The organism is Patescibacteria group bacterium (assembly GCA_028710985.1).
Lineage (GTDB): Bacteria > Patescibacteriota > Patescibacteriia > JAHJFT01 > JAHJFT01 > JAQTTB01.
In genome coordinates this window covers 433220-548562 of sequence record JAQTTB010000001.1, presented here as the reverse complement: position 1 = coordinate 548562, position 115343 = coordinate 433220, and the positions used below count along the sequence as shown (strand labels likewise).

The 115343-nt window shown below is 50.9% G+C and carries 103 protein-coding genes, 8 tRNA genes and 1 pseudogene (2 of these 112 running past the window's edge); 30 read left to right on the top strand and 82 right to left on the bottom strand.

Going from position 1 to position 115343, the window contains the following annotated elements; translation table 11 throughout:
* The 5 genes from PHW53_02635 to PHW53_02615 form a co-directional block, all read right to left on the bottom strand.
* Positions 1-959, bottom strand: partial view of a DUF3048 domain-containing protein gene (locus PHW53_02635; protein MDD4995333.1) — the 5' portion only. It extends 142 nt beyond the left edge of the window; 959 of the gene's 1101 nt are visible here — the first part of the coding sequence; it begins with the start codon at positions 957-959; its stop codon lies off the left edge, out of view.
* A complete protein-coding gene (locus PHW53_02630) occupies positions 956-1684 on the bottom strand; it encodes a 50S ribosomal protein L25 (GenBank protein ID MDD4995332.1) in 729 nt (242 codons plus the stop codon). The genes PHW53_02635 and PHW53_02630 overlap by 4 nt, the downstream gene beginning before the upstream one ends.
* 61 nt (positions 1685-1745) lie before the next feature.
* On the bottom strand, positions 1746-2081 hold the full coding sequence (locus PHW53_02625) for a hypothetical protein (GenBank protein MDD4995331.1): 336 nt from the start codon (positions 2079-2081) through the stop codon (positions 1746-1748).
* Positions 2082-2119: 38 nt separating this feature from the next.
* Positions 2120-3211 carry a rod shape-determining protein RodA gene (rodA, locus tag PHW53_02620; protein ID MDD4995330.1) on the bottom strand — a complete coding sequence of 364 codons (1092 nt, stop codon included), beginning with the start codon at positions 3209-3211 and terminating at the stop codon, positions 2120-2122.
* Entirely contained in the window at positions 3212-4084 is an 873-nt protein-coding gene (locus PHW53_02615; protein MDD4995329.1) for a hypothetical protein, read from the bottom strand.
* A gap of 116 nt (positions 4085-4200) precedes the next feature.
* Between PHW53_02615 and gyrB the strand changes: the two genes are divergently transcribed.
* The 13 genes from gyrB (at position 4201) to gatB (ending at position 14393) form a co-directional block, all read left to right on the top strand.
* Positions 4201-6261, top strand: a complete 2061-nt coding sequence (gene gyrB, locus PHW53_02610) for a DNA topoisomerase (ATP-hydrolyzing) subunit B (protein MDD4995328.1) — start codon at positions 4201-4203, stop codon at positions 6259-6261.
* Positions 6262-6382: 121 nt separating this feature from the next.
* Positions 6383-6577: a preprotein translocase subunit SecE gene (secE, locus tag PHW53_02605; GenBank protein MDD4995327.1), complete on the top strand. Its 195-nt coding sequence runs from the start codon at positions 6383-6385 to the stop codon at positions 6575-6577.
* Between the two features lie 40 nt (positions 6578-6617).
* Positions 6618-7163 (top strand): transcription termination/antitermination protein NusG, encoded by a 546-nt coding sequence (nusG, locus tag PHW53_02600; GenBank protein ID MDD4995326.1) that lies wholly within the window; start codon positions 6618-6620, stop codon positions 7161-7163.
* 154 nt (positions 7164-7317) lie between these two features.
* Entirely contained in the window at positions 7318-7743 is a 426-nt protein-coding gene (gene rplK / locus PHW53_02595; GenBank protein ID MDD4995325.1) for a 50S ribosomal protein L11, read from the top strand.
* A gap of 80 nt (positions 7744-7823) precedes the next feature.
* Complete coding sequence (gene rplA, locus PHW53_02590; protein ID MDD4995324.1) at positions 7824-8504, top strand: 50S ribosomal protein L1; 681 nt, start codon at positions 7824-7826, stop codon at positions 8502-8504.
* 12 nt (positions 8505-8516) lie between these two features.
* A complete protein-coding gene (locus PHW53_02585) occupies positions 8517-9065 on the top strand; it encodes a cytidine/deoxycytidylate deaminase family protein (GenBank protein ID MDD4995323.1) in 549 nt (182 codons plus the stop codon).
* A gap of 2 nt (positions 9066-9067) precedes the next feature.
* A complete protein-coding gene (locus tag PHW53_02580) occupies positions 9068-9652 on the top strand; it encodes an AAA family ATPase (protein ID MDD4995322.1) in 585 nt (194 codons plus the stop codon).
* On the top strand, positions 9642-10088 hold the full coding sequence (gene dut / locus PHW53_02575; GenBank protein MDD4995321.1) for a dUTP diphosphatase: 447 nt from the start codon (positions 9642-9644) through the stop codon (positions 10086-10088). Before PHW53_02580 ends, dut begins: the two co-directional genes overlap by 11 nt.
* A 27-nt stretch (positions 10089-10115) precedes the next feature.
* Complete coding sequence (gene thyA / locus PHW53_02570; GenBank protein ID MDD4995320.1) at positions 10116-10988, top strand: thymidylate synthase; 873 nt, start codon at positions 10116-10118, stop codon at positions 10986-10988.
* Between the two features lie 4 nt (positions 10989-10992).
* Positions 10993-11502, top strand: coding sequence for a dihydrofolate reductase family protein (locus tag PHW53_02565; protein ID MDD4995319.1), 510 nt, complete (start codon positions 10993-10995; stop codon positions 11500-11502).
* A gap of 5 nt (positions 11503-11507) precedes the next feature.
* Positions 11508-12095, top strand: coding sequence for a hypothetical protein (locus tag PHW53_02560; GenBank protein MDD4995318.1), 588 nt, complete (start codon positions 11508-11510; stop codon positions 12093-12095).
* Between the two features lie 19 nt (positions 12096-12114).
* Complete coding sequence (locus PHW53_02555) at positions 12115-12846, top strand: hypothetical protein (GenBank protein ID MDD4995317.1); 732 nt, start codon at positions 12115-12117, stop codon at positions 12844-12846.
* Between the two features lie 38 nt (positions 12847-12884).
* Complete coding sequence (gene gatB, locus PHW53_02550) at positions 12885-14393, top strand: Asp-tRNA(Asn)/Glu-tRNA(Gln) amidotransferase subunit GatB (GenBank protein MDD4995316.1); 1509 nt, start codon at positions 12885-12887, stop codon at positions 14391-14393.
* A 60-nt stretch (positions 14394-14453) separates the two neighbouring features.
* Here gatB and miaA read toward each other — a convergent pair whose 3' ends face one another.
* Both miaA and miaB read right to left on the bottom strand, forming a co-directional pair.
* Positions 14454-15386, bottom strand: a complete 933-nt coding sequence (gene miaA, locus PHW53_02545) for a tRNA (adenosine(37)-N6)-dimethylallyltransferase MiaA (protein MDD4995315.1) — start codon at positions 15384-15386, stop codon at positions 14454-14456.
* Entirely contained in the window at positions 15370-16707 is a 1338-nt protein-coding gene (miaB, locus tag PHW53_02540) for a tRNA (N6-isopentenyl adenosine(37)-C2)-methylthiotransferase MiaB (GenBank protein MDD4995314.1), read from the bottom strand. Before miaB ends, miaA begins: the two co-directional genes overlap by 17 nt.
* Before the next feature lie 98 nt (positions 16708-16805).
* Between miaB and PHW53_02535 the strand changes: the two genes are divergently transcribed.
* The gene (locus PHW53_02535; protein MDD4995313.1) at positions 16806-18095 is read left to right on the top strand and encodes a hypothetical protein; all 1290 of its coding nucleotides are present in this window, start codon (positions 16806-16808) and stop codon (positions 18093-18095) included.
* Between the two features lie 73 nt (positions 18096-18168).
* Here PHW53_02535 and PHW53_02530 read toward each other — a convergent pair whose 3' ends face one another.
* The 12 genes from PHW53_02530 to PHW53_02475 all read right to left on the bottom strand — a co-directional run bounded on the left by PHW53_02530 (position 18169) and on the right by PHW53_02475 (position 35803).
* Positions 18169-18576, bottom strand: a complete 408-nt coding sequence (locus PHW53_02530; protein ID MDD4995312.1) for a hypothetical protein — start codon at positions 18574-18576, stop codon at positions 18169-18171.
* Between the two features lie 155 nt (positions 18577-18731).
* Positions 18732-20525, bottom strand: a complete 1794-nt coding sequence (gene thrS, locus PHW53_02525) for a threonine--tRNA ligase (GenBank protein ID MDD4995311.1) — start codon at positions 20523-20525, stop codon at positions 18732-18734.
* A gap of 5 nt (positions 20526-20530) precedes the next feature.
* Positions 20531-21724, bottom strand: coding sequence for a hypothetical protein (locus PHW53_02520; protein ID MDD4995310.1), 1194 nt, complete (start codon positions 21722-21724; stop codon positions 20531-20533).
* A 56-nt stretch (positions 21725-21780) separates the two neighbouring features.
* Positions 21781-25248, bottom strand: a complete 3468-nt coding sequence (locus PHW53_02515; protein ID MDD4995309.1) for a DNA polymerase III subunit alpha — start codon at positions 25246-25248, stop codon at positions 21781-21783.
* Between the two features lie 25 nt (positions 25249-25273).
* On the bottom strand, positions 25274-25576 hold the full coding sequence (locus tag PHW53_02510) for a hypothetical protein (protein MDD4995308.1): 303 nt from the start codon (positions 25574-25576) through the stop codon (positions 25274-25276).
* 34 nt (positions 25577-25610) lie between these two features.
* Complete coding sequence (pheT, locus tag PHW53_02505) at positions 25611-28046, bottom strand: phenylalanine--tRNA ligase subunit beta (GenBank protein MDD4995307.1); 2436 nt, start codon at positions 28044-28046, stop codon at positions 25611-25613.
* Between the two features lie 111 nt (positions 28047-28157).
* Positions 28158-29180, bottom strand: a complete 1023-nt coding sequence (gene pheS / locus PHW53_02500) for a phenylalanine--tRNA ligase subunit alpha (protein ID MDD4995306.1) — start codon at positions 29178-29180, stop codon at positions 28158-28160.
* 4 nt (positions 29181-29184) lie between these two features.
* A complete protein-coding gene (rseP, locus tag PHW53_02495; protein ID MDD4995305.1) occupies positions 29185-30354 on the bottom strand; it encodes an RIP metalloprotease RseP in 1170 nt (389 codons plus the stop codon).
* Between the two features lie 110 nt (positions 30355-30464).
* Complete coding sequence (locus tag PHW53_02490; GenBank protein ID MDD4995304.1) at positions 30465-31475, bottom strand: hypothetical protein; 1011 nt, start codon at positions 31473-31475, stop codon at positions 30465-30467.
* A gap of 196 nt (positions 31476-31671) precedes the next feature.
* Positions 31672-32454: a glutamate racemase gene (murI, locus tag PHW53_02485; protein MDD4995303.1), complete on the bottom strand. Its 783-nt coding sequence runs from the start codon at positions 32452-32454 to the stop codon at positions 31672-31674.
* A gap of 76 nt (positions 32455-32530) precedes the next feature.
* Positions 32531-34390, bottom strand: a complete 1860-nt coding sequence (locus PHW53_02480) for a hypothetical protein (GenBank protein ID MDD4995302.1) — start codon at positions 34388-34390, stop codon at positions 32531-32533.
* Between the two features lie 60 nt (positions 34391-34450).
* On the bottom strand, positions 34451-35803 hold the full coding sequence (locus PHW53_02475) for a phosphomannomutase/phosphoglucomutase (GenBank protein ID MDD4995301.1): 1353 nt from the start codon (positions 35801-35803) through the stop codon (positions 34451-34453).
* Between the two features lie 119 nt (positions 35804-35922).
* On the opposite strand from PHW53_02475, the gene PHW53_02470 reads away from it, so the two are divergent.
* The 5 genes from PHW53_02470 (at position 35923) to PHW53_02450 (ending at position 42893) form a co-directional block, all read left to right on the top strand.
* Positions 35923-36474, top strand: a complete 552-nt coding sequence (locus PHW53_02470) for a LemA family protein (GenBank protein ID MDD4995300.1) — start codon at positions 35923-35925, stop codon at positions 36472-36474.
* A gap of 63 nt (positions 36475-36537) precedes the next feature.
* Entirely contained in the window at positions 36538-39105 is a 2568-nt protein-coding gene (locus tag PHW53_02465) for an ATP-dependent Clp protease ATP-binding subunit (GenBank protein MDD4995299.1), read from the top strand.
* 9 nt (positions 39106-39114) lie between these two features.
* Positions 39115-40170: a hypothetical protein gene (locus PHW53_02460; GenBank protein MDD4995298.1), complete on the top strand. Its 1056-nt coding sequence runs from the start codon at positions 39115-39117 to the stop codon at positions 40168-40170.
* A 35-nt stretch (positions 40171-40205) separates the two neighbouring features.
* On the top strand, positions 40206-41423 hold the full coding sequence (locus tag PHW53_02455) for a hypothetical protein (protein MDD4995297.1): 1218 nt from the start codon (positions 40206-40208) through the stop codon (positions 41421-41423).
* Between the two features lie 9 nt (positions 41424-41432).
* Positions 41433-42893, top strand: a complete 1461-nt coding sequence (locus tag PHW53_02450; GenBank protein ID MDD4995296.1) for a pilin — start codon at positions 41433-41435, stop codon at positions 42891-42893.
* A gap of 46 nt (positions 42894-42939) precedes the next feature.
* Here the strand turns inward: PHW53_02450 and recG are convergent, their stop codons facing one another.
* From recG to PHW53_02345, 21 genes are all read right to left on the bottom strand, one after another.
* Positions 42940-44991, bottom strand: coding sequence for an ATP-dependent DNA helicase RecG (gene recG / locus PHW53_02445; protein ID MDD4995295.1), 2052 nt, complete (start codon positions 44989-44991; stop codon positions 42940-42942).
* 19 nt (positions 44992-45010) lie between these two features.
* A tRNA-Arg gene (locus tag PHW53_02440) sits at positions 45011-45088 on the bottom strand.
* Between the two features lies 1 nt (position 45089).
* A complete protein-coding gene (locus PHW53_02435; protein ID MDD4995294.1) occupies positions 45090-45563 on the bottom strand; it encodes a hypothetical protein in 474 nt (157 codons plus the stop codon).
* Positions 45564-45589: 26 nt separating this feature from the next.
* Positions 45590-45685: transfer RNA gene (locus PHW53_02430), tRNA-Ser, on the bottom strand.
* 15 nt (positions 45686-45700) lie between these two features.
* Positions 45701-45790 (bottom strand) — tRNA-Ser (locus PHW53_02425).
* A gap of 65 nt (positions 45791-45855) precedes the next feature.
* The gene (locus tag PHW53_02420) at positions 45856-46515 is read right to left on the bottom strand and encodes a ComF family protein (GenBank protein MDD4995293.1); all 660 of its coding nucleotides are present in this window, start codon (positions 46513-46515) and stop codon (positions 45856-45858) included.
* Complete coding sequence (locus PHW53_02415; protein MDD4995292.1) at positions 46506-47120, bottom strand: hypothetical protein; 615 nt, start codon at positions 47118-47120, stop codon at positions 46506-46508. The genes PHW53_02420 and PHW53_02415 overlap by 10 nt, the downstream gene beginning before the upstream one ends.
* Complete coding sequence (locus PHW53_02410; protein ID MDD4995291.1) at positions 47121-49073, bottom strand: ATP-binding protein; 1953 nt, start codon at positions 49071-49073, stop codon at positions 47121-47123.
* A 4-nt stretch (positions 49074-49077) separates the two neighbouring features.
* A complete protein-coding gene (locus tag PHW53_02405) occupies positions 49078-49749 on the bottom strand; it encodes a hypothetical protein (protein MDD4995290.1) in 672 nt (223 codons plus the stop codon).
* Entirely contained in the window at positions 49739-50179 is a 441-nt protein-coding gene (locus PHW53_02400; protein MDD4995289.1) for a PrgI family protein, read from the bottom strand. Before PHW53_02400 ends, PHW53_02405 begins: the two co-directional genes overlap by 11 nt.
* Positions 50179-51990, bottom strand: coding sequence for a hypothetical protein (locus PHW53_02395; protein MDD4995288.1), 1812 nt, complete (start codon positions 51988-51990; stop codon positions 50179-50181). The genes PHW53_02400 and PHW53_02395 overlap by 1 nt, the downstream gene beginning before the upstream one ends.
* A gap of 11 nt (positions 51991-52001) precedes the next feature.
* A complete protein-coding gene (locus PHW53_02390; GenBank protein MDD4995287.1) occupies positions 52002-54398 on the bottom strand; it encodes a hypothetical protein in 2397 nt (798 codons plus the stop codon).
* Between the two features lie 127 nt (positions 54399-54525).
* Positions 54526-55374: a 16S rRNA (adenine(1518)-N(6)/adenine(1519)-N(6))-dimethyltransferase RsmA gene (rsmA, locus tag PHW53_02385; protein MDD4995286.1), complete on the bottom strand. Its 849-nt coding sequence runs from the start codon at positions 55372-55374 to the stop codon at positions 54526-54528.
* Positions 55375-55389: 15 nt separating this feature from the next.
* A complete protein-coding gene (locus PHW53_02380) occupies positions 55390-56391 on the bottom strand; it encodes a GDP-mannose 4,6-dehydratase (protein MDD4995285.1) in 1002 nt (333 codons plus the stop codon).
* A gap of 111 nt (positions 56392-56502) precedes the next feature.
* Positions 56503-57634 (bottom strand): peptide chain release factor 2 gene (gene prfB, locus PHW53_02375; protein ID MDD4995284.1). Its coding sequence is split into 2 segments (ribosomal slippage): positions 56503-57579 and positions 57581-57634, totalling 1131 coding nucleotides; the frame shifts between segments, so codons are not numbered across the junction.
* 3 nt (positions 57635-57637) lie between these two features.
* On the bottom strand, positions 57638-57970 hold the full coding sequence (locus PHW53_02370; protein MDD4995283.1) for a DUF4870 domain-containing protein: 333 nt from the start codon (positions 57968-57970) through the stop codon (positions 57638-57640).
* Positions 57971-58167: 197 nt separating this feature from the next.
* Positions 58168-59799 carry a chaperonin GroEL gene (gene groL, locus PHW53_02365; protein MDD4995282.1) on the bottom strand — a complete coding sequence of 544 codons (1632 nt, stop codon included), beginning with the start codon at positions 59797-59799 and terminating at the stop codon, positions 58168-58170.
* 12 nt (positions 59800-59811) lie between these two features.
* A complete protein-coding gene (locus tag PHW53_02360) occupies positions 59812-60090 on the bottom strand; it encodes a co-chaperone GroES (GenBank protein MDD4995281.1) in 279 nt (92 codons plus the stop codon).
* Positions 60091-60255: 165 nt separating this feature from the next.
* Positions 60256-60591, bottom strand: coding sequence for a hypothetical protein (locus PHW53_02355; protein MDD4995280.1), 336 nt, complete (start codon positions 60589-60591; stop codon positions 60256-60258).
* Positions 60592-60695: 104 nt separating this feature from the next.
* The gene (locus tag PHW53_02350; GenBank protein ID MDD4995279.1) at positions 60696-62738 is read right to left on the bottom strand and encodes a peptidoglycan DD-metalloendopeptidase family protein; all 2043 of its coding nucleotides are present in this window, start codon (positions 62736-62738) and stop codon (positions 60696-60698) included.
* Positions 62739-62811: 73 nt separating this feature from the next.
* Positions 62812-63477 (bottom strand): hypothetical protein, encoded by a 666-nt coding sequence (locus PHW53_02345; GenBank protein ID MDD4995278.1) that lies wholly within the window; start codon positions 63475-63477, stop codon positions 62812-62814.
* Positions 63478-63918: 441 nt separating this feature from the next.
* Between PHW53_02345 and PHW53_02340 the strand changes: the two genes are divergently transcribed.
* Both PHW53_02340 and PHW53_02335 read left to right on the top strand, forming a co-directional pair.
* A complete protein-coding gene (locus PHW53_02340; protein ID MDD4995277.1) occupies positions 63919-64278 on the top strand; it encodes a transposase in 360 nt (119 codons plus the stop codon).
* 145 nt (positions 64279-64423) lie between these two features.
* Positions 64424-65005: a PEGA domain-containing protein gene (locus tag PHW53_02335; protein MDD4995276.1), complete on the top strand. Its 582-nt coding sequence runs from the start codon at positions 64424-64426 to the stop codon at positions 65003-65005.
* A 112-nt stretch (positions 65006-65117) separates the two neighbouring features.
* Here PHW53_02335 and PHW53_02330 read toward each other — a convergent pair whose 3' ends face one another.
* From PHW53_02330 to PHW53_02175, 32 genes and pseudogenes are all read right to left on the bottom strand, one after another.
* Positions 65118-73952 carry a hypothetical protein gene (locus PHW53_02330; protein ID MDD4995275.1) on the bottom strand — a complete coding sequence of 2945 codons (8835 nt, stop codon included), beginning with the start codon at positions 73950-73952 and terminating at the stop codon, positions 65118-65120.
* Positions 73953-73956: 4 nt separating this feature from the next.
* Positions 73957-74460 (bottom strand): hypothetical protein, encoded by a 504-nt coding sequence (locus PHW53_02325; protein ID MDD4995274.1) that lies wholly within the window; start codon positions 74458-74460, stop codon positions 73957-73959.
* A 117-nt stretch (positions 74461-74577) separates the two neighbouring features.
* Complete coding sequence (locus PHW53_02320) at positions 74578-75903, bottom strand: O-antigen ligase family protein (GenBank protein MDD4995273.1); 1326 nt, start codon at positions 75901-75903, stop codon at positions 74578-74580.
* A 306-nt stretch (positions 75904-76209) separates the two neighbouring features.
* On the bottom strand, positions 76210-77121 hold the full coding sequence (locus tag PHW53_02315; GenBank protein ID MDD4995272.1) for a hypothetical protein: 912 nt from the start codon (positions 77119-77121) through the stop codon (positions 76210-76212).
* A gap of 38 nt (positions 77122-77159) precedes the next feature.
* Positions 77160-77900 carry a hypothetical protein gene (locus PHW53_02310; protein ID MDD4995271.1) on the bottom strand — a complete coding sequence of 247 codons (741 nt, stop codon included), beginning with the start codon at positions 77898-77900 and terminating at the stop codon, positions 77160-77162.
* Positions 77901-77982: 82 nt separating this feature from the next.
* A complete protein-coding gene (locus PHW53_02305) occupies positions 77983-79341 on the bottom strand; it encodes a radical SAM protein (GenBank protein ID MDD4995270.1) in 1359 nt (452 codons plus the stop codon).
* A gap of 73 nt (positions 79342-79414) precedes the next feature.
* Complete coding sequence (locus PHW53_02300; protein ID MDD4995269.1) at positions 79415-79552, bottom strand: hypothetical protein; 138 nt, start codon at positions 79550-79552, stop codon at positions 79415-79417.
* A 311-nt stretch (positions 79553-79863) separates the two neighbouring features.
* Positions 79864-80460 (bottom strand): hypothetical protein, encoded by a 597-nt coding sequence (locus tag PHW53_02295; protein ID MDD4995268.1) that lies wholly within the window; start codon positions 80458-80460, stop codon positions 79864-79866.
* Between the two features lie 10 nt (positions 80461-80470).
* A complete protein-coding gene (locus PHW53_02290) occupies positions 80471-80809 on the bottom strand; it encodes a PRC-barrel domain-containing protein (protein ID MDD4995267.1) in 339 nt (112 codons plus the stop codon).
* Positions 80806-81567 carry a YidC/Oxa1 family membrane protein insertase gene (locus PHW53_02285; protein MDD4995266.1) on the bottom strand — a complete coding sequence of 254 codons (762 nt, stop codon included), beginning with the start codon at positions 81565-81567 and terminating at the stop codon, positions 80806-80808. Before PHW53_02285 ends, PHW53_02290 begins: the two co-directional genes overlap by 4 nt.
* A 12-nt stretch (positions 81568-81579) precedes the next feature.
* Positions 81580-82941: a transcription termination factor NusA gene (gene nusA / locus PHW53_02280; protein MDD4995265.1), complete on the bottom strand. Its 1362-nt coding sequence runs from the start codon at positions 82939-82941 to the stop codon at positions 81580-81582.
* Positions 82942-83155: 214 nt separating this feature from the next.
* Entirely contained in the window at positions 83156-83521 is a 366-nt protein-coding gene (locus tag PHW53_02275; protein MDD4995264.1) for a YraN family protein, read from the bottom strand.
* Between the two features lie 114 nt (positions 83522-83635).
* Entirely contained in the window at positions 83636-84052 is a 417-nt protein-coding gene (locus PHW53_02270) for a hypothetical protein (GenBank protein ID MDD4995263.1), read from the bottom strand.
* A gap of 105 nt (positions 84053-84157) precedes the next feature.
* Complete coding sequence (locus PHW53_02265) at positions 84158-84709, bottom strand: methyltransferase domain-containing protein (GenBank protein ID MDD4995262.1); 552 nt, start codon at positions 84707-84709, stop codon at positions 84158-84160.
* A gap of 13 nt (positions 84710-84722) precedes the next feature.
* Positions 84723-84965 (bottom strand): hypothetical protein, encoded by a 243-nt coding sequence (locus tag PHW53_02260; protein MDD4995261.1) that lies wholly within the window; start codon positions 84963-84965, stop codon positions 84723-84725.
* 92 nt (positions 84966-85057) lie between these two features.
* Entirely contained in the window at positions 85058-86527 is a 1470-nt protein-coding gene (locus PHW53_02255; protein MDD4995260.1) for a hypothetical protein, read from the bottom strand.
* 176 nt (positions 86528-86703) lie between these two features.
* Positions 86704-86907, bottom strand: a complete 204-nt coding sequence (locus PHW53_02250) for a hypothetical protein (protein MDD4995259.1) — start codon at positions 86905-86907, stop codon at positions 86704-86706.
* A 103-nt stretch (positions 86908-87010) separates the two neighbouring features.
* Positions 87011-87775 (bottom strand): sigma factor-like helix-turn-helix DNA-binding protein, encoded by a 765-nt coding sequence (locus PHW53_02245; protein MDD4995258.1) that lies wholly within the window; start codon positions 87773-87775, stop codon positions 87011-87013.
* A gap of 153 nt (positions 87776-87928) precedes the next feature.
* Positions 87929-88228, bottom strand: coding sequence for a hypothetical protein (locus PHW53_02240; protein MDD4995257.1), 300 nt, complete (start codon positions 88226-88228; stop codon positions 87929-87931).
* A gap of 134 nt (positions 88229-88362) precedes the next feature.
* Positions 88363-88842, bottom strand: coding sequence for a hypothetical protein (locus PHW53_02235; protein MDD4995256.1), 480 nt, complete (start codon positions 88840-88842; stop codon positions 88363-88365).
* Between the two features lie 8 nt (positions 88843-88850).
* Positions 88851-88927, bottom strand: a tRNA-Val gene (locus tag PHW53_02230).
* Between the two features lies 1 nt (position 88928).
* Positions 88929-89120, bottom strand: coding sequence for a ferredoxin (locus PHW53_02225; protein ID MDD4995255.1), 192 nt, complete (start codon positions 89118-89120; stop codon positions 88929-88931).
* Positions 89121-89232: 112 nt separating this feature from the next.
* Positions 89233-89354: transfer RNA gene (locus PHW53_02220), tRNA-OTHER, on the bottom strand.
* Positions 89332-89556: pseudogene (locus tag PHW53_02215) on the bottom strand (GIY-YIG nuclease family protein). Before PHW53_02215 ends, PHW53_02220 begins: the two are co-directional and overlap by 23 nt.
* 7 nt (positions 89557-89563) lie before the next feature.
* Positions 89564-89649 (bottom strand) — tRNA-Leu (locus PHW53_02210).
* A 31-nt stretch (positions 89650-89680) separates the two neighbouring features.
* Complete coding sequence (locus PHW53_02205; protein ID MDD4995254.1) at positions 89681-90415, bottom strand: diacylglycerol kinase family protein; 735 nt, start codon at positions 90413-90415, stop codon at positions 89681-89683.
* A gap of 3 nt (positions 90416-90418) precedes the next feature.
* Positions 90419-90850, bottom strand: coding sequence for a polymer-forming cytoskeletal protein (locus tag PHW53_02200; protein ID MDD4995253.1), 432 nt, complete (start codon positions 90848-90850; stop codon positions 90419-90421).
* A gap of 91 nt (positions 90851-90941) precedes the next feature.
* The gene (gene argS / locus PHW53_02195) at positions 90942-92618 is read right to left on the bottom strand and encodes an arginine--tRNA ligase (GenBank protein ID MDD4995252.1); all 1677 of its coding nucleotides are present in this window, start codon (positions 92616-92618) and stop codon (positions 90942-90944) included.
* Entirely contained in the window at positions 92606-92893 is a 288-nt protein-coding gene (locus tag PHW53_02190) for a GIY-YIG nuclease family protein (protein ID MDD4995251.1), read from the bottom strand. The genes argS and PHW53_02190 overlap by 13 nt, the downstream gene beginning before the upstream one ends.
* Before the next feature lie 180 nt (positions 92894-93073).
* A complete protein-coding gene (locus tag PHW53_02185) occupies positions 93074-93697 on the bottom strand; it encodes a hypothetical protein (protein ID MDD4995250.1) in 624 nt (207 codons plus the stop codon).
* 4 nt (positions 93698-93701) lie between these two features.
* On the bottom strand, positions 93702-94916 hold the full coding sequence (tyrS, locus tag PHW53_02180; protein MDD4995249.1) for a tyrosine--tRNA ligase: 1215 nt from the start codon (positions 94914-94916) through the stop codon (positions 93702-93704).
* A 3-nt stretch (positions 94917-94919) separates the two neighbouring features.
* Positions 94920-97643, bottom strand: coding sequence for a valine--tRNA ligase (locus tag PHW53_02175; protein MDD4995248.1), 2724 nt, complete (start codon positions 97641-97643; stop codon positions 94920-94922).
* A 118-nt stretch (positions 97644-97761) separates the two neighbouring features.
* On the opposite strand from PHW53_02175, the gene PHW53_02170 reads away from it, so the two are divergent.
* Positions 97762-98904 (top strand): hypothetical protein, encoded by a 1143-nt coding sequence (locus tag PHW53_02170; GenBank protein ID MDD4995247.1) that lies wholly within the window; start codon positions 97762-97764, stop codon positions 98902-98904.
* Positions 98905-99031: 127 nt separating this feature from the next.
* Here the strand turns inward: PHW53_02170 and PHW53_02165 are convergent, their stop codons facing one another.
* The 5 genes from PHW53_02165 to PHW53_02145 all read right to left on the bottom strand — a co-directional run bounded on the left by PHW53_02165 (position 99032) and on the right by PHW53_02145 (position 102334).
* A complete protein-coding gene (locus PHW53_02165; GenBank protein MDD4995246.1) occupies positions 99032-99451 on the bottom strand; it encodes a hypothetical protein in 420 nt (139 codons plus the stop codon).
* A gap of 126 nt (positions 99452-99577) precedes the next feature.
* Positions 99578-100543 (bottom strand): ParB/RepB/Spo0J family partition protein, encoded by a 966-nt coding sequence (locus PHW53_02160; protein ID MDD4995245.1) that lies wholly within the window; start codon positions 100541-100543, stop codon positions 99578-99580.
* Between the two features lie 176 nt (positions 100544-100719).
* Positions 100720-100796: transfer RNA gene (locus tag PHW53_02155), tRNA-Val, on the bottom strand.
* A 45-nt stretch (positions 100797-100841) separates the two neighbouring features.
* Positions 100842-102245, bottom strand: a complete 1404-nt coding sequence (locus PHW53_02150; protein ID MDD4995244.1) for a L,D-transpeptidase — start codon at positions 102243-102245, stop codon at positions 100842-100844.
* 13 nt (positions 102246-102258) lie between these two features.
* Positions 102259-102334: transfer RNA gene (locus tag PHW53_02145), tRNA-Ile, on the bottom strand.
* 187 nt (positions 102335-102521) lie between these two features.
* Between PHW53_02145 and PHW53_02140 the strand changes: the two genes are divergently transcribed.
* From PHW53_02140 to rplS, 5 genes are all read left to right on the top strand, one after another.
* Positions 102522-103013, top strand: coding sequence for a hypothetical protein (locus PHW53_02140; protein MDD4995243.1), 492 nt, complete (start codon positions 102522-102524; stop codon positions 103011-103013).
* Positions 103014-103103: 90 nt separating this feature from the next.
* The gene (locus PHW53_02135) at positions 103104-104609 is read left to right on the top strand and encodes an HD domain-containing protein (protein ID MDD4995242.1); all 1506 of its coding nucleotides are present in this window, start codon (positions 103104-103106) and stop codon (positions 104607-104609) included.
* 4 nt (positions 104610-104613) lie between these two features.
* Positions 104614-105528 carry an RluA family pseudouridine synthase gene (locus tag PHW53_02130; protein MDD4995241.1) on the top strand — a complete coding sequence of 305 codons (915 nt, stop codon included), beginning with the start codon at positions 104614-104616 and terminating at the stop codon, positions 105526-105528.
* Positions 105525-106088 carry an AAA family ATPase gene (locus PHW53_02125; GenBank protein MDD4995240.1) on the top strand — a complete coding sequence of 188 codons (564 nt, stop codon included), beginning with the start codon at positions 105525-105527 and terminating at the stop codon, positions 106086-106088. Before PHW53_02130 ends, PHW53_02125 begins: the two co-directional genes overlap by 4 nt.
* Positions 106089-106246: 158 nt before the next feature.
* The gene (gene rplS / locus PHW53_02120; protein ID MDD4995239.1) at positions 106247-106612 is read left to right on the top strand and encodes a 50S ribosomal protein L19; all 366 of its coding nucleotides are present in this window, start codon (positions 106247-106249) and stop codon (positions 106610-106612) included.
* Between the two features lie 71 nt (positions 106613-106683).
* Here rplS and PHW53_02115 read toward each other — a convergent pair whose 3' ends face one another.
* The 5 genes from PHW53_02115 to PHW53_02095 form a co-directional block, all read right to left on the bottom strand.
* Positions 106684-107274: a hypothetical protein gene (locus PHW53_02115; GenBank protein MDD4995238.1), complete on the bottom strand. Its 591-nt coding sequence runs from the start codon at positions 107272-107274 to the stop codon at positions 106684-106686.
* A gap of 2 nt (positions 107275-107276) precedes the next feature.
* A complete protein-coding gene (locus tag PHW53_02110) occupies positions 107277-108551 on the bottom strand; it encodes a hypothetical protein (protein ID MDD4995237.1) in 1275 nt (424 codons plus the stop codon).
* Positions 108552-108636: 85 nt separating this feature from the next.
* Positions 108637-111486 (bottom strand): excinuclease ABC subunit UvrA, encoded by a 2850-nt coding sequence (uvrA, locus tag PHW53_02105; protein MDD4995236.1) that lies wholly within the window; start codon positions 111484-111486, stop codon positions 108637-108639.
* Positions 111487-111674: 188 nt separating this feature from the next.
* Positions 111675-113453, bottom strand: a complete 1779-nt coding sequence (locus PHW53_02100) for a pilin (protein MDD4995235.1) — start codon at positions 113451-113453, stop codon at positions 111675-111677.
* A 3-nt stretch (positions 113454-113456) separates the two neighbouring features.
* Positions 113457-114239: a thioredoxin domain-containing protein gene (locus PHW53_02095; protein ID MDD4995234.1), complete on the bottom strand. Its 783-nt coding sequence runs from the start codon at positions 114237-114239 to the stop codon at positions 113457-113459.
* Between the two features lie 44 nt (positions 114240-114283).
* On the opposite strand from PHW53_02095, the gene PHW53_02090 reads away from it, so the two are divergent.
* The 3 genes in view from PHW53_02090 to PHW53_02080 are tightly spaced (at most 51 nt apart) and all read left to right on the top strand, a layout consistent with a single transcriptional unit that may run on beyond the window.
* A complete protein-coding gene (locus tag PHW53_02090) occupies positions 114284-114409 on the top strand; it encodes a hypothetical protein (protein MDD4995233.1) in 126 nt (41 codons plus the stop codon).
* Between the two features lie 51 nt (positions 114410-114460).
* Complete coding sequence (secG, locus tag PHW53_02085; protein MDD4995232.1) at positions 114461-114691, top strand: preprotein translocase subunit SecG; 231 nt, start codon at positions 114461-114463, stop codon at positions 114689-114691.
* Positions 114692-114701: 10 nt separating this feature from the next.
* Positions 114702-115343: the start of an ABC transporter substrate-binding protein gene (locus PHW53_02080; GenBank protein MDD4995231.1), read on the top strand. 1248 nt of this gene lie beyond the right edge of the window; the window shows 642 of its 1890 coding nt (coding positions 1-642); its start codon is at positions 114702-114704; its stop codon lies beyond the right edge, outside the window.

Here is a 115343-nt window from a genome sequence, read left to right as displayed (position 1 = left end):
GCGCCGCCGTCGCGGAAAACCCAGGCCTTGCCCTTGCCGAGGGTGCGGAGATTCAGACGGCCCTCGTAATCAATCACCGTGGCTTCGGTGACGACAATGGCGATATTTTTGGCTTTAATGGCGTCGCCGTTTTTTTCTATATGCTGAACTTCGCCGTGGAATCTCACATATTCATTGGTACCGGACGCGTAGACCCAGCGCGTGAGATATGCGGGCGTGGAAAAATTAATTGTAATTTCATTCGCTGACGGCGCAGCGGACGGCTGATCGTCTTTAAAGCGCCATGATTCGTAAGCCGCGACCGCGTCCATCTCTTTGGCCTCAACCGCCTGGCGGAGCAAATCGGAATTTGAATAAACATTATGCGGCGCCGTGCGTTCGTTATCGCGCCAGAAAAAACGGCCGTTGTAAAATTCGTTCAGGTCAAAAATCGGATATGACGGAATCTTCTGCAAAGCAAGCGGACTGCCGCCGCAATGCGCGTACAGCGCACCGAACTCGGCCGCCCAGTCAAGATAATAATCGCGCGCCGAACGGACCGGGCCGACTTCATCGCTTGAAAAATCCTGGTCAAAAATCGCCAAGAACCGCGTGATGCCCGCCTCGGCCGGGGCTTCGAATACCAGGCTCGCGCGCGAGATGCCGGACGGCGGCCGCGATTCAATGTGGTTTTCAATCATCGCGGCAATGGGTACAAGATTCGTGCGGCCGGCCGCAGCCATCACGCCGTCAATTGTTCTCGGCGCGGTATCCGCAGCCACTGCCGAGGACGGCTCATCGGAAACCGCGGGCGTGGCATAGCGCGAAGCGACCGTGAGATATGTCCCGACTGACGCGGCGCAAATTAAAACAACGCCGAGAGCAAGCGCGGCGAGAAGTAACTTTCTTCGTCGTTCCGCACCCGAATCTTCGGCGTGTTTAAAAATTTTGTTTGCTAACTCACGGATCGCGATTTTCATTTGTTTTTCTCTTTTTTTGGCTCTTCTTTTTCGGGTTTCGCACCAGCCGCAGGAGCGGCTTCTTCGGCGCCTTCTTCACCCTCTTCCGGGGCCTTGCCCTTGGCGGCAACTTCAACCTGATCAACGCCGGCGGCCGGCGCTTTTTCAAGTTCAGCAATCTCGGCTTCGGTCATCGGCGGCTTAACCACCGCGATGCTGCGCTCCGGCTCATCCAAAACATGGATTGACGGCGGTATTGCAAGATCCTTTACCCGAATTACGTCCTCAAAATTTTTGAGATTTGAAATATCGACAACGATCTCATTGGAAAGCTCGCTCGGCATACATTCAACCTGCAGGGTGTAATAATTTTTAACCAGCGTGCCGCCGAGTTCTTTGACGGCCGCCGACTCGCCGATGAATTTGATGACCATGTCGGCAATAATTTTTTCATCCATGCGCACCTGGCGAAAATCAACATGAATCGGCATATCATGCACCGGTTCTCTCTGAATATCCTGTATCAAAACCTTGACCGGCTTATCATCGCCGATTTTAAGATCAATGAGTTTTGCTTCGCCGGCCGCTTTATATATTTTTTCCAGCACGTTTTTTTCTAAAACAATATTTTGGTTCGCAATGCCGTGTCCGTAGACAACGCCCGGAACCAAACTCTGGCGGACCAGGGCCCTGGCCTTGTCGGCACCGTCGGCGCGCTTATTAACGTTTAAAGTGAGTTCAGTCATATTCTCTAAAAATATTTAAAATGTGCCTATATTTAACCAGAATCCGCTCCGGCTGTCAAGATTAGGAAATCTTAGCCAAAAATTGCGGAGAATCAACCTCTTCGTGGGCGCGAATCACATGGTCCAGGGTGAGCTCGTCGGAATTGCGGAATTTAAGTACATCATCGTAGCTCAAGTCCGTAATCAGGCCGTACGAGGCAACCCCGACTCCGGAGGCCATAAAAAGCGCAATGACGGATCCAAGGCACGCGGCGCAATGAAGATGAACGAGCTGATTCTCGGTCGTTTCGCGCAAAACGCGCGCCTCAAGCTTTTGCGTCGAGCTCCCGCAGAGCGGACAATTGCCCATTATCTTCAGATTCTCCGGCAGGGAAAATTGGCTGTTGAAATTAAACATAGGTATATGATAGCAGAATGCGCACGATTGCGACAGGGTTAGCGCGGCGCCTCATGCACCGCGATGCTTTCGGCAATGCCGATCATCAAGAGAAAAGTAAGAAGCGAACTGGCGCCGTAGCTCAAGAAGGGCAGAGTGATGCCGGTGACCGGGAACCAGCCGAGATTCATGGCGATGTTCACTCCGATCTGCGTCGCGAGCAGAATAATGATGCCGAGCGCCAAAAAAAGGCTGAAATCATCGCCCGACCTAGCACAGATTTTAAAGAGACGCCAGAGTACGATGGAAAAAAGACCGATCATGAGAGCGACCCCGACGAGTCCAAGCTCTTCGGCAACGACCGCGAAAATAAAATCAGTCTGGCTTTCAGGCAGGAATTTCAGCTGGGACTGCGAGCCGAAGCCCAGGCCGCGACCAAAAAATCCGCCGGCGCCAATTGCAATTACGGCCTGAGTTACGTTATATCCCTGACCGAGTGGATCGCGCTCCGGGTCCAAAAAAGTAAGCACGCGGTCGCGCTGAAAATCCTGGAGTCCAAAAAACCATCCAAAGATACTGACCATGATAATTGCGACAAGTATCAGGGCGATAAATCTTTTCCGGGTATTGCCGAAAAAAAGCAGGCCGAACCACAGTGAAAAAAGCACCATGGCGGAACCAAGGTCCGGCTGGCCCATGACAAGCAGAATATACGCGCCGCCAAGCGCCGAAACCGCAACGAGCTGTTTAAAACCAAAATGTATGCCGCTCCGCTCGCTCAAATAACTCGCCATGAGCACGAGGAGACAAATCTTGGCGAGCTCAACGGGCTGAAAATTGAGCGGGCCGATTGAGAACCAGCCGGTCGTGCCGCGGATGGTTTGTCCAAAAAGCAATACGCCGGCAAGCAGCGCGAGGCCGCCGATATAAATTAACCGACGGTAATTCCGAAGCAACCGATAATTGGACGCGGCGATGAAAAAAATAACAATTACTCCGACTGCGAGCACGGCCAGTTGTTTTTTGAAATTAAAAAAATCCGGTTCCTGCTGAGAGAGCGCCACCGAATAAATAGCCGCGAGGCCGATACAGCACAATAAAAAAACCGCAGCAAACAAAATCCAGTCGAAATTTTTTAGTTTTACAAACATTTAGAGCGGCAGGTAATTGCCCTCGTCAAAAATATTGACTTCGGGCGCAATCTCCATTTTACTTACCTGCGCCAAACTGTCAAACCAGCTTACTTCAACCGCGCGGGTTTCCCCGGAGCGAAAATCACTCAATGCGACAAAATTTACTCCGGACGGCGTAGCGCCACGGTAAGCGATGACGTAAAACCCCACGCTCCGGTATCCGTATGCCGAGAGATTCTGCACCGTAAATTTTGTTTTCATGACCGTACCTTTTCCGAGCGAAAGTGCGGATTCCTGCGCAATATCCGTAATTTTGAAATTGAAGCGTTCATTTTTCCATTCCCCATAATCCGGAACCTCGTGCGCATCTAGTCGATGCCGAGCGACGTCTTCCAAAACAAGCTTGGCGCTCTCGGGTCGGGCCGTGCCGGAAAAAGCCAATTCAGCCAGCCATTTTTCTTCGGTCGGCAGGATAAAGCCGTGGCGCCGGGTGGTTTCGCCGCCCGCGAAGGTGAATTTATAGTTGAATTCGGCCCAAAATATCGGGCTTTCATTGCTAATTTTAGCCAAAAAATCAAATTTTTCGCCGCTCGGGAAAACCCGGGCCGTACCCGCATCGATCGGCCGCGGCGCGTTGACGCGAATCCATTCCTGCGAATAAGCCGGCCCTGAAGTTAGGTCATTCATCATGGCCTTATATCTTGAATATGATATTACAAAAAGATCCAGCACTCCCCAGAGAGCGTACAGCCAAAAAATTGCGGCCATGCCGATTAGGATGCCCAGCCCGACGCGGCGCAGCTTGACCTTGTGCGTGACATACCAATAGCTCAAGGCGAGTAATTTCGTGCGCTTCTGCTCTTCTTCGGTAAAACTATTTGTGTTTGCCATAATGCGTCAATTATATCAGAATTTTCGCCTTGTTCCAAGCGGATATTTTACCTTGCTAATTGCTATAAAAAATGATAAAATATTGGCATAAATTAAGTTAAAATTTGTCCACAGCTATGCCAAAAAAGACGATTAAGAAACCCGCCCCGGTTAAGGCGGCAAAAAAATCAAAAGACGAATACGGCGCAAAACAGATTACAGTGCTTGAAGGCCTGGAGCCGGTCAGAAAACGGCCAGGCATGTATATCGGGACAACCGGACCGGATGGTCTGCATCATTTGATTTGGGAAGTTGTTGACAACTCCATTGACGAAGCAATGGCCGGCCACTGCGACCAAATCACCGTAACGCTTTTACCCGACAATAAGATCGCGGTTGAAGACAACGGCCGCGGCATTCCGGTTGATATTCACAAGCAATTTAAAGTTTCGGCTCTGGAGCTCGTACTCACCAAGCTTCACGCCGGCGGTAAATTCGGCGACAGCGGTTACAAGGTTTCCGGCGGCCTGCACGGCGTCGGCGTTTCGGTTGTGAACGCCCTCTCCACCTGGATGCGCGCCGAAGTAAAGCGCGACGGCAAGCTCTGGATGCAGGAATACAAACGCGGCAAGCCACAGAGCAAAGTCAAATCAATCGGCAAAGCGGCCGGAACGGGCACAACGATTATTTTTCAGCCGGATCCGGAAATATTCAAAACCATCGAATTCAGCTGGGATACCATCCTGGACCATCTGCGCCAACAGGCATATCTCAACAAAGCGGTAAAACTGACGGTGCGCGATGAGCGAAGCAAGTCCACGCGCCAAAAATATTCATTTTATTTCGAGGGCGGGCTCGCCTCTTTCGTCAAACACCTGAATTCCAACAAAACTCCGAAACATGAAAATGTTTTTTATGTTTCCAAAGAGGCCGAGGGTGTGGAAATAGAAATCGGCCTGCAATATACCGAAGAATTCAAAGAGACTTTGTTTGCCTTCTGCAACTATATTTATAATCCCGAGGGCGGAACTCACGTCATCGGCTTCCGCACCGCGCTCACCCGCGTGTTGAATAATTACGCCCGCAAAAAGGGATATCTCAAAGAAAAAGATGAAAACCTTTCCGGCGAGGATGTGCGCGAAGGTCTGACCGCGGCAATCTCGGTCAAGGTCAGAGACCCGCAGTTTGAGGGACAGACCAAGGCAAAACTTGGCAATCCCGAAGTGCGCACGGCGGTGGAAAGCGTGTTCAACGACACTCTGGCAATCTATCTTGAAGAACATCCAAAGGACGCAGAAGGAATCTTAGAGAAATGCGTACTCGCCTCCCGCGCGCGCCAGGCAGCCAAAGCGGCCCGCGACACGGTGATCCGAAAAGGCGCGCTTGAAGGGTTGAGCCTGCCGGGCAAACTCGCCGACTGCTCCAGCCGCGATCCGTCGCAGTCCGAACTCTATATTGTTGAGGGCGACTCGGCCGGCGGTTCGGCGAAGCAGGGCCGCAGCCGTGAATTCCAGGCGATTCTCCCGCTGCGCGGAAAAATTCTGAATGTGGAACGCGCCCGGCTGGACAAAATGCTCGCGAATAACGAAGTGAAGTCATTGATTATCGCGCTCGGCACCAATATCGGCGAACAATTTGAAATTGAAAAGCTGCGCTATGACCGCATCATTATCATGACCGATGCCGATGTTGACGGCGCGCATATCCGCACGCTGCTCTTAACTCTTTTCTACCGGTATTTCCCGGAAATCATCGGCAAGGGGCATCTTTACGTCGCCCAGCCGCCGCTTTACAGCATTAAAGTCGGAAAGGCGCTTCACTACGCGTATTCGGATGAAGAAAAAGAAAAAATTCTGAAAGAATTCGCCACTCTCAAGCCGCCAACCAAGGCGGAAAAGAAAAAAGGCGCCAAGCCGAAAAAACTTGAAGTCGTTGAAGGCGAAGAGGGTGATGCCGAAGGAGAAGAAAAAGACGAGTACCGCGCCGTCATCCAGCGGTACAAGGGTTTGGGCGAGATGAATCCCGAACAGCTCTGGACCACGACCATGGATCCGGCAAACCGCATCCTGAAGCTCATAACCATCGAGGACGCGCAAAAAGCCGACCACGTGTTTGACGTTCTTATGGGCACGGAGGTCGAGTCAAGAAAGCGGTTTATCCAGACCCATGCGAAAACCGTGAAAAACCTCGATATTTAATCGCAAAATCAAACGTAGTGACAAGTCGCGACTTGTCACTACGTTTAAACCTTGCCAAATTTGTATATATATTGTATGATTGTGAGCGTAAGCCCGAACAGGGCTTTTTAAAGATAAAAATATGTCTTGGAAAGAAAATAAAATCGTGGAGTACATCATCTCCTCAAAAGCCGAGCTAAAAAAAGTCGCCTGGCCGACCCGTGCCGAAATTACGCACTATTCAATGCTCGTGATCGGCATCAGCCTGGCAATTGCCGTGTTTTTAGGAGCATGCGATTATGTTTTGACCCTCGGGTTGGAACAGGTCGTCCGCTAAATAAAAAATCGCTCTTTTAACTTAGGAGGAATATTATCATATGCCAAAGCAAGTATTGCAGCGGGGACGCCGCTGGTATGCGATCCACACATATTCGGGATATGAAGAAAATGTGATGGATAATCTTAAAAAGAGAATCGAGTCGTACGACATGGAAGACAAGGTCTTCGGCGTACTGATTCCGAAAGAGAAAAAAATTAAAATCAAGAACGGCAAGCGCCGCATCGTGGAAGAGAAAATCTTTCCGGGCTATGTTCTCGTCGAGATGATCGTGACGGACGATTCCTGGTACATGGTGCGCAACACCCCGAATGTCACCGGATTTATCGGCACGGGCACGGTTCCGACTCCCCTTTCCGAGGACGAAGTTAAATCGCTACAGAAAAGAATGGGCGTTGAGGAGCCGCAGTATAAGATTGATGTTTCCGCCGGATCGCCGGTCAAGATTGTCGACGGGCCGTTCAAGGGATTCGAAGGAAAAGTCAGCGAACTGGACGAAGCGCGCGGCAAGATCAAAGTGCTGGTCAATATGTTCGGACGCGAGACTCCGGTGGAACTGGACTTTTTGCAGATTAAAAAAATATAACGGTGAATCGGTGAATCAGTTGACCGGTTAATCGGGACAAATATCCTGATCCACTGATTCACTGATTCACCGACCAACCCGCACTTATTGCCCCAACCGCTCAATGCGCAAAGGGCAAGCTTCTAGTAAGTGCCATCCAATTAATAATCTTAATATGGCAAAAAAAGTAAAAACGCAGATAAAGCTGCAGCTCAAGGGCGGCCAGGCAAACCCGGCGCCGCCGGTCGGCCCGGCCTTGGGCCAGCACGGCTTGAATATCCAGGATTTCTGCAGCAAATTCAATGCCGCGACCAAGGACAAAATGGGCGAAGTTGTGCCCGTGATTATTACCGTCTACCAGGACGCGACTTTCAGTTTTGTCACCAAGACCCCGCCGGCTTCGGAACTTATTAAAAAGGCGGCCGGAATCGAAAAGGGTTCGGGCAAGCCGCTCCAGGAGAAAGTCGGGAAAATCACGCACGCCCAAGTGAAGGAAATCGCCGAGAAAAAAATGCCGGATCTCAATGCCCACGATATTGACGCGGCAATGAAGATTATCGAAGGCACCGCGCGCCAGATGGGCGTAACGGTCCAGGAATAAATTTTAATCACTAATTCTTATTGTGGGACCCCGATCGAACGCAAGTGAGCATCGGGGGCTTGCACCACGGAGAAAACAATATGCCAAGATCGAAAAGATACGAGGAGGCCAAGAAATTAATTGACCGCAAGAAGGTCTATCCGCGAGCGGAGGCGATTGAACTTGCGAAAAAAACTTCAACCGTAAAATTCGACGCTGCTGTTGAGGCCCACTTCCAGCTGGGCATCGACCCGGCCAAGGGCGAACAGCAGATTCGCTCCACCATTATTTTTCCGCATTCAATCGGCAAGGAGCGCCGCGTCGCCGCGTTCGTTGCCGCGGACCGCGAAGCCGAAGCCAAAGCGGCCGGCGCCGACATTATCGGCGGCGATGATATGATTGAAAAAATCAAAAAAAGCGAAAAGATCGATTTTGACGTCGCGGTCGCCACTCCGGACATGATGCCGAAACTCGCGAAAATCGCAAAGATTCTCGGCCCCAAGGGCCTGATGCCGAACCCCAAAACCGATACCGTCGGCCCGAATGTTAAAAAGATGATTGAAGAAATTAAGAGGGGCAAAATCACATTCAAAAACGATGCCACCGCAAACGTGCATCAGACCATCGGCAAGGTGTCGCTCGATTCGGCCAAGCTTCTTGAAAACCTGAACGCTCTCATTGAAGCGGTATTGCGCGTCAAACCGCCCTCTTCAAAGGGAGAATACGTAAAAAGCGCAACCATCGCGACTTCAATGGGCCCGGGCATTAAATTTGAAATTTAAACTTTCCGGAATATGGAGGAGCAAAAAAACGACGAAAAATATTTTCGGCCCAAATGGGACGACTATTTTATGGCAATTGCCCGGATTATCGCGACCCGGAGCACCTGCGACCGGCTGCGCGCCGGCGCCGTTCTTGTGAAGAATAACCGCATTATCTCAACCGGCTATAACGGCGCGCCTCCCGGCTTGCCGCACTGCGACGGCCCGGACGGCCATCTCATAGAAGAAGGCCACTGCATCCGCACAATCCACGGCGAACACAATGCCCTGCTTCAGGCCGCCCTTGTTCCCGGCGCGAGCACCGAGGGGACGACGCTCTATACGACCTACAGCCCCTGCATGCATTGCTGCAAATATATTGTCGCCTGCCACGTCAGCCGCGTTGTTCTGGGGAAAATTTACCGCGCCGAACAGGCGATCCAATATCTTAAAGACGCCGGTCTTCAGGTTGATATATATGAAGAGAAAAAAGAGGTGAATAATTTTTTGGCAAGCCTTTACCAGAAAGAGATAGAAACCATGGATCCCAAAGAGGGCGGCGTTCAATTGCGCACGGAATGAATATGACAAAAAAAATAATCGCACTTGTCGGCATGTGCGGCGCGGGCAAAACCGCGGTTGCCGATGAATTTAAAAAACAAAACTGGGCGTATGTCCGGCTCGGACAGATTACACTGGACGAAGTGAAGCGCCGCGGCCTGGAGCCGAGCGAGCAAAACGAACGCCCGATCCGCGAAGAACTCCGCGCCAAGCACGGCATGGCCGCATTCGCGGTTTTGAACTTTCCGAAGATTGATGAAGCTCTTCGGGAGGCCAATGTCATCGTGGACGGCCTGTACTCGTGGTCCGAATACAAAGAGTTTAAAAATAAATACGGCGAAGCGCTCAAGGTAATCGCCATTTACGCTTCTCCGGAGACAAGATACGCGCGGCTTGAAAACCGCGCCGCTCATCACGGCGAGGATCCGAAAATGATTTTCCGGTCATTCTCCCGCGACGACGCTGAGTCGCGCGACTACGCGGAAATTGAGAATCTGGATAAGGGCGGGCCGATCGCCATGGCCGACTGGACAATCATAAATGAGAGCACTATGGAAGAACTCATCGCGGCCGCGCGAAAAATTATTTCCCAAATCAATGAAAGTTAAAATAAAAAGAATTGATAAAGAGCTACCGCTACCCCAGTATCAAACCGCTGGCGCGGTAGCTTTTGATTTATGCGCGCGAGTTGATACGGAAATCGCGCCGGGTGAAATCGTGCCGGTGCCGGCGAACCTGATAATCCGGGTTCCCGAAGGTTATGCATTTTTGATAATCGCCCGTTCCAGCCTTCCCGGCAAAAAGGGCCTGATGCTCCCGAATTCGGTCGGCGTGTTCGACCAGGACTATTGGGGACCCGAAGACGAGGTCAAAGTTCTGCTCTATAATTTTAAAAACCAAACCGCCAAAATTGAACGCGGCGAAAGACTCGCCCAGGGCCTGCTTGTAAAAATCGAGAAGGCCGAGCTCGAGGAAACCGACGAAATGAACAACGCAAACCGCGGCGGTTTCGGGTCGACCGGCGGGTATAAAACCAGCTTGTAGGAATTAGCTTGTAGCTTGTAGAAAAATATGAAAGCCTACATTGATATCGTAAAAAAAATCCTTGATCAGGGTGAACGAAAAGCCAATCGCACCGGCGTGGATACCATTGCCATTGCCGGCGCCATGTTTGAACATGATATGAGCAAGGGCTTTCCCCTGCTCACTACCAAAAAAATGCCCTTCAAGTGCATTGCGAGCGAATTGGAATTTTTCATCAAGGGGCTGACCGACAAACAATGGCTGCAGGAGCGCAATAACCATATCTGGGACGAATGGGCATCGCCCGCCAAGGTGCCATACGGTCATGGCGCGGAAACCAAGGCGCGGATGGCGGCCGAACGCGACCTCGGGCCGATTTACGGCTTTCAGTGGCGGCATTTTAACGCCGACTATGCCGGTTTTGACAAAGACCATGCCGGCCAGGGAGTGGATCAGCTCAAGCAGGTCGTAGAGACGCTTAAAAAAAATCCCAATGACCGGCGCATGATCGTCTCCGCGTGGAATCCGTCAAAAATCGCCGAGATGGCTCTGCCGCCGTGCCATTATTCTTTTCAGGTGACGGTCATCAATAATAAACTGAATCTTCTTTGGAATCAGCGGTCCGTGGACACCATGCTCGGCCTGCCCTTTAATATCACGAGCTATGCCCTGCTCCTGCACCTTCTCGCCAAAGAGGCCGGACTTGCCGAGGGAAAACTGGTGGGATTTTTGGCGGACACGCACATCTACGTAAACCACCTGGATGGGGCAAAAGAACAAATCAGCCGCGATCCGAATCAGTATCCCTTGCCGCGGATTGCAACGGATAATTTCACGTCAATCTTTGACTGGAAATACGACGATACAAAACTCGCGGACTATCAGAGCTTTCCGGCGATTAAATTTGAAATTGCGGTCTGAATTTATGAAAACAATACTCCTCATGGCGATTACGCTTGACGGCAAGATCGCCAAGCACGCGGCCCATGCCGCGACCTGGACGAGCAAAGCGGACAAAAAGATTTTTGTTGAAGAAACGAAAAAAGCCGGCGTCATCATCATGGGGCAGACGACTTATGATACCATCGGACGGCCGCTCCCCGGCCGGCTGAACGTGGTAATGAATCCCGAACCCGACGCCACGAAAAATATTCCAGACTCGCTTGAATTTACCAATCGGGAACCGCGTGAGCTGCTCACCGATCTCGAGAAGCGCGGATTTTCAAACGCCATTATCGGCGGCGGTGCGACCATTAACGGGCTTTTTTTGAAAAGCGGGCTGATTGACGAGATCTGGCTCACGATTGAACCGAAAATCTTCGGCGAGGGACTGCCGCTTTTTCGCGGCGCGGACGTTGATATAAACTTGAAGCTTTTGGAAATTAAAAAACTGGATGATAACGCAATCCAATTGAGATATTCCGTAATCAAATAATTAATATGACCGGCAAATTCATAGTTTTCTACGGCATCAATAATCTTGGAAAGACTCTGCAGGCCAAGAAGCTGGTGGAGCGGCTCAACGCCGAGGGCCGACCGGCCGAGTATTTAAAGTACGCGATTTACGACCTTGAACCCTCAGGCGGAATTTTGAATAACTATCTGCGGAACGGAAATCCGCACGAGCTGACGTCGCGGGAGTTCCAGATTATCCAAGTGCTGAACCGCACGCAATACGAACCGGTTCTGCGCCAGAAACTCAAAGATGGTATAATTATCGTGGCTGAAGACTATATCGGCACCGGTATCGCCTGGGGCGCCGGCGCGGGGGTTGATAAGGCTTTTTTACAAAGGCTGAACTCCCATCTCCTGCGCGAAGACCTGGGAATTCTCTTTAACGGAGAACGATTTATACAGGGTGTTGAAAAAGAGCATCGGCATGAATCCGACGATGAATTCACGGAGCGGGTCCGGCAGATTCATATTGAGCTCGGCGAAGAGTACGGCTGGAAAAAAATCAACGCCAACGGTTCAATTGACGAAATACATGAACAAGTTTGGCGCCTTATCAATAATTTAATAAATTAATAATTTAATAACAAAATCTATGAACTTTATTGGCGCGGGCGAACTTATAAAAAAAAGCTGGTCCATATATTTTGCGAATTTTAAGACGCTCATTCTAATCGCAGTCTGGTCCCTAATCCCGGCAGTGGCGATGATTCTCGTGGTACTTATCCCCCAGGAGCTCTGGATCTTGAGCATGCTTCTCGCAATCGTGGCAGGAATTGGCACGATGATTGTCGGCCTCTGGGTTTTTGCAACCATGACCGCGATAATCGCGAAAATTTACGACGGCGAGCAGTATGACGTAAAGGCAATAAGCCAGAATGCTTGGACAAAAATCATTCCCCTGCTTTGGGTTTCAATCCTCACCGGATTCGCGGTTTTCGGCGGAACACTACTCTTCCTTATTCCTGGTATTATTTTTGCAGTTTGGTTCACCTTCAGTTCGGTGATAAATGTTCTGGAAGGAACACGCGGCACCGCGGCTCTAAAACAGAGTAAACAGCTCGTCACCGGCAAGTGGTGGGCCGTGCTCTGGAGACTCGTGGCGTGCTACTTTGTGTACGGGATTATATTCTACATCGTGACGGCGATCCTGTTTCTGCTCGTCGGTCTGGCGACCGGCCAATGGGAGGCATTTGCTTCGGGACAGTATCTACCGTGGCTCAGTAATCTCATATCGCAAATAGTTAATGTGGCGGCAATGCCGCTCGCCGGCGCGATTTCCGTTATTCTATACATCGAACTAAAGAAATTCAAAAGCATGCCCTGAGCCTGCCGAATGGACCAGAATCAACTGAATTAAGATTTATGCAATATCAGCCAGTCATCGGGCTGGAAATACACGTTCAGCTCAAGACTAAAACCAAGATGTTCTGTCCGTGCGCCAATGTGCCGGACGGCACTCCGGCTAATACGGCGGTCTGTTCGGTTTGCACCGGCCAGCCGGGCGCTTTGCCGGTGGTGAATTCCACGGCCATTGAATTCGGCATTCGCGCCGCGGCGGCCCTGGGCTGCACGATCCAGGAACGTTCAAAATTCGACCGCAAGAATTATTTCTATCCGGATCTGCCGAAAGGCTACCAGATATCGCAATACGACATGCCGATCGCCAAGGACGGCTATCTTGAAATCGAAATTCCGAAGGGACCGCGCAACTATGCCCGCATAAATATCATCCGGGTGCATCTTGAAGAAGACGCGGCTAAATCTTTTCACGATGAAAAAGACGCCACGCTGGTTGATTACAACCGCGGCGGCACCCCGCTCATTGAAATCGTGACCGCGCCGGACATCGCGACTCCGTTTGAAGCCAAAATTTTTTTGCAAGAGCTGCGCACAATTATGCGCTATCTCGGAGTTTCCAACGCCGACATGGAGCGCGGCGAGCTGCGCTGCGACGCCAATGTAAGCTTGCGGCCGGCCGATACGCAGACTCTGTTTCCGAAAACCGAAATCAAAAACCTGAATTCATTCAAGGCCGTTGAACGCGCACTGGAATATGAAATCATGCGCCAGGAAAAACTCTGGGGACAGGGGAAGCCGCCGAGCCAGCAGTCAACCCGCGGCTGGGACGAAGATGCGGGCGAAACCGTGGAACAACGCGTCAAGGAAGCCGAGCAAGATTACCGCTATTTTCCCGAACCGGATATTCCCCCGCTTGATTTGGGCGACATGATTACCCGCGCAAAATCCGCCCTGCCGGAGCTTCCGGCCGCCAAGAGAAAAAGATTCATGGATGAATACGGATTTTCGGGCGAGAACGCGCGGTTTCTTACGAGCGACCTCGACTGGGCCGAATACGCGGAAAACACCGTGAGCGAACTCAAGGAATGGCTGGCGTCGGTTCCGGACCTGGACGGCACGTCCGAAGAAATTTACGAAAAGAACAAGAATAAACTCGCGAAACTTGTCGGCGGATGGCTCTGCTCCAAGCTCGCGGGCGCCATGGCGGATAAAAATATTGACATCAAGAATCTGAAAATCACGCCGGAAAATTTCGCCGAATTCGTGAGCCTAATTTACGCGAATAAGGTCGGCAGCGCCGCCGGGCAAAAAATTCTTGCAGCCATGCTTGAAACCGGCCAGGATCCGAGCCAGATTATGGAGGACCGCGAACTCGGGCAGATGAGCGACGTAGCGGAAATTGAACAAATCGTCCGCCAGGTAGTTGAAGATAATCCGGACAAGGCCGAGGCCTACCGCGCCGGAAAAACCGCGCTCATCCAATTTTTTGTCGGCCAGGTGATGATAAAATCCGAAGGAACCGCGGATCCGAATATCACGAAGGTTCTGCTTGAAAAATTTTTACAAAAATAATGTAGAGGTCACATATATGCGACCTCTACAAAAAAATATCGCCCGTACCGGGCGATATTTTTATTTTTGTAAAAATTCCTGGACTAATTTTTTGGCCTGATTATAATTATCCAGCCAGTTCACGCGCGAATCGCGCTTGAACCAGGTCTCCTGACGCTTTGAATATCGACGGGTATCTTTTTTCAGAAATCCGATCGCATCCCTGAGCTCGCATTCGCCCCGCAAGTAGCATCCCATCTGCCGGTAGCCGATACCCGAAAGCCCGGGGTCCCCCCATTTAAAATTGCGGGAGAGCAAGTTTTGAATTTCCTGAACCAGGCCTTCTCTAACCATCCGGTCAACTCTCCGGTCAATTCTTTCGTAAAGCAGCGGCCGCGGAACGCGCACGCCGATTTGCAATGCATCAAAAATCGGATTACCCATGGCCCGCTGTTCGGAAAAGGGCTTGCCCGTCAAAATGCAGACTTCAAGCGCGCGGATGATGCGGCGTTTGTTCTGTGGATCAACCACCTTAAGGGCGCCGGGATCCATGCGACCGAGAAGGCTCCAAAGCTCTTCATTGCTTTTGGTCTCAAGGCTTTTGCGCAGATTCTGGTTCGCTTTAACCTTGGGAATCTTCATGTTGTCAATTACCGCTTTAATGTAGAGACCGGTACCGCCAACCAAAATCGGGAGTTTGCCGCGCGACTGGATTTCGCGGATGCGGCGGATGGCGCGGCGCTGGAATTCGGCGACGCTAAAGTCGCGGTTCGGTTCAAGAAAATCAATCAGATAATGCGGCACGCCCTGAACCTCATAAAAGCGCCGCCCGCCGACCCGGCGCCAGCGGCCCGGCTCCTTGGCCGTGCCGACGTCCATCCAACGGTAAATCTGCCGCGAGTCAGCATTAACAATCTCGCCGTTGAATTTTTTGGCTAATTCAAGGCTCCAGGTCGTCTTGCCGCCGGCCGTCGGGCCAACCACGGCAACGAGTTTATTACTCTTTTTTATCATTAATGAGGGCCAATTTACCTTCCAAAATCCACAGTTTAGGGACTTCAATAATAACAGGCCGGATTTGGCCTGTCAAATCCCCGAGGTGTGAAAAATTCACCAGCTTCATTTCTGCTGAATTGCCGCGGCAAATGCCGGCGGCGCATGAATCCACAAGCACGGAAACCTCGCGGCCGGCGTATGCCTGATTCTTCCGCAGAGTGATTTCGCGCATGGTGTTTTCCAGCTCCTGCCAACGCCACTCTTTTTCCTCGCGCGGGACATCGTCTCCATAGGCTTTAACCGCGGCCGTGCCGGACCGCGGCGAATAAATCGCGTTGTATGATATATCAAACTCAATTTCACGGTAGAGACTCAGAGTCTCCTCAAATTCCTCGGCTGTTTCGCCCGGAAATCCGACAATGATATCCGTACCGATGGCAATCCCCGGCCGCGCGCTGCGGACTTTTTTGATAATTTCTATATACTCTTCGCGCGTATATGGTCGATTCATCCTCGCGAGTACCGAATTGCTCCCCGACTGGACCGGGAGATGGAGATAATTGGCCTGGCGCGGCAGCGCGAGCGCGGCAATCACCTCATCGGTCATGTGGCTCGGATGCGCCGCGGTAAAGTGGATGCGTTCAATCCCGGAAATTTGATTAAGCTCCCAAAGCAGAGCGGCAAAGTTGTCTTTGAACGGATTTTTTGAATTAAAATTTTCCGCATCCGCGGCTATGTAATTATTCACGGTCTGGCCGAGCAGGGTGATTTCCAGACAACCGCCGGCGGCGAGAGCGCGCGCCTCAACCAGAATGTCACTGAGTAGCCGATGGCGCACCGGGCCGCGCGCGAACGGCACGACGCAGTAAGCGCAGTACTTATCACAGCCGGTCTCGATTGTAATGAATGCTTTAAACTTGTTTTGATGCTTTGGCGCGATTTTGAGATAATCGGGATCAACTTCCAGAATGCCGATTTCCGGATTCCGGGCACGGAGCATGGCCGGAAGATGCGGCAAGTCGCTAATTGGGAAATACAAATCAAGACCGGGCATTTTTTTAAAAAATTCCCCTCTTTTGTCACGGCCGGGCATACAACCGGTAACGCCAATGATGAGCCCCGGCTTTTTGATTTTTAATTTATTAAATTTCTTCACCTGCCCATAAACGCGGTCTTCGGCCGACTGGCGCACCGAGCAGGTATTTATCAAAATAAAATCCGCCTCTTCGGGACGAAGAGTTTGAGTCAGGCCGAGACTATCGAGTAACGCGGCAGCGCGCTCGGAATCGGATTTATTCATCTGACAGCCCAGGGCAATGAGATGATAATGTTTAGTCATGGATTTTGATTATAACCCCGGAATAAAGAAAATTCAAGACTTGACTTTTTGCCTAAAATATGCTAAAATTGTAGTAATAATCAATATATATTTTCAATATGCCGGAAACCGGAGCACAATTCGAATCCTATAGTCCGCAGGAATTTAAAGCTGAAAAGAAAGGCCCGCCGCCGATTCCCGAAGCCGCGAAGAGGAGAATGCCTCCCCCGCTGCCCGAAGCGGCGCGCGCCAAAGCCCGAGCGGCCGAAGAAGCGCAGATTGAAGAAATCCGCGAGGACATTGGCATTGCCGAAAACTCGCCGGAGATTGAAAAATCCGCCGAAGCCACGGCTTATTCTTTGAAAGGCGACCATGAAAAAAACGAAGACGCGCTCGCGGCCGGCGATAATTATGTTCTGGTGGCCGACGGCATGGGCGGGCAAATGGGCGGTTATGAAGCCTCGCACACTATCCGCGACACGGTGAAAGATTTTTATAAGCGCCATGACGCGCTACTCCGCGACAGCGCGGCCAAGGGCGACCAAAAAACCATTGAAGAAAGCCTGCGCAATCTCATGTTTACTTCACAGAAAGAAATGGCGACCTTTGCCGCCTTACACGGCGATGACTTAAGGGCCGATAAAAGCCGCGGCGCTGAAGCGATGGGTGCGACCTTCAGCATGATGCACCGCTGGACCCAGCCGGGCGAAAAAGGAATCCTGGGCTTTGGTAAAAAAGAACCCCAGGAAAAAGTGACAGTCGCGCACATGGGCGACAGCCGGGTGATGCGGCTCCGCGGCGGAAAGATGGAGCGCCTGACCCGCGACAGTTCGCCGGCGCAGTTTCTGATTGACGAGGGAATTTTTCCGGATGACCAGTCAACCGACACGCGCTACACCCTGGAAGAACTGGATAATATTATTTCTCAAAAATTTCCTGAACCATCGGCCGGCGCGATTAAAAAAATGGTGCTTGGCGACATCTTAGAGAAAGGTCCAAGAGTGATCAAGCAGGGGTATTTTTCAGAAGAGGGCGGAGCAAAAAAAGCAACCTTTAGCATCAACGAGATCCGCGAAAAAACCACAGGCATCAGTTCCAAGAGCGCGGCCGACATTGAATCCGCGGCCCAAATCTTTACCGTAGACGCGAAAAAAGGCGATGTATTTTTTGAAACAAGCGACGGCATTCATGACAATCTTTTCGATGACGAAATTGAGAAAATTGCCAAAAAATTCGCCGACGATCCGAACCGCATGAGCCAGATGCTGGTGGTTGCATCAAAAATCCGCATGGGCAAAATGAGCCTGGACCAGTATCCGGAACTTAAAAATATTGTGCGGACCGACAAGCTGGCACAGGAACGGGCCAAGCAGGATGATTCCACGGCCGGAGCGATGCTGGTACATTAATTATAAATTGAAAAACGCCCCTCGATAAGCTCGGGGCGTTTTTTGATTAAAAAAAGACGAACCCGGAGTGGGTTCAGTCAAGAAGTTCGCGATGACAGCGGCTGTTGGGTTTGGTGAACATTTCCCCGCACTGGTGGGAGAAGATTATCTCCGGAACCATGGTGGTTGAGTTGGGATCCTCGAGCAGCGCCGTGTAAAGCGGCGCATCTACGGGTTCAAGCTCGAGGTAGTAGGGCAGGCCGTCCCAGACTTCCTTAACGCGGAAATCCTGGACCTGGCTCCGGAACTCAAACGTGATCTCGAGCTTGGAAAGCTCGGAAACCGGCAGACTGTCCAAGCCGCGGTCAATCACCAGAATGAGCTTGCGGTCCGCGACCGGCACGGTCTTGGGCACTATGGTGAGCGAGGCTTCGGCAATGCCGTCTTCTAAATCAGCCGGAGATACGGAATCCACGACCGGAGGCGAGTTGACAGAATCCATGGCGTCCTCCTATTCGGAACAGGCCAATTTACCATAATTTAGCCAAAATGTCAAGAGGCTGTAGGGGCGACCCTTGCGGTCGCCTATTTTAGACGGCATTAAAACAGGGCAGGCACAAGGCCTGCCCCTACAGAATATTTTTACACGCTTATAATTTATGTCCGGTTCTTTATCTCGCCGAGGATTTTTTCTGTAAATTCCGGCTTGGCCATCTTGATCTGGTCCTTTTCTCCCCGAACGCGGACGGTCATTTCTTCTCCGCTCATTTCTTTATCCCCGACCACGAGCATGTAGGGTACTTTTTCTTTTTCCGCCTTGCGGATTTTATTGCCCACGGTTTCATTGGCATCATCAACGCGCGAACGAATGCCCAGGGATAAAAATTCTTTGTGCAAAGCGGCGCAAAAATCAATGTGCCCGGCTCCGACCGGTATGAGTTTCACCTGAACCGGTGCGAGCCAGACCGGAAAAGCGCCGCTGAAATGCTCAATCAGCATGGCGATGGTGCGCTCAAGTGAACCGGTGAACCCACGGTGAATGATGATGGGATAAGCGTCTTGTCCCTTATCATCAATATAAGTCATGCCAAGCCGCTCGGCCATGAAGAAATCGATCTGAAGCGTGGACATCTGCCATTCGCGGCCGATGGCGTCGTGAACGATGAAATCGAGCTTTGGCCCGTAGAAGGCGGCTTCGCCCTTGCCGATAACATACTTGATGTTATTCGCTTTGACGATTTTTTCCAGCAGGGCTTCGGCCTTGTTCCAGGTATTCTGGTCGGAAATATATTTTTCCGTGTTCTCCGGATCGTGCGTGGAAAGCCGGACATAATAGTCTTTGAGTTGGAACGCATCAAACATCTTTTTCGCCATGCCGATGAGGCGCGGGTATTCTTCTTCAATCTGGCTCGGCATAATAAAAATGTGGGCGTCATCAATTGTAAGGCAGCGCACGCGCGCGAGTCCGCCGAGTTCACCGGATTTTTCAAAACGATAGCAGGTTCCGTCTTCGGTGATGCGCAGCGGCAGTTCGCGGTAGCTGTGCGGCTTGTTTTTATAAATCATGTAGTGATGCGGGCAGTTCATCGGCCGGAGCACGTAGGTTTCGTCCTCCATGCCGAAAGCTGGAAACATGGTGTCTTGATAATGGTCCCAGTGACCAGTGAGCTTGTAGAGATCACTTTTCGCGATTTGCGGAGTCCAGACCCTTTCAAAGCCGACTGTGTCTTCAATCTCGCGCTCGAGCTTAAGAATCTCATCGCGTAGAACGCGGCCGTTCGGCAATAAGAGAGGCAGGCCCTTGCCGATGTTTTCGTTGAATATGAAAATATCCAGCTCTTTGCCGAGCTTGCGGTGGTCGCGCTTGGTGGCCTCTTCCTGGACGCGAAGATACTCGTCCAGATCTTTCTGTTTTTCCCAGGCCGTGGCGTAAATGCGCTGGAGCATGGGGTTCTTTTCCGAACCGCGCCAATAGGCTCCGGCAAGATTCAGAAGTTTGAAGACTTTTATTTCACCAGTATTTTTGACATGAGGGCCGCGGCAGAGATCAACGAAATCGCCGGTGCGGTAAATTGAAATTTTTTCTCCTTCCTGCACGAGCTCCTGCTCTTCGCTGGATTTGAATTTCGTAGTGCCCTTCTCTTTGATATCGCGGAGAAGCTCAACTTTGTAATCCTGGCCAAGTTTTTTGAACAGATTGATAGCTGATTCGATATCCATTTCCTCGCGCTCAAACTCAATTTTTTCTTTAATAATCTTCTCCATCTCTTTCTCTATCTTCTCCAAATGTTCGGGCGTGAGATTCTCTCTGATGTCAAAATCATAATAAAAACCGCACTCAATTACCGGACCGATGCCGAACTTGGCATCCGGAAAAAGTTTTTGTACGGCCGCGGCCATGACATGGGCGGCCGAATGGCGCATGATTTCTAATTTGTCATGTTTTTCCATAATTTTTATTCAGTCCCTCCATAAATTATTTCATATTCAATATGATCTTCCAAATTCGGGACGCGCTTGAGCCAGAACGGGCTTGAGGAAATTTCGACATTCTCAATTGACGGCGAACTCATAAGATACTTTTTAGCGTCATCCACGCCAAGGCCGGTAATTTTCCGCTTGTCCAAAAGCCGGCTGTTCTCTTTGAGGCGCGCCTCGCCGAACGCGCTCACTGCGAGATTAACAATTCCGGTTGATGAATCATAGCGGCCAATCGTGAAGATAATACTGTCTTCCATGATGTCACCGAGCGTGTGATCACTATCCATGGCCTCCTCTAGTTTGGACGCCATCACGCCGTCCATTTGTTCGGCATTATAGAAAACCGCAATAACCTTGACCTTAAGCTTGATTGTGAATTTGTCAGCCTCCTGCCCAGGAATTGTGTCTGAAACTTTTTCCAACGTTTCAATTGAAAAAACCGGTTTGGAGAAACGCGGATCCGCGTTCTCGCTGATTAAATCGGCCTTGACCTGCTCTAATATTTCACTTGCAAGCTCCGACTCGGCGCGAGTGAGATCGTCGGCGCTCACTACTTTCAAAGTTACGGTTCCGCCGGTCATCGGAGAAGCGGATTCGGCATAGATCTTGTCACGCAACCCTTCCCAGAGCCCGGGGATAATGAAATGAGACGGCCCGATTTCATATTCCGCGCCCTCTTTGTCGGCATGAGCAGTCGCCTTTATCTCGCCGCCGGCCGGTACAACGACGCTCTTATCGATACGAAAAATTTTTCCGTCCGTCGCCTGAAGACGCGTCGTCGCAATGAGCGCCTGATCTTTATTATATTTATTAATAATGGTTACTTCCCCGCCGGCCTTGGCTGGCGTTGTCTTGCCTTCGCCCGACGGCGTAAATTCTTTTGATTTTTCAAATATTCGCTCAACGATCCTACCCTCAACCTGATTAGGCGCGCTCGCCACCTTGACGATGTCGGCCACAAACTCAGCGCTTGCAGTTTCGGCGGCCGTGAATATCTTAATATGGGCGCTAGAGAATGAAAGATAGGCCACCAAGGCGAGTAATAAAATTGTCAGAATCAAAAAACTGATAGCAATCCGGCGGTACAGGCGTACCGCGGGCGGACGCTGTTTTACGATATGGGCGACTGGCTTACGCGTCACCTGGCGTTTTTGAGTGTCTTGTATCATAAAATTGTGTTTTTATTTGTGTGTAATATTATACCATTTTTACATTAAAAAAACACCTACGCCATGCGAATACTCTCGGGCCCGAGCAGGCCGCCAACCGCCTCGACAAGCCCGGCGGAATAATCCACGCGAATATCGGGCTCGATTTTTTTGGCCGCGTATCCGCTGCCAATTATGAGCCGCACCCGCTCTCCGCCCGGATACGCAAGAAGTACCTCCTTGAGCCGGGCCATAGTTTCGCCAGCGGCACTCCCCGGGATCTCGATCTGCACCGCGCGCGAAAGAGAAGCCGCGGACGGCGCCCAGCCGGCGCCGTTTTCCAGAATGGAAAGCGCCTGCATGCAATTTTCCTTATCCGCGGAGCAGGCGCTGTTCACTATTACTTTCGGTTCCCCATCTTTGTCCGAAATTTTTCCGGAAACGATTATCGTGTTATCCGCCTGCCAAACGGCGCTAAAATCACGGTAGGTATTGGGAAAAATAATAAGTTCAATATCTCCGGATGTGTCCTCAATTCTTGCAAACAGCATGGTTTCATTTTTTCTCGTCAGGATTTTTTTCATCGTTGTAAGCACGCCGCCAATTTTCACGAATCCCTCGCGCCGGTGCGCAAGCTCAGAAAGCCTTGTAATCGCATCACCGAGCGCCTCCTCGAGCTCGCGAAACGGATGTTCAGTGACGTAAAGGCCCAATAGTTCTCTCTCCCACTGCAGACGCTCTCTCTTTGGCGCGGCGGGGACAGGACGCAGGGTGAGCCTTGACCGGCCGACCTCGGGCGACCCGGCAAAGAGACTGGACTGGCCGCTTTCAATCTCTTTCTGAATGCCACGATGAAATTCCAAAAGTATTTCGATATTCTGCAAAAGCTGGTTCCGCTCGCCGAACAAATCAAGCGCGCCGGAGCGGATAAGCGATTCCAGGGATTTTTTGTTAAAATTCTTTGTATTGATGCGTGAAATAAAATCTTCAAGGTCGCGGAAATTGCCGTTCGCTTTTCTTTCGTGAACAATTGTCTTAACGATATCTTCACCGAGATTTTTGATTGCCGAAAGGCCCCAGCGAATTTTATTGGTATTAGGCACAATGGCAAATTTTCCAAATGACTCATTAACATCCGGCGGCAGGACCTCCAGCCCCATCTTGCGACACTCATCGACTTCAATGGTGATGCGGTCGATATTCTGGGAATCGGAATTCATGAGCGCGGCCATAAAACAATTGGGATAACGCGCCTTGAGAAACGCGGTGCGATAAGCGATCATGGCATAGCAGGTGGCGTGCGACTTGTTAAAACCGTATGCCGCGAAGTCTTCAAGACGCGTAAATACCTTGTCGGCTTTGTCACGCGCCACGCCCTGCTTGACCGCGCCCTTGATAAATTTATCCTTCATCTCCTTCATGAGCGCGGCAATCTTCTTTCCCATGGCCTTGCGCAGAGTATCGGCCTCGCCGCCGGTAAACCCGGCCATATCTTTTGAAACCTGCATGACCTGTTCTTGATAAACCGGAATGCCGTATGTGTTCTTGAGCGCGTTCTCCATCAGCGGATGCTCATATTCAATCCGCTCCTTACCGTGCTTGCGCCGGATGAAACTGTCAATCCATTGCATCGGGCCCGGGCGGTAGAGCGCAACCATGGCGATAATATCTTCCATTTCCGTGGGTTTAAGCTCTTTGATGTAGCGTTTCATGCCGTCTGACTCAAGCTGAAACACACCCGTCGTTTCGCCGCGACCGAGAAGTTCGAATGCCTTCTTATCATCCAGAGGAATTTTTTCGATATCAATTTTTTCGTGATAAACCGCGCCGATGATATCCAACGCGTTCTGAATGATGGTCAGGTTCGCGAGCCCCAAGAAGTCCATCTTCAGAAGACCGATATCCTCAATCGGATGGAGCGAATACTGAGTAACCCGATCAATGTCGCCATCCGGCACCGCCTGGAGAGGCACATATTCAGTGAGCGGCTTGTCGGAAATAACGATGCCGCAGGCGTGCTGGGACGCGTGGCGCACGGTCCCCTCGAGTTTCATGGAGAGATCGAGAAGCTCTTTGACACGCGCGTCTCCCTCGTAGACAGCGCGGAGCTCGGGATTTTCCTTGACTGATTTCACGAGCGGAATATGCTTACCCTGAATCGGCGGCGGGATGAGTTTGGCAATGCGATCAACTTCTCCGTACGGCCAGCCGAGGACGCGGCCAACATCGCGCACCGCAGCGCGCGAGGCCATTGTCCCGAAGGTAATGATTCCAGCGACATTGTCGCTGCCGTATTTTTTCACGACGTACTCAATCACCTCGCCGCGGCGGTCATCGGCAAAATCAAGGTCGATATCCGGCATGGAAATGCGGTCCGGATTCAAAAATCTTTCAAACAGCAGGCCGTAGCGCAATGGATCGATGTCGGTAATTTTTAAAACATACGATACGATCGAACCGGCGGCCGAGCCGCGGCCCGGGCCGACCATAATGCCTCGATCCTTGGCCCAGTTCACAAAATCCGAAACAATCAGGAAATACGAGGCAAAACCCATTCGTTCAATAGTGCTAAGCTCGTACTCAAGCCGTTCGCGGATTTCCGGTCCGGCGACGGGAAAGCGATCCCCAAGTCCCTTTTCGCAAAGACGGCGCAGATAGGCGTTGTCGGATTCGCCGGTCGGCACGTGAAAAACCGGAAGAATGTTGCCGCCGAGCGGAATTTCCACATTGCAGCGCTCGGCGATTTTCACGGTATTCTCAATCGCTTCGGGAACGTGAGCAAAGGCCTCGGCCATGTGCTCGGGCGATGTCATCGAGGCGTCATGGTTGGCCATGTTGAGGCGGTCCGTGTCATTTACGGTCTTACCGGTCTGCACGCAAGTCAGCAGATCCTGTGCCTGGCGATCGTCGGGATAAACGTAATGAATGTCTTTAGTGGCGATAAGTGGGGTGCCGGTCGCTTTGGCGAGATCCATGATGCGCGGATTTAAAATTTCGTATTCCGGCAATTCGGGGTGGTCCTGAAGCTCAAGAAAAAAATTATCTGCCCCGAAAATTGATTTATATTCGGTAACCAGGTTCTCCGCGTCTTCAAAGCGTTCGGCCATAAGAGCGCGCGGTATCTGACCGCCCAGACAAGCGGTTGACGCAATTATTCCGCGTGAATACTCCCGCAAAATTTCTTTGTCCATGCGCGGCCGATAATAAAATCCCTCAAGATATGCCTTTGAGGTTAGCCGCAGAAGATTTTTGTATCCCTCAAGCGTTTCGGCAAGCAGAACGAGATGGAACGCGCCGTCATCAATTCTGGGCCGCTTATCAAAGCGGCGGTTCGGCGCAACATAAGCCTCGACGCCGATAATCGGCTTAATTCCCTCTTTCCGGCAGGTCGTATAAAATTCAATAGCGCCGTACATGGCGCCATGATCGGTTAGTGCGAGTGCCGGCATACCAAGCTCCTTGGCCCGACTAACCAAAGCGGGAATTTTTCCAAGACCGTCAAGAAGAGAATAATGGGAGTGCGTGTGCAGGTGTACGAATTTCATAATTATTTTTCATCGGACCCTCCTATTATATTTCTATCTTTGTCTTTTTTGTTCTTTTAGATTCTTTATTCTCGGTAAAATATTTAACAAGATAGCGTGCGCCGTCGGCAATCAGAGCGAGATGCACCGAAGAATGCTCAATCTTTTCACGGACGCCGCGAATTGCGTCGTCAATGGCCTGCATTTTTTCTTTGAGCTCGTTCATTAAGCTATGGGCCTGGCGCAAGATCATGGCGACATAATAAATAACCCAGCAGAGAAAAATCGTCACCCAAAGAACGCAGAACGCGATAACGATGTAAAGAATATCCTTGCTCGAATCAAACATATTTTTGTTTTTATATAAATAATTTTTCTTGGAATTATTTTCGCAGTGAAATCTTCTTCGCGGCGAGCGACGACAGTATTTTTGAAATTTCACGGTCAATCTCCGGAGCCTCGAGCGTCCTTTCGGAGTGACGGAGCTCCAGATGCAGGGCCAGACTTTTGGTGCCTTGCGGAATTTTCTCGCCGCGGTAAGTGTCAAAAAGTTCAATGCCCGCGACGAGACTGCTGGCTCCGCGGATCGCGGCCTCAAGTTCATTGTACAGCAGGCCTTCCGAGCAAACAAGGGCGATGTCGCGGCGGACCGACGGAAACCTGGCGAGCGGGTAAAATTTGACGTTTCGGCCAACGATAAGCTCGGGCAGGGGCTCAAGCTCCACTTCCAAATAGCCGACCCGTTCGTTCACGCCGAATTCCTTTGCTTTTGCCGGATGAAGTTCAAATACCTTGCCCACGAGCTTCTCGCCGGCAAAAATGTAGGCCGTGCGGGCCGGGTGTTCATAAGGCTTGGGGCTTGCGACCGGCTTAAACTTGCAATCGATGCCGACGGCATAGAAAAAATTCGCCGCAAGATCGCGGGCCTGCTCAAACGGATCCCGGCCGCCCTGATTCATAACCGCCGCCGCCAGCCGACGCTTTTCTTCGGGCAGATAGGTTTTCTTTTTCGGATCGGCGATGATATCGCTCGGTTTATTAAGATAGACGCTTCCGATTTCAAAGACCATGATATCCGGGAAAGAGTGCTGATTGGACGAGATATTCTTAATTAAATTGGGGAGCATGTTCGGACGGAGCAGGGCCTCTTCCCTGGAAATCGGATTCTTTATTTTTATGCATCCGTCGTCAATGCCGAGGCGCGATAAATCCCGTTCGCTGATGAAGGAATAATTATAAACCTCGCTCGCGCCCAGCCCGGCAAGTATATCGCGGACCCGGTGCTCAAAAACCGGCAGAGGGCTCTGGGGCGGCGGAGTGATTTCAAATTTGGGCAGACGGGATTTTACTTTGTCATAGCCGTGGATGCGCAGAACCTCTTCAATCAGATCTTCGGCAATGACAATGTCTTTGGTCGCCCGCCAGCTTGGAATTTTTACATTCAAGATGTCGCCGGCGCCGGCCGATACAAAACCCAGACTTTTTAATATTGAGGCCACCCGGGCGCGCGGAAGCTTGAGGCCGACTTTGCTTTCAAATGATTTTAAACTGAGTTTGATCGGCCCCTGCTTCAGGGAAAATTTGGCCGCGTCGACAAGCGGCGAGGCGATGCGCGCCTCGGGGCACATTTCCATAATGAGCTTGGCGGCGCGGAGAATCGCGGTTTCCGCAAGATTGGGATCAAGACTTTTTTCGAACCGAATTGATGATTCGGTCCGGAGTCCGAGTCTGGTTGAAGTCTTGCGGATTGAATACGGCTCAAAATTCGCGGATTCAATGACGATTGTTTTCGTTGCGCCGCTGATTCCACTGTCGCGGCCGCCCATGATGCCGGCAACCGCGACCGGCCCTTTGGCGTTCGCGATAACAAGCATTTCGGAATCAAGATTCCTCGGAATTTCGTCAATCGTTGTAATCTTCTCGCCCCTCGCGGCCCGGCGGACCATGATTTCGCCGCCCGGAATCAGGGAATAATCAAACGCGTGCAAGGGCTGCCCGAGCTCAAGAAGAATATAATTTGTCGCGTCAACTATATTATTGATCGGCCGGACATTGAGCGCGGCGAGCCTTTTCTGCAGGACGACCGGCGACGCGGCGATTTTAATATTATCAATCACGAGCCCCATATAACGCGGGCAGAGGGCGCTGTCCAGGATTTTTACTTTTAATTTTTTGGCTGTCCCCTTTTTGGGCGATTTGATTTTCTGCAAATCTACGGGTTTTAATTTTCCGCCGTAAATTGCGGATAATTCGCGCGCCATGCCGTAATGACCCCAGAGGTCGGGCCGGTGCGTGAGCGACTTGTTGTCAACTTCAAAAATCGTGTCGGTCAGGCCGAGAGCCCTGGCAAACGGGGCGCCCGGTTTGGCCCGGGTTCCGGTGATATCCAGGATACCGTGCTCGGGATTTAATTTTTCGGAAAGGCCGAGCTCTTCGGCCGCGCAAATCATGCCGCGCGATTCAATGCCGCGGATCTTTGCCGGCGCGAGCTCCTGGAGTTCGCCTTCGCCGTGCCAGCGAACGCGGGCGCCGACACGCGCAACCGCGACCAGCATGCCCTCGGCTACATTGGCTCCGCCGCAGACGATGGAAAGCTTTTCCGTTCCCACATCAACGACGCAAATTTTGAGCTTATCGGCGTTCGGATGTTTTGAAACTTTTAAAATTTTTCCGACCACGACTTTATCAAGGTTTTTGCCCTCTTCCTGCCAGCCCTCAACTTCCACCACGGTAAGAGATAATTTCAAAGCCAGGTCTTTGTCAGAAAGACTCTTGGGTATGGCGCAATATTCGTTTAGCCAGTTTCTGGAAACAAGCATAACTTAGTCTAAAGTTAAAAGTCTAAAGTCAAGTCAAAAATCAATAAGTCCATTATAAATTAACTTGTAAACTTTTAACTCAACTTTTAACTTTTGATTTTTAACTTTTGACTAAAATTGCTGGATAAACCTCAGGTCGCCACTTAGGAAATGGCGGATATCGTCAATGTTATATTTAAGCATCACGAGCCGCGTCAGCCCGAAACCAAAGGCAAATCCCTGATATTTTTTGGGATCAGCGCCGCCAACCGAGAGAACGTTCGGATGAATCATGCCGGCGCCGAATATCTCAAGCCAGCCGCTCCCCTTGCACAGGCGGCAGCCCTTGCCGCGGCACAAGAAACAGGTGACCTCGCCGTTCACACCGGGCTCGACAAACGGGAAAAATTTCGGACGCAAGCGCACTTCGGTTTTTTGTCCGTAAAGATGCCGCGCGACAATTTCCAGCACCCCCTTCATATCGGCGAAACTCGTATCCTCGCTTATTACGACCCCCTCAAGCTGATAAAACGTGTGCTCATGGCGCACGTCGGTCGCTTCATTCCGAAAACAACGGCCCGGCCCGATCATGCGGAGCGGAACGCCGTATTTTTGCATCGCGCGTATCTGAATCGGCGATGTCTGGGTGCGCAGAACCAAATCATCCCGGCCTTCTATATAGAATGTATCCTGCATATCGCGGGCCGGATGGTGCGGCGGAATATTCAGGGCTTCAAAATTATAATAATCCGATTCAAGCTCCGGACCGGCGGCAACAATGAAACCCATACCGCGGAACAGGTCTTCGAGCTCGCGCTGAATTATGGAAACCGGATGAAGATGGCCGACCCGGCGGCGCGCCGGCGCGGTGATATCAACCCGTTCTTTCTGCCCGAGTCCCCTGAATTCCGCGGCGGAAAAAGTTTTAATTTTTTCTTTAATAATTTTTTCAAGCTGAACCTTGAGCGCATTGGCTTCGCTTCCAAGGGCGCGCCGACGCTCCATGGGCAGCCGGTCCAGACCGCGTAAAATCCGCGTCAATTCACCGCGGCGTCCCAAATATTTAATTTCAATATCCCCGGCCGTCCTGCTGTCTCTTGCGGCGGCGATTTCCTGATTAAATTTTTTTGATAAACCTTCCAGCTGCGCGTCCATAAATTTAAACTCCGATTAGTTTCTTTAATCCGCCGATAATCTGGCCGCTTGCGCGCACCAGGTCGCGGTAAGTAATGAGCACGACCAGAACCATAAGCAGGGCAAAACCGATATTGTGTATCAGGCTCTCAAGCCTGACGCTCACCGGGCGGCGCCGAATTTTTTCTAAGATAAGGAAAAACACGCGGCCGCCGTCCAGCGCCGGGAAGGGCAGAAAATTCACCACCGCGAGATTGATTGAAAGAAAAGCGGTAAATTGCAAAAGATAGGTAATGCCCATGCGCACCGCGCGTCCGGTAAGCACCGCGATGCCGACCGGTCCGGAGAGATCCACGGCAACTTCCTGTTTCACCACAAGATTTTTGATGAGTTCGCCGAAAGCAATAATAACTTCGCCGGTGAGAAAAACGGCCGACTGGGTGCCGCGCCAAATCGCGACATGGAACGGATACGAAACCAGGCCCACGTCGGCGAGGCCGATGCCGATGCCCCCGCCATGCGGGGTTTCAGCAAGCTTCACGGGGGTGATTTTTTTTACAAGCTCAGTCCCCTGGCGGTTGAAAATAAATTCGGTTTCCTGATTCTCGCGGCCGCTGACATATTCCTGCACTTCAGCGGTGGTGGTAAAATCCCGGCCGTCAATTTTTTGAATAACATCGCCGGAGGCAAGTCCAGCCGCGGCGGCGGGTGAATCCTTAAGAACGGAAAGAATCTGTATCTCGCGGTCGCGCACGATCGCGCCGGTCGGAGGTTCATCATCAACCACCGACGGCAGGCCAAGCATAAAACCGAGCGAAAGAATGCCGGCCGCCAGAACCACATTCATAATCACGCCGGCGGAAAGCATTAAGGCCCTCTGCCAGATTTTTCGGGTGGAAAAACTGTCGTTATCGCCCTGCGCCTCGCCGCTTTCACCTTTGATTTTTACAAATCCGCCGACCGGGATCCAGTTCAGCGAATAGATTGTCCGCTTAAAAACGGCTTCATCTTTTCCGCCGACGACGCGCCATTTTCCGGCATCATCCTTGACCACGCCGACAATCCGCGGCGGCAAACCAAAACCAAACTCCTCGGCTTTGACGCCGAAGAGCCGCGAAACCCAAAAATGGCCGAGCTCATGGGCAAAGACCAGCAGGGAGAGAACCGCGATGAAAATAATAATCGTGAGAAGCATAATGAGAGATCCCTCGCCCCCGCACTGCGGGGGACTCGGGATGAGAGCATTAAAAAATATTTAATGCTCTCATATAGTATCATTTTTGTGGAAGGCGGGCAAGCCGGTATTTAGATGATATTCTGCCGGTTGGCGACAAAGGGCACGCATTCGCGGATATCCTCTTTGCCGAGGATAAATTGGGCAATTCGGGCCAGACCGAAGCCGCAGCCGGCGTGGGGCACGGACCCCTCGTTTTTAACCGCTTCAATATACCATTCAAAGTCATTCAGGCTGCCGCCGCGGTCAATCAGGCGTTTGAACATGCGCGAATTTTTGAGTCTTTTAACCAGGGTTGCATGGTCATGAATCCGGGCGGCCGCACCGACCGCCTCGCCGCCGTGGGGCAAAATCAGATCGCAGGAAAGCACGCGGCCCGGATGTTCGGGATCGGGTATCATGTTGAAAAATTTCTCAACTTCAATCTTTTTTTTAAAATCCCACATGGGATCCGGAAAACGGGTGATGAAAAGAGGCTCGCCGCCAAAATCACTGACTAATTTCTTCTCCTGCGCCGAGCCGATATCATCTCCCCATTCAATATCCTCGCCCGCGCGGATTAGATGATGAATTGCGTCATCGTAAGTAATCTGTTTGAATCTGCGCGGAACGCGGCTGAGCCTCTCCATCTGTTCGGCCGAAAGGCCGAGGCTCGCGGCGAGAGGCTTATTTTGCACAAAATGCTGAGCGATCCTCCAAATGATTTCGCTAATCTCGGCGAGAAGCTCGTCAAATCCGCCGGCGAATTCAATTTCCGCCATGGTGAACTCGGTGAGATGCCGGCCGTCAACGCTCGGTTCAGCGCGGAAACTCGGGCCCAGACAGAACACTTTTTTTAACGACGGAACAAAAGCCTCGAGATAAAGCTGGCCGGTCTGGGCAAGGTATCCCCGGCGGCCCTGAAACCAATTTTTATCTTCTTCCACCGAGACCTCGAAAAGCGTATTGATGTTTTCGCAAGCGCCGGACGCGCGCACGAGCCGCGGCACAACCACTTCGGTATATCCCCGCTCTTCAAGCCCGCCTCGGACCGACCGGATGATTTGGTGAAAGAGCCGGATAATGTTTTTGTCTTTGGTCATATTATTTTTATTATGTTAGTAAAAAAAATCGGCCCCGGGGGGACCGGGGCCGAAAGGCTGATAAAAAAATTCCTCCCAGCCGGGGAGGAATTTTGTCCCAAGAAATAATTTTTTGATTGGCGTAAACTTTTTTCTCATTCTATAACAGAATACCAGATGGGCAGAGCTTGTCAAATTTGGTTAGATTTAGCAAATTTTACTCCACCACCGCCTGCTCAAACTTAACCGCCCTTCCCAGCCATTTTGAGGCGATCCCTTCGGTATGGGATGAGACATCGCTTAAGTAAAAGCGGCTCTGCCCGGTAATTTGATTCTTAATAGCCGGATTATTCTTAATATATTCGACAATCCGGCTGACCACCTCTTCGGCTGAATCCACGAGCTTCACGCGCCGGCCGATTTTTTCCTGAATCTGGGATTTGAGCAATGGATAGTGAGTACAACCCAGAATTAGCGTATCGATCCCCTGCGCCTTGAGAGGCGCGAGATAGGCGCGGACAATTTTTTTGGTTTCCGGACGGCGCAGCCAGCCTTCTTCCACGAGCGGCACAAAAAGCGGGCAGGCCTGGCTCGCGACTTTTATCTGCGGATCAATGTCGTGGATCTTTGAGGCGTAAATACTGCTATTGACCGTACCGCGCGTGCCGATGACGCCGACATTTTTACTTGCGGTAACGCGGACCGCTTTTTCCACGGCCGGGGTAATCACTTCAAAAAGCGGCAGGCTGATTTCGGCTTGCAGCGCGTCAATCGCGAGCGCGGACGCGGTGTTGCAGGCCACGACGATAATTTTCGCGCCCTGGGAAATTAAAAAATGCGCGTCCTGGAGCGCGTAGCGTTCGATTGTCTGTTTGCTTTTATTGCCGTACGGGTAGCGCGCCGTATCGCCAAAATATATAATGCCGGCTTCGGGAATCTGCCGCATTAGTTCGCGCGCCACGGTCAGGCCGCCGATGCCGGAATCAAAAATGCCAATCATAGACGAGGTGGTAGCTTGTAGGAATTAGGTTGTAGGAAAAATTTAAACAAATAAGGATTCAAAAGCGAACAAAGCTTCAATGTTTCCCAGTTTCAAACTTGCGGAGGCGGAAAACAAACTCGTGCCTCGAAAACCACCTGTCAGAAGGCTCAGCACGATTGCCACGAAGCTTCAGCTGGTCGCCGTCCCAGGACAGGCGGAATGCCAAGAAGAGGCCGCCGTCGCGGTTAAAAATTTGTTTCATGGCAATCATAAGCCATTCTTTGCCCGAATACTGCAGTCTAAGATGCGGGGCGGTTTCTGCCGGGCAAAGCTCTAAGCCGAGCTCTTGGCCGCGTTTGTAGATTTCATCCGTGGTCGCGCCTCGGGGAAAGCCAAGGTCTTTGACCGTTAATCTGGCTAATTTTTCTTTTTCAATGTTTTTTGATGCTTGAAAGTCTTTGCTCTCTAATAATGATTTTGCCCAATCGCTGACATAGATGTTTTTTTCTTTTAGTTCTTGCTCAAGCTCTTCCCGGGTTTTTGCGCCGATTTTGATTTCATATTTTCTGATTTTTTTTTCGGGGAATTCGGTATAAAGGTGCTCAATGCCGTATTTTTGCGTTTGATCAAATATGCCAGGCTCAAGCTTGCCGACAAAAACCTTGGTGTTTTCATTTATTTCTTTAATATGGCGCGCGATTTCGCCGGGCGCGCAGTCAAAAACAACGGGCATGTCGGCTTCCGGGTTTCTTTGGCTTCTAAGCTCTACAACCCTGGGGTCATCATCGTAGCCAAATCCTTCAATTCTGGAATCCATCTCATACAAAAAGCGCAAATCATCCCTGGTGAGATCCTGCGCCTTTTTCCAACGCTTTTCAATTTCGGTCAAGCGCTTCATATCCGTCACCTTTTTTTTGTAGTTTTCTCCGTCAGAAAATTCTTTGAGTTTATCGTCCAAAATCTTGGTTTCGGCGATATTGGGGTCAAGGTTTTGTTCATGCGCAATGCCGCGCACTTCGGCAATACTATTGCCTGCCATGCGCATGGCGATTCTTGGGACAGTGGGCTTTCCGTCTTTGTCAAATGAATAATATACGTGAAAGTCGCCACCCGCTATTTGGGATTTGGCAGTTTCTTCAACGGCCGTGCACCAGCCGGTACCATGGCCCTGAAGAGATTCAACAAGAGGCATGTGGTCAGAGCCTCGGTCGTATTTAATCCACTGGCCGGCGGTGGTTAAAAGCTCTCTTTCTTCGGCCGGGGTGACTTTTTCAATTGCCCAGGCATAGAGCCTGCCAAAGTTCGCGCCTTGTAAAAGTTTTTGAAATTCCGGGTTTTCGGCTTCGGCCGGGACATGCTCCTGATTTACATTTTTAACGATTGCGTCAACCACATAAGCTAATGCTTCGCGGTTTAAGTCGGGGAACGGCGCGACCGTGTCTTTTTTTCTTTTGGCAAAAGTGTGCTTTTCCTTGTCATAGGTTGAGAGCTTGACCATGCCGCGAAAAGCCCAGTATTTTGCCCAGGTTGGAAAGCTGTCCGAGTCTTCGGAAGAAAGATAATCCACCCAGTTGTCCAGGGTTGATTCCTGGTCCGCGACGATTACTTCGGAGAGCTGGTCTTTCATTTCATGGGTTATTTCAATGTCGCCGTGGCCCTGTTCGCGGGCAAGCCGCCTTTGGTTTTCATAATAGCTTTCGGGAATGTCATCGGGTTTTATCACGTATTCTTTATGATACTGACGCTTGATGCGCTCCAAGACCCTTGGGTCATCGCGGTGGCCCATGTGGGTTTTTTCAATAACCTTAAACCAATCGGCGATTTTTTCCGCCGGTTTTTGAGATACTTTTTCACCCTTGAGCTTTTTTCGTTTCTTTTCATGCTCCACGAACCTGGAGGTGTGGAGCTGGGGTTCTCTTTGATGCAAAAATTGTTCACCAAATTTTCCTTCCATAATATAAATGTATCCTACAATAATATCCTTAAAATGTCTAAATTATTCGCCTTTCCTGAATTAAGAATTCAGAATTTTGCTTATCTCATCCCGCTTCTCTTCCATAAGCTCTTTTGTCTTGGCCTCAAGATTGAGGCGCAGAAGGGGCTCGGTGTTGGAAGCGCGGACATTGAACCACCAGTCTTCAAATTCAAGACGGATGCCGTCAATGTGAGAAACATCTTTGGCCTCGGACGAATATTTTTCTTCCAGTTCGCGCATCCTGCCCTCTTTGTCATCCACTTCAAAATTTATTTCTCCGGAATGAAAATATTTTTTAAGCGGCGCAACGAGTTCGGATATATTTTTACCCTCTCCTGAAAGCAAAGTCAGAATATAGAGCATCGTAAGATCGCCGGATTCCACGCCGTAAAAATCTTTAAAATAAAAATGGCTGGAGAGCTCGCCCGCGAAAACCGCGCCGGTCTGGCGCATGAGTTTTTTGATTAACGCGTGGCCGACCATGCACATCTCCGGCTTGCCGCCGTTTTCCAAAATCGTATCCCGGACGGCCCAGCTTGAACGGAGATCATAATGTATAATGGCGCCCGGATATTTTTTTAGAATTTCTTTGGCGAGAAGCGCGGTGATAAAATCACCGGATATGGTTTCACCGCGTTCGTCCACGAATCCGACGCGGTCGCAATCGCCGTCAAAGGCAATGCCGAGATCGGGTGCGATTTCTTTCACCTTCTCTTTGAGGTCGCGAAGATTTTCCTCTTTGATCGGATTTGCTTCATGATTGGGAAATGTTCCGTCCGGTTCAAAAAACATTGGCGTCACTTCAACCTGCGGCAGGCGTTTAAAAATTTTTTTAAGAATCGGCCCAGCCATGCCGTTGCCCGCGTCAATCACGATTTTCAAAGGTTTGATTTTATCAACATTGACGAACGAAAATATCTTTTTAATATATTCCTCGGTAATCGGCGATTCAACGACATTTCCGGCCGGCTGGTCCTCAAACCCGCCGCGCATGACAAGTTCTTTAATTTCATCCATGCCCGAACCCTTGCCGATGGGCAGAGAATCGCCGTAACAAAGCTTGAATCCGTTATATTTCGCCGGATTGTGGGAAGCGGTGATCATGATGCCGGCATCGTGGAGATCATATTCGGCCAGGGCAAAATTAAAAGTCGGGGTTGAGCATTCGCCGATATTAACCACATCCGCGCCGGATGAGATAATGCCGTCAATCACCGCCCGACAAAGTTCCGGGCTGGACTTGCGCATATCCCGGCCGACAACCACGGTTTTGGCGCCGGTGAATTTAACCATTGCCCGGCCAACGCGTTTTGCGGTTTCAGTGTCAAAATCCTGCCCAAAAACGCCGCGGATGTCATAAGCCTTGAAAATTCCTTCATTTATCTTGCCCATACAAAAAAATTCCTTTACAAATTAGCAAATTTTATCTACAATCTAATTGTATAATTTATTAATAAATAATACAAACCGGCGAATATATCTTAAAAATATTCGCTAAAATAAGCAAAATTATGATTATAGTCTACATTCTGCTTGGCGTACTTGCGGTCGTCGCCCTGTGGTTCATCGGCACCTATAATGGCCTGATTACGCTCAAAAATCGCACAGATGAAGCCTGGTCGGACATCGATGTCCAGCTCAAACGCCGGCACGACCTTATCCCCAACCTGGTGGAAACCGTAAAGGGCTACGCGGGCCATGAAAAACAGCTTTTTGAAAATGTAACAGCTGCTCGCAGCGCGGCAATGGGCGCCAAGACCCCGGAAGAGGCGGCCAAGGCGGAAAATGCGCTCTCCGCGACCTTGAAAACATTGTTCGCCGTGGCGGAAAACTATCCCCAGCTCCGCGCTTCGGAAAATTTTACCAAACTGCAGGAAGACCTCACGGACACGGAAAACAAAGTGCAGGCATCGCGCCGCTTTTATAACGGCAATGTCCGCGACTTCAACACCAAGATCCAAGTATTTCCGACTAACATGATTGCTGGGATGCTGGGCTTCAAGAATTACCAATTCTTTGAGATTGAAGCCATGGAGCGTGAAACTCCGGAAGTGAAATTTTAACATTTCAAAACCAACAATAAGGGTAGGAGAATTCTTCTACCCTTATTATATCTCCAGCCGAATATGGAAATTGACATCTTGGATAAATTTTCTACAAATTTGAAACAGGTTCTCGCGCGAGCGATGGAGGCCGCGATTTTGAATTATCAAAAAAATATTGAACCGCTCGGGCTCATGAACGCGCTTGCCGGACAGCGCGGATCAATCGCTCATGAAATCATCAACAAAACGAACTTCAGGCCCTCGGCCGGACAACGGAAAAATATTTCTTCCGAAAATCCGGGCGACACGGCAACCAAAATAAAAAATCCCACGCCGACTCTTTCGCCGGACGCAAAACGAGCGATTGAAAAAGCGGTGCTGGCGGCAAATCTTTTCTCGCACAAGTACGTGGGCACCGAGCATCTTCTTTTCGGTCTCATGGAGATCCGGGATGCGGCAATAATCCGCGAACTCAAAGCGCAGCATGTCGATCTTGCGAAACTGAAAAACCAGATTGAGAATATTCTGAAAATGGCGTCCCGCTTTACCGAAATTGCGGACCGCGGCGAAGCGCCGGGCATCGGCGCATTGCCCGCCGAACCGATTGACGCGGAAGTCGTGGATGAAGAACTCGGACTGGACGCGCACTCTGCCTACCGGCAAACCGATAAATCAAAAACTCCGGCGCTTGATTTTTTTTCCATTGATCTCACATCTCCGGAAATGCAGAAAAAAATCGATCCCCTAATCGGACGCCAGGATGAGATTGTCCGGCTGATGCAGATTCTCTGCCGGAGACACAAGAATAATCCTCTTTTGATCGGCGAGCCGGGCGTGGGCAAGACCGCGATTGTTGAGGGACTCGCGAAACGAATCACGCTCGGTGAAGTGCCGGACGAACTTGCCGACAAAAAAATTCTGGCCCTGGATCTTTCGCTCATCGTCGCCGGCACCATGTACCGCGGCGAATTTGAATCGCGACTCAAACAGATTATTGAGGAAATCCGCAACGATAAGAATCTGATTGTTTTTATTGACGAGGTGCACAATATCATCGGCGCGGGCTCAACCGCCGGCTCGCTTGACGCGGCCAATATTCTGAAACCGGCCCTCGCGCGCGGCGAACTGCGGTGCATCGGCGCGACCACACTGGATGAATATAAAAAACATATTGAATCCGACCCGGCGCTTGAACGACGTTTTCAAACTATCGTGGTGCGCGAACCGAGCAAGGAAGAGACCGTGCACATCCTTGAAGGAATCCGACCGAATTATGAAAAATTTCACCGAATTAAAATCAGCAACCAAGCAATCCGCGCGGCAGTTGAACTTTCAACGCGCTATCTCTCCGATAAATTTTTGCCGGATAAAGCGATTGATCTCGTTGACGAAGCGGCGTCCGGAATAAAAATTTCCCAGCCGGCTGACCCGCGGCTTGTCCGCATCCGCGCGCTGGAAAACGAATTTAATAAAGTCCGCGAACTTAAACAGCGGGCGGTTTTGGACGAGCGCTATTCCGAAGCGATTGACCTCAAGACAAAAGAAAAAGAACTTGAACGCGCGGTAATTACCGCGCGGCAGGAGGCTGAAGGCAATAATCTATCCTACGGCAAGCTCACCGACCGCCACATTATGGAAGTAATATCCCGGCAGCTTGGCATTCCGGCTCAGGAACTCACGAGCGGCGATCAGAAGTTTTTTGAATTAAAAAACGCGCTTAGCCAGACCATCATCGGCCAGGACCGGGCGATTGACGAGCTTGTCGCCGCGCTTTCCCGCGCCAAGGCCGGATTTTCGGATCCGACGCGGCCACTCGCCTCTTTTCTATTTGTCGGACCGACCGGCGTGGGCAAGACCGAGCTCGCGCGCACGCTCGCGGCAAAAATATATCCGCGCGAAGACGCGCTCGTGCTTATTAATATGTCAGAATACAAAGAATCCTATTCGGCATCCAAGCTCCTGGGCTCGCCGGCCGGCTATATCGGATACAAGGAAAGGAATAAATTCACCGACGAGGTCAGGAAAAAACCCTATGCCGTGGTTCTTTTTGACGAATTTGATAAAGCCCACGCCGATGTGCAGGCTCTCCTGCTCCAGATTCTTGACCGAGGCGAAATTACCGATGCGAGCGGCCGGAAAATCAATTTCAAAAATACTGTCATCATCCTTACTTCAAACGCTGGCTATGACGCCGGAACCGGCCGCATCGGCTTTAGCGGGCCAGATGGGGAAATGATGAAATTCGACGATCTGAAAAAGGATTTGGACGCCCGGCTCAAGGACTGCATCCGGCCCGAACTGCTAAACCGGCTCGACGCAATTATTTACTTTAATTCCCTGGATCGAACGGCGCTTGAAAGCATCATAAAGAAAGAACTTAATCAAATCGCCGTTGGCGCGGAAAGCCGCGGCGTGCGTATTAAATTTAACTTCAATATCGTGCCGGCGCTCGCGGACCGCTGCATTGACGCCGGCGACGGCCTGCCTGCCGGTAGGCAGGGCGCGCGCGCCGTCCGGAAAACTCTGCTAAACTTGGTGGAAAATCCTTTGTCCGAAATGGTTTTAAATGGTAAAATAAACAAAGGAGATACGGTTAAAGTCAGCTTATCGCGGGGAAAGTTCAGTTTTTCCGCAAGCATAAGCGATTAATCCAATAATATGGCGGAGGAATTAACGCCGGAACAAGAGGAAATGGCAATGCAGTTTGCCGCGGCGCGCAGCCGGGCAAGAATGAGGCAGGAAAGCCCGGCGGAAAAAATTCAAAAAGCCGAACGAGTCGCCAAAGTCGCGGCTGGCGGAGCAAAAGTTGCCGGAAAAGGCATCCAAGCGGCTGGAACCGCGGCCGAGGTTGGCGGCCAGGCGGCCCAGGCCGGCGGCAAGGCATTGCAAGCCGGCGGAGAAGCGGCGCGCACCACGGGCATGGGAATCGCGAGGGCCGGCGCCGCTGCCAGCTCAACCGGGCTCGGCGCATTAGCGGGCGTGCCCATGATGGCGGCCGGCGGACTTATGGTCGGCGGCGGAGCCGCGGCCGAAGGCGCCGGAATCGCGGCGCAGGCCGGAGGCAAAGCAGCCGCGGCCGGCGGACGAGTGGCCAAAAAGGGCGGCGGGCAGCTCTCCTCTCTTGGCAGCACGCTCCAGCAAACCGAAAAAGCAATCGGCGGGCTGGGCGGAGAGCTTGGCAAAATTGGTGGCGGCGGCGCGGGCGGCGATGTAATGGGAAGGGTTCAGAAATTTGCCGCCGGACGCATGCAATCAGCGCTTGCCAAGGCCGTCACTCCGGAAAAAGCGGATGTCGCGATGGCGCAGGCCAAGCGCGCTCTGGATACCGCCAAAAAATTTAAAGACTTGCTGCGCGGCGGTGCCGCCGGGGCGATTATCGGAATTTTTTATACCCTGCTTTCATATATCAAAGATTATATTCTCGGGAATATTATCGGCAACGGCGATCCGAGCGGCATCGTTTCAAACAAGAAAACAAAATTTTTTGGCTATCAGGTCACTCCTCTTTCGTTTCCCGAAGTGCTGATTCTTTTCGCGGTGATCGGCAATTTGTTTATAAACTGGTTTATCCAATGGGGCCTGCCGCTCACGATAATCGGATTTATTATTTTCGCAATCGCCGCTCCGGGCGACGCGGTCGCAATGATCAGCGACCTGGTAAAGCTTTTGGGTCCGGACATCGTTGATCCGATCAAAAGCGCCTTCGGCGGCTAACGGAGCGCCGGAATAAAAAATTATTTTTAGAAATTATGCGATTTGATTTAAAAAAAATATTGATAATAATTCTTTTCATCGCCGCGGCCGCGGCGGCCGGATATGGAGTTTATTATTTTTTCTTTAAGCCAGCCGAAACTCTGGAAATTACCACCGTAGAAGAAGTGACGCCGACCAGCGAGCTTCCTGAAGCCGGCCTCGGAACTCCGACTACCGAAGTTACTGAAGGAGTGACGCCGGTTTTGCCAACCGCCTCCCCAATTGCTTCCGGCGGAATCACGCAGGTTGAGAATCTCACACCAACAGTCAGCGTCTCCAGCGCCGCGCTCTCCGGCGACGGACAGGGAATGAATTTCTACGATCCGACGAACGGACGGCTTAATAAAGTGCTCCCCGACGGCACGGTACAGTCGCTTTCCTCCCAGACTTTTTATAATGTGGAAAAAGTGAACTGGTCCGGCGACAGCGCGAGCGCGATTCTGGAATATCCGGACGGCTCAAATATTCTTTACGATCTTCAGAGCAAGAAACAGATCACCCTGCCCAAGCACTGGGAGGATTTTGATTTTTCTCCGCAGGGAGACAAAATCGTGGCGAAAAGCATGGGCCTGGATGAGGAAAATCGCTGGCTCATCGTGGCAAATAAGGACGGCTCCGACGCCGAAGCCATTGAACCGCTCGGCAATAACGGCGACAAGGTACAGGTAAAGTGGTCGCCAAATAACCAAATCATCGCTACCTCGCGAACTGGCGAAGCCATGGGCATCAACCGCCAGCAGGTGCTCCTGGTCGGAAAAAATAATGAAAATTTTCCAGGGCTCGTGATTGAAGGCTGGGGGTTTGACTATGAATGGTCTCCAACCGGCGAACGAATGGTGTACAACGCGTACAATATGGACAGCAATTATAATCCCGTGCTTTGGGTCGTTGACGCTTCCGGAGAGAATATCGGCGCGAACCGAAAATCCCTGAAAGTCAATACCTGGGCGGATAAATGCACTTTCGCCGACAATTCCACGGCATACTGCGCGGTGCCGGACTATCTTCCTGAAGGCGCTGGACTCCAGCGCGACCTCGCGAACGGCATTCCGGATACGATTTATAAAATCGACCTTGCCTCGGGCCGCAAAACAACCGTGGGCAAGCCGGAAGACGCTTCAACCATAAAACAGATTACACTTTCTTCAGACGGCAAATATCTGTTCTACGTTGACCAGGCAACCAGCCGTCTGAATAAGATGAGACTAAAATAAATGATGCGCATGAATAAAAAAATAACTGCAGTTTTATTTCTGCTTATTTTTGTTTTCATGCCGTCGACGGTTTTAGCCGTAGACTGCGATCATTGCTGGTGCCTTGGGTCAAACAATGTCTGCGAACATCATACCGAAGAAGACGAAACGACAGGTGAAGACGTCGAGACTAAAACTCAATGCGACATCTACTGCGCTTCTCGCACCACTTCGAGCGTTTCCTGGAAAGCGGTGCATTGCGATGACGGTTATATTGACTGGAACGAAAAACCGGGCGACGAATGCTATGGAGTAACGGGAACGAGCGGCGCGTTCGGCACTGGCGGAAGCATCACCCAGGGCGTTCCGTTTTCGGCGATTGAACCGTCCCTGCAGATTCCGGACTTCAATATCCAATTTAGCAAACTCATGGTGAGCGACGTCGGCGGACAAAAATTCGTCTCCGTCCCTTGGCTTGCCGAATACATTGCCGCTGTATATCGATATATGGTCGGCGTGGCGACAATTCTTGCGATTACAATGATCATGTACGGCGGATTCCGCTGGGTGACGGCGGCCGGCGATTCCGGAAAAATCAGCGAAGCCAAAAAATCTATTATCGGCGCGGCAATGGGGCTAGTGCTTGCGCTCGGCTCATACACGCTTTTGAATCTAATAAACCCAGATCTGGTGAGTTTTAATTCACTGAGGCTCGCAATCATCGGTCGCGAAGAGATAACATTTGACGAAGGATACTTCGGCGGAGCAGATGACTCGTCGTCCTATGACGCAACGATTGCAGCAATTCCGGCGGCTGGCGGATTTGTTTCTTACGCCGATATGATGAAGGCATGTCCGGAAGACAAGAGCTATCCAGCAAATTACGCCGCGAATTTAAAAAAAGTTATTGATGCCTGGTCCTCGGCGCTGCCAAAAAAAGTTGTCTATGTCGGCGGCGGCACCATGAAATCCGGCGCCTGCACCGCACCGGCGGCGGACAATTATTATAATAAAAAACTAGCGAAGAATGGCTTTGAAGAATGGAACGGCGATATAGACGCCTATCGCAGCTGGGCCCAAAGCCTGGGCAGCATTTATTGCGGCGATTGTTTAACATTCACCCGCACTCTGTATAAGTGCATTGCTGATATTAACCCCCTGCCCGATAAGACTAACCAGTCAAAGGCAAAATATTATTATTCTCGCGCCGAGGATATGGCGAACGACCTTGAAAATAAAAAAATTTCGTTGAGCGCCGGAACTTTTATCTGGCTGGATGGCAATTGTGGACATGCGATAAATTATACCGGAATTTCCGGCAAGGAGATCATCGAAATGGGCGGGGGCCCGCCGGCAATCACGGTGAATAATCATACCGCCCGTTCGGTCAGGGTCAAGTCATCTCTTATCGGCTATCTAAAATCCGGCTGGGTAAAAAATTGTCCGGTTTACGCGCACGAAATCCTGGCGAACCCGGATTTATATCGATAAAAACAAATAAAAAAAACCGGCGCACTCGCCGTTTTTTTATTTTAATTTATTCAAAATGAATGCTGCGCTCAAACTGTTGAAGCCGCTTGGCGAGCGCGGGGAATTTCTTGAGACCGGAAGAGTCCAGAATTTCCTGGGCGTATTTTTGCGCTTTCTTGATCAGGCCCTTGTCCGAGAAGCTCGCGAAGCGCAGGCGCGGAAAGCCGGACTGCTCCCAGCCGTAGATATCGCCCGGGCCGCGGATTTCAAGGTCCGCCTCGGCGAGCTCAAAGCCGTTAGTTGAGCCGCGGAAGACATTGAGCCGGTCCAGGGTTTTTTGATTCGCGCTTTCCGTAAAAAGCATGCAATAACCCTGTTCCCCGCTCCGGCCGACGCGGCCGCGCAATTGATGGAGCTGGGCCAGGCCGAAACGCTCGGCGCCTTCGATGATAATAATGCTGGCGTTCGGAATATCGATTCCGACCTCAATTACGGTAGTGGAGACGAGGAGATGAATGCCGCCGGATTTAAAATCCGCCATGATGGCGTCTTTGTCCGCGAGTTTCTGCTTGCCGTGAAGCAGGCCGATGCGGAATCCCGGAAAAACCTGAATTAATTTTTCGTATTCCGCGGTTACGGACTTGACGCCGAGCTTGTCCGACTCTTCAATCAGCGGACAGACCACGAAAGCCTGGCGGCCGCGTTTGAGTTCTTCTTTAATAAAGCCGTACGCCGAAGCCCGGCCGGTTTCACTCACGATGTCGGTGATCACCGGCTTGCGGCCCGGCGGCATGGTCTGGATGATGGAGAGGTTGAGATCGCCGTAAAGAGTAAGTGCGAGCGAGCGCGGAATCGGCGTCGCGGTGAGAGAAAGGAGATGAGGCCAGTATTCACCCTGATTGCGCTCGCGAAGCGCCTGGCGCTGGCGCACGCCAAAACGGTGCTGTTCATCGATTATCGCGAGCCCGAGATTTTTAAATTTTATTTTTTCCTCAAGAATGGCATGCGTGCCGATGACAAAGTTGAGGCTGCCGACCGAGAGCGCGTCCACGAATTCGCGGGCCTTGACGCTCTCGCCGCCGACTGACGCGTCGGTGCGCGTTAAGAGGCCGACGGAAATGCCGCTCGTTTTAAAATATTTAAGCAAACTTTCATAATGCTGGCGCGCGAGAATTGATGTCGGAGCCATGAGAACAACCTGATAACCATTCGCCACCACCTGTCCGGCGGCCAGGGCGGTAACAATCGTCTTGCCCGAACCCACATCCCCCTCAAGAAGGCGGTTCATGGGATGTTCGCCAGAGAGATCAAGGAGAATCTCCTGTAGCGAGACCTGTTGATCACTGGTTAATTTAAACGGCAGGCGCTCGAAAGAGCGGTTTAATACTTCGGGCCGGAGCGTGATGCGCGGAGCCGGCAGCTCTTTTAAACCCTGGCGGTTTTTGGCTGCCAAGAGCTGAAGCAAAAAAAGTTCGCCAAATTTAAAACGTTTTAAAGCCGCGGCCGCGGAATCCAGATCATCCGGAAAATGTATCACGCGAAGCGCGTCGCGAATTGAAGGAAACGATTCCCGCTCGGTAATGTATTCCGGAAACCACTCATCCAAACCCTCAACCGACGGCAGGGCGAGCTTAATGAGCCAGCGGAGCTGTTTCTGCGTCACCCCCTCGGTGAGCGCGTAAAGCGGCACGATGCGGTTCGTGTGAATCTGCTCCCCGCCGGCATGAGCGAGCTCCCAAGCCGGACTCAGCATTTCAAAATGATATTTGTCGTCAACCTTGCCAGAAAAATAATAAAAAGAACCGGGCTTCATGGCCCTGGAAAGATGGGCTTGGTTAAACCAAACGATACGCAGCTTGCCGGTCTCGTCGGCGACCAGGGCCTCAGTAATTATCATGTGTTTTCTCGGACTGCGAAAACTTTTTATCTGCTCAAGCCGGGCATGAATGGTCGCGTTTTCGCCAATCGCGAGTTCGTCGATTTTTTGTAACCGCGACAGATCTTCGTATCTTTTTGGAAAATAAAAAATGAGATCCTGAACGGTCTCAATACCCAAACGCGCCATCTGCCCCTCCCTTACTCTTCCAGCGCGCGCCAATTCTTTAATTGGTGCATCCAAACTGTACATCTAATTATCATGGTGCGCCCGAGACGATTTGAACGTCTGGCCTCAACCTCCGCAGGGTTGCGCTCTATCCAAGCTGAGCTACGGGCGCATTAAAATTTCAATAAACGGCTTAAGATATCACTCAGTGATTCCTGCTCACGTTCCAGATCTTCTTTCAAAAAATTCATTAAATATTCCCGCACTTCGTTCGGATCCATATCACCGAGCTGCACCGAAAGCCGCTCGCGCAGAGGCATGCGAAATTCTAGATACAGCGTATTGGTTTCCGGCGGATTGTAAATGATGGAAAAATCCTTAAAATCCGTAAATTTATATCTCTTGCCTCCGACAGCCACTCCCATTGGATCGATCTCGAAACTCAGCTTACGCGGTTCGCGGAACGAAGTCAAGACAATAATCACGCCGATGAGAACAACAATAACGGCGAATAAAAAGTTCCCGCTGAGAATAGCATAAGTGACCAGCCCGCCGGCAATCAGAAATGCAACAATATACCAAAGAAGCGATCTTTCGTGTTTGATAAATTCCGGCACTTCGTGGGTGATTTTAGTAATTTCCGGCATATTGTCTGGATTTGAATTTTATAAATTGGCGGAGAGGGAGGGATTCGAACCCTCGATACGCGGCAAAAACCACGTATAACGGTTTAGCAAACCGCCGCCTTCAGCCTCTCGGCCACCTCTCCGAATAGTCTACAGAATGGCGGAAGGGGTGAGATTCGAACTCACGGTCCCCGTGAAGGGACTCCGGTTTTCAAGACCGGTGCAATCGTCCGCTCTGCCACCCTTCCCTGAAAAGATTTCCTCTATCCTACCAGAAATCGGCATTTTTTTCAAGATCCGACCCGCTTAAAGGCTAAGTGCGGCGGGCGACGACCCAGGCTCCGACTTCGGCCGCGCCGGCGGCGAGAAGGGTACTGGCGCATTCTTTTATAGTTGAACCCGTGGTATATACATCATCAATAAGCAAAATTTTCTTATTTTCAAACCGCTCCGGATTCCGGACGCCGAATGCGCCGACTAAATTCGCCTTTCTTTTTTCATCTTCGAGCTGGGCCTGCGGCGCGGTGTTCTTTTTTCGGTATAGATTTTCGCTTTCAAGCGGCCAACCGGTATTTTTTCCAATTAAGCGGGCAATTATTTCCGCCTGATTAAATCCGCGTTCAAGCAGTCTTTTACGGTGCAACGGCACGGGAACAAGATAATCATAGGGCACGCCGATAGATTCAGGATATTTTTGTATAAACCGGCCGACGAGATTTTCCAGCGCGCTTTCAAGCTCAGTTACGTATTGATATTTTAGATTTTGAATAATACGCTGCCAAATTTTTTCGCGGTAGTACCCAAGGCTGATTAAACGACCTATTAATACCTCCTTTTGATTTTCAAAATCAAGGGGATCCCATTGCGGATCAATCGCCGAAACGCACTCGGCGCAAAGCATGGTGCCTTCCCGCCCGCACTGCAGGCAGAACTTTGGAAATATTAAATCGAGTAAAAAATCTTTTATTGCCATGATGCGCTGTCGACGAGCCACGCGCCGTCAATTTTCTTAAGCGAAATTCTGATGGCCTGATAATAAATCCGATCTTCGACCGAAGCGCGCATTTCGCGGCGCTGGGTATCGAGAGTCATCACGGCGTTGCCCTGCGCCGCATCATAGCTATTAAAAGTATTGGCAACAACCTTGGTGCTTACTCCGTAGTATTCAGCCGGAGCCGCGGACGCATTCTTGGAAACATAATTTTCGGCCCAGACGCGCATGGACGGCGTCATGACCGACAACAAATCCGTGATGTTTTCGTAGCTTCCCTGGTTCGAGAAACTTCCGAACCGCTCGGCGAAAAGAATGCAAAGATTTTTGGCGGCCTGTTTTTCCGCTTCGGCCGAAGTACTGACTTCAAACGGAATTCCGGAAACCTCTTGCGTTGTCGTACTCACTGGAACCATAACCGAACCGCCGGTCGGCAGGGGCTCCGTAGTTTCGGCGGCAGGCTGAGCCGGCGCGGGTTTGAAAATTACGGCCGGCCGCGTCATGAGTGCCCAAATCAAAAACATTATGCCGGCAAGCAACATCACCCCAGCGAGCGCGATTAAAATAATTTTTATCGTTTTTGTCATTTAGATATTTATTGCTGGGGGTTCCCCGGAAGCGCCCTGCCTACCGGCAGGCAGGGCTTCGGACTGACCGAGCACCTCTTCGGCGAATTGCTTTTTTGATTCTTCTATTTCCAAGAGCTGGCGCGGGTCGGTGGTAATGAGCTGGTCCTCGGTATACGAAGCAACCACCTTGATCGCCGCGTGCTTTGTGCCGGCGAAGAAAATCCCCTCTCCGACCGCGGACTCAAGAAGAAGATATTTCTCCCCCTCGGTGAGAAGAAAAGTTTTTTGCACCAAATCAACCGCGGCCGGCGACTGTTTCATCAGAATCTGCATTGAGGAGTTAGTGACAATAGAGCGGCCGTACGGATTGGACAAAAAATCGTTAACATCCTGCGTGATGGTGGTAATGCCGAGATAGTATTTCCGGCAGCGTTTGACCAAGGCGAAAATAAATTTTGCGCTGTCCTCGTGCATCATCAGCCACCAGGCTTCGTCAATCGTGAGAATGCGTTTTTTGCTCTCCGAGCGCACGACATTCCAAATGTAGTTGATGATGGTATAGATAGCAATCGGACGGAGCTCGTCCTCAAGATCGCGCACGCTGAAGACCACGAGCTGGGCTTTCATAGTGACCGTGGTCGGCGAGTTCAAGAGACCGGCAAATGTGCCGTCAGTGAATTTCTTGAGCCGGACAACCAAATCGCCGGTACCTTCCATGCCCTCGAGCACTTCCTGCAAATCCTGCATAATCGGCGGCTCGACGGTAGAAAGATCGGAACTTGGCGTAATATCGCGCTTAGCATAGGTTTCAAGAAGCGCGCGATCCAAAAGCGAATCCTCGGCCGTAGTGAGCTTGCCGAGCATGATGCGGAGCAAACCCTTGAGAGTAATTACGGCGCTCCGGATAATATCCTCGGTGCTGATATCCTCGCCCATGGGCCGCGGCAGATCGAACGGATTAATCTTGCTTTCCGAAGCCAGGGAAATATTGATGTAGGTGCCGCCGACCGCGTCGGAAAGGTGCTTGTATTCCATTTCCGGATCAATGACGAGAACATCCGTGCCAAGCATCAGGCTGCGCAAGATTTCCAGTTTTACGGCATAACTCTTGCCGGCGCCGGAAGTGGCAAAAACAACCATGTTGGCGTTCGGCATGGAGAAACGGTCAAAGAGAATCAGGCTGTTGTTGTGGCGGTTTATTCCGTAGAGTATGCCGTTGTCCGAAGTAAGCTCGGCCGAAGTGAACGGGAACGACGAAGCAATCGGCGAGGTGTTCATATTGAAGGTAATCATGAGCTCGTCGTTCGCGAGCGGCACAGTGGAATTAAAGCCCTGCTCGGACTGATAAAGAACGCGCTTGGAATAAATCAATTTTGAACCGAAGATGGTTTCGATATCGGTTGATATCTTATCCAGTTCCGTAACATCTTTCGCGTAAATCGTAATGTACAAAGCGAATTGAAAAAAATGCTCAATCCCCTGCGTCAGGTCGTCGCGAAGCTGTTCAATGTCGCGGAGTGCGGTTTCGCGAATCGGATCGCGAGGAGCGCCTTTTTCCGAATCGGCCATGATCTGGGCCTCCAGAACGCCGACTTTATTCTTGAGCTGTTTTAAAATTATCGGCGCCTTGACTGGATAGAAAAACATGGCGATATCCAGGGTGTGATTATAGTTGATAACCGGCGTCGCCCATCCAACCGAAACATAGCGCGGATAAGTGACAATAAAAATCGTGCGGCAAAAGCTGTCGCCGAGCCGGAGATAGTTCGGTTTTACTTCAAAAGCGGCCGGCGCGATCAGGTCGCGGATGGAAACAACACCGCGGCGATAAATGCGCTCTTCTTCAAGTACGATGCGTTCTCGCTCGGCCTCGGCGCGCGCCTCGGCCTCGCGCCGCACGATGCGGCCGGTCGGCGCAACCGCGCCGGTTTTGGCTTCAGGAGCAACGGCTTCTTTTGGTCGGAATGGCATATTATTATTCTATTTGTATTTTGCTTAAATCCTTGACCTTCTGGCTTTCGTAAACTTCGGGATTGTAAACACTGTAATAAAGTTCAATCAAACTCTGGGTATCAAGAAGCGCGGTGGTGAGCCCGATACTCTGTAGGGCGCCTATGATATGCTCCACCCGCATCATCAACTCCTTGCGGCGCTCAATAAATTTCTGGCCGCTCAATTTGAGACTTACGGCTGGTGAAAAAATTTCTTTTATCCGCGAGAAAAAACCTCTCTGCTTATCCGACATTGGGTCGTACGGCACGGTAACAAAAAATTTCTTGCTCATGATCTCGCCAAGCTCAACCAACTGGTTGATAAAACTGCGATAATCGGAAATCTGCGCGCTCAAAAGATCGTTTTTCTGATTTTTTTCCTCTTCCTTCAGGGCGTCAAGATATTTTTCAATATTCATACGACGCGACTGAATTACAATCTGCAAAGGATGTTCTAGCGAATTCAAAAGCTGCATGTAGGCGGAAATAATCGCCTCCTGCTCATCCACCGACTTCAGCGCGAAATTGATACTTGAGACCAGAATAACGGCGCGCAGTGTGCCGTCCTTCATTATCACCACATCCTCGCGGATTTCTGCGATGTCCATGTAACGCTGAGTTGGTTGGCCGGGTCTGACAATTTTTTTAGTGCTCATATTCTTCGGGTTTGTATAAACCGCCTGTATTAACGATGAGCGAAAGTTCGGACAGGCGGCTTGTTGTTAATGGCTCTTTCTTGGGAGGAACGGGCGCGGCTTTGACTTCAGGCTTGCTGATGTACGCGCGCAGTTCGGTGTTGCTAGGCGTTTTATCCCAAACGCGGAGAGACGGACGCTTCATTGTCTGAATGATGTTCAGAAGAAAAAAATGAAATGGCATGCCGTTCACTTTTATAAAAGCAAGCAAGCCGCCGGCTCCGAGGAGCAAAATAGCCGCCGGAATGAATAAAATCTTCTCCAATAATTTAAACGCGATAAAAACGAACAATCCATCCACGAGCAAAATTACAAACTGGCGAGTCGTGATCGGCCCAAATATCTTATCTTCCACGTCAATGAATTGCGGCACTACAAATTTTTCCGGCATTAAATTTTACCTAAATTTTGATTTAGCTCAATAATTGACTGGAATTCGTCCCATGAAAGCGTCGAACGGCCGGCGGCTTCACGTTCGCGCGTAATTGTCTCAATGTTCTTGCCGGTCTGGAACGCTTCCTGTATTAAATTCAGATACAGTTTATTAATCGGGCTCTCTTGCCACGCGGCGATGCCCTGCATTTTTTTCTCAAATGATTCTTCGCCCAGGAGATCTATCTTGTCCTTTATCTTAATGGCGCGTTCCCGCGGTTCGCGCGACAGGCGGCGAAAATCTTCAAACTTCATTTCGCGCAATTCCTCAATCGGCCCGAACAGCCTGCGCGAAAACTTTATTTCTTCAACGCGCGGCCGGCCGGTTTGCGACGTCTGCGCCGGAATACTCGGCGGCGAGACGCGAACCTTGGGCTTTAGCGATTCCGGACGAGATGCCGGGCGGACCGGCGTCCCGATCGCGATCGGGACCGGCACAATCGTCATCGGTAATCCCGGCTCTTGCGGAATCACGGCTGTCACGACCGAAACTTGGGCGACCGGTTTTATCACCGGAGCGCTCGGCTTAATAATATGGTCTTTTAAGGGCAGGGTTCGTTCCGGTTTTTTTTCTTCACTGGGCATCGAGCTCGGCATTCGTCCGGTAAGTTTGGCGTAGCGGCGATTCAAGTTCTCCTCTTCCCTCTCGCGGCCGATTTCCCGATTTCGTTTTTCTCTCACGAGATGTTCAGCCTTTTTTTGCTCTTCGATTTTCGCGAGTTTCAGGCGAAGGGGTCCGACTTTTTGATTGATGAGAGCGATGAGGCGGTCGGATTTTTCTTTAGGCAAGCCGAGTCCGCCCTCTTTGGGCCCGCGGGTCAGTATATTTTTTGTCTCCAGTTCGTCGCGCACATCACGCACGCGCGCGCGAACCGTGTTTTCAAAACGCTTTTGCATATCCGGATCGGAAAAACTGAATCCTGAATCTTTTATAATATCTTTATCTACTCGTTCGTACTCCGGCAAAACGGCATCCGAGATTTCCCGGCCCCGCTCGGCGTGGATTTCAGCGACATCCTCGGGGCGCATGGCGAAAGGCGCGGCGGTTCCGGTTTCATGTCTCGTGATTTCTTCCGGCACTTCGGACTCGGCCGGCATCCTTGACAGCGGAATCGCTACGGCTGGAGCCGTTCCCCCAACCGCTGTCGGAGCGGATGGGCGGTCAACGATTTGTATGGTTTTCTTCGCAGATTCGATGTAGGCGATAATTTGGTCAGCCTGTGTCGGGGCGAGCTCGAGCCCACCGATTTTTATTCCACGGACCATTCTTTCTTTTGTTTCAAAATCATCACGCACTCCTTTGATTTTTGCTTCGGCAACATTCTCAAGCCGGTGTTTCAAAAATTTGTCGGCGAGCTGGATGCCGAGATCGCGGATCATCTCATCCACAAAAACCGGCAGGGTCGTCTGATCGGACGTGATTTTTTTCTGCGGATACTTGGCCGGATCAGCGCCGAGATCTTTAATCGCTTCCGGAATGCCGGGGATAAGATTGGAAAGGGGCAAAAGTTTTCGTCCAAGGATTTCCAGCGCAACTTCAGCGGCTTTTTTTTCCTGCCATTTTATCTGCGCCTTGAGCTCGTAAGCCAGGGCGCGCGGCGCGCGGCGACCTTCCAGAATATCCCAGGTGAGTTCAAAGAGAATATCAAGTTCCCTTTCCCGCAAATCAAACTTTTTTTTGATATCAATATTGATATCCGTCACTTCAGCCGAACCCAAATATGTTTTTACCGATCTCGGAAGATAGCGGGTTGTGGTCAGTGCGTCCATAGAAAATTCTTTTATTTACCCATCGCCCGGCGGAGGGTGTCGTTGTTCGTCATCTTGTCAATCTTGTCCAGGATAATCTGTTCTTTGTCGCTTACACTACCCGAAGATCTGATGGTTTGAGCCTCGGATTGAAATTCTTTGAGCAGGCTCTTAATTTTTTCCATGCCTCCGGGTATATTTTCCCTCTCTGCCACTTCGGTTGCAGTAACTAAATTATCCACATCAATATTATTAATAACTTTTTCGCGATAATCACCGTCCTTGACTTTTAAAGCCTGATCATCGATGCCCAGTATAAATTTACCTCCGGCGACTTGCGCTTCGGAAAGCGTTTGAAACTCTCCAATCGAACCGATAGTATCGGCTTTCGCCTCCAATAACGCGGCGCCAAAACTTGCACCAAACTGATCGTTAATAAACTGGCCGGTTTTCCGGTCCGCGCCAAAAGCCTGCTCCGCGTTCCCGCCTTCGGCCTGAATCTTCATGCTACTGCGCAAAACATCAGGGTTGAAAACATTGGTAGCCGGGTTATAGCCTTCTCTGGCGATGAAATTTAGTTTTGAATCACGCGCCTTCATCAAGTCTTCAAGAATCACGCCGGCGGCTTTGGCGCCAAAAGCCTGAGCTCCGGTTAAGACCGCGGGCTGAAAGCCTTTGTCCATTGTGAATATGCCGGCTCCCGGCATAGCGGCTCCGGCCGGATAATCATCCATAAACTTATTGAAAAGTTTGGATGGCTCGCCCCCTGCCTTGTTCAAAACTTCGGATATAATCCCCGGGGTCTGCCGTTCTTTTTCGGCAAGCGCGGCCAAGCCTTCGGTATCGCGCCACGCGTCAGATGACCATTTTTTTCTATCTTCGGAAGAAGCGTCTTTATAGGCATTGGCTTTTGCTTTTGAATCCAAAATAAGGTGCGGATTTTTATCTTTATACTCGCCGGCAAATTTCATCATTTCAACATCACCGCGTTCTTTGGCCATGCTGGTAAACACATCCAGATGTTTGGCCTGCTCAGCCAAAATTTCCGGCTTGCTCTTGCCCTGTTTCGCAAGAAAGCCGGCATGCCCGGAGCTAAGCGCCTGCTTATGCCCGAGCATCTGCAGTTCTTTCTGATCGGCAGTCATCGCCCGACCCTTGAGCAAATTCTCCACTTCCGCGGGCGCGAGGCTAGAAACAACCTTGGCCAATTCGCCGGTCTTCTGCGCGCGTTCGTGGCGGGTTTTAGCAAGCTGGGTGTAACCAAGCTGTTTTAGGCCCGGCACCTTGGCCATTCCGCCATAGAGCTTTTCCCGGACTCCGAGCTGGCGGTCGGTCCAGCCCGCGGTTTTGCGGGCCGCACCAACGCCGAGTTTGCTTGCGCCGACGGCCGCGCCGGTCAAGGCGCCGGCCATAAATCCTTTTGTTTTACCGGCCCACTGGCCGGCCACGCCGCCAAGCTCGCCGCCCACCTGCTGGGCAACCGCAAGCCCGGCAAGAAGCAGGGCGATGGCGATGATAAATCCCACGGTTGATTCGCTGGTCCCGCCTTCGGTAATAAAGTAATTCTCAGTCAGGCTGCCGCTGATTTGTTCTTCGGATGTCGGGGCCGTGTACTGCGTATTGATAAAATCTTGGCCCAGGGTGCCGCCGCCGGCCGTAAGAAGCGCGAGCCATAAGAAAAACGCAAGTACCGGACCGATGAGAACGGCGCCGACAAAATTGTCCCACCACTGGCCATAGGCTGCGCTCGCCTTACCGATCGGAAAACCGCCGGCCAAAAACGCGAGCGGCGAAAGAATCACGAGTATCCAGAGCATGACAATACGATACGCGAGCACGATGACATAAACCACAACTACCATAAGCGTCACACCCATCATAATGGTGCCAAAAAGAGCAGCCGCGGCCACCTCCCACGATCCGAAATCAAGCGTAGTGTTCTGACTTAGCTGCATGAGCTTGGTAAGTCCAAGGGCGTTCAGAAAATTTCCGCCGGCCGCGGACATAAACGCATTCACAAACGTAAGCATCACCACTTGGCCAAAATCAATCACGAGACCGCAGAGTGTTTTGCTGAAATTAATAACCACGGCCATAATTAAAAGCTTGGGCAGGATGCGCTGATAATTCAACTGTTCTATTTTCAAAATTGTGCCGAATGCGATGGCCAGAAGCACAAGGATAAAAAACATATTAGCCATGTCGCGCGTCAGAACCCAGCCGGTAACCACAGCAGCGGAATCGATAAAATTGTTATACGGCGCGAGCCAGCCGACCACGAGATTAAAAAGCAAAAGAATGATTTTACCGATGGTGGCGATCACCCAGTTTATCAAAATATATGAAATCATGTCGGCAAGCGCTTCGGCGGCCGCGTATGCCGGACGCGCGGCGGCCATTCCCAAACCGCTAAACAAAAAAACGGACAAAACAAAAGCCGTCCGCCTCCACCTTGACGCCAAATCTACCACCTTATTTTTAAAAGCGGTAATCATTGTAAAAATGTCGCAGATTTAGTCAAATTTTACATTATTAGTATACCACAAAATAGGTGCATCAACAATTCACAGTTCGGGCCAGATTTACCCAGTCGGAAATGGCAAATTTTTCGGCGCGAATTTTGGGGTCTAACCCAAGGTCCTGGAATGCCGAAATTAGCGTAGTTTTAGGTAGATTCGTGTACTTTGCCAGATTAGAAATTGCCATCTTGCGGGGCGAGTGAAAACCGGCGCGAATCAGGCTCCGAACCGCCGCGATCCGCGCGCCATTGAGGACTTTTTTTGATTCAGGCCCGGAGAACGGCGTAATTTCCACAACCGCGGAGTCAACTTTCGGGCTCGGCAAAAAACTTCCGCGCGAAACATTGAAAAGTTTCTTGGCGCGACCGTGCAATTTCACAAGCAGCGACAGGAGGTTCTCGTAGCCATCCAAGGCGAGCAGGCGGTCGGCAACCTCACGCTGAACCATGATGATAATCCGGTCCGGCACGGGCTCGGTGGTTAAAAATTTTTCAATCACCGCCGAAGTAATCTGGTACGGCAGATTGGCGACCAGCGAATAACGCGGACAGCCGAGAATTTTTACGACTTCTGCGTTCGAAACGCGCAAAATGTCGGAAGTGAGAACCGTAACATTGGGCCAAACATACTCGGAGGCGAGCAGACCGACAATTTTTTTGTCAATTTCCACGGAAAGAACTCTTTTTGCCGTCGCAAGCCGGTCGGTGAGAATGCCGAGACCCGGTCCGATTTCCAAAACGCAATCCTTTTTGCCGATTTCCGCGACGGCCATAATTTTATCCACGATATTTTTGTCAGCCAAAAAATTTTGCCCCCGGCCGTGGATTGGACGAAGGTTGTATTTGGATAAAACCTGTTTTATTTTAGCTGGGGTGTCAAAACTCATTATTATATTAATGCATTAACTTTTTCTAATTCTCCCTTTGCCCTTGAATAATTTCTTTATTTTTTCACTGAGCCTTGGCTCATATTGATTATACCACTGCACTGTCTGGACAAGACCATCATCAAAACTGACTTTTGGCCGCCAATTTAATTCTCGATGCGCGCGACAGCAGTCGAGCACGCTCCGACGCTCTTCCCCGGGTTTGGCTTGACCATGAATGGGCTTTATGTTGCTTTTTAATATTTCCTTAAGTTTTTGGAACATTTCATTTACCGAAGTTTCTTTTCCTGTACCGACATTGAAAATTTTATGATGAGGGTTATCTACTTTAAGGGCAAGCATATTCGCTTCCACGACATCGCCAACATACACCCAATCTCTTGTATTCTTTCCGTCGCCAAATATCGTTGGCCGCTCGCCGACCAGAAGTTTTTTGACAAAAATCGCAATGGCACCGGCTTCGGCGGAACTATCCTGCCGCGGACCATAGACATTGGCATATCGCATACAAATCGACGTCAGCGGATTTTTCTCTATGTGTCTAAAACAATGCAGATATTCCTCAACGCTTAATTTTGAAACTCCATAGGGCGAATAGGGATGGGGAAGATAAGATTCGGGTGTTGGCAATTCCTGAGCGCCGCCATAAATTGCACCGCCGGATGAGGAAAAAATAAATTTTTTCACACGAATGCGCCGACTTGCTTCAATGACGTTAAGACCGCCGACGATATTTTCTTCGGCATCGGCCCATGGATTTTCAACCGAAAAACGAGGATTTATCTGCGCGGCAAAATGGAAAACATAATCAGGTTTTTCTCGTTTGAATATATTCATTATTTTTTTAATGTCCTTGATATCGCACTTATAAAACCTGGCTTTCAACGGAACGTTTTCGCGCTTTCCGGCAATTAAGCTGTCTATTACAACAACTTGAAATCCCTCACGCAATAAACGATCCGCCATGTGCGAACCGATAAATCCGGCGCCGCCGGTAACGATTGCTTTTTTGGACATATTATTATTTCTATTAATGCTTATTAAAAAAATTAAATGTATTTGCCACTAAGTTGAATCAAGAATTAGGAATCAGGAATTAGGGTATTAAAAAGATTCATGATTCCTGATTCATAATTCCTGATTCGCTCTTGCGCGTAAATCTCTCTTTCTAGCCAAATGTCGCAAATAGGCCTCCATAAACTGCTCCAATTCTCCGTTGAGCACGGCTTCGGTATCCGCGGTCTCATATTTGGTGCGGTGGTCTTTGACTAGATGGTACGGCTGAAGCACATAGCTCCGAATCTGATTGCCCCACTCGGCGGCCGCGTATTCGCCGCGGATTTCGGCTTTCTCGCGGCGCATTTTTTCTTCTTCGAGTTGATGGAGCTTTGCTTTGAGAATTTTCATGGCGGTTTCGCGATTCTGCTGCTGGGATCGTTCGTTCTGACATGAAACCGAAATCTTGGTCGGCAGATGCGTGATGCGCACGGCAGAGTAGGTCGTATTGACCGACTGACCGCCGTGCCCGGACGCGCAGAATGTATCAATGCGCAAATCGCTCGGATCAATCGCGATCTCCACACCTTCCGGAAGCTCGGGCAAAACTTCAACCAGAGCGAACGAAGTGTGGCGCATCTTTTCGGCGTCAAACGGCGAAATGCGCACCAGACGATGGACGCCGGCTTCGGATTTTAAATATCCGTAAGCCCAGGCGCCCTCGACGGCGAGGGTAATGCTCTTGAGACCACCCTCAACGCCGCGCGATTCATCAAGGATGCGCGCTCCCCAGCGGCGACGCTCACAGAAACGCGAAAACATGCGGAGCAGCATATCTGCCCAGTCCTGAGCCTCGCGGCCGCCAGTGCCGGCATGAATGGCCACAATGGCGTTCGCGCGATCGTACTTTCCACCGAAAAGAAGATAAAATTCTAATCGCTCGTAGCGTTTTTTGAGTTCAGCAAATTTTCCCGACGCTTCAGCGGACAAACTTTCATCCCCCTGGCTTTCCGCTAAATTACAAAGAGAAAGAAGCTCGCGCGCTTCTTTCTCTATTTTATCCCAAGTCTCAACCTCTTCTTTGAGGCTGTTGAGCTTTTGCGAAACCGCTTTGGCGTGCCCCGGATCAGCCCAAAAATCCGGCTGGCTCGCCTCGGACTCTAACGCCTTGATTTCTGATTTCAGGCGGTCGAGGTCAAAGTAACCCCCATGTCTTGGAGATTTGCGCAGTGAAATCTTCAAGTTCGCGGATAAGCTCTTTCATAAATTATATTTTGAGCTGTTTGGCAAAATCGGCCACAAACGGAATTTCCCAGGCCTCGCCCTGAAGCGCCTTAATGAGGGCGATGAGCGAAACCACGGCAAGTAGAATCGTGCCAAAAAAACCAATAATCCAACCGAGGATCGGGATCAGCGTGACGACCCAAACAATTACCCAGACAACAAACAAAACCAGACCCTGCTTGGCATGGAACTGGGCGAATGGGCTAGATTTTGCCGCGAATAGCGGTACCAAAAACAAGATGCAGAGATAGCCAATGGCCGCGAGAACCTTATTCTCGTCAATGTCCTTTTGATCAAATTTTTTTTCGTCTGCCATACTTTATATATTAATTCTTAAACGCAAATATTATACCACAAGTATCTTATAAATAAAATCTCAAATCTCAAAAATATATCTTATATCTAATATCTTTAGATTTGAGATCTAAGATTTGAGATTTTAGATTGTTCCATGATTAAAATGAGCCCGGCTTTTACCGAGCTCATCTTTGATTTAATAAACGTTCTCTCAATTTAGTACCCCATATCCATTCCGCCGGGCATGCCGCCCATCGGCGGGAAATTACCCTTTTTCTCCGGAATGTCAGTGACCGCGGCTTCGGTAGTGAGAATCAAGCCGGCGATTGACGCGGCATTCTGCAGGGCCGAGCGCGTCACCTTGGTCGGATCAACGATGCCGGCTTTGACCATATCTTCGTATTTGCCAGTGGCCGCGTTGTAACCGATTGTATTATTTTCTCGTTTAATATTTTCAACGACCACGGCGCCGTCCTGGCCGGCGTTTTCCGCGATCTGGCGCAGCGGCTCCTCGAGCGCGCGGCGCAGAATATTGATACCGATTAACTCTTCCGGATCGGTGGTAATGCCGTCAAGCGCGCTGATGGCGCGAATAAGCGCAACTCCACCGCCGGGCACGATACCCTCTTCAACTGCAGCCTTGGTCGCGCTGACCGCGTCTTCAATGCGGTGCTTTTTTTCTTTCATTTCGGTTTCCGTGGCCGCGCCGACTTTGATGACCCCGACACCGCCCGAGAGCTTGGCCAAACGCTCCTGAAGTTTTTCACGATCAAACTCGGAATCCGTGTTCGCTAAGAGTTTTTTGATTGATTCAACGCGGGCCTTAACCTTTTCCGCATCCCCGCGGCCTTCAATAATAGTAGTATTGTCTTTTGTGGAAATAACGCGGCGCGCCTGGCCGAGATCTTCAAGCGTGGCGTTCTCAAGCTTCAGTCCGACATCTTCGGAAATTACGCGGCCGCCGGTCATTACGGCAATGTCTTCAAGCATTTCCTTGCGGCGATCGCCGAATCCCGGCGCTTTCACCGCGAGCGAGTTGAACGTGCCTCGAAGCTTGTTCACGACAAGCGTGGCCAAAGCCTCACCCTCGATTTCATCGGCAATAATCACAAGCTCCTTTTTGCCGGTCTGCGCGACTTTTTCCAAAACCGGCAGAAGATCCTGCACTGAGGAAATCTTGCGGTCGGTGATCAAAATATGCGCGTCGTCATATTCGGCTTCCATGCGCTCGACGTTGGTAATCATGTACGGCGCGACATAACCCTTGTCAAATCGGAGCCCCTGCACCACTTCGGTTTCAATGCCGAATGACTGCGACTCCTCTACCGTGATAACGCCGTTTTCACCGACTTCTTTGATGGCGCGGGCGATTGTCTGGCCGATTTCCGCATCATTGGCCGAAATGGAAGCGACGTTGGCGATTTCTTCGCCGGTAACTGGTTTTGAAATTTTTTCCTTAAGTTCTTTCACAACCGCTTCAACGCCTTTTTCAATGCCACGGCGGATGGCGATTGGATTGGAGCCGGCCGTAACGTTTTTCAGGCCTTCCTGAATCATGGACTGGGCCAAAACGGTCGCGGTGGTGGTGCCGTCGCCGGCAACATCATTGGTTTTTGACGCGACTTCTTTTACGAGCTCGGCGCCCACATTTTCAAACTTGTCTTCAAGATCAATTTCTTTTGCCACGGTGACACCGTCTTTGGTAATGACCGGCGAACCGAAGCCCTTGTCCAAAACAACGTTCCGTCCCTTGGGACCAAGCGTAATCTTCACCGCATTCGCGAGCTTGTCAACGCCCCGCTTTATGGCTTGGCGCGCCTCCTCGTTAAAAAATATCTGTTTTGCCATATTGCTATATTTTTAATTAATAATAATCGCGAGAATTTTCTCGTGATCCAGAATCTTGTGATGAACCTTATTGATTTCAACTTCTTCGCCTCCCCATTTTTCAAAAATCACAATATCGCCCGGCTTAAGCCCGAGCTTGGCGACTTTTTCGCCGGCGCCGATGGCAATGACTTCGCCTTCGGCCTTTTTTTCTTTCTCCACGGTGTCAGGCAGAACGATGCCGTGTTCGGTAACTTCTTCTTCAAGATTTGGCTTAACCAATACGCGGTCGCCCAATGGTTTTATTGTCATATTTTATATTATTATTAATCTTATTTTAGCAGTCAAATAAACCGACTGCCATTTGTTTACGTTAGATGATTTTAATACACAACGCGCCTGCTGTCAAGAGCGGATAAAATAAAAAAAATGGAGGCTATTTCTAGCCTCAAGAAAGGATCGGGGAACAGCAAGTTACTACTCGGTTTTCTTGATCTTCCATTCGGTCTGCTGGCCGCACTGGCCGCAGAACTTGTACTGCTCATCGGCCAGGCCGTGCTTCGGACAGCAGCGGACGAAGATGAGAATCGGGTTAACCGCCTGCTTTCTCACCTCGCTGATCTCGACCAGGAAGGTCCGAGGATCGCAATCGATCCTTTTCTTTGCCAGCTGGTCGCGAATCGTATACTCCATCGCGGTCTTGGGATCCACGCCGACCTGGAAGCTAAAAATATCGTTGACGAGCGTGATGCCGTTCCGCTTTATCACGACACGGCAAATGGTGCTGTAAATGAGTGCCTTCTGATTCTCCACGATATCCTCCTTTTATATTCAAAGGGCGTCATACCAACTTAATATAAGATTAATAATTTGTCAATACATAAAAAATGAGGCCCCGGGATGGAGCCTCAAAGAGACTAGTAAAGACTGACGCGAAAATTGCAGCCGCCTGAACCATTGGCTTCGGGAATCGCGGAGTAAGAGATGCCCCGCCAGGTGAGGCTGATCGTTCCGCCCGTGCTCGCCGGCCAGTTGGCGCAGGCCCAGGATGAACCGTACTGGATGTTGAAAACCGCAAAGGTGCCGGCGGGCTGATCAAGCTCGCACTCAAGGGACGAGCCGCTTGCGGCGCGGCAGCGTTCGGCCCACGGCGCGCGCAGAGTGCCGCCGGCCGAGTATCCGCTCCAGTCGGAGTAGATGATGGTTCCGGAAAATGCGGCCGGCGCGGTGTAGCGCACCACAAGACGATCAACCGGCATGGGCGGGGTCGCGCAATGCGGATCGTCGGCGCAATTCGGATCGTCGCAGTCCACTCCCCAGACACAGTCGTTGTCGCGGCCGTCGTCGCAAATCTCAACCGCGTCGGGATTAATGAGCGGATTTGTGTCATCGCAATCGCCTTCAGCAATGGTGTAGCCGTCGACGTCGTTATCGGGATCATGGGGTTCGGGTTCAGGCGGTGTTGTGCCGCCGGAAATCTGGCAGATGCTCGCATTGGGTAAATATCCGGGCACCGGAGCCGCGGACATTGTTCCCTGCTCAACCGCTTCGCCTTGGGCGAGAAGGCAGAATCCGCTCTCCCAATCCATGCGGCGCTTGCCGCTTGCGGAATCGATGTAGGCGGCCGAGATCGGCGCGCCGAAATGGCGCTCGCCGTCATGGGTGATGTAATATCCCCAGAACTGGTCCATGACCGAGATGGCGCGATTTGCGCCGCCGTAAGCATAATTCTCGGAATCGTAGAAAATCACGAACCAGCCGTGCGGACCGCCGTTAAAGTCCTGCACTAGATAACGATATCCGCTCCAGAGATGCAGTTCGGCCGGATTACCGAATTGAGCAACCGGTTCGCCGGCCAGCGTTTCGCGGCCAAGCGCGTTATACGCTTCAACCACGGCATAGCTCGCGAGCCGATTCCACGCCGATGGCCCGGCAATCTCACCGGGTGCGGCATCATCCGGCCAGGCATGAAAGCTCGCGTTCGCGCCGTCCCAGGAGAGATATCCTCCGATGCCGTCTTGCCGCGTGTCGCCGGCCGAATCAACGTATTCGTTGTTCAGGGGCGCGATGAATGGCGATGCCGGACCGTGGCTCGCCATATACCAATCGTACAGACGGCCATGAATTATGACCGCTTCGCGCGCGCCGCGCAGAGCGTCGTAGACCAGTGCGGCGCGGCCGACCAGGCCACCCTCAAACGGCAGAATGTGAATATTGGCGCGATGCGCGGATTCATTGTCGCAGAGCAAATCCGCGTCGCCGTCATCGTCCGCGCAGCGCGCGTATGAATCGTACCAGCGCGCCTCTTCGCTCGGCTCGCCGAGCATGGAGGGGCCGCCGGCTGACCAGTAGGCGCGGTCGTACGGACCGGTGTTGCGGGATGAGTACGAACGGCCTTCCTGCGGCACGCCGTCGGATTCCAGAAAGTTCAGCGGCAGGGTCTGCGACGAGCCGTCGGCCACCTCGTCATAATGCAGGTGGCACGCGGTTGAGTAACCGCTCGTGCCCATGGTGCCGAGCGCCTGGCCCTCAAGAACCGGCTGGCCGCGGCGCACCATGACGTCGCGAAGATGAAAATAACGGCCAACGCGGCCGTCGGAGTAGCGGACGTAGACATGATTGCCGGTGCCGGTTCCGGACCGGTCGGCTAAGCCGGCAACCGCTTCAATCACCGTGCCGCCGGCGGCCGCGATAATCGGCACTCCCCGATCTTCGCAGCCGGGTCCGGCCGTAAAGTCCACGGCTTTGGCGAGCGCGCCCAAGCGATAGTGCGTACTCGCCGGATCGGCCTGGTCATTCCCCTGCGAGACCGTGACCGTGGTGTTCGGAAGGAAGGGCAGACGGCGTTCGCCGGCCGGACCTCCCTCGTCGGATGGACTCTCCTCCATGTCGTAGCGGGTTTCGCAGCCGCAGATGAGAATCATGGCCGCGATGAGCGCGACGAAATGCACAACCTTCATTTTCCACCTCCTCGTGGATTTTCAAAGTGCAAGCATAATTACCTGCCGCATGCCCGGCCGGCACATAACTAAATTATTGCTTGACTTTGAAGGTCGGCACGATTTCGGAGAGCAGGCCGCCGACCTCGGCGCCCGCCGCTTTGGCGGAAATAATGTATAAAGAATCCGGAGACGAGTTATAAATATATGTTATCCGTTTGCCCGCAGCGGCTTCTGAAATATTTTTTTTAAAATCCAGCCCGCCAATTGTAATTGATTCGGCGCTGGAAATTTTTTCACCCGGTTCTTTGAATTGCGGAAAATCATTTTCAAACTTTTGGATGAATGCGGCGGATTCCTCGGCGGTGGCGCCCATATCCTGCGGATGAACCGCGTAGATTGAAATATCGTTCCATTCGGCATCCGGCTGAGATGACGAACCGCTTAAGCGCACAATGCCCACGGAGACAATACGGCCGGCGGCTTCGGATTTTTCATAGGCTCCGGCCAGATCATAAAATGCGATTTCTTGCGACACGGATAAATATTCGGGGTAAGAAATCTCAAAACCCAATTTTTCGCTTGCGAAAATTGATAATCGTTCCGCGTTCGGTTCAACCGGCGGAACGGCGGATAATTCCTCGGACGGCAATGGCGGCACAAGACGATTTGCCGGCATCTGCCAGAATATCATGACAATAAGAATCACGGCTAAAATAACGAGAACGAGAATGGCGATGATGTATGTTTTCATTCGCATATTGTTGTTTATGTATTAATTATAAATTTTTATATCAGACTAGGTCAAATTTGAGGTGTTGAAAATAATTAATTACATTCGCGCGTCTTCTTATGCATTAACGTTATTCATATATTTATGCAATATCCCGCGTGCGTGTCGGTAAATTGTGACATGGAATAATTATATTTTTGGATTGAATGTCGATTATTTTCAATGTTATGATATGAACGTATGATTAACATGAATCAACGCGCGCGAAAACGAAACCGATATCAAAAACGCGATTATTCCCGCCCGAGTATATATTATGTAACAATATGTACCGATGGAAAAAAATGTTTTTTTGGAAATATTGTAAAAAATGAAATGCGGCGTTCAGCGATTGGTGAAATCGCGGACCGATGTTGGAATTATTTACCAATTCATTTTCCGAATATTGATTTGGGGCAATACATTGTTATGCCCGACCATTTTCATGGATTAATATTTATTCGGAATGCGTACGGCGGGCAATGGACGGACGGGGTGGACGATTCGCATGGCGGGCAATGGACGGACGTAGGGGTCGCATATATGCGACCCCTACAACGCGACGTACAACGCGACGTACAACGGGATAAAATGTTGTTGCCAAAAATTATCCATGAATTTAAATCCGCGGTTACCCGAATCGCGAATCAAAACGAGGATGAATATTTTCAATGGCAACGTTCATATTATGACCACATCGTCCGCGACGCATGGGATTTACGACGCATTACGAATTACATCAAAAATAATCCCAAAAATTGGAAAAACATTCTTGATCCGTGTAAATAATTTGGCGAATATTACGCAAATATTCACCGTCTCCCCCTTGACAAGCCCTTGAATCCGTGATATAATTGCGCGATAATAAAAATGGACCAATCCTGGCCCATTGCCCTTTGAACCACCCCCGAATTGACCATAGGAGGAAACGATCATGAAGGGGAAATACATCATCCTGGCCCTGGCGGCCATGTTCGCGTTCGCGTGCGAAACCACCGACAACCCGGCCGACACCACGACCGACTCGGACGCAACGCCAGACTCGGTAACCTACGGAATTCTTTCCGTGGACACCACGCCCGCCGGCGCGACCCTGTACCTCAACGAAGAGGTCAAGGGCACAACGCCCACGGTCATCGCCGACCTCACACCCGGACAGTACCAGGTGCGCATCACGCTCGCCGGATATGACGAATACTCCGGCGTAGTGGATGTGGCATCCGGAACAACCACGCCCGTGGATGTTTCCCTGGACCCGGCGGTCCCGACCTGCGACTACGACCTCACCGGACGGTGGGTGGAGGATGTCTCGACGAGCATCTGCGACGTAGGTCAGGATGGCTGTACGGTGAATGGTCTCTGCGGTGCCAGTCTCCTCTACATGGAGGGAAGTTCTCTCCGCTACGAAGATGCGGACGAAACCATCACCGGCACGGTCGCGGACAACAACCACGTCACAATTCACATCATCAACTCGTTCGGTTCTGACGACCTTTCTTACACGCGCGTCTTCTGACCCGCGGTCTGACCTTCGGTCGCCTCCTCAAGAGCACCAACCCCCTGTTGGCGCTCTCTTTTTTTTAAAAACAAAATCGTCCTCACCATCCATCAGGACGATTTATTATTTTTTATTTATTTATTTTGATGTAGCCATCAAACTCGGTCCAATGTGGATCATCCCTTGTAATAAAGCATTCATCCTCATAGCACCCCTCACCCAATCCATTGCAGTCGCCGTTGCACCAGCCCCAGTTATCCTGAACCTGGACGCGCGGGCGGTAATAACAGGCAGTCGCGGTTTTGCAGCCATTGGCCGGAATGCTGTCTGACGAAGCCGGCGAACCGCTGAACGGACAAGTACCAAGCTCGTCGCCGCCATCGCAAAGATAAGTGTGTTCAAACTGGAAAAATCCCTCGCTGCAGGCTTTGTCATCATTGCCAAAGTGCGGCACGCCGCTTAGATCCGGCTGGCACGTGCCGGTGCCGGACGGGCAGTCGCTCGATGTCTTGCAGGTCATGCCCGGAGCGTCCGAACATTCCAGGGAATCACTGTCGCAATAAGGCTTATAGTTTTTGTATTTGCTCGCCGAGGTCATGTCTTTGGGACTTGAGTCTCCCCAGTCCACGGTGCGCGAAACAATTGGCATCTGATTATGGTCGGCCCAGGCATAAAAGCGGATGGTTGCCTTGAGCTGTTCCTGGCCGGTGATGGTGCCGTAATACCAGTTGTTCACATCAAAACCGTTAAGCTTGGCAATGCGGCAGGTGCCGGTTGATTGATCGCATTTGGTAAAATCAATGGCCGCGACGGTCGGCGGAACGCCCTGGCTTTCGGCCGTGTCGGAGACAGAGGCCGGAACGCTCTTTTCGTAAAAGTCACGCTCTGCCGGAACAGCGTCTACTGTACAAGAAAATGACTGGCCGCAAATGCTTGAGCCCGGATCACATTCGGCGCCAGACAATAGTCCGTCGCTGCAGCGATAAACATTTGTCGCGCACATGGCATTTGAAATTATGCACTGCGAGTTATCGGAACAGAAAACTTTTTCCGATATGCTGTCAAAGCCGCCGCCCGTGCAAACACCGCTGTCGCAAAAGCCGTTCATGGCATTAATGCCGCAATCGCTTTGTCCGCTGCATGACTCGCCATGTTTTAGCCCGCCATAGCACTGATAAATTGTCTGACCATCGCTAATATGCCAATCAATACACACCCCCGAAGTCTGACAGAATTCATCACCGGCCCGTTCGGCGTCAACGGTTAAATTGATGGTGCCCTCGGGAGACGGAAAATTATTCGTGCCCTCATCCGGGTATTCAATATCGCCGCACAGCGCGCTGCCGCGCAAGCTGCCGGTGCAAATGCCTTCGCCTTCCTCAATCACCCCATATCGTCCGCCGCCGGTATCGCCGTAAACAGTGGTGTCTGGATTTGGATAGCAATATCCGGACTCGCCCTGGCAATAATCATTTATTGCGCAATTTCGATCGCCGGCGAGCGGACCGATATCGCATTCAAGAGACTGCACGCACGAACCGGGCGGATCATTATCACATGTGTTGCCCTCGCCATTGCAGGGAATATAGAAACCCGTTCCTTCCGACCAGCCGCCGGACGGTTCGCATTTGCCCTGTTTATAGCCCGGCTCCCACTCAAATATTTTATAAACCGCAGTAAATAACTGCTGAAGATTGCCCAGGGCGCGCGTTAAAGTATTAAAATTTAAATCATCGAGTTCTTCTTTGGCGCATGCGCCCTTACAACCAAGGGATGAACCGGCGAGAGTGTAATCTTCCGGAATCAGGCTCAAGTCCGGCGTACCGACAGAATTTTTGTCTTTCCGATTATCGCCGACAATCCACGGCAATTTTTGGCCAAGCGGCGACTCGTAACTTTGCGCCGAACCAAAGGGCGCGAAAGTCTGCGGATATTTATATTCGCTGCCAACAATCATTAAAAAATTCGTTGCCTGATAAAGCCGGTCGGTATAGGCCTTGTTTTCTCCGCTCGCCTTTACCACCTGGGCGACAGATTCGCAATTTTCCGCAAGGTGAAAAACGACTTTAAATTTCACCCAGGCGCGCGGCTTGCTTGTGCCATTGCAGGTTGTGGTCCAAAATCCGCGGAATTTGCCGTTTGCGTCAAAGATGGCGCGAATGGCAAAATAGCTCTTTGAATCGCTGTAATCATTTTCGCATGAAGCGTCTTCGGTTACATGCTCATATTTATATTCTCCGGAAAACGCATAATTGGCCTGCGTGAGAATCGGCGGAGCGCTTGACGGAATTTTTGTTTCTTCGGGAATGCCCCAGCTTGTTTCCCAGGCTTTGAATCCGTTTTTCAATTCAACTTCATTCTGGCGGCTTAATATATTGTTTCCGTCTTCGTAAAAATCTTCAGTATCACTGTTTTGGCCATCCGGCCACAACTTGGGATTATGCGCGCCGTCAACCGCGAGTTCAATGGCAACGATTTCGTCAAGATAATAATTTTCGTATTGTGTTGCCGGCAAAAATCTTTCTGAATAATCCTTGGTGTCGGCCGTATAGACCAAAAGATTCCAGGCCGAATCTTCAGAAGCCGTATAGCTGCCATAAAATTTACCCGTGGCACAGGCGCTGTAAGAACCAAAGTCGTGGCACACGGACTTTTCCTGGCCCGTTGCATCCGGACAATTAATAGCGCCAGTGCACAGCACCCCGGGGAATAATACGCCCGGCGGATCTTTTGTCCACTTTGTGGTACTGGCAATATTATCGCGCGTTATGACTTCATAATCTTCGCCAGCCCGAGTCGGTCCAATGGAATTGCGGATGCCCCGCGCCTCGGCGCACCAGTAGCGGCCGGTGTTGGTCGGATTATATCCGGCATTGGGGAAAAGATTATAAACATCCTGTCCGCCGGAAAGAATGTAAGACGGATACCAGGTCAGGCAGGCAAAATCTTCGGTGCTGCCGTTCAATGGCGTGCGCAAATCGCGCTCCAGGCACTGGCCGAGCCAGCCCACGAATTTGTCGGCGCGCTCAACCGCCTGGCAGGCGCCGCCCGAAGTAATCGCGCCGCAGGTTTTTTGATTATCCGCGGAATCGGCCGGCAGGGTGTCGTCGTATTCCGCGCCCGGCACGCACGAAAGCCCGGAACGCGGGCCATTGAGGCAGATGCCTTTGGGAATATTAACTTCATTGGTGGAATAAAATTTCGTGACCGCGCCGTTTCCAAATTCAACTTTTTGATAATCGCATTCGCAGTCCTGATACGTGATTTCGTTTTCATCGCGCACGCCGTCGCTGTTCAGATCTTCCCAGATCGACTGCTCGCAGATATTGGCGCGTTTGAAGTTGGGGTCAATGGTGGTCATTTTTCCGTTCTCCCACTCGGCCACGCTTGAGGGGAACGGCGCGCCTTCTTCCGGATAAGCGCGGCAGGACTGGCCGACCACGCGGTATTTGTTTTCCCCGGCGGTAAGCGACGTATATAATTCCGCCGATGTTCCGGCCGTGGGCAGGGCTTCGCCGTTGATGGCATAAACGCATTTTTGGGCAACGCAGACACCCTTGTTGCCGAGCGCGTTCGCGTCTCCGCATGTCTGGCCAGTAGCCACGCCGGCGCCGCAGCCGGTTTCAACATAAGCAACGCGCAAATCCGGCAGGCTTGAACCGGCGACAATACTGCTCAAATCAATGGGCGAAAGCTCGTCAATGGAATAATAATTCGGAATGGCGTAGCCCGAATAATCCTGGCCTTCCCAGGAAACATCGCGCGCGGTGTAAAGCGCTTCGGAAAGCACGTCTTCGGCGTGTTCGCTCTCAATAAAATGAACGCACTCGCTGGAATCCCCGACCGGGGCAAACTCGTCGCAAAGCCCGAGGCTGGTGCAGATTTTTTTGTATTTTTGCGTTTCATTGTCCCAGACCGAAACCGAACTGCGGCACGCCAGCCACTCGCCGCATTCGCGGTCGCGGCGGACTTTCAATAATTCATTTGAATCATTGCGCAGGAGCTCTTTGGCCATATCCACGCAAAGATCGCCGACGGTACAGCCCGGATTGCCGGCCGCGCAAACCGAACCGGCCTCGCACGAACCGGTGTATTGATAAATATTCTGTTCCGGAATCCAGTGCCGCCATTTGCTGCCAAAACTTGAAATCTCACCGCAACCCCTGTAGCCCGAACAGTCGCCGGCATCGCGACAGTTATGGCCGAACCGGTACGGAACAAACGCTTCCGGGCCGAATTCTTTATCAAAGCAAACCTTGGTACAATACGGACTATCGCTTTTGAGGCAATCGATTGTGGCAACAGCGGCGAAATTATTGTCCTCGCTCGTGAGATAAGTCGCCCAGGAATTTTCTGTCTTGGTTGACTTTGAAGTACTGTTAAATAAGGCGCAGCCCGCGCTTTTGGAGGCCGAACCAGCGCAGCTCTTAGTATCAAGCGTGTCGTTATCCAAATAATAATATGATTTGCCCTGCGGCTCATCGGCCGAAGTGTCGGCTGGATCGGTAAATTTGGTGCAGGTGCTCATGTCGGCCGGGCAGTTGCCGTACCAGGCGTCATAGCCCGAGTCGCCGTTTTTCCAGATACCGTACGAGTTGCCGGCGCCGAGATACGACCCATAGCACGGGTCTTCGGTGCCGGTGCGGAACCAACCCGAATATTCCAGCCCGGCAATTTTCACCTTTTCCTTAAATTCGCAGGTTTTGTCTTCCGGATGTTTGAAATAATAAGTTCCGGTATCGCCCTTGAATTCGTCGCAGTAGGCTTCTTCGGTGAGGCAGAGCGAGTTGGAATAATTTTCCGGATCGTTCACGAGATATACATCATCGTACGAGAGCACGGTATGACCATCCTGATCCAAAATCGGGCGACCCATCGCTTCGCAACCTTTGGCGTCGGCGCCGCAGGCCATGTTCTCGTCATATACATAATATGAAAGCGTGTCGCCGGGCACCGTGACTTCGGCGCCGTCCTCTCCCTGATTGAATATCTGTTTCGCGGTTGACGCGGAATTGTAAGTATCAATAAAAGCTTCGCAGCCCACCGCCCCTTCGCTGCAAAGGCGATCGAATGATTTAAAATATTTTTCCTGATTTTCGCTGTCCGTGTAGGCGCGGCAACCGAGTTGGGCGCGCGGCAGGTAGACGCCCTGATTATTCATGTCGCACACCATCGGCGTATACCAGGAGTTGCGAATTAAATAAAGATGATCCGATACGCGAGTGAGCCGGATGTTGTCCAGATACGAATCAACCGCAAATCCGCTGAAGCTAACCACTGAACCTATCCCCGCCTCACTCATGAGCAGGGGCCCGACCTGATAATTTGCCCATTCCGAACCGAGGGCGACGCTGCCGAGCGGCTCGCCGTCAATTTGCGCGGCCACCGTGCCTTGTCCCTTGGCCCAGAAACTCAAAATATAAGTTTCGCCCGCGGTTAATTCCCAGGTTTTGGAAACCGCGGCCCCGGACGCGGCTTTGAGCGAATGCCCGCCGAGCGTGACGGATTCGGTGCTCACGGCCCCGCCCTGCCAATCCTGGGTTGTGTTATTTTCAAATTCGTCAAAAAATTCTTCCTCAACATTGCGGCTCGTCGGGCCGGTGTAGGCGCGGCAGCCCGCGGATTCGGCGCCGCAGCGCTGGCTCTCGGACGGATAGCCCAGATAAATGCATTCTCCGGCCGCGCTCCACTGGCCGCCGGTTGATTCGCAATCCGCCTCCCCGGTTGCTTCGGTTTTGCGGTAGCGATAGCATTCATCGGTGGAAATAATGGTATCTGAATAATTGCGATAAAAAATTCCGCCGGCGGTATTGTAAAATTCGCGGCAGTTGGCGTCGGTTTTAAAATCTTCCGAGCAGTCGCGCTCGTCATAGTCCGCGGTGCCGACGGCTGGATCATTACAGGTCCCGCCCGGCGCGAGCGTGGTACACGGGCCGGCGTCCTTGTCGCTCGCCTTGAGCACCCACGTCTTGAGCTGATAGCCGGCGGTGTCCGAGCCCTCCCAGGTATAAAACGTTTCGCTGTCCGCGGCCGGCTTCTGGCAGGAGCGGATTGAAGTGAAATAATTTTTGGATTCCCCACCAGCTTCAGCGGCATCTAAGTTGGTAAATTCATCGCAGCCCACGACACTCGCTTCACACATCTCGGCGGTATCCGGAATTAAGTAAAGCGGGAATTTGGCCGCGGCGGTCCACTGACTCGGCTCTTCGCGGAAGGTGTCGTAGCCGACGCATTCGGCCGGACAAATATTCTCGCCGGTCGCGACCGCGGCAAGCGCCGGATCGCCGTTTGTTGGATAATACATTGAACAGCCGACATCCGATGCCAGGCATTGGCGCAGATAATTGGAACATTCGGCCGGATCGGTTGAGGCGCCGGTGCATCCCAGATATTCGGGCGGTTTTTTAAGATAAACACTCCCGGCTCCGCTGGAAATCCCTTCATGAAACGCGGTTACGGTTTCGGATTCTTCAAGCTGGACGGCGTCAATCCAGGTGCCGTCCTGGCTATAGAGAAATATCTGGCCGATAAAATATCCCTTGGGCGAAGCCGCGGCAACCGGAGTGGTAAAGGTGCAGGAATAGCGCGCGTATTCGGTGGGCGGTGCAATCTGATTAAAATAAACTGATTCATTTACCCCGCCTTCGCCAAATTGGGTGCCGCGCGTGCAATTGGTTCCAGAAAAATAATATGGCGTGAGATCGGCTTTGACACGATCGCTCTTCAGGACTGAAACACCGGCGAGAAGCGTGGCGCGGCTGGAAGTCCGCGCGTAAAAAGAGAATGTGTAAAATCTTGAAGCATTGAGTTTGACTTCGGCGGCTAAGCCGGTGCCGGGCGAAACCGCCGCGACCCCGTCGTAAGATTTGTCCCCCGTGGCGTCCAGGGTAGTTGCCGCGCTGGTGTATTTGGAATTATCGCGGGCGGCAACCCAGTTCTCGGGCATGGCCGGATTTTCGGCGGACGCGGTTTCAAAACTCGGATTGGGCAGAATATTCAAAGTCGCTCCGGTCGCCGTGGCACGGATCATTTCCGTGCAGCCGGCGTCCGAAGCCGAACATTCGGCCGCGTTTTTGTTTAAATAAATGGCGCCCGCGGTCGCGACCATGGTTTTATCCGTGGAATTATAACTTGCGGTCGCGGTCCAGTTGTCGCCGGCCTTTTCGCGCGCGTACCAGCGACAGCCAACATTTTCCGAAGTGCAGGCGCCGTAATTTACGGTATTTAATAAATACGAAACCTGATTGCCGCTCCGGTCTTCAAGCGCGATGCAGGACTCGTAACGCGCCGGACACTGGTCGCCGTCAAAATGCCAGGTATTTTTTTCGCGGGTGCAGTATCCCCAACCCCCGACACAGGATCCGCCGTCATCAACCGCAATGCAAGTCGGCGAATCAACGCAGGTTTCGGAACGCAGGCTGTTTTCGGCGGTGAGCAGGGTTGAACCGTAGACCGAAGCGCGGCACTGGGTAAGCGGATATTTGATAATCCAGTTTGGATCGACGAGGTGGCACCACGGATGTTCGGAATCCACAACCGGCCGGCCATCGGCATCGGTTCCGCAGTCATAGAAAGCATCCATGGCCTGGCTCAAGGTTATCTGCGAAGCCGAGGCGCCGCTTTTTTGCGCGGCAATTTCCCAACCGATCGGGACGATGCGCGCCTTGCGAAGTTTGACTAAATTTGAATAGCAATATCCGTAGGTGTAGCAAAAAATATCCGTGTTGCGGGCGCGGTCATACGAGGAAATAAGCGGCCAGTCGCCGCGGAGCAGGCCCTGATTAATCGCCTCTTTGACCGAGAGCGGGGTACCGGATTGTTCCCGCCGCAGGGCTTCGGAAAATCCCTGGTCAATTACGCAGTTATTCGGGCTGGCGAACTGGGAGGGGCAGACCGAAAAATCAGTCACCTGATCAAAAACCTCGGCCTCTTTAATCGGCGGGGTAATCAGATCGGACTGCATCTCCTGCGCCACCTCGCGCGTGCCGACGAGCGAAAATTCAGGATTAATGAGTGCGCCGGTATTTTTTCCCTTTTTCTGAAAACTAATTAAACCCTTGTTAAATATTTTTTCCAATAATTTTCCGGCCAGGGTATTCACGAATGTGCCAAGCGCGGAAGTGAGAATCTGCGTCGCGCCGGCGCCGAGCGCCGAACCCATCATCTGGACATTAGTTTGCTGGGATTCTTCGCCGCTCTTTGAAAGGTCTTTGGCTTTTTGGGCGATGACCTGGGCTGGAGTCTGGACCTCGCCGGAAATAATGCCGGTCTTGGCCAAAAATCCTTCCCCCTCCTCGCGTTCCAGGGTTTTTAATTTTTCCATTTCATAAACCTGAACCGAAAGATTGCGGCTGGCTTCAAGGGTAATGGAAAGCGGCGACTGGCCGGGTTCAAACATCACGCCCGAGCGCTGAAGAACCTCGCCGGTGGTAAAGTCTTCGGTAAACTCGGTCCAGTTTTCGGAAATATTGCTCCACTCGCATTTTGGCTCCGGGCCTTCGCCCACCGGAATATATGGTTTGACCAAACTGGTCTGAAGTTTTGCCACAAGGCCGGGCGGACCGGGATTACAGAGATCTAGGCCCTCAAATCCTTCGGACAAAGTGCCCACAAATTCGCCGACCGCGCCGAGCGATGCGTCTTTAAAATAATCGCCCCAGCCCTTGGTGGAAAAAAGCGGCATCTGGCCCTTACCGCCGGAAACCAAAGCTACGGCGGCGTCGTAGGCGAGCTTTTGTGCGAAATAATTTGCTGCGTTAATTACGGCAACGCCGGCCACGCCGACAAGCAGGGTCTTTATAAAATCTTTTACATTTTTTATGGTGACTGCCTGGCCGGTAACCGGATCCGTTACTACCAGTTGAGCGCGCGCGTAATGAATCGGCACGAGCAGGAGATTGCAAACAAAAACAAAACAAACAAGCGCAACGATTGTCCGCATTGTTTGTTGTTTTAAACGCATCATAAATTTACTCTTGGGTTGAAGTTGAGCCGGTCGCCGGCAATGAGCCGCCCTCTTCGGCAAGAACATCGGCAACCATCTGTTTGAGTTCGTCGTCAGTAAGCTGGTTGAGCGTTTCCTCGGGCACGCCGGCATTTTTCAGAAGCTCGCGGATCTCATCGGCCGGAAGCTGGAGCATAAGATCGGCCTTTTCGCTTTCCGTCAAATTCACTTCTTCGGTTTCTCCGGCCGCGGTCGAGGTGCCGCCGGTCTGGTCAATATAGCATTCCTGGCCCTCGGGACAGTTTGGGTCTTTACCGGCAGTGATTTCCGCGGAATCGCTCATACCGTCGGAATCAGTATCCGGAAGATACGGACTCGTATTGTGGACATAGAGCTCGTCAAAGTCGCTTAAGCCATCGCTATCGCTGTCCTTGCCGCGCAATTCCTCAAGCTGCAGTGAATTATCAAACAGAGCGCGCGTATCCTCACTTGGCGTCTGGACAAACGGTGAAAAAATCGTATTTTTCATCTGCCATGAAGCCAAAATTACGATACACAAAGTCGCGGCGCTTAATACAAATAAGCTCCACTTCTCGCCTCTGGAGAGCTTTCGAGTTTGGCTATCCATTTTTCGGCTTAAACATTCTTATTCCTCGCGATTATTATACCAAGAATGCGCGTGAATTGAAAACCCATTAACCCCAGGCAGGATGAGGGCAAGGCCGAGGAGCAAAATTCCGCTGTAGCTGGACCAAAAATAGTGGTCAAACAGGCTGATTATGCCGGCGGCCGCAAGCAGGGAAAGGCAAAGCAGATTTTTTCGGCAAAATTTCAAAAACATGGCGGCCAGGGCGGCAAGAATTATTACCCCCGGAATTCCGAGTTCGGCCAATGCCAGAAGATAAAGATTGTGGGCCGGCTGATAGGCATAGCCCGCCAAATTGGGAAACTTTTGCATGAGCCAAACCGTGTAATTTCCCGGGCCGAGGCCCAGAAGATGGGATTTCGCGGCTTCAAGCGCGAGTCCGGCCTGCGCTCCCCGCTCGGCAATTGACTGGGCTTCAAGCCGGCCGGCGGCCGCGAGCCGCGAGCCCAGGAGATCGGGCGCGAGCGCGGCGTTCGCGAGAAAAACCGACGAAATTAAAACAAATATCACGATGAATTTTTTCTGTGTATCTCTTACGCCGCGCGAACCTAGAATAAGAACCGCAAAACCGAAGGCGAGTCCAAGCCAGGCAGAGCGCGAAAAGCTCCAGACCAGGGCCTGCGACATTACGAGGACGGGCAGGACAAGCCAGAGCGCCACTCGTCCGGAAACGCGGCTGATATAATGCGCGGCCGCGATCAGGCAAAAAACCAGAAATCCGCCGAGCATGTTGGGATGCGGCAAACTGCCGTAGGCGCGCAGAAACCGGCCGGCCGCGCTTTCCACCACGGCCGGACCAAGCTCCCAGGGCGCGTGCGAGGCGAGTCCGAGCCATTTATCGGCCGGAGAATACTGAAATCCGAACTGCGCGATCGCGAGCCCGGCCTGAACCGCGCCGGAGGCAATCAGCGCGGACAAAAATAAACTTAAATTTGGTTTGATAATTTTTATGATAAACCAAAGCGCAACAATCTGGCTAAAACGCAAAACATAATAAAATCCGACCAACCGGTCATCCACCCAAATCAAAGTCGCCCCGGCCCACAGAAAAAAAATCAAAATTAAAATATAATTCAATCCAAATTTTTGAGATTTGAGATTTTGCACCAGAGGCGCATCCGCCTCGGGCAGAGAGATTTGGGATTTAGCCAAAAATGCCGCAATGACGGCAAGGGCTATAAAAATAATATCACCCGCATAAAGGCTAACCCGCCCATATTCCCACGCCGCTCCGCCGATTATCGGATCAACGATAATCCACCGCGTCTGCCACGGTATGAGAAAAACCCAGAACCAGAGGAGATATTTTGCGATGCGTTGTAACATATTATTTCTTACCTAACCCCTGCCCTAACCGACGACGTAAAATCCCTCTCTGCCTCTCCCTTTACAACCTGCCTGCCGGCAGGCAGGAGGGAGAGAACCCTTTAAGAACGTCTTGACCAGTGCCCTGGGGTTCGGGGGCGCAACTGAGCGTGGATTAAATCGGTAAATCATTACCTATATTCGAGAGCGAATTTGCGCCCCCGAAACTTTTGCATACTTTTGGTTACAAAAGTATGTCCTGCTGAAAGCAAACAAGAGTGATGCTAGAAAACGATTATAATTGCCCAACACATTGTAGGAAGGGCTTTATACTGTATCAATAATTTTCGCAACTCGTTTCTGGTAGCATTTTTCATATTCACTTCGGCGGTCATTAAGGTGGAATTTGAGAACAGTGTCGGAAATTATAACGTCCGTGTGATGCCGCGCCGCCGCCTCCTTGAGCGCGGCTGGCATCACAAAAAGCTGAATCGCTTTTAAGATGCGTCCGCCGAAACACGGAAGGCGCGAGGCCGGGCGCCGCTCCCCGCGCGCGCTCATCTCGGGCGGGAAAAAATTCGGCAAATATTTATTTATCCATTTATTTTTTTCAAAAAAATTCGCAAACACTTCCGGACCGGAGACGGGCATGAGCGTCGCGAGCCAGTATATATAATAAATATCCTGCTCCATTTTCCACGGCAGAATATCAAGATGATTTTCATCAACCAGAAAACTCAAACAGAATTTATCGCGCATGCTTCCCGGCCGGGGACGTCCGCCGAAAAAATAAAGCGGCAGAATGGCCCAGAACCGTGCGCTCCAGACCGCATGCGGACGCGCGATGATGAATAAATCAATATCCGATTCGGGCCGTGAGTGTTTTATGGCAAGAGTGTTAGCCACCGCGACTCCGGAGACCGCGCCGAGCCGGTTGAGATATTTTGCGTATGGCCGGAGGCGGATTAATTTTTTTTCGGCAATTGCGTTCCGCTCGCGGCGCAGTTCAACCGAATCCTGCTTGCCGGCCAAAAAATAAAAACCCCGGAAAAAACCGATTTTGGCTTTTAGTTCCGGATTTCCCAGGGCTTCAATAATTTGATTCAGGGAAATTTTTTGCTCACCCGGCGCGTACAGATACCGCCAGATTTCCAATGAAGTGAGCGGATAATCAAAAATGTCAAAAAACGCCAGTGTTTTCAAGATTGCTTGAAAAATTTTCGAGGAATCATTTTGCACAGAGTTTTTTGTTTCGCGAAGCAAAACATCAGTCGGGACTATTTGTTTATTTTCTGATTCTGCACTTCTTTTATTATTTTGTCCACCAGCGCGTTCAGATCCCATGTATTACTGCAGTACAGGGTACGGCCTATGCGCGCGACAATTTTTTTGTGTTCTGGATATCCAAGTGATTTTATTTTAAAACGGCTAAGCCACGCCGGTGAGTTCTGAACGACGGTATTAAAAATTTCTGAGATATGCCAGACAATAAAATTATTTCCGGAACCACGATATTTTGGATAATGAGCGTAAAAATAGTCATAAAACATAAAATGGAGTAGTTCATGCGCAATCACAACTGAAATATACCCGGGGGTACGATGGCGAAATGGAATCTGGAATGTTTTGTCTTCCAGAAAACGCGGATACATGCCCCAGATCGTGCCTAAGGCGACATATTTACCCCGCGGCCACTTGCGTCCGCTGAAGAGTTCGTCAACGAGTGAAAAATAATCCAAAGCAATTTTTTCCCAACGTTTTTTGTGCTGGGCCAAGGCACGATTCATATTTATCTGTTCACCACGATATGTTTCATCAATAAAATTGCTCAATACTTTTTCATTTTTGATTTTGAAATGTTTATCTTTATCAAAATATATTTTTAGACGGGGATATTTTTTGAATACTGCCCAATTCAAATTTCTGCCATTATCATATTCGGCATCTTTCGTGAAGGCGCGTAAAGTTTCAAAATCTTTTTTTGCGCTTTTGCGAAAAGTAATGTGAGGATAGTTCATATAAAAAATTAGGGAAGATAAGCGTTTCTCATCTTCCCTATTGTAGCAAATATTTTGAGCATTCTCAACCCCCTGATAGCCGCTAGCCGTCGAGCTTTGCGTACGCATCCCAGACCAACCATTCAAGTATTTGCTTACTATGATGGCAAGCGCGTTCGTCGAGATTATACCGACTACCGGTTTTAAGCTCGGCACTCGCGGGACACCCGCCGCCGCAGATGCTAATGGCTAAACAATCCCTGCACTGTGGCATGAAAAACGGTGAACGATCGCGCCAGTCCGCGAAGAGCGCCTCAAGGAGATCGTGATGTTCCACGTCGTACACAGAGCGCGGAAAGTAAGTTCTTGGCTTGACGAAGTCCTGACAGACGCCAATGCGTCCATCCGGAGCGACGACGAGCTGTCGGCCTACCACGCCGCAATCTGCGTACATCGGTTCTTGATCCACGAATGCACGAACTTTACGCATCACCCGCTCCTCGTAGAGTCCGGCCTCACGAAACCGTTTAAAGAATTTTATCTGGCACTCTACGGCCGCGTGATAATAATCGTCAGGCAATATCAGATTGGGCGAAAAATGAAGTAAATTCAGACTAACACCGTCCACCTCGCGAAATTCCCCGTCCGTGAAGAAGGCGACGAATTCATCGAAGCGTTCAATCGCTTGGGGCGTCAAGGTTACCGACAGCCCGATACTCACATTATGACGCTTGAGCAGGCGAAATGCAGAAGTAATGCGTTCCGTAACGCGCACATCTCGGCGTTTTGGAATCCTATAAAAATCGGTAACTGATGCTGGGCCATCAATCGAGAGTCCAACCGTAACGTTGTGTGTCGCGAAGAGCCGTGCGTCCTCCTCTTTGAGAAGTACTCCGTTGGTCACGATTGCGATCTGACAGCTGTCGGACAAAATACCGCGCGACTTGAGTTCGTCAACATAGAACACGGCCTCATATACCGCCTTGCGGTTCGCTAACGGCTCGCCGCCATAAAGATGAATCACCTTCTTTTTTTCCGGGTTGCCGTGTCGTGCCGTCATCCTCGCGAATAGATCGAGCGCCCTGATAACCGTTTCCTTAGTCATCTGCGTCGAATGGAATGGGGCCGTAAGCGACGGCGTTTCTTCGAAGCAATAGGTACATCGCAGGTTGCAACCGTCGGTGACAAGCAAATATAGCAGCTCGAGCGACATCTCCGATCTGAGCCGTTCGCGCGTTCTTGCGAATACCAACTCATCGGTAGTCTGATTTTCAACTAATAATCCCTGGGCTGTAAGAATTTCTATGAGCCCCACCTCACCAACATTATCTGATGAGGGCAGTGCTTCCATAAAAGCGCGCAGTTCCTCGGTTGAAATGTACACTACTCCAAGAGTCAGTGCGTTCACCAGCGCCGAAACGCCATCTTGATGCAACGTGTGGCACCATCGGGAAAGTTGCATAGCATTTTCTCCTTCTCTATAAAAATGCGGGGGTGGGAAGAGTTACTTTCCACACCCCCCACTGCAATTGCGGCTACGTGCAGCGCGTGCACGATGTGTAGCAAACGCAGTCAGCGACGTCGCGACCAGGTTTGGGAATATTTCCCAGAACCTTCGCGCGATCATCGGCCTTGAGCACGACTGGCTTGGTGTTTTTCCGCGGCTTTTTCACTTTTTCCTCCTTTCTCGCCTACAGTCTTCTGCTGCTTTTTGGGCCGAAAATTCACCATGAATTTTCGTTTAACTTCATTGACCCAAAGCAGCAATGCAAGAGAAGTAGGACTTGAGGCTAGATGTTAAGGACCTATGATCATCATAGTGCTATCCCCAATTTTGTCAATAGATTAATACGAAATAAATCTTTTAATTTTTCCGGCCAAAAAACCCGGGGAAACCGACTTCGGTTTTATTCCCGGGCTCTCAACGCCAGTGTTTTCGAGATGGCTTGAAAAATTTTTTCGGTTTAATTTTGCACGCTGATTTTTATCTCAACTTCAATGTAGGCTCAACGATTTCTCGTACTTTTTCGCACCCGATCGGTCGTCCCGAACCGTCATCAAATCCGCTTCCGCATGAATTTACAAAAAGAAGCCAATTTTCGCTGAGCATGGTGGGATAAGCATCGCCACCTGCGGCGCATATATCAAAATCTTTTTTGAACTGATCAAGGGAAGCGTATCCCGCTTCATTAGGCAACAGGGTAATGACGAAAGTGTCAGGCTCCTGGCTCGCATCAGAATATTTAAGGTTGTAAATATGCTTTGTCGCACCCGCAGCGACGAACTTTAAAATCAATTCATCAAAATAATCGGGGTCGTGTTGAGAACCACATTCCCCTGCCATCCCCTCCAATTGCTCGACTGTGTAATCAAACAATACTGCATTTTTCGAAACTGAAACCGGAAGGCCGGCCGTTGAATACAAGAGTGGATCGGGCAGCTCCTCCCCAGCCGGTGCTGCTGTGTTTCCTAATCCTGCCGTTGACTGAGTTGCTTGATTTTTTTGCCAGAAATAATAACCACCCCCGATAATAATTGCGGCGATCAATGCGACGATGATAATTTTTAAGACTTGATTCATAAAATTTTAATTAAGAATTATTTAAATTTTGTGAGCTTGAAATCCGACTCTGGGTGGCGGGCGCGCTTTCGGCCGTGACGCGCGACGCGACTTCGCTCCGAAGCGCGTTTTTTTCGGTGACCAGGGCGTCGGGAACGATCAAACGTTCGTCATTGATTGACACGACCTGCTCACGGCTGATCAGGAGTTCCCCATTCATCAATCCCTTGATTATTCCGCGGCTTTTAACGCGGTAGGTTTTAATGTCCTGGCCGTCGCTCGATAAATCAAAACCACTCATCCGGCCGAGCCGTTCGCCGCTCTGGGTTTCAACCGGTAAATTTTTTAATTTTTCCCACGGGATAATCATACGGTCGGGGTTGGATTAGCCGGCGGCGGAATCGCGGCCGCGGTTTTTTTCTTGCCAAAAGTCAGATACTGCTGGCCGATGGTGAGAAGATTATTGATAAACCAGTAAAGCGCAAGGCCGCCGGGAAGAGACACGCCGATCACCACCGTCATGATGGGCATGAAATAAACCATTTGCTTGTTCATGGTAGCGAGCAGGTTCTCGTCAATGGCTCCGGTTTTTTTGCGAATTGACTTAGGCGGCTGGCGCACGCTCATCATCCGGGCTTGCCAGAATTGAGCGATGCCGGCAAGCACGGCGAGAAAAATACTCGGCACGGCCAAGTCAATTTCTCCCAAAAACATTGAACTGATGTGGCCGGGATTCGGCACCCAGGCGTAAAGCAGGTCAAGATGCGTCGAGCTCAAACCGTCGCGCATGACGCGGTAAAGGGCGTAAATAATCGGCAACTGAATAATGAGTGGCAGACACGAAGAAAACGGACTCACCTTTTGGCTAGAATACATCTCCATCATGGCCTTGGCCATCTCATCTTTTTTGTCTTTATATTTCTCTTTGATCTCGTCAATCTTGGGCTGAAGCTCGGTCATGGCTTTTTGCGATTTTATTGACTGGCGGGACAAGGGGTAGAGAATAACCTTGATGGCGAGCGTGAGCACGATTATCACGAGCCCGATGTCGTGGCCCGGAATAAAATCGTAAATCAAAACCAAAAGATTAAATATTGGCTGATAAAGGATGGTCTGAAAAATTTCCATAAAATTTTCTGGTTATTCTTTGCCTTCTTTTTTATCTTCTTTTTTCTCTTTTTTCACTTTCTTCTTTTTTGGTTCTTTCTTTTTCTTGGATTCAACCGGGGCAATTTCCTCGGCGGGTTTGACCTCTGCGACCGGCGCGGCTTCTTCGGCCGGCTTTTCGGCTTCAGCCGCGATTTCGCCTTTTTCCGAATCCGCAATCACGCCACCACCTTCTTCGGCAACATTAATCTTCCAGCTGGTGAGGCGCGCGGCCAGGCGCACATTTTGTCCGCCGCGGCCGATGGCGAGCGAAAGCTGATCCGGTGCCACGGACACAAGCGCGCTGTGCCCTTCTTGATCCAAAGTAACCCGGGCGGTCTTGGCCGGTGAAAGCGAATTCATGATAAATGTTTCGGCATCTTCTTTCCATTCAATGATATCAATCTTTTCTCCGCCGAGTTCGCTGATAATTGTCTGGATACGGGTGCCGCGCTGACCGATGCAGGAGCCGATTGGATCAACATTTTCTTCGCGCGTGGTTACCGCGACTTTGGTGCGCGATCCGGCTTCGCGGGCGATAGCTTTAATCTCAACCGCGCCGGAGGCAATCTCCGGAATTTCTAGTTCAAAGAGGCGCCGTACCATCTCGGGATGCGAACGCGAAAGAAGTATCTCCGGACCCTTGGTGGTCATTTCAACTTTGGCGACAAAAACCTTAATGCGCTCGCCCGGGCGATAAAATTCACTGGGCACCTGATCTTCGGGCCTCATGATGCCTGAGATACGGCCGAGATCAATAAGCACGATGCGGCCTTCGCGGCGCTGGACAACTGCGTTGATGACTTCACCTTCGCGATCTTTATACTCTTTATAAACATTTTCACGCTCGGCTTCGCGCAATTTTTGCGTGATGACCTGTTTCGCGGTCTGCGCGGCCATGCGGCCGAATTCTCCCGGAACCTCAAGCTCAACGCGTATCTCGTCCCCGATTTTCGCGTCGGCTTTAATATCCTTGGCGTCGGAAATCATAATCTGGGTCTTGGGATTGAATTTCGCTTCCTCGCCTTCCGCCACTTCGCCCTCTTTGGGCTCAACGGGCTTTTCTTTTTCCTCTTCTTTTTCTTTGACCTCTTTGCCCTTTGGCTCTTCGGCCGCTTCGGCTTCGCCTTCTTCAAGTTCCTCGATTTCCTGATCCTCCACCACTTCTTTAACGTCAAAAACCTTGATCCCGGCGGTTTCGGGATCAAAATTAACGCGGATATTCTGCATTTTATTGCCGAAATCCTTGCGGTACGCGGCGCCCATGGCCGCCTCAATTGTCTCAAGCACGGCTTCGTAGGAAATGTTTTTTTCCTCACAAATCTGCTTGATCGCCTGGGTGATTGCTGATGGCATATTTTTAGGTATAAGTATTACTAAGTTTTATCTAATTATAGCAAGCAATTTACTTTCTGTTTAGGCATAAGACCCTTCACTTCGCTCAGGGTGAAATCGTTGAAAAATCAACGATTTCATATTCTTGGTAAAAAATTAACTAGTCTATTGAGACTAGTCTGCGTTGAGTATAGCATGCGGCAAAAATAGACGCAAGGCCCATAGAAATTCAAAATTATAGCTCCAACTTAGAAAAATGCCTGATATCTTTAATCCCGTACGATGGCGTTCCGATAATCGCCACGATATCGATTTGCCAGATTGATTTTAAATTATGCTCGTATGAATATGCCTCGCAGGCGGCGACGAGATGATTAAGCTTTGACCGGGTGACTGCCTCTTCCGGATATCCAAATTCCGTATCGGCGCGAGCCTTGACTTCGATGAAAGCATAAACCTCATTTCCCTTATCATTGAATTTCATGACCAAGTCAATCTCCCCGAGTTCACAGCGCCAGTTTTGCTCAACCAGGGTATATCCTTTTTTAACTAAAAAAGCGGCCGCAATGTCCTCCCCCCATTCGCCGAGCCGCTTGATCATATTTTTGATGTGGTTTTTATAATCAACCAACACTCTCTTGCGGAAGATAAGGGATCCCTCCCCTCGACTTCGCTCGGGGTCGGGATGAGAATGTTGAATAGTTATTCAACATTCTCACTTTTTCCCGGGCAGATATTTTTCCAGCCGCTCTTTTTCTTTTATCCTGGATTTTTCCGCCGGAATGGTTTTAACGAAAAACATGATTATAAAGATCATCCAAATGACCGCCCAAACCGCCCAGCCCGCAAACCAAATTCTCATGGAAAGAATCGGCACCTGTTCAAAACTAAAAAAGAAAATCATCAGGCCGGCCACGCCCATAGTGAGGCACCACGATGAAACTTTTTGAAACCCTTTGGCAACCCACGGATCTTCTTCTTTTTTCTTTTTTATAATTATGGAAATGACAACCGAGAGCGCGACCAGCCCGGCAAAGACATAAAAAAATACCTGCTGGGCGGCCGGCTCAAGCGCCGGCGGCCGGCGGTCAAACCAATACGAAATTTTTAATAAAGGGCTGATATCAAACATATTGGATGTTATTTATTTTATAGTAAATTTTTACCAATGCGTAGAATCGGGAATCAGGGACGTGCGATGCGCGATATTCTTAATTCATGATTCCTGATTCATGATTCATTTTACAAATACTAAGCCGTAATGATATTTGCCGGCTTCAAATTCTTTTTCCAGCCTCATCCCGGCCTTAGAAAATACGTTCTTTGCTTCTTCGGGCGAAATGCGATCATTCACGGACGGGCCAAACGGCGCCTGCGTCATCTTCCAGTCTGCGACAATGAGCCGGCCGCCAGGAACCATCAGGCGGATGATTTCGCGCGCCAGTTCGCTTTTGTTTTTTGCCAAAAAAAGATTATTGACAAGAAGAACGAGGTCAAGACTCGCCGCCGGGATACGAGTCGCGCCGAACATTTCAATATCCGACCACACGGTTTTGACATTCTCGGCACCCTCAAGCCGCGTGCGGCTTTCAACGCCATCAAGCGCTCCTTTTTGAATATCAACCGCGTAGACGATTCCGTCTTTTCCCACAAGTTCGGACGCGGCAAACACGAAATGGCCGGTGCTGCCGCAACCTAAATCCGCAACCTTCATGCCCTGGCGAATCGCACCCTGGGCAAGAAGAGTGGCGGCGTTAATAAGTTCGCTGGTTGATGGGATGATTGACATATCTATAAAAAAATTATTTTTTTCCAAGTAATGATCCGAAAATCCAAGTAATAATTCCCTGCCACATATTGGTGACAACCATAAATCCGATGATGCAGAATACGATGCCCAGAACTTTGTAAAAAAATCGCGTACCGCCGAATTTGGCGTCCGCCCAGGCAATTGGTCCGAAGATGCCGTAAAAGGTTTCGGTTTTAATGACCATAAAAGCACCGACCAGGATAATGACGATTCCGATGATTATCTGTGCAATCATAAAATTCTACGGTTATTATATAATTTTTGCGTAAAATGGGCAAGCGCCGGCTGAATAAAAAAAGGCTCCGACACGAGGTCGGAGCGCAGCGGCTAATCGAAAGAAGCAGAGAGAGAACTATGAAGCTGCTGGGATCGGTGCCGGAGATATTGGCGCAGGGCGCGCGAAGATGAATCCAACTCATAGAACCTGGAGCAGGCAATACTTGCTTTGCGGTGTCGGTTGCTCTCGCCGCAGAAAACAAGTATGAAAGTCCGGTCATCCATCTCGCGTACCGTCCGGAGCCGCACCGCACTCAAGACCTGCTTGAATGGCTGTCGGTAGAGGACGACGGATGGAATATGGACGCGCTCGGAAATTTCCGTAGTTGCGAGAAAAATCGACTCCGACGATTCCCGCGCTAGATATTCGCAAGCGCTTTCAAAGAGGCCGACGAGCTTTGGCATGAACCGAGAACGCCAAGGCTCCTTGGTGAAGATCCAGTCCGGCAAACCGCACAGATCGTCAACCGACTCGACGCGCTCAAAACGACCCTCCAATTCAAGTATCTGTTCGGCGCGTTGGCGTGCGGCGATATCCTGAAGATCCGGGCAGATTTTCGGAAACAGCATATTGAACTGCTTCCAGATCTGCCGATCCCGGTCGCGCGGCGGAAAGGGCATAGCGTCCTTGCGCGCGCGGATAATCTTCAGAATGTCTGCGGACTTGAAGCGGAGATACCAGCACCTTTCAAGAACGACATCCGTGTCGCCGTTCCAGGTCTCGTATTCGCGAACAAACGGCATCCGGGACATGGCTTCCTCCAGGTGAAGGAAGATTTTCCATTGCCGTTCGGATACGTAACTCGCGCGATCCCCGTCTTGAAACTTAAAGTGCTCCTTGACGTAGGAAAGCGTTTCGCGAATCAGAAACGGATTGATTTGCTTCGGCTTGTGAAAAGCCCGACTTCTAAACCTGTATACGTCGCTGACGGTAGTCGGCTGTATCAGCAAAGCCGAGGGGGAGAACCCGCCCTTGCTCTTAAGGCGGGCGGCAATTGCCGTTCGGCGCAGTTCGAACATACCGATCGCGAACTGGATAATAAAGTCAACCGAAGGAAAAAGCCGCATGATCGTCACGCCCTTTTCCACGGAATCAAGAGGATAAACCGTGTAATAGGAATATCCGTAAAGATCCGGATTGAATATCGGCGGAACCTTGGCGGCAATAAATTGCTCGGCGCGGGATTTCACAAACCCCAGTTCGCCGCGAGTGAGCAGCTCGTGACCATTGATCATCCGGCGCATCCGATCGAGATGATCGGCAAAGATGTAACCGGGATACTCGCGCATTAGATTATGGCTGATTGAACAAAGCTCGGCATATTCCTTCTCGGCGACCAGCGTGTAAAAAGCCCTGGTTTCGCAGTAGACTTTCCTCACGCCGAGCTCGCGGAGCGCCTCTTCGGGCGTTGTGGCAATGCCGCCATGCCTCTTTGCCAAATCAAAAGCGCTTTCGGAAACAGGATATTTGGGAAGCCGACCAGTACGCTCGTTCTCATGCGTCATATCGTTAGCGTTCATGTTCTTTACCTCCTTAAAATATTTTAAAGTACAAGATATTTGGTTATACGCCGAAAGAATAAAAAAGTCAAGGCTTTCAACCTTAAAAATACCATAAAAATAAAAGCCGATCTTTTTTTGATCGGCAAGGATTGGCGATTGCCTATGAAAGAGCGTCTACGCTTATTGCTCGGCCATTAGAAGAAAATCTCCCATCCTCTCGGAATCTCGGTTGCCTCCGCAACCTGAGGATTCTCAAGACCTGAATTATAGTCATCGACCAGCTCGTTCAGCTCTTTCAGGAGTTCTTCCTTGCTCAAGCTATGATTGAGCTCGCTCTCGCGATATTCGACACTTACTCCATCGAGAGAGGTCAATCTCTTGAGTCTTCTCTTATCCATTGTGCGAACCTCCTTGTTGTTGCTATCAGTATACCAATAATGAACGGCGAGGTGAATAAAAAAAACGGCAACGAAACAGAGTTTCGCTGCCAGCGAGAGGCGGCTATGAAACCATCCGCTTGATTGACGCGAGCCGGTCGGTAAGCAGTTGCGTAACGGATTGAACGAGAGGCCTGAGCCGGCGGCTGTGCTTTGGATCGCGGAGCCTGTGCAGCGCAGCAACCTCAATCTGATACACGCGTTCACGAGAGATGGAAAATTCGCGGCCGATTCTATCGAGCGTCATGGCCTTTCCATCCATGCCATAGTGCTTGCGGATCACGCTCCGTTCCTGCTCGGAAAGTTCGTTCAGAACCCGGTCGACCAGCTGAAACGCGGCTTCATCCCATACCGGACGGACTTCGGAGCGCTGATCGGCGGTAAAACGCCGTATCACATCAGTGATAAGTTTTTCGTATGAAACCGGCGCGCTGATTGTACCAGTGGCGACGGCGACAAGATAGCTCTGCCAGAAATCCTTCATGGCGCAGCCTTCGGGATCCGCTGGCTTGAGCCAGTCGTTAAGCACTTTTTCGAGGAGCTTGGCGTAACCGGCGCGTTCCGGTGGGTAGCCGGGGGCCAAAATCTCGTCCATGGCGAGCGTCGCTCCGCCGAGCGCGATCTTGACTTCCGAAATGCGAAGCCAGCGCTCGAGCGTCTTGGCAGCTGCCGGATCCATCTTCGGCGGCGGACCGGGTAGTGACGATTCATAGCAAAACGCGGCATATTGCGCGAATGCGTTGCGGTAAATAAAACGCCTTTCCCTGAGACGCTCGGCAGACTTTCCCGCTTCGCCGAGCGCTTTCCGGTCGTTTATTACCTCTCTCATCCCTTCTTCCTCCTTCCTGACGATTATAATCAACTTTTCAATGCATTAAAACAGAAAACCCGGCCAGTGTCAATGTTTGCCTGAAAAAAATCCGGCCAGCTATACATCCTCCAATGCAAGATGACCGGTGAGACAGCGGGGATAAACCCGCGTTTATGAAACCCTCCTCGCTTTCAGACATATACTGAGGCGCACTTCGGATGGAATCGCGACCGCATAACTGGGCATCTCGTCATCCGGATCCAGCCGCTCCAAGCGCACCCTGCCCACGGCGTTCTTGCCGCGCCGATGCACGAGGCGATCAAGAAACCCTCTGGCAATGTTCCCGGCTTGCCGATCACCCTTGGCCGTAAAATCATAAATGCGCTGGCACGAGGCCACGCATTTCCGGCCACTCGTCACTTTATCGTACTCACGTTTCAGTAATTCGTAGCGCAAAGAATATTCTCTCATCCGCTTGCTCCTTTTTCAAAGTCCATTCTTCAATACCGCCCCTTCGACAAAATTCAGGGATGGCCTCAAAAAATGTCCCGAACCGAAGTTCGGGAAAGAAAGAACGATTATTCGCGGCGATTCATGAATCCACGCTACGTTTCCGTATCCGGGGCGCCGGAAAGTTCTGAGATAATTGAGTTAAGCTTGGTGCGCATACCGAGATCGTCGTCGAAAAGCCCCGCCTCTCTAAGACTCTGCAGACGGCGGAGAATATTCGGCACTTCTTCCGACGGAAGGGTCATGCTCACGAGAATATTGAATAACCCTTCTCTTTCCTTTGCGCGTGCGTAATTCATCATTGCCGCGATATCACTTTGAGGTTTCTTGGGCTCCAGCGCGCGGCGATGAACTCCGGATTGATAGTCTTCGATTTTCTTCAGAATCAGCTCATGGGCCGGGAGCTTTTTCATGGCTGCGTTCATCTGCTTTTCCTCCAGACCGGAATTTAGCCTGCCCGCCTCTGGCGGGGAAACCTGCCGAGAACATCCCGGCAACACAATATAATCACATATTTTACCGAGATTGTCAATTGCCGACCGACGGAGCAAATAAAAAAACCTTGCCTTAAACAAAGTTTATTTGGTGGGCGCGAAGGGACTCGAACCCCTGACCCTCTCGGTGTAAACGAGATGCTCTAACCAGCTGAGCTACGCGCCCCCTACTCTTTATATATAATCGCGCTCACCGGGCAGGAAGCCGCGGCCTGGTCAATATGGTCGGCGTGTTTTGCGAGATCGACGTCCGGAATTATTTCCGACTTGCCGTCGGCTCCCAGACGGAAAACATCCTTGCAAATTGACGTGCAAAGCCCGCAACCGATGCAGAGCTCTTTGTCTATTTTGAGTTCCATATGTCTGTTTATAAATCGCTATACTTTAAAAAATGATTATGCCGAATGGGCAGCGGGAATTAGGAATCATGAATCAGGAATCAGGGTCTTGCTTATTCCTAATTCATACGTCTGGTGCTGCGGAGAGGACTTGAACCTCCACGGGGTTGCCCCCACTAGCACCTCAAGCCTGCCTGCCGGCAGGCAGGCTAGCGCGTTTTTTAAAATTACTCTTTATCCACTCTTTACCGCAGCCAGACTTTAAATATTTTTCATGCTGCCTTGCCCCTGCTCTCGTATTATACTCTTCTTTGTACAGCAGTTTAAATGGACGATAGGGCGCTGTGGTTTTATTTTTACCGCCCTGATGCTGTCGGAGTCGGCGGCTCAAGTTATTTGTAATGCCAATATAAATATAGTTTCTATTCAAACTATCAATTGCATAAACACAAAACATTTTAGTTTGGTGCCGGGAGGGAGATTCGAACTCCCACAGGGTTGCCCCCGCTAGCACCTCAAGCTAGTGTGTCTACCATTCCACCATCCCGGCGTTTAATAAGTTTTTAAAGTAAAATATTTTTTTAAAAAAGCCGACCCTTGCCGACAATCCACCGCGCGCGGCGCGGGGCAAATTTAATTTTGAAATTATTGCCGTTGATGCGTTCGTGATCAATGAAGATGGAAAATTGTTCGCGGGTTTTTATTTCCACGCTCTTGAGTTTCAGATTTGTAATCTGTTCCTTGTTCTTTCCGAGCTTCGCGTGTATCACGATATCCAGAAGTCCGTCTTCCGGATTGCCGAATGCGGTTTCTTTTTTATCAATGATTCCCCAATTTCGGATTTCGATGTCGCCGCGACTCGAGGGCGATATCGCGTAATTACCTTCGCAACGCAGGGCAATGGTCGTATCTGGAATCACAACGCGCGAGAGAAAACAGCGGTCATTGACTTTTGCGATATCCAGTTCTTTGACCATGCGCGCGGAAATCACATCGCAGGCGGCGATGCCTTCGGGCATGCCGAGAATCTTCGCCATACTGTTTCCTTCTTCACCGAGCGGAATGATTCCGAATGTCGCTTTAACTTCGGGCAAAATTTTTACGATTTTGTTGACGGTCTCGTCGTTGCCAATAAAAATCACGGTCTTGGCTCCACGACGAATTTCATCGCGAACCAGTTCGCACGCATCTTTAAATAAGGCAAGTCGCCCTATCTTCCCAGAAATGCCGAGATCGGTCAAGCGACTCTCGATCTGAAATAAATCCTTTTCATACCGGCGAGCCTGAACGAACTCGTCATAAACATAATAATACATATTTTAAAGTTCCGTATCCTCGCTTGAAGTGATTTCTTTTTCAATATCCCGAGCTCCTTTTTTGCCGCGCGCCATCGGAGCCACGGCTGGCATTTCGGTTCCCATGCTTATCTTACCGTTGATTACGGCGCCGGGAGTAACCGAGAGTATCTTGGTTTCGATATCGCCGTTCACTTTGGCGCTCGCCAGGAGTTCAATCTTTTCCGAAATCTTCATGTTGCCGTTCACCTCTCCGGCAATTACCGCGTTCTGGCCCTTGACGTCGGCATTAATCCTCGCCGATTCGCCGACCCGAAGATCGTTCGTGGTGGTGAGCGTACCGTTCACTTCGCCTTCAACGACGACATTTCCCTCGCTCTTAAAATCGCCTTCAAGCTTCACGCCCTGGGCAATAATTGTTTCACCCCCTCCAAAATCGCCTTCTTTTTTAAACATATGTTTTTTTATTACTGTTAAGTGTAATTAATTTTAGCAGAAATTCCGTAATTGTCAAACCCGCCCTGGCTTATTCGTATCTCTCAATATATTACATTTGATCAAGGGTTTCAATGTTCAAAATTTCAAGCCCGTTCTCCATCACCCGCTTCACCGCGCCGGAGAGGGCGAGCCGCCAGGAACGCTCGGGTTCGGCGGCCTTGAGGATATTGATTTGATGATAAAATTCGGCAAATTTCTGGGAAAGATCAAAAAGATACTGCACCAGATGCGCCGGCTCGGCCGAACGCGCGGCCTCGTCAATCACCCGCGGAAAATCCATAACTTTGAGCAGCAGCTCTTTTTCCAGAAGCGCGATTTTTAATTTATTCCATGGAATTTTTTTTGATTTTCCGGATTTTGCGAAAATGCTGTTGATTCTCGCGACCGAATATAAAAGATACGGGCCAGTGAATCCTTCAAACGCGAGCGCGGACGCGGGGTCAATAACGATTTCTTTTTCGCGCGAGGTTTTGAGCATTTCGAACTTGATGGCCGCGAGCGCGATGGCGCGGGCGGCATTTGATATTTTTTTCTTACTCCATTTTTTATGGCGCTCGGCGGTTGATTTTTCGGCCATGGCACAGAGCAGCGCGTAGAGGTCCGTGAAACTCGGCACTTCGCCGCGGCGCGAAGAAATTACGCCCTCCGGAGTCGCGACAAAGGCATAGGCAAGATGGCGCATGACTGATTTTATTCCCATGATCTCCAGGGTTTTAAAAAGCTGCTTGAAATAAAGGAGTTGGCGCGCATCCACGACATACCAGCTTTCGTCAATTTTATATTTATTAAATTTCTTCTGCGCGAGCGCGAGATCTTTCGTTGCGTAAAGCGCAGTGCCGTCCGAGCGGATAATGAGAAACGCGCCGAGATTGTATTTTTCCAGATTCACGATTACCGCGCCCTGGCTCCGCTCGGCAATGCCGCGGCGGAGAAGGTCGGCAACGATTTTTTTGCCCGGCTCTTCTTCCTCGGACTCAAAAAAGCAAACATCAAAATCAATGCCCAGGATTTTGTAGATATTTTTAAATTCCGCCAGGCTCCAGGCGCGGGTCCGCTTCCAGATGCGTGCGAGCTTGGGGTCGCCGGATTCAAGCCGCTGCAAAATTTCGGCAATCTGCTTTTTATTTTCTTCGCTCTCTTCGGCGCGGGACGAAGCTTCCTGATAAATTTTACTCAAAAATTTGGCGCGATCGCGGCCCGGAGTCTCGCCGGAGTGAAACTTGGTATAGGCCCAGATCCATTTTGCCACATGCGCGCCGGTATCGCCGATGTAGTTCGCCGGAATCACTTTAAAGCCGGCGGCGCGGAGGATATTCACAATACTCTGGCCCAAAATAGCGTTCCGCGCGTGGCCGATGTGAAATTCTTTGTGCGTGTTGGGCTGGGAAAATTCAAGCATGATGCGCCGGCCGCGGCCGGACTTCGACATACCGAATTTTTTATCTACAAGTTCAATGTTGTGCGCGAGAAAATTGGCATTAATGAAAAAATTGATGTATGAAACTTTTATTTCAAAGCGCTCCACCCCAGCCGGCAATTTGAGGCTTTGGATTTTCTTAAAAATCGCGGCAGTTTCCTCGCCCGAGGCTTTCGCGAGCTCAAAAACCGGCAATGCCAAATCCCCCCACGCGGGGTTGGGCGGCGCGGACCAGCGGAATTCAAAATCTGCCGCTAATCCGAGAAGCGCGCTGATATTTTTTTCCAGATTTTTCTTTAATTTTTCCATAAATCTTGCCATTGCGGATTGAGAGTTTTTATTAAAAATTCTTTTTTATCCCGCCGCCATCTCTTCAATTGCTTTTCTCTCAATACGGCGTCGGATATGTTGTCCATCTCTTCAAAGTAAACCAGCCGGTGGCATTGATATTTTTTCGTGAATCCTTCCACCGAATCGTTCTTATGCTCATAGACGCGGCGCTCCAGATCGTTCGTCACTCCGATATACAGTGTTCCGCTTAGACTCGCCATGATGTAGACGTAGAATATGCGCCGTGGATTCATATTTCGTTGTTTTTGCTTTCTTTCCTATCGTCATTCCGAGCGAAGCGAATCTCGATCGCAATCGGGATGAGCGGAGCCGAGGAATCTCTTTAAATCAGTTTCTCTTGTGAGTAGAAAGGGATCCCTCCGCTCCGCCCCTCGACGCGGCTCGGGGCTCCGGTCGGGATGACGGTGAAAATTTTATGCCACTTCGCTCGGCGGATAGAGGCGCTGAATCTGCGGGCGGCCGGGCTTGCGCTTGAGATCCATTACGGATTTGATTTCAAATGCGATTTGCCCGACGCGCTCTAGATATTTATCTTCTTCGGCCGGATCGTCAGGCGCGGGCAATTCGCCGGTGATAACAACATCTGCTTTTTTGCCTTCGGCGCTGGGCTTCAGAGTGAGATCAAGAGTGATGATGCGGCCGTCATAATCAACAAAGGCGTCGGTCCCGTGCAGCCAGTCCAGCGGACTGTTCACCGCGGTATAGAGTTTTAATTTATCGGCGTCTTTTTCGCCGAGATTCATGAGATCGATCAGCGACTCTTTGAGATCGCGCAAAAGCGGCGCCCGGGGATTGGCCGGATCAACGCGATGGCGTTCCGGATCGCTTTTATCAATGGGCTGGAATTTTTTTGCCACTTCAAGCGCGTCCCGAAAGGTCATGAAATATTCAAACTTGGGATTTTTCGACGGCTGCTTCCGTTTCGCAATCTCTTCGTGCAGTTTCTCGTCGTTCAAATCAATCGCGCCAAAATAATCGGCTTCGTATTGACGGCCGGTATAAATTTCCCGCGGCGTAATCATTCTTTCCCGCCCCATATTTTTATTGTTTAATAATTTTTACGAAAAATCTTTTTCCCTTCTGGATGACGATGCCCTTGGCGGTGGGCATTATTTCCGTATCCCAGCCTTCAAGCACGTGGCCGTCGGCTTTGACGCCGCCCTGCTCAATGAGCCGGCGCGCGTCGCCGCGGCTTGCCGCAAGCCCGGTATCAACGAGCGCGTCAATAATATTCATTTTGGCTTTGCCGGTTTTGAATTCTTTAATATCTTCCGGCGTTTCTTTTTCCTGGAATAATTTCTTGAAACTCTCTTCGGCGCGGCGCGCCACGGATTCGTTATTGTAAATTTTCACGATTTCAAACGCAAGCCGCATCTTGGCGTCGCGCGGGTTGGCGCCGGATTTGAGGCCCGCGGAAATTTTATTTATCTCTTCCATGGCGAGATCGGTGCAAAGCTCAAACATCTTCATGATGACGTCATCGCCCAGGGCCATAATTTTTCCGTAAAGATCTTCGGGCCGGTCGGCGATAGCTATGACATTGCCCTCGGTCTTGCCGATTTTGCGGCCCGAGGAATCCGCGAGGAGCGGCGTGGTCAGCACGAATTTTTGTTTTTTCTTGAGAGACGACATAAGATCGCGGCCGACGAGCATGTTGAATGTCTGGTCCGAACCGCCGATTTCCATGTCCACATCCATGGCGACCGAATCATAGCCCTGCATCAGTGGATATAAAAATTCATGCAGGCCGATGGGCTGGCCCTGGCTGACGCGCTTTTCAAACATGTCGCGCTCAATCATCTGCTGAACCGTCACGTGGCTCGCGAGTTCCAGGATGTCTTTGAATTTAAGACGGCCGAGCCACTTGCTGTTGCGCATAATTTTCACCGGATTTTTTCCGGAAAAATTTAAAATGCGGGAGATCTGCTTTTTGTAGTCTTTTTCATTTTTGCGGATTTCCGCGGGCGAGAGAACCCTGCGCGTGGAAAATTTGCCGGTCGGATCGCCGATCGTGGCGGTAAAATCACCGATGAGCAGAATAATTTCATGCCCCAGCTCCTGGAATTCGCGCAGCTTGCGGAGAAAAAGCGCGTGCCCGAGGTGGATCTCGGCGCCGGTCGGATCAATTCCGGTGTAGATGCGGAGTCTTCGACCCGACATCAGGGCTTTTTCCAAAGCTTCGCGCGAGGGATAGATGTTTTCAACGCCGCGCGACAGAACGCTCTGAATATTTTTTTTGTCGATGATTGTTTTCATAATTTATAGGGCTTTAATTTGCTGGTTTAATTTTTCTAATCTTGCCTCAGCGGCAATCGCGTTTGCTTTATGAAGTTCCACAATATTTTTTGGAGCCTTAGACAAATATTCCGGATTATCTAGATTGATACGCATGCTCCTAATATACCTCTGTAAATTTTCGGCTTCCATTTTTAGACGAGCGAGCTCTTTTTCCAAATCAATCACTCCCCCGACCGGCATGAATACTTCCACCCTGCCGACGACCAGCGCGAGGCACTGCCCGGGTTTTTTTATTTTCTTTTTGATTTCAATTTTTTCGGCGCGCGCGAGCGCGGCAATCACCGCGGCGTGTTCGGTGAAAAGTTTTTCATCGGCGCCGGCGGAAATCAGCAGGTTGATTTTTTTAGCAGGATCGATTTTGTAGGCCGCGCGCAGATTGCGCACCCGGGTAACAAGCTCCTGAATTTTTCCGAATTCATTTTCCCTCTTTTTATCGATTAATTTCTTCTCGTCTTTGGGCCAGTCGTGAATCATGAGAAGGTCTTTGCCGGAAATCTGCGACCAGATGTGCTCGGTGACAAACGGCATGAACGGATGCCAGAGCGCGAGCAGGCGCTCAAGGATAAACATGAGAATTTCGTCTTTCTTGTTTTCAATTTTTGAAATTTCCAGATACCAGTCGGCAAAATCCCCCCAGGTAAAATCCCGGAGCAATTCGCCGGCCGCGGAAAGCTGATAATCTTCAATCAATTCTTCAACCCGCTCTTTAACGCGGGCAAACCGCGAAAGTATCCAGGCGTCGGCGAGAGTTTTTGCCTTCGGCGGCTTGGGCTGGAGCTTGGCCGCGCCCGCGGAAGTCAGGACATAGCGCGAAATATTCCAAAGCTTGTTCGCAAAATTGCGGAAGCCGGCGATTTTTTCTTCGCTCATCTTCATGTCATTGCCCGGCGAAGCGCCGATTAATAGACTCAAGCGCACCGCGTCGGTGCCGAATTTTTCCGCGACTTCAACCGGATCGATCTGGTTGCCCAGGGATTTACTCATTTTGCGGCCGAGTTCGTCGCGCACCAGGCCGTGGAGATAAACTTTGGAAAACGGAATTTCATCAAGAACGTAGGTGGTCATGAGAATCATGCGCGCCACCCAGAAAAATATGATGTCATAGCCGGTCTCCATCAGATCGGTTGGATGATAATTTTTCAAATCAGCGTTTTCTTCGGGCCAGCCGAGCGTGGAAAAAGTCCAGAGCCCGGACGAAAACCAGGTATCAAGCGTGTCCGGATCCTGCTGAATATCTGACCCTCCACAATACGGGCATACCTTCGGTTCATCGATAGATACCATCACCCCTTTTTCCTTACCGGTCGGATACATTTGGCTCAAGGACTTTATCATTTCATGTGTCCTATCTACTTTTTTGCTTGTACATGATATGCAATACCAAACCGGAATGCGATGGCCGAACCAGATCTGGCGCGAGATACACCAGTCGCGCAAATTATCCATCCAGTGAAAATATATTTTTTCAAAACGATCCGGAATTATTTTGATGTCGCCTTCGCGCACCGCCTCGGCGGCGAGCTGTTTTAACGACTTGCCGCGGCGCGGAATTTTTTTATTCACATCAACAAACCACTGAAGCGACGGCAGGGGCTCAATCGGCGTTTCACAGCGATAACAGACCGAGAGACTTATGGGATAATCTTCGATTTTGCTCAAGAGCTTCGCCGCAACGAGATCATCAATGAATTTTTCCCGGCATTCGGCGGACGCAAGCCCGGCATACGGCCCGGCCTCGCTGGTCATGCGGCCGTCGGTGCCGATAACGCGCACGAGTGGGAGTTTGTGGCGCCCGGCCATGGCGAAATCATCCTGGCTATGCGCCGGCGTCACGCCGACCACGCCGGTGCCGAAAGCGGGGTCAACCGCCGGATCGGCGATGACTTTGACTTTGATCTTTATTTTTCCGAGCGGCACCTCTATTTCTTTGCCGTGATATTTTCTATAACGCTCATCATCCGGATGGACGGCGGCGGCCGTGTCGCCGATTTTGGTTTCCGGCCGCGTAGTTGCCACCACGAGCGGGCCGTATTTGATGAAATAAAGCTTGCCCTCGGTCTCCCGGTGCTCCACTTCGTCGTCCGAAAGAGTTGAGCCGCAGCGCGGACACCAGTTCACGATGCGCTCGCCGCGATAAATCAGCCCGTCGTCGTACATTTTTTTAAAAACCGTGCGCACGGCGCGGGTACGCGCCTCATCCAGGGTGTAGGTCATGCGCGACCAGTCCAGGCTTGAACCCATTTTTTTAATCTGCGAGATGATGGCGGCGCGGGTGGTTTCCACATACGCCGCGACTTCCTGCAAAAATTTTTTCCGGCCCAGGTCGTGGCGGGAGAGTTTTTTTTCTTTGAGCAGGATTTTTTCAACCTTTGCCTGGGTCGCGATGGCGGCGTGGTCAACGCCCGGAAGCCAGAGCGTTTTGTAGCCGCGCATTCTCTTGTAGCGGACCACGAGATCCTCAATCGCGAGCATGGCGGCATGGCCCATGTGCAAAATGCCGGTGACATTGGGCGGCGGCAGGACAATGCTGAATTTGGCGGTCCGCTTGCCCGGAAGGCCTGCCTTGCCGGAGCTCTTGAGCGGAGGAAGGTTGTCGGGATTAAAAAAACCGCTCTTTTCCCAGCGTTTATAAATCTCGGCCTCGCATTTCTGCGGTTCGTAGGCCTTGGCGAGTTCAGGTTTCATAGATGAGACTATTTTATCTAAAATTCAGCATAACTTCAAGCCGGCTGTCGCCAGCTCCCCAATCCCCTTGACGGATTAGTGATTCGGGATTACTATATATTGATTTAGCAAAAAACAAATGGCCCTCAATCAAATACAACAGGTTTATGAGGCAATCCAGCGCAGCAAGCGGCCGCTTATCGTGGCGCGGCGCGCCTGGGAGCCTGACACCCTGACCGCCGGTCTTGGGATTTTTAAGCTGGCCGAGAAGCTCGAAAAACAGCCGGATTTTTTGCTTGAAGACTATTCCGCGCGGCCGAATCTCCGGTTCCTGCCGCATCTTGATGTCGTAAAACCGGGCCTGGAGAATATGAATAAGTTTGTCATCAAGCTGGACACGTCCCGCACCAAATTTCAGGACCTGAGCTATGATCTCAAGGGCGATATTCTGGAAATTTATCTTGCGCCCCAGGGGGGCACCTGGTCGGAACGCGACATCAAAACCCAGACCACGGAATATAAATACGATCTGGTCATCAGCGTGGATACGCCGGACCTTGAATCAATCGGAAAAACATACGACAACCATTCCGACTTTTTTTACCGCACGCCGATTATCAACATCGATTCCAATCCGGCGAACGAGCATTACGGCCAGATCAACCATGTTGACATCACCGCGACCTCGGCCTCGGAAGTGGTTTTTGGAATTTATGACAATATCAACCGGAATTTTATAGATGAAGATATGGCCACCCTGCTGCTTGCCGGCATGATCGCCAAGACCCGCAGCTTCCGGGCGCCGAATGTCACGCCGCAGACGCTCGCCACGGCAAGCCAGCTTACCGCTCTGGGCGCGCGGCGCGAAGAGATTATCCATAATCTTTACCGCACCCGCACCATCCCGACGCTCAAACTCTGGGGACGCGCCTTGGCCCGTTTGCGGGCCGACGAATCGCTCGGGCTTGTCTGGACCATGCTGACGCGCGACGACTTTTCGCTTTCCGGCGCCGGCGCGGCGGATCTTGACGATATTGTAAGCGAACTGATTGTCAATTCTCCCCGCGCGGCGGTTGTGCTTATTTTATACGAACATGAAAATCACGTGTGCGGCGTCCTGCACGCGGAAAAACCGCACAATGCCGCCGAGCTCGCGCGTCCCTACGGCAGCCGGGGCACAAACTTGCGCGCCGATTTTACGATTCCCGAACCCGGGCTCACCCAGGCGGAAGAAAAAATTATCGGGCATCTAAAAAACCAGCTCGCAATGGCTGGAAAATAAAAAATTTACCGCAAACCGGCGAGGCAAAACGGAATGCCCCGCTTTTTTTATAAAAAAGATCTCAGACATTTCTGCCTGAGACAAGTTCCCTCCGACCCTTCTCTCGCGAGTGACGAGCCTCTACCCCCTACCTCGTACCGATGGTGAAGATAATACACTCAACGACATACAGCACGTAACGGCCGTGCGGCTTGCTGCCTAGACGCCGGTCAGCGCCCTCTAACGCCCCCTCGTACGCAAGCTCCCCGGTAAGCTGAACGCGCACCGGTCCGTCACCGTCGGTCAGCTTAAAGAGCTCCTCGTAAATACCCGCTCCTTCCAGCGGCTTGCCGGAGATCGGACCGCAACAGGAAGTCATGCTCGTGACGCCCGACTTTTTCGATGTTTCTAGAAGTACTCGGCACGAACCGGAATCCGGGCGATGGCCATCGAATACGATTTCAACCTCGGGGTACGGATCCATCGAAAGAGTCAGAGTGTCTAAAGTCACAGCTCCTTTAGTTATTCTTTCGAACCGCGCGTTCCTGACCAGGTTTTTAACCTTCATCGCTCTCCTCCTGTCTGTGGGTTTACTGGCTCAATATTGGCAGAAAAAAATAATTTGGTCAAGAAAAAAGCCGGCCGCACCTTTTCAGGCTTGGCCGGCGATAAGCTAGAACTAATCAGCCGCACGTCAGGAGCTATTTTTTTCCCGGAACTTCCTCACTCGTTCAAGCGCTTCCTTGAGTTTCTCCTCAATCTCCTCAAGGGATTCGGGATCGTGACGAAGAGCACGACCGTCGAAGTTCACCTCAAGGCGCCACTTTTCCGGAGAATTGTCCCTCCAGAAGAGCCGCGATGTTGGATGCGCCGAGCGCGGGGCTGAAGGGGCAGTCGCGGATCGGCTGGGTCTTGAACTAGAAGAAGCAGAACCCGCCGGACGGCCGCGATGGGGTCGGTCGCGCAGTAGATCGGCGAGCCCGGCCTTGATCTCGCGAACCGAAAGGTCGTCAATGGCGATGCGGTTGATCATTCGCCCAATGGCCGTCGGATTCTTCCTGAAGTAATCTCTGGCCCGCTCGGACTTGACCGCGTCCGCCAAGGCAAGCGCGTGGGAGAAACCGATTCTCCCCTGGCTCAAGGCTTCCCGGATCGGCAACTCGGTTTTTACTATGGTCAGATAGTTGGCAACCGTCCTGCCTTCAGGATCGTCCATGCTCGGAAAGACAAGCTTGGCGATCTTGGGCTTGGATATGCCCCCAAGATGAAGCTTCTCGCAGATGAGAGCCTTCTCGAGTGGCGTGAGATCGTCGCGCTGGACATTCTCGGCCACGGCGAGGCAGAAAGCATCGCTATTTGTGATGTTCTCGTAGATGCGCACCAGGCCGGTCGCCTCTCGCAACTTCTGAAGAGCGGCATAGCGGCGAAAGCCGGCGATGAGATCATACTTCCTATCTGCCCGCGGACGGACCAGCATAGGAGAAAGCTGACCGTTCTCGCGGATGTCCGCGGCCAGAGCTTCTATGTCCGCGAACCTCAGCCGCGTGCGGAAAAGCTCGCCTGCATCAATCATGATAAGCGGCAGGCTCATGATTGTCGGCGCGCCGCCACTCATCCTGGCCCATTGCTTCAGCTTCGGAGATTCTTCACGAGAACGCATAATATTCCTCCTTTTCGTGTCGGTAAAATGTGCTGGCTCAATATTGGCAGAATTTTTAAATTTGGTCAAGGAAAAATAAAAAAGACCTTCTCTCAGAAAGTCTCTTTGGTGGGTGTACGTGGGCTCGTCCCGATGTTCCGCTTCGCGGAAATCGGGATCGCTTCGCGAAACCTATCTGGTGGGCGGCACAGGAGTCGAACCTGTGACCTCAACAATGTCAATGTTGCGCTCTAACCAGCTGAGCTAGCCGCCCAAAATGCTGCAACATTTTTATCATAATTTTAAAAAACTGTAAACCCTAGTAGTGCGTTTCCACCGGCGTGCCGATTTCGGCCCAATTGTAAATCCACTCAACATCCGCGAGCCGCATATTGACGCAGCCATGGCTCATACGATGACCGAAATTATTATGCCAATAAGCGTAGTGGATAAAAACGTGCGGAAAAATATTCAGATTGTATTTCACATTCGGCAGATTGTAGTTGTCCGGATGGTTAACGCCGTAAGTCCATGCGTAATCTTTAAAAAGTTGTTTTAATTTTATCTGCGTTTTGCCGATGGGCGTGGGATATTTCCAGAGGCCGGTGGACACCAGAAACACCTTGATCGGAATTCCCCACTCATACGCAGTCATTCTTTGTTTGGTAATATCAATGTCAATAAACTTTGGCTGACCGATCGGCCCGGCAATGAGTTTGCTTGTCGGAATAGTAATTATTTCTTCGCCGCCGCCATTCATGTCGGCCAGGGCAACACGCACGCCGCCGCGATAATCATTCTCATAAGAAAAGAATTCACCCTTTGAATTGCCGAATTTATCAAAAAGACGGACATGCGGACCGCCGCCGCCGTTTGGAGAAGTGACGATCTCGTCAAGTTTATCGTTATCGAAATCTCCGGCCGCGACCGAAACACCACCTTTGTAATCTTTTGAATATGCAAGCCATTCGCTATTTTCATACCAACCCTTAATCCCATATTCAAATACGCGGACCATGGGATCGCCGTAGGAAAAACTAGAAATAATGACTTCTTCCGGGAAATCGTCATCGAGCTGACCCATGGCAACCGAAACGCCGGAAAGATTGTCTGCCGGAAAAGCAAAGAATTCGGTTTCCATGGCGCCGTTACTGTTAAAAATTTTTACATGCGGTCCGCCCGAGGGACCGGCGGCAGTAATTATTTCTTTCTCCCCATCGCCGTCCCAGTCGCCGCAGGCGACATTCACGCCGCCGCGAAAAAATTTGTTGTACGCGAACCAGCCGCCCTTAGAAATATCGTTTCCGTAACCATCAAAAATCTTTACGTGCGGACCGCCACCAAATTGCGTACCGGTGATTATTTCGTTTTTAAAATCGCGATTCACATCGCAAACCGCGACATTTACTCCCTGTCCGTAGCTCGGCGCGTAAGCATAAAACATGTACGCCATGGTGCCGTCCTGGCGGAATATTTTAATCTCCGGCGGCTTGCCCTGGCCCGTACCGACAATCACTTCCGGCACGCCGTCATCGCCCAAATCGCCGACCGCGATACTTGCGCCGCCGTTATATCCCTTGTCAAAGGCCATGAAGTTTCCAATAATTTCAAAGCCGTTAAAAACACGCACTTCATAATCCCGCGAATCTGCTGCGTTTGCCGAAACGCCAACAAAAAACAGAGCTACGGAAATGATTGTGCATTGTATAATCTTTTTATACATGGCGATAATGCTATGGTGGGTGCGGATGGATTTGAACCATCGACCCCAACTTTATAAGAGTTGTGCTCTAACCGCTGAGCTACGCACCCGTGAAAAAACAACATCTGAGTCCCGACGATCCCGACGCAGTCGGAATATCGGGACTACGCACCCGGAGTCACTCGTTCAAAGTATAGCGATAATTTTGCATTATTTCAAGACCAATTATTCATACTGTCAACAACTTGACAGAAAAGTGGTATTATGGTTAGATAGCAGGTTCAAAAGGAGTTAATCATGAAAGACAGACGTGGCGCAACGCCATTGATAATAGATAACTGCTTTGACTCTGCTCCGCTTCTTCACAACACCGCCAACCGCCTCAAAGCCAAAATCGGCGAAATACTATTCTTCGAGCCGGCGATTGAAATATTCTTCGGCAACATGGTAGATAAGTATGGCGAAAGTCCGGCCTGGGATATTGTCAAAGAGGTGGATTTCCCGATCGGGCTTGAAGAGGCGCAGGAGATGATGACGATTTTCCGGAAGATAAACGACGAGCCCCCGCGCCTTTACCAAACCCTACAGACCGCACTCCACGCCGTGCATCCGGGCAAGTTCGACGATGCGCTTGAGGCGCTTGAGGCGCTCTGGAAAGACGAGAACTCCCGGTATCTGCTCATCGCCGTCGCAAATATCTTTTTCCTGATTCTCGGAGTGGACGCCCTGGAAAGAGGCGACCTTCCGAATCCGGCCGACGACGATACTTCGCCGGTCTATGCTTCCTAGCCGCCCCCGCCTATGGCCGTTCTCTAGCCCCCTTGGACTTCTGAACGGCTTTTTTCTTTGCGCAAAATAGGGTAGAATATAAAATAAAGTATGCTCAAAGTGAGTTCGCCAAAAATAATCGCGAAAATCGTAAAGCAAGAAATTGCCAAAAAGGGCATCACTAAACTTGTTGCGAATTTTTATAATTCACTTCCCCGAGGCGAGATGTATCTTGTCGGCGGCGTAGTGCGCGACATCCTGATGGGACGCACTAAACGGGGCGATCTTGACTTTGTGGTGCGCGGAGTCGCGGCAACTGATCTAAAAAAATTTTTGACAAAATACGGCGACGTAAATCTGGTCGGCCGCAGTTTCGGAGTTTTTAAATTCCGCACGCGCGGCCGTGCCGATTTTATTGATTTTGCCCTGCCGCGCACCGAACACGCGCGCGGATCGGGCGCGTACCGCGATTTCTCGGTTCAAAGCGATCCGAAGCTCGAGATCGCGGACGACCTCGGCCGCCGCGACTTCACGGTCAATGCCCTGGCCTGGAACACGAAGACTAACGATCTCGTTGACCAATTCGGCGGATTGAATGACCTCCGTGGCGGAATAATCCGCGCGGTCGGCGAACCCAAGGAAAGATTTCTTGAAGATTATTCACGAATTCTCCGCGCGCTCCGCTTTACCACCGAGCTTAATTTTGAAATTGAAGGCCGGACCTGGCATGCGATTAAAAAATTAATTCCCGAAATCAATAAAAAATCCGGCGGCAGCTGGATCGTGCCGCGCGAAACCATTGCCAAGGAATTTTTGAAAAGCTTTGCCGCAGACCCGGCCGAAGCATTTGAGTGGTGGAACGAATCCGGCGCGCTTGCGGAAATCGTTCCGGAAACCGCGGCAATGCGGCGCTGCGGCCAGCCGGAGCGATACCATGCCGAAGGGAATGTTCTAGAGCACACCCGCCTCGCGCTCCGGGCGATCGCTTCTCCGGAATTCAAAAAAGAATTTGGATATAAAAATATTCCCATCTACCTCGCACTCGCCGTGCTTTTTCACGATATCGGAAAACCAGCGGTCAAAAAGGGCGGTTCGCCAAAGGACGCGGGCTTTACCGGCCACGCGGCGGCCGGCGCCAAAATCACCCGTGAGATTACAAACCGGCTCCGGCTCGAAAGCTACAAGGCCGCGGAAATTGATATTGAAACCGGCCGCCTGGCCTGGCTCGTGGGCGAACACATGTTTATTTTGCATAACGATCCGAAAAAATTGAGCTTCACTGAAATTGAGAGCCGTTTTATGCGCCCTGACTTTCCGGGCGATCTTTTGCTCGCACTCTGCTGGGCCGACATCAGGGGCGGTAAAACCTCGGCAGAGATCGTGGATCTCTACATGGTCCATTATCTTGGCGTAAAGAACCGGATCCGCGGCATCCGTCGCCGTTTTCCCAAAGGCTTGCCGCCGCGCCTGCTTGACGGCCGCGAGGTGCAAAACATTCTAAAAATAAAACCCGGCCCGCGCATTGCGGAAATCCTGTGCGATCTTCGCGAACGGCAGCTCGAGGGAAAGATATCAACTTCGGGCCAGGCAAAAAAATATTTATTGTCCTTAGAGTAACCACATGCCAAAAAAATCCGAAAAAAATTTATTCACGGTAAAAGAAAAAGACGCGGGGGCGCGTCTTGATGTTTTCTTAGCTCTCTCTGCGAGAATTTCCCGCTCTCGGGCCCAAAAAATGATAAGGTCCGGCGGCGTGATGATCAACGGCCGACCGGAAACTCCGCATTTTTCCATGAGGCCGGGCGACCGAGTTGAACTTGTCCCGCTCGCGGAAAAGAAAATAAGAAAAATAACTCCAAGAATTTCGGTCGTGCACAAAGATAACGACTTTATCGTTATCAATAAACCGAACGGCATCGTGGTGCACGCGCCGAATGAAAAATATTCCGAACCCACGGTGGTTGATTTTCTACTAAAAAAATTTCCCGAGATTGCCAAGGTTGGCGATCCGCGGCGGCCGGGTATTGTTCAACGGCTTGACCGGGATGTTTCCGGGCTCATGGTCGTCGCGCGCAATAAAAAATCATACGCGCACCTGAGATCCGCCTTTGAGTCGCGGGCCGTTAAAAAAATATATCTCGGCCTTGCCCACGGACGGCTTGACCAGGATGAAGGCGAAATAAATTTTAAGATTGCACGAAGCGTACGGCGGGCGCGCATGGCGGCGCGACCGGAGAGCCAGGAGGGCAAAGAAGCGCTGACGCGCTACTGCGTCATTCAGAGATTTCCGAGCTTCACACTTACGGAAATTGAAATCCTGACCGGCCGTACGCACCAAATTCGCGCGCATTTTTTTGCCATCGGCCACCCGCTTGCCGGAGACGCGCTATATCGGGCAAAACGGCCGGGTAAAATCCGGGCGCCTCGGCTTTTTCTCCATTCGACATATCTCGGATTCTACGACATGGCTGATAAATGGCGGGAATTCCGATCCGAGCCTCCGGAAGAATTAAATACATTTTTAAAAATACTATGATAATTTCTCTTTCCGGCGCGCTCGGTTCGGGCAAGAGCACCATCGCGAAAATGCTTTCCGAAAAACTCGGCTGGCCTCGTTACTATGTCGGCGAAATGCGCCGCCAAGCCGCGACCAAACGCGGAATGACACTTGAGGAGTATAACCGGCTCGGGGAAACCGATCCCGCAACCGATACTGAAGTCGACGAATGGCAAAAGCAGCTCGGTAAAACGCAGGACAATTTTATTATTGAAGGCCGGACATCCTGGTATTTTATCCCCCATTCGGTAAAAATTTATGTTGACGTTGACCCGCGCGTCGGCGCGAAGCGAATTTTTGACCAAACGCAAAAAAAAGAACGGACGAAAGAATCAAAAAATTTCAGTAATGTCGATGAGGTGATGGCCGCTAATCTCGAACGCATGGCAAGCGACCGACGCCGATACGAAAAATATTACAGCATCAATGCTTTCGACAAATCGCACTTCGACCTCATAGTGGACACGACCAACGAGACGAAGGAAGCGTCTTTTGAGCGGGTTTGGAGCTTTATTGAGCCACGATTGACAAAATCATGACATTATTCTACAATATGCACACCTAAGATAAATGGTTTATTTTTTTATATATGACCGACAAACAAATCGATAAAAAAGAAGAGAATCAGCCGGCTCCGCTCCCGACAGACGTCGGGACCGAAGCAGCCGCGGAAAATAAAGAAGCCGCGCCCGAAGCCATTGAACAAGCTCTCGAGGAAGCAAAGGCCGCCAAAGCGGTTGAGGCGATCGAGCTTCCGAAAATTAAGGCCGGCATGCTCGTGCGCGTTCACCATAAAATTAAAGAAATGTCTGCCAAGGGCGAAGAAAAAGAGCGTATTCAAATTTTTGAAGGACTGGTAATCGGCGCCCACGGCGCGGGCAATAAAAAAACCTTTACCGTGCGCAAGGTAGCGAGCGGCGTGGGAGTGGAAAAAATTTTTCCGGTCTCAGCTCCGGCAGTCGCCAAGGTTGAAGTGATAAAACAGTACCGCATGCGCCGGGCGCAACCGACGTATCTGCGCAAGGGCTACAAGAAAAAATTGAAAGAGGTCGCGGTGAAATAAAAAAATCTCCGATCTGGCATGCGTAAGGCCGCAAGATTTTGCGGCCTTACAGTACCCTGCTTCGGAGATTTTTATATTCCCAAGTCAGTCGCGATGGTATTGGTGTTATAGCGCTCGTAATACGGAAAGTAGTCGCCTTCCTGATCGATATCCTCACCGGATTGATAATTCAAATAAAATGCTTCTGAAACATCCTCCAGATCGTTGATATACCAATCATTGCCATAGAGCAGGCGGGCAAGCTGATCGGTTGTCACCCAGCGGAGCGTACCGCCGCGCGCCACGGCGTAAACCTTGGGATCGCTCGGAAATTTAATCATCTTCACGCCGGGCTTGTAGGTGATGTTTCCGCCGAGCGGAAGCTGAGCCAACGTCGCGGCATCCACAATCTGCAGTTCATCATAATCCGGGTACCAGGTAAAATAGCATCTTTCATTCGGAAAAACATAGCGCTTGCCGTCGATTGCATAATAATACACCGTGGAGTCAATCTGGGTTTCTAGATTCTGGTCGTCCGGCAGTTTAACCAAGCTGCCTGTATCTAAATCCTCAATGCTGTGGATGATTTGTCCCTCAACCTCCTGAACCGCCCCGACCGCGGTCAGGGTCGCAATCGGCAGGGCGAGCGCGAGTATCGCTGCGAATATAAGAAATTTTTTCATATCTATAACCCCAAATCAATATTAATCGTCGGGTTGGCGGTAAGTTCCGATGCCGCGCCGTAGTCGGATGAACTTTGTATGTCGGTCCCGAATTTATAGCTTGGCCAGAACGCGACATCCACATCGTCAATCTTGGTGTTCCAATCCTGGCCATAGAGAGCCGTAGCGAGCGCCTCGGTCTGTATCCAGCGGAGCGTACCGCCGCGCGTCACGGCATAGGTCTTGGGGTCGCTCTGAATTTTAATCATTTTGTAGCCCGGACGGTACGTAACGTTTCCACCGATCTGCATTGCCGCGAGCTCGTCGGCGGAAATTGTCGTCACTGAAGAAAAATCATCATACCAGGTAAAAAATACTTTATCATTCGGAAAAACATAACGCTTGCCGTTTGAAGCATAATAATAAACCGCGCTCGAGCTTTCGGTTTTTACCAGAGAACCGAACGCGATTTCCTCCTCGACTGGCGGGGGCACCACAACTTCGGTAAGTTCAAACGGGATAGCAGTAAGACTTATGAGATTATTATCCATATCGCCGGTTGATTTTGCGCCCGAAGAAGTCCAGCCGGATTTTAAAACATTGATATTGCAGTTCAGATCATCGCCGCGCGTCGCAAGCGCGAGCTCATAAACGCCGCTCCCGAGTTCCCTGATTCCGTGAATGGCCGTGTCGCTGCAATCCGAAAGCGTGAAATTATCCGCCGCCAATCCGGTAACCGAAGCATCCAAATTATCCTGAACCTTAACCTGAAGATTATACGCAAGAATATTAATCTCCCCGGCAAGCGGCTGGACACCGTAATCTAACACGGTTTTTGCGCGCACCCACAGCCCGGACTTTCCTTCAATTGAGCTGCCAATCCAGTCCGAGGGGATTGTCCAACTCACCTTGCCCCAGCCAGCGTGAGTAAATGATTCGGTTTCATCGGTAACCGTGAGTGTCTTCCAACCGGAACCGTCGCCCATATATTCCCAAACCGGACTGCCGCCCTCTCCCGGCGTAGTAATATTTATCCAAACCTCATTAAAATAAGTATTTACCCCATCAAATGAACCGGCGGTGATGTAAAGCGCCGAACTCTTGGGTGCGGTATCGCGGCCGAGCGGCACATCGCCAGGCACGTCAGTTTGAGCATCCCCGGTCTGGCCGGTAAAAACCGAACCGTCCCAGTAGTAAACCCACTCGGGATACGCGTTGCCATAAGTCAATGCCGAAGCCGGCGCGACGATAGCGGCACACAGGACAAATATAAAAGTAAAAATCAATATTTTTTTCATAATAATATTATTTAATAATATCTATATTTTACAGTAATCCTTCAATTAAAGCAAAATCGCCCCGACGATACGTCGGGACGATTTTTTATATGATTTTCTTCAGGTATTGACCGGTAACGCTCCGCTTAACTTTGACGATATCGCGCGGCGTGCCCTGGGCGACCAGTTCGCCGCCCTCGTCTCCGCCGTCCGGACCGAGATCAATGACCCAGTCGGCGCATTTTATAACCTCCAAATTATGTTCAATCACAAGCACGGTATTGCCCTTGTCCACGAGCTGATTCAGGACGCCGAGCAGCCGCTTGATGTCTTCAAAATGCAGACCGGTGGTCGGCTCATCCAGAATATAGAGCGTGCGGCCGGTGGCGCGGCGCGCAAGTTCGGTGGCAAGCTTGACACGCTGGGCCTCGCCGCCGGAGAGCGTGGTTGCCGGCTGGCCAAGCTTGATGTAGCCCAAACCGACTTCCTGCAGAATATTTAATTTTTCATAAATAAGCTGTTCCTGCGAAAAGAACCGGCGCGCTTCTTCAACCGTCATGTCCAAAATATCGGCGATGTTTTTCTCGCGCAGGTGAATCTCCAGGGCTTCGGTGTTGTAGCGCCGGCTGCGGCACTCCGGGCACTCAATGTAGACATCGGGCATGAACTGCATTTCAATGCAGACATAGCCTTCGCCCGAGCAATGCTCGCAGCGTCCGCCGCCTTTAACATTAAAACTGAACTTGCCGGCGTCAAAACCCCTCATCTTTGCTTCCGGTGTTTCGGCAAACAGGTCGCGGATTACGGTAAAGACCCCGGTATAAGTTGCCGGGTTGGAGCGGGGCGTGCGGCCGATCGGCGACTGGTCCACAGTAACGACTTTATCGATATTTTCAACGCCCTTAATGTCTTTGTGCTCGCCGGGCACGGTTTTGGCGCGATAAAACTTTTTCGCGAGCGCCGCACCAAGAATATCAAGAACAAGGGTCGATTTTCCGGAACCGGAGACGCCGGTAACGCAAACAAACTCGCCAAGCGGGAATTTGACGTCAATATTTTTTAGATTAAATGCCGTAGCGCCGCGCACCGTAATCGCCTGCCTGTTTCCAGCCCGGTATTTTTTTGGGATCTCAATTTTTTTCCGGCCGGCAAGATAATCGCCGGTGAGTGAACTCTTTTTCTTTTTGATTTCCGCCGTGGTTCCCTGGGCGATAAGTTCGCCGCCGTATTCGCCGGCGCCCGGACCGATATCAATCACGTGATCCGCGGCTTCCATCATGGCTTGGTCGTGCTCCACCACGATAACCGTATTGCCCATATCGCGCAGTTTCATGAGCGTGCGGATAAGTTTTTCATTGTCACGCGGATGCAGGCCGACCGTGGGCTCGTCAAGAATGTAAATAACGCCGGAAAGACCGGTGCCGAGCTGAGTGGAAAGGCGCACGCGCTGCGATTCGCCGCCGGCGAGGCTCATAATGCTCCTGTCGAGGGTCAGATAACCCAGACCGACCTCAAGAAGATTCTTGAGGCGCGCCCGAATTTCACGCATCGCCTGATCGGCAATTTTCTGTTCGGCATCGGAGAGGCTGGCCGCAGGTTTCAAGTTCTTTGTTTTGCCCTTGCGGCTTCCGATTTGGTCAAAAAACTCATTGACGCGCACAATCGGAATATTTACGACTTCATCAATTGATTTTTCGCCAAAGGTGACGGCCAGAACCTCGGGGCGGAGGCGCTTGCCGCGGCAGACCGGACAAATTTGGGTTTGCATGTAGGTTTCAATCTCGCGGCGCACGTAATCCGAATCGGTTTCTTTATATTTCTGCTCGAGCTGATTCAGGATGCCCGGAAATGTTACGGATTTACATTCAAGCTCGTACTGCTCATCGCCAGTACCGTGCAGAATCTTTTTAATTTTATCGGCCGAGATGTCTCCGACCGGCTGATTGACCGAGAATCCGTGCCGCTCCCCGACTTTTTCCAAAAGCTTGATGTGCCAAGTTTGATTTCCGGCAATGCGCGTCCAGGGTTTAACCGCGCCCTGAGCAATGGTCAAACGTTTGTTCGGAATAACCAAATCCTCGTCAAGAATGAGTTTGATGCCCAGGCCGGTGCAGGCCGGGCAAGCGCCGTGCGGACTATTGAAAGAGAAGAGCCGCGGCTCAAGTTTGGGAAGATTAATGCCACATTTTGCGCAGTAAAGCATCTGGCTTAAGGCGAATTCCTCGCCATCATCCTGGACCACGGTAATCATGCCGTTGCCAAGATCGAGCGCCTTTTTAATTAAAGCGACCATGGCATCGTCGGAAATATCGTTCTCGAATCCAACGCGGCCGACCACTACCTCAATGGTGTGGCGCCGCACCTTGTCTTTTTTCATACGGATCGCCTCGTCAATGTCCATAACAATTCCGTCAAAGCGGACTTCCTTGTATCCGGCGTTTGAGGCACCGACAAGCACGAATTTGTGCTCGCCCTTTTCATCCAAAACAAGTGGCGATAATAAAATAATACCGACGCGATCGGTAATATTGGAAATTTTTTTCACGATGTCGCGGACCGTCTGTTCGCTCACTTCGCCGCCGCAGCGCGGGCAATGGGCCCGGCCGGCGCGCGCAAAAATCACACGAAGATAATCGTATATTTCGGTAACGGTTCCCACGGTTGAGCGCGGATTATGGCTTGATGAACGCTGATCAATTGCGATGGTCGGCGAAAGGCCGTCCACGGAATCAACGTCCGGCCTGTCCTGCATTTCCAAAAACTGGCGCGCGTAACTTGACAGGCTTTCCATGTAGCGGCGCTGTCCCTCGGCATAGATGGTGTCAAAGGCAAGTGAAGACTTACCCGATCCGGAAAGGCCGGTAACCACGGTCAGCTTATTCTTGGGAATATCAAGGGAAATATTTTTTAAGTTATGCACACGGGCGCCCTTGATGGAAATCTTATCGTACTTCATTTTATATCTATTTTAGTTTCAATCCGCCTCCGCTTCGCTTCGGCGGATTGTTACTGCTAGTGAAATTTTGTTCGCCGTCGGGCTCCAAAATTTCAAGCCAGTAACAAAAATCTGGATTATTCAAAGTTAATCCAGATTGTAGCACATGATTTAAACTATGGCAAGGGGGCGAGTGGACAAGGCTTTCTTTACTTGCAAATGCCGACTTTTATTTTTGGTTCGGGGAATGAAATAAGCATTCCGTTCGGCGCCTTTAATAATTCCGTTAGCGCGGGATCGCTTTTTTGAAATGCAACTTTATCGCTGCACTTTAATCCCTCTTCGCATCCATTATCATTCAGACACCGCTCTCCGGAACCGACCCTTTTTAAGCAAACACCCTCCCATTCAGCCACTTTCTCGCTTCTATCGGCATCCGAGGCGGATACGAACGTAGCGTTGCCTTGCCAGCAATATAAATCGCCACCGCACTGCGCATCGCTGGTACATTTGACATAACACCGTTCACCGCCGCGTGATGCCGAAGCCGGCGGACAACAATACCAATTGTGAAGAGAGGGGCTGCCCTTTGCGAATTCAACACATTTATATCCCTGCGAACTGGCGCAAAGATCGTCATCCCCTTCTTCAAGGCCGATTTCGCCGCATGACTGGCCATTTTGCCCGGAACGGCATTGGCCAAAATAACATAATCCCGAGGAGCACTCCGCGTCATTTTTGCAAGCCGCGGAAACCGGCCGGCCGCTATCCATACCGACGCAGGCGTAGAGATTTTGATCACACAGAAGTCCGACGCCGCAATCCGCATCTTTGTCGCACGGCATATCCATCTCGCCGTTACTGCACCAATTCTTTGGCGTAGTGTAGTCACTGGCCATTGGACCCATGGCATAACGGATATTCATAATGCATTTTCCGCCTGTGCATTTATTTCCCGAGCCGCAGACGCCACCGGGTTCTCCGGTCCCCGGAGCGGGCTTAACCGTGCACTGCGACCCAAGCCCGCCGAAAGATCTCCACTCACAACCTTCACCCTTTTCAAGATTAAATTTATATTTATTTTCCGCGCAGGCATATTTAGTGACATAGTCCTGGCAGCGCACCGGTTCAACTTCAAAATAAATCGCCCGAATCTTTTTAACCGCCGGCATATCGAGCCGGACAAGCGCCGGATTTATTGTATTTAAAAGCGTGTATGAGAATAGAGCCAAAACAAGCCCGACCACGGCGCCAACCATGGTTTTTTTGGCTTCACTAATTTTCCCGGAATCGCCGGCCGCGGTCACCCAGCGGAATCCGCCGTACATAATCATGACAATCGCGACTATTACGGCAACGCCGACAAGATAATTATAAAGAAGCGCGATATAGCTTCCAATATCGCGGGCGGTTGTCACTCCGCCGATTGGCACGTTGAGCTCAACATTCGGGTAGTCAACATAGCAAAAACCCTTGCCCTCAACACACTCGGACGAAGTCCCCTGCCAACAGCCGCCATATTTACAGCCGGCCATACATTCATCCTCGGGCCAACAAAGCGGATCAACGATTTTTGGTACAAGCGTTTGACCTTTATACGTCGCGGCTTCGTAATTCAAGCACGAATAAATTTTTTGCTCTCCGCAACGATCGGTATCGAAGTCAGCATTCTTGCCATATTGGCTAGTGCAATCTACAGCGCTAATTGAATCGTAGCAGTTTTTAACAAAAACCTTGGTTCCCTTGCACATGATATAGGAAGACAGCTCCTCGCCGCCCTGGCCAATCGTAACGACATCGGCTAAAAAGCTAACTATCTGGCCCGCGGTTGATTCCGCCACCGGACAATCAAGGCTCTTCGCCGTTGTCTCTTGCTCCGTCGGCTCAACCAAGCAACACCCGGCCGCGATTGCGTTTGGAGCAATCAGCATGAGTAATAAAAAAACGGCTGCAACTATTGAACTGATTTTTATAGCAAAAATCTTCATAAATTATTTCTGCGCCGCGAGCACGCCCTGGACAAGTTGGTCCAAAAGATCAGCCGGGATAGAGCCTTCAATCTTTCGGCCGTTTATAAAAAATGTCGGCGTGCCGTAAACCCCAGCCGAACGGGCATCTTCAATGTCGCGCGCCACTTCACCATCATACTTCTTTGACGCCAAACAGCGGTCGAATTCGGCAATATCCACGCCAACCTGGGCGGCATAGGCCTTAATATTGTCCGTGGTCACGACATCCTGATTCTGAAAAATTTTGTCATGAAACGCCCAGAATTTCCCCTGATCCTTGGCGCACTCGCCGGCGATATGAATCGCGGTCGCGCCAGCATGAAGTTCCTCAACCGGAAAATCTCGAAAAATATATCTGATATCATTTGGATACTTAACGGCAATGCCGCGCACCGCGAGCGCCGACTCGGCACAGAACTGACATTTAAAATCCGCGAATTCAACAATGGTGATAGCCGCGTCGATCGGACCGGTTTGCGGATCATCCTGGGTAATGACGTCAAAAAACGGAATAACGACCTGCTGACCCTCATCGGTTGTATACGCAGTGAAGCTGTCGGGAAACTGAAAAACCGCAGAGGCAAGCTCCCCGGTTTTTAATTTGTTGTAATATGACCAGACGCGCCAGCCGAAAAGGCTGCCGCCGGCGATAATGACTGTAAAGATGATAATCAAAAAGACTCCCCACCAGTGGGTGTACCACGGCCGAACAAACGGACGCTCGGGCTCTTCGAGCCCATACGGTTTAAGCGGATCGATTGCCATAAGCTATACAAAACTTCGTTATTATTATAACATTTTATATAGGTATGAACAAAGCAGAATTGCAAACCCGGGCCGAACGGCGCGAGGCGCGCAAGAAAAAAAAGATGAAGGTAAGCGGCGCGAGTGTACGAGCCCTCGCAAAAATAATCCGGGGCAAGGCCAAGCCTTGACTTACCGAGCATTTTTTGCTATAATCTCTGTATCAATATTTAGCTATATTTATGGAAAAAATCATCGGAATCGTAGAGATTGTTATCTCGATTATCCTCGTAACAACTATTCTACTTCAGGCTCGCGGTACGGGCCTGGGCAGCGCATTTGGCGGCGACAGCAACGTCTATCGCACCAAGCGCGGCATTGAAAAAACTCTATTCACAATAAGCATCGTCTTTGGCGTGCTTTTCTTTCTCGTGGGATTGCTGAATATTATTCTCCCCACCATACTTAAATAGGAATAGGATTGTGCCAAAATCTCTTGTGGGACGGCTCGGGGGCGCGATTCGCGCTCCGTTTAGGTTTTTCGGCCGCCTCATCAAAAAATTTAAAATGAGAAAAAATATTTCTCTTCCGGGCGCGGGTACGGCTGAACTTGACCGGAAACTTGTTTTAAATTTGCGTAAACGGCGCGTGCCGACTTTTCGTCAGCTCCGCTACGCCGGAATGGTCATGACGCGCGGAGAAAAAATTGCCGTCGCGATCGCCGCGCTCATTGCGACAGGGGCAATCATCACTGTTGCCGTAGCATTTTACTGCGCCCACATCGCTTACGTGCCAAAGACCGGCGGTGAATATATTGAAGGCCTGGTTGGATCGCCGCAGTTTATCAATCCGATTTACGCGCCTTCAAATGACGTTGATTTGGACATTACCCGCCTGGTTTACTCAGGGCTGGTGCGCATTACGCCGGACGGCGGCATTGAACCCGAGCTTGCCGAATCGTATGAAACCAGCGAGGACGGCAAAACCTACACGTTCCGCCTCCGCGGAGACGCGCGCTGGCACGATGGCGCGCAGGTTACGGCCGACGATGTTATCTTTACATTCGAGAGTATTAAAAATCCCTACCTCGCAAGTCCGCTCAGTGTGAGCTTCCGCCGCGTCAGC

What these genes read in the sequence shown, in the direction of transcription:
- PHW53_02630 (MDD4995332.1), bottom strand. Translation starts at nt 1,684, where the DNA reads ATGACTGAACTCACTTTAAACGTTAATAAGCGCGCCGACGGTGCCGAC.
- PHW53_02625 (MDD4995331.1), bottom strand. Translation starts at nt 2,081, where the DNA reads ATGTTTAATTTCAACAGCCAATTTTCCCTGCCGGAGAATCTGAAGATA.
- rodA (MDD4995330.1), bottom strand. Translation starts at nt 3,211, where the DNA reads ATGTTTGTAAAACTAAAAAATTTCGACTGGATTTTGTTTGCTGCGGTT.
- PHW53_02615 (MDD4995329.1), bottom strand. Translation starts at nt 4,084, where the DNA reads ATGGCAAACACAAATAGTTTTACCGAAGAAGAGCAGAAGCGCACGAAA.
- gyrB (MDD4995328.1), top strand. Translation starts at nt 4,201, where the DNA reads ATGCCAAAAAAGACGATTAAGAAACCCGCCCCGGTTAAGGCGGCAAAA.
- secE (MDD4995327.1), top strand. Translation starts at nt 6,383, where the DNA reads ATGTCTTGGAAAGAAAATAAAATCGTGGAGTACATCATCTCCTCAAAA.
- nusG (MDD4995326.1), top strand. Translation starts at nt 6,618, where the DNA reads ATGCCAAAGCAAGTATTGCAGCGGGGACGCCGCTGGTATGCGATCCAC.
- rplK (MDD4995325.1), top strand. Translation starts at nt 7,318, where the DNA reads ATGGCAAAAAAAGTAAAAACGCAGATAAAGCTGCAGCTCAAGGGCGGC.
- rplA (MDD4995324.1), top strand. Translation starts at nt 7,824, where the DNA reads ATGCCAAGATCGAAAAGATACGAGGAGGCCAAGAAATTAATTGACCGC.
- PHW53_02585 (MDD4995323.1), top strand. Translation starts at nt 8,517, where the DNA reads ATGGAGGAGCAAAAAAACGACGAAAAATATTTTCGGCCCAAATGGGAC.
- PHW53_02580 (MDD4995322.1), top strand. Translation starts at nt 9,068, where the DNA reads ATGACAAAAAAAATAATCGCACTTGTCGGCATGTGCGGCGCGGGCAAA.
- dut (MDD4995321.1), top strand. Translation starts at nt 9,642, where the DNA reads ATGAAAGTTAAAATAAAAAGAATTGATAAAGAGCTACCGCTACCCCAG.
- thyA (MDD4995320.1), top strand. Translation starts at nt 10,116, where the DNA reads ATGAAAGCCTACATTGATATCGTAAAAAAAATCCTTGATCAGGGTGAA.
- PHW53_02565 (MDD4995319.1), top strand. Translation starts at nt 10,993, where the DNA reads ATGAAAACAATACTCCTCATGGCGATTACGCTTGACGGCAAGATCGCC.
- PHW53_02560 (MDD4995318.1), top strand. Translation starts at nt 11,508, where the DNA reads ATGACCGGCAAATTCATAGTTTTCTACGGCATCAATAATCTTGGAAAG.
- PHW53_02555 (MDD4995317.1), top strand. Translation starts at nt 12,115, where the DNA reads ATGAACTTTATTGGCGCGGGCGAACTTATAAAAAAAAGCTGGTCCATA.
- gatB (MDD4995316.1), top strand. Translation starts at nt 12,885, where the DNA reads ATGCAATATCAGCCAGTCATCGGGCTGGAAATACACGTTCAGCTCAAG.
- miaA (MDD4995315.1), bottom strand. Translation starts at nt 15,386, where the DNA reads ATGATAAAAAAGAGTAATAAACTCGTTGCCGTGGTTGGCCCGACGGCC.
- miaB (MDD4995314.1), bottom strand. Translation starts at nt 16,707, where the DNA reads ATGACTAAACATTATCATCTCATTGCCCTGGGCTGTCAGATGAATAAA.
- PHW53_02535 (MDD4995313.1), top strand. Translation starts at nt 16,806, where the DNA reads ATGCCGGAAACCGGAGCACAATTCGAATCCTATAGTCCGCAGGAATTT.
- PHW53_02530 (MDD4995312.1), bottom strand. Translation starts at nt 18,576, where the DNA reads ATGGATTCTGTCAACTCGCCTCCGGTCGTGGATTCCGTATCTCCGGCT.
- thrS (MDD4995311.1), bottom strand. Translation starts at nt 20,525, where the DNA reads ATGGAAAAACATGACAAATTAGAAATCATGCGCCATTCGGCCGCCCAT.
- PHW53_02520 (MDD4995310.1), bottom strand. Translation starts at nt 21,724, where the DNA reads ATGATACAAGACACTCAAAAACGCCAGGTGACGCGTAAGCCAGTCGCC.
- PHW53_02515 (MDD4995309.1), bottom strand. Translation starts at nt 25,248, where the DNA reads ATGAAATTCGTACACCTGCACACGCACTCCCATTATTCTCTTCTTGAC.
- PHW53_02510 (MDD4995308.1), bottom strand. Translation starts at nt 25,576, where the DNA reads ATGTTTGATTCGAGCAAGGATATTCTTTACATCGTTATCGCGTTCTGC.
- pheT (MDD4995307.1), bottom strand. Translation starts at nt 28,046, where the DNA reads ATGCTTGTTTCCAGAAACTGGCTAAACGAATATTGCGCCATACCCAAG.
- pheS (MDD4995306.1), bottom strand. Translation starts at nt 29,180, where the DNA reads ATGGACGCGCAGCTGGAAGGTTTATCAAAAAAATTTAATCAGGAAATC.
- rseP (MDD4995305.1), bottom strand. Translation starts at nt 30,354, where the DNA reads ATGCTTCTCACGATTATTATTTTCATCGCGGTTCTCTCCCTGCTGGTC.
- PHW53_02490 (MDD4995304.1), bottom strand. Translation starts at nt 31,475, where the DNA reads ATGACCAAAGACAAAAACATTATCCGGCTCTTTCACCAAATCATCCGG.
- murI (MDD4995303.1), bottom strand. Translation starts at nt 32,454, where the DNA reads ATGATTGGCATTTTTGATTCCGGCATCGGCGGCCTGACCGTGGCGCGC.
- PHW53_02480 (MDD4995302.1), bottom strand. Translation starts at nt 34,390, where the DNA reads ATGGAAGGAAAATTTGGTGAACAATTTTTGCATCAAAGAGAACCCCAG.
- PHW53_02475 (MDD4995301.1), bottom strand. Translation starts at nt 35,803, where the DNA reads ATGGGCAAGATAAATGAAGGAATTTTCAAGGCTTATGACATCCGCGGC.
- PHW53_02470 (MDD4995300.1), top strand. Translation starts at nt 35,923, where the DNA reads ATGATTATAGTCTACATTCTGCTTGGCGTACTTGCGGTCGTCGCCCTG.
- PHW53_02465 (MDD4995299.1), top strand. Translation starts at nt 36,538, where the DNA reads ATGGAAATTGACATCTTGGATAAATTTTCTACAAATTTGAAACAGGTT.
- PHW53_02460 (MDD4995298.1), top strand. Translation starts at nt 39,115, where the DNA reads ATGGCGGAGGAATTAACGCCGGAACAAGAGGAAATGGCAATGCAGTTT.
- PHW53_02455 (MDD4995297.1), top strand. Translation starts at nt 40,206, where the DNA reads ATGCGATTTGATTTAAAAAAAATATTGATAATAATTCTTTTCATCGCC.
- PHW53_02450 (MDD4995296.1), top strand. Translation starts at nt 41,433, where the DNA reads ATGAATAAAAAAATAACTGCAGTTTTATTTCTGCTTATTTTTGTTTTC.
- PHW53_02435 (MDD4995294.1), bottom strand. Translation starts at nt 45,563, where the DNA reads ATGCCGGAAATTACTAAAATCACCCACGAAGTGCCGGAATTTATCAAA.
- PHW53_02420 (MDD4995293.1), bottom strand. Translation starts at nt 46,515, where the DNA reads ATGGCAATAAAAGATTTTTTACTCGATTTAATATTTCCAAAGTTCTGC.
- PHW53_02415 (MDD4995292.1), bottom strand. Translation starts at nt 47,120, where the DNA reads ATGACAAAAACGATAAAAATTATTTTAATCGCGCTCGCTGGGGTGATG.
- PHW53_02410 (MDD4995291.1), bottom strand. Translation starts at nt 49,073, where the DNA reads ATGCCATTCCGACCAAAAGAAGCCGTTGCTCCTGAAGCCAAAACCGGC.
- PHW53_02405 (MDD4995290.1), bottom strand. Translation starts at nt 49,749, where the DNA reads ATGAGCACTAAAAAAATTGTCAGACCCGGCCAACCAACTCAGCGTTAC.
- PHW53_02400 (MDD4995289.1), bottom strand. Translation starts at nt 50,179, where the DNA reads ATGCCGGAAAAATTTGTAGTGCCGCAATTCATTGACGTGGAAGATAAG.
- PHW53_02395 (MDD4995288.1), bottom strand. Translation starts at nt 51,990, where the DNA reads ATGGACGCACTGACCACAACCCGCTATCTTCCGAGATCGGTAAAAACA.
- rsmA (MDD4995286.1), bottom strand. Translation starts at nt 55,374, where the DNA reads ATGAGTTTTGACACCCCAGCTAAAATAAAACAGGTTTTATCCAAATAC.
- PHW53_02380 (MDD4995285.1), bottom strand. Translation starts at nt 56,391, where the DNA reads ATGTCCAAAAAAGCAATCGTTACCGGCGGCGCCGGATTTATCGGTTCG.
- PHW53_02370 (MDD4995283.1), bottom strand. Translation starts at nt 57,970, where the DNA reads ATGGCAGACGAAAAAAAATTTGATCAAAAGGACATTGACGAGAATAAG.
- groL (MDD4995282.1), bottom strand. Translation starts at nt 59,799, where the DNA reads ATGGCAAAACAGATATTTTTTAACGAGGAGGCGCGCCAAGCCATAAAG.
- PHW53_02360 (MDD4995281.1), bottom strand. Translation starts at nt 60,090, where the DNA reads ATGACAATAAAACCATTGGGCGACCGCGTATTGGTTAAGCCAAATCTT.
- PHW53_02350 (MDD4995279.1), bottom strand. Translation starts at nt 62,738, where the DNA reads ATGAAGGTTGTGCATTTCGTCGCGCTCATCGCGGCCATGATTCTCATC.
- PHW53_02345 (MDD4995278.1), bottom strand. Translation starts at nt 63,477, where the DNA reads ATGCGAATGAAAACATACATCATCGCCATTCTCGTTCTCGTTATTTTA.
- PHW53_02340 (MDD4995277.1), top strand. Translation starts at nt 63,919, where the DNA reads ATGCCCGACCATTTTCATGGATTAATATTTATTCGGAATGCGTACGGC.
- PHW53_02335 (MDD4995276.1), top strand. Translation starts at nt 64,424, where the DNA reads ATGAAGGGGAAATACATCATCCTGGCCCTGGCGGCCATGTTCGCGTTC.
- PHW53_02330 (MDD4995275.1), bottom strand. Translation starts at nt 73,952, where the DNA reads ATGATGCGTTTAAAACAACAAACAATGCGGACAATCGTTGCGCTTGTT.
- PHW53_02325 (MDD4995274.1), bottom strand. Translation starts at nt 74,460, where the DNA reads ATGAAAAATACGATTTTTTCACCGTTTGTCCAGACGCCAAGTGAGGAT.
- PHW53_02320 (MDD4995273.1), bottom strand. Translation starts at nt 75,903, where the DNA reads ATGTTACAACGCATCGCAAAATATCTCCTCTGGTTCTGGGTTTTTCTC.
- PHW53_02310 (MDD4995271.1), bottom strand. Translation starts at nt 77,900, where the DNA reads ATGAACTATCCTCACATTACTTTTCGCAAAAGCGCAAAAAAAGATTTT.
- PHW53_02305 (MDD4995270.1), bottom strand. Translation starts at nt 79,341, where the DNA reads ATGCAACTTTCCCGATGGTGCCACACGTTGCATCAAGATGGCGTTTCG.
- PHW53_02295 (MDD4995268.1), bottom strand. Translation starts at nt 80,460, where the DNA reads ATGAATCAAGTCTTAAAAATTATCATCGTCGCATTGATCGCCGCAATT.
- PHW53_02290 (MDD4995267.1), bottom strand. Translation starts at nt 80,809, where the DNA reads ATGATTATCCCGTGGGAAAAATTAAAAAATTTACCGGTTGAAACCCAG.
- PHW53_02285 (MDD4995266.1), bottom strand. Translation starts at nt 81,567, where the DNA reads ATGGAAATTTTTCAGACCATCCTTTATCAGCCAATATTTAATCTTTTG.
- nusA (MDD4995265.1), bottom strand. Translation starts at nt 82,941, where the DNA reads ATGCCATCAGCAATCACCCAGGCGATCAAGCAGATTTGTGAGGAAAAA.
- PHW53_02275 (MDD4995264.1), bottom strand. Translation starts at nt 83,521, where the DNA reads ATGATCAAGCGGCTCGGCGAATGGGGGGAGGACATTGCGGCCGCTTTT.
- PHW53_02270 (MDD4995263.1), bottom strand. Translation starts at nt 84,052, where the DNA reads ATGTTTGATATCAGCCCTTTATTAAAAATTTCGTATTGGTTTGACCGC.
- PHW53_02265 (MDD4995262.1), bottom strand. Translation starts at nt 84,709, where the DNA reads ATGTCAATCATCCCATCAACCAGCGAACTTATTAACGCCGCCACTCTT.
- PHW53_02260 (MDD4995261.1), bottom strand. Translation starts at nt 84,965, where the DNA reads ATGATTGCACAGATAATCATCGGAATCGTCATTATCCTGGTCGGTGCT.
- PHW53_02255 (MDD4995260.1), bottom strand. Translation starts at nt 86,527, where the DNA reads ATGAACGCTAACGATATGACGCATGAGAACGAGCGTACTGGTCGGCTT.
- PHW53_02250 (MDD4995259.1), bottom strand. Translation starts at nt 86,907, where the DNA reads ATGGATAAGAGAAGACTCAAGAGATTGACCTCTCTCGATGGAGTAAGT.
- PHW53_02245 (MDD4995258.1), bottom strand. Translation starts at nt 87,775, where the DNA reads ATGAGAGAGGTAATAAACGACCGGAAAGCGCTCGGCGAAGCGGGAAAG.
- PHW53_02240 (MDD4995257.1), bottom strand. Translation starts at nt 88,228, where the DNA reads ATGAGAGAATATTCTTTGCGCTACGAATTACTGAAACGTGAGTACGAT.
- PHW53_02225 (MDD4995255.1), bottom strand. Translation starts at nt 89,120, where the DNA reads ATGGAACTCAAAATAGACAAAGAGCTCTGCATCGGTTGCGGGCTTTGC.
- PHW53_02205 (MDD4995254.1), bottom strand. Translation starts at nt 90,415, where the DNA reads ATGTATTATTATGTTTATGACGAGTTCGTTCAGGCTCGCCGGTATGAA.
- PHW53_02200 (MDD4995253.1), bottom strand. Translation starts at nt 90,850, where the DNA reads ATGTTTAAAAAAGAAGGCGATTTTGGAGGGGGTGAAACAATTATTGCC.
- argS (MDD4995252.1), bottom strand. Translation starts at nt 92,618, where the DNA reads ATGGAAAAATTAAAGAAAAATCTGGAAAAAAATATCAGCGCGCTTCTC.
- PHW53_02190 (MDD4995251.1), bottom strand. Translation starts at nt 92,893, where the DNA reads ATGAATCCACGGCGCATATTCTACGTCTACATCATGGCGAGTCTAAGC.
- PHW53_02185 (MDD4995250.1), bottom strand. Translation starts at nt 93,697, where the DNA reads ATGGGGCGGGAAAGAATGATTACGCCGCGGGAAATTTATACCGGCCGT.
- tyrS (MDD4995249.1), bottom strand. Translation starts at nt 94,916, where the DNA reads ATGAAAACAATCATCGACAAAAAAAATATTCAGAGCGTTCTGTCGCGC.
- PHW53_02175 (MDD4995248.1), bottom strand. Translation starts at nt 97,643, where the DNA reads ATGAAACCTGAACTCGCCAAGGCCTACGAACCGCAGAAATGCGAGGCC.
- PHW53_02170 (MDD4995247.1), top strand. Translation starts at nt 97,762, where the DNA reads ATGGCCCTCAATCAAATACAACAGGTTTATGAGGCAATCCAGCGCAGC.
- PHW53_02165 (MDD4995246.1), bottom strand. Translation starts at nt 99,451, where the DNA reads ATGAAGGTTAAAAACCTGGTCAGGAACGCGCGGTTCGAAAGAATAACT.
- PHW53_02160 (MDD4995245.1), bottom strand. Translation starts at nt 100,543, where the DNA reads ATGCGTTCTCGTGAAGAATCTCCGAAGCTGAAGCAATGGGCCAGGATG.
- PHW53_02150 (MDD4995244.1), bottom strand. Translation starts at nt 102,245, where the DNA reads ATGTATAAAAAGATTATACAATGCACAATCATTTCCGTAGCTCTGTTT.
- PHW53_02140 (MDD4995243.1), top strand. Translation starts at nt 102,522, where the DNA reads ATGAAAGACAGACGTGGCGCAACGCCATTGATAATAGATAACTGCTTT.
- PHW53_02135 (MDD4995242.1), top strand. Translation starts at nt 103,104, where the DNA reads ATGCTCAAAGTGAGTTCGCCAAAAATAATCGCGAAAATCGTAAAGCAA.
- PHW53_02130 (MDD4995241.1), top strand. Translation starts at nt 104,614, where the DNA reads ATGCCAAAAAAATCCGAAAAAAATTTATTCACGGTAAAAGAAAAAGAC.
- PHW53_02125 (MDD4995240.1), top strand. Translation starts at nt 105,525, where the DNA reads ATGATAATTTCTCTTTCCGGCGCGCTCGGTTCGGGCAAGAGCACCATC.
- PHW53_02115 (MDD4995238.1), bottom strand. Translation starts at nt 107,274, where the DNA reads ATGAAAAAATTTCTTATATTCGCAGCGATACTCGCGCTCGCCCTGCCG.
- PHW53_02110 (MDD4995237.1), bottom strand. Translation starts at nt 108,551, where the DNA reads ATGAAAAAAATATTGATTTTTACTTTTATATTTGTCCTGTGTGCCGCT.
- uvrA (MDD4995236.1), bottom strand. Translation starts at nt 111,486, where the DNA reads ATGAAGTACGATAAGATTTCCATCAAGGGCGCCCGTGTGCATAACTTA.
- PHW53_02100 (MDD4995235.1), bottom strand. Translation starts at nt 113,453, where the DNA reads ATGAAGATTTTTGCTATAAAAATCAGTTCAATAGTTGCAGCCGTTTTT.
- PHW53_02095 (MDD4995234.1), bottom strand. Translation starts at nt 114,239, where the DNA reads ATGGCAATCGATCCGCTTAAACCGTATGGGCTCGAAGAGCCCGAGCGT.
- PHW53_02090 (MDD4995233.1), top strand. Translation starts at nt 114,284, where the DNA reads ATGAACAAAGCAGAATTGCAAACCCGGGCCGAACGGCGCGAGGCGCGC.
- secG (MDD4995232.1), top strand. Translation starts at nt 114,461, where the DNA reads ATGGAAAAAATCATCGGAATCGTAGAGATTGTTATCTCGATTATCCTC.